The 112,985-nt window shown below is 61.2% G+C and carries 112 protein-coding genes (2 of these 112 running past the window's edge); 67 read left to right on the forward strand and 45 right to left on the reverse strand.

From position 1 onward, the window contains the following. Positions 1-347: the 5' end (the start) of a LysR family transcriptional regulator gene (locus tag JN756_RS09375; RefSeq protein ID WP_046384239.1), read on the reverse strand. 604 nt of this gene lie to the left of the window's left edge; only the first 347 of its 951 coding nucleotides appear in the window; the start codon lies at positions 345-347; its stop codon lies beyond the left edge, outside the window. A 108-nt stretch (positions 348-455) separates the two neighbouring features. Here JN756_RS09375 and JN756_RS09380 point away from each other — a divergent pair, with 108 nt between their 5' ends. Next, complete coding sequence (locus tag JN756_RS09380; RefSeq protein ID WP_108524459.1) at positions 456-1,205, forward strand: sulfite exporter TauE/SafE family protein; 750 nt, start codon at positions 456-458, stop codon at positions 1,203-1,205. Here the strand turns inward: JN756_RS09380 and JN756_RS09385 are convergent. After that, positions 1,195-2,076, reverse strand: a complete 882-nt coding sequence (locus JN756_RS09385) for a LysR family transcriptional regulator (protein ID WP_032805034.1) — start codon at positions 2,074-2,076, stop codon at positions 1,195-1,197. The genes JN756_RS09380 and JN756_RS09385 overlap by 11 nt on opposite strands. Before the next feature lie 70 nt (positions 2,077-2,146). On the opposite strand from JN756_RS09385, the gene JN756_RS09390 reads away from it, so the two are divergent. Further along, complete coding sequence (locus JN756_RS09390; RefSeq protein WP_164887030.1) at positions 2,147-2,353, forward strand: DUF1127 domain-containing protein; 207 nt, start codon at positions 2,147-2,149, stop codon at positions 2,351-2,353. A 45-nt stretch (positions 2,354-2,398) separates the two neighbouring features. Next, on the forward strand, positions 2,399-3,622 hold the full coding sequence (locus JN756_RS09395) for a winged helix-turn-helix domain-containing protein (RefSeq protein WP_201022048.1): 1,224 nt from the start codon (positions 2,399-2,401) through the stop codon (positions 3,620-3,622). Between the two features lie 102 nt (positions 3,623-3,724). Here the strand turns inward: JN756_RS09395 and JN756_RS09400 are convergent, their stop codons facing one another. After that, on the reverse strand, positions 3,725-5,071 hold the full coding sequence (locus JN756_RS09400; RefSeq protein WP_017849509.1) for a class II 3-deoxy-7-phosphoheptulonate synthase: 1,347 nt from the start codon (positions 5,069-5,071) through the stop codon (positions 3,725-3,727). A 125-nt stretch (positions 5,072-5,196) separates the two neighbouring features. Here JN756_RS09400 and JN756_RS09405 point away from each other — a divergent pair, with 125 nt between their 5' ends. Then, complete coding sequence (locus tag JN756_RS09405) at positions 5,197-5,952, forward strand: spermidine synthase (RefSeq protein ID WP_017849508.1); 756 nt, start codon at positions 5,197-5,199, stop codon at positions 5,950-5,952. 117 nt (positions 5,953-6,069) lie between these two features. On the opposite strand, the gene JN756_RS09410 is transcribed toward JN756_RS09405, so the two are convergent. Continuing rightward, positions 6,070-6,861: a crotonase/enoyl-CoA hydratase family protein gene (locus JN756_RS09410; protein ID WP_046384235.1), complete on the reverse strand. Its 792-nt coding sequence runs from the start codon at positions 6,859-6,861 to the stop codon at positions 6,070-6,072. Between the two features lie 423 nt (positions 6,862-7,284). On the opposite strand from JN756_RS09410, the gene JN756_RS09415 reads away from it, so the two are divergent. Both JN756_RS09415 and JN756_RS09420 read left to right on the forward strand, forming a co-directional pair. Next, entirely contained in the window at positions 7,285-8,958 is a 1,674-nt protein-coding gene (locus JN756_RS09415) for a DEAD/DEAH box helicase (RefSeq protein ID WP_017849506.1), read from the forward strand. Positions 8,959-9,325: 367 nt separating this feature from the next. Continuing rightward, positions 9,326-10,321: a hypothetical protein gene (locus tag JN756_RS09420; RefSeq protein WP_236255094.1), complete on the forward strand. Its 996-nt coding sequence runs from the start codon at positions 9,326-9,328 to the stop codon at positions 10,319-10,321. A 189-nt stretch (positions 10,322-10,510) separates the two neighbouring features. On the opposite strand, the gene JN756_RS09425 is transcribed toward JN756_RS09420, so the two are convergent. Next, a complete protein-coding gene (locus tag JN756_RS09425; RefSeq protein ID WP_201022049.1) occupies positions 10,511-11,278 on the reverse strand; it encodes a DODA-type extradiol aromatic ring-opening family dioxygenase in 768 nt (255 codons plus the stop codon). Between the two features lie 102 nt (positions 11,279-11,380). Here JN756_RS09425 and JN756_RS09430 point away from each other — a divergent pair, with 102 nt between their 5' ends. Next, complete coding sequence (locus JN756_RS09430; RefSeq protein WP_126587923.1) at positions 11,381-12,037, forward strand: thiopurine S-methyltransferase; 657 nt, start codon at positions 11,381-11,383, stop codon at positions 12,035-12,037. Positions 12,038-12,108: 71 nt separating this feature from the next. Here the strand turns inward: JN756_RS09430 and htpX are convergent, their stop codons facing one another. Together htpX and JN756_RS09440 are read right to left on the reverse strand one after the other, a co-directional pair. Continuing rightward, entirely contained in the window at positions 12,109-12,996 is an 888-nt protein-coding gene (gene htpX / locus JN756_RS09435) for a protease HtpX (protein WP_017849408.1), read from the reverse strand. A gap of 304 nt (positions 12,997-13,300) precedes the next feature. Then, entirely contained in the window at positions 13,301-14,512 is a 1,212-nt protein-coding gene (locus JN756_RS09440) for a pyridoxal phosphate-dependent aminotransferase (protein ID WP_017849409.1), read from the reverse strand. 202 nt (positions 14,513-14,714) lie between these two features. Between JN756_RS09440 and msrB the strand changes: the two genes are divergently transcribed. From msrB to JN756_RS09455, 3 genes are all read left to right on the forward strand, one after another. After that, positions 14,715-15,107 (forward strand): peptide-methionine (R)-S-oxide reductase MsrB, encoded by a 393-nt coding sequence (msrB, locus tag JN756_RS09445; protein WP_104903641.1) that lies wholly within the window; start codon positions 14,715-14,717, stop codon positions 15,105-15,107. A gap of 127 nt (positions 15,108-15,234) precedes the next feature. Beyond that, positions 15,235-15,720: a glutathione peroxidase gene (locus tag JN756_RS09450; RefSeq protein WP_017849411.1), complete on the forward strand. Its 486-nt coding sequence runs from the start codon at positions 15,235-15,237 to the stop codon at positions 15,718-15,720. After that, the gene (locus tag JN756_RS09455; RefSeq protein WP_046384229.1) at positions 15,717-16,181 is read left to right on the forward strand and encodes a MarR family winged helix-turn-helix transcriptional regulator; all 465 of its coding nucleotides are present in this window, start codon (positions 15,717-15,719) and stop codon (positions 16,179-16,181) included. Before JN756_RS09450 ends, JN756_RS09455 begins: the two co-directional genes overlap by 4 nt. Here JN756_RS09455 and JN756_RS09460 read toward each other — a convergent pair. Next, positions 16,162-18,471, reverse strand: a complete 2,310-nt coding sequence (locus tag JN756_RS09460; protein WP_201022050.1) for a hybrid sensor histidine kinase/response regulator — start codon at positions 18,469-18,471, stop codon at positions 16,162-16,164. The genes JN756_RS09455 and JN756_RS09460 overlap by 20 nt on opposite strands. Before the next feature lie 169 nt (positions 18,472-18,640). On the opposite strand from JN756_RS09460, the gene JN756_RS09465 reads away from it, so the two are divergent. Together JN756_RS09465 and msrC are read left to right on the forward strand one after the other, a co-directional pair. Continuing rightward, positions 18,641-19,531, forward strand: coding sequence for an ATP-binding protein (locus JN756_RS09465; protein ID WP_128192179.1), 891 nt, complete (start codon positions 18,641-18,643; stop codon positions 19,529-19,531). Then, positions 19,528-20,010: a free L-methionine (R)-S-oxide reductase MsrC gene (gene msrC, locus JN756_RS09470; protein ID WP_017849415.1), complete on the forward strand. Its 483-nt coding sequence runs from the start codon at positions 19,528-19,530 to the stop codon at positions 20,008-20,010. Before JN756_RS09465 ends, msrC begins: the two co-directional genes overlap by 4 nt. Positions 20,011-20,049: 39 nt before the next feature. Here msrC and JN756_RS09475 read toward each other — a convergent pair whose 3' ends face one another. The 8 genes from JN756_RS09475 to JN756_RS09510 all read right to left on the reverse strand — a co-directional run bounded on the left by JN756_RS09475 (position 20,050) and on the right by JN756_RS09510 (position 28,837). Beyond that, complete coding sequence (locus JN756_RS09475) at positions 20,050-23,685, reverse strand: transporter substrate-binding domain-containing protein (RefSeq protein WP_201022051.1); 3,636 nt, start codon at positions 23,683-23,685, stop codon at positions 20,050-20,052. Positions 23,686-23,693: 8 nt separating this feature from the next. Next, positions 23,694-24,317, reverse strand: a complete 624-nt coding sequence (locus JN756_RS09480) for a response regulator transcription factor (RefSeq protein ID WP_017849417.1) — start codon at positions 24,315-24,317, stop codon at positions 23,694-23,696. A 255-nt stretch (positions 24,318-24,572) separates the two neighbouring features. Then, on the reverse strand, positions 24,573-24,959 hold the full coding sequence (locus JN756_RS09485) for a response regulator (RefSeq protein WP_017849418.1): 387 nt from the start codon (positions 24,957-24,959) through the stop codon (positions 24,573-24,575). A gap of 172 nt (positions 24,960-25,131) precedes the next feature. Then, entirely contained in the window at positions 25,132-26,463 is a 1,332-nt protein-coding gene (locus tag JN756_RS09490) for a deoxyguanosinetriphosphate triphosphohydrolase (protein ID WP_017849419.1), read from the reverse strand. A gap of 71 nt (positions 26,464-26,534) precedes the next feature. After that, a complete protein-coding gene (locus JN756_RS09495) occupies positions 26,535-27,698 on the reverse strand; it encodes an EAL domain-containing protein (protein ID WP_126587920.1) in 1,164 nt (387 codons plus the stop codon). A gap of 92 nt (positions 27,699-27,790) precedes the next feature. Beyond that, entirely contained in the window at positions 27,791-28,132 is a 342-nt protein-coding gene (locus JN756_RS09500; RefSeq protein WP_017849421.1) for a hypothetical protein, read from the reverse strand. Beyond that, positions 28,129-28,518: a phage holin family protein gene (locus JN756_RS09505; RefSeq protein ID WP_017849422.1), complete on the reverse strand. Its 390-nt coding sequence runs from the start codon at positions 28,516-28,518 to the stop codon at positions 28,129-28,131. The genes JN756_RS09500 and JN756_RS09505 overlap by 4 nt, the downstream gene beginning before the upstream one ends. A gap of 4 nt (positions 28,519-28,522) precedes the next feature. After that, a complete protein-coding gene (locus JN756_RS09510; protein WP_017849423.1) occupies positions 28,523-28,837 on the reverse strand; it encodes an ElaB/YgaM/YqjD family protein in 315 nt (104 codons plus the stop codon). A gap of 346 nt (positions 28,838-29,183) precedes the next feature. Here JN756_RS09510 and JN756_RS09515 point away from each other — a divergent pair, with 346 nt between their 5' ends. Then, positions 29,184-30,392: an ammonium transporter gene (locus tag JN756_RS09515; RefSeq protein ID WP_026140339.1), complete on the forward strand. Its 1,209-nt coding sequence runs from the start codon at positions 29,184-29,186 to the stop codon at positions 30,390-30,392. Here the strand turns inward: JN756_RS09515 and JN756_RS09520 are convergent. Next, on the reverse strand, positions 30,379-32,109 hold the full coding sequence (locus JN756_RS09520) for a cation:proton antiporter (RefSeq protein ID WP_026140340.1): 1,731 nt from the start codon (positions 32,107-32,109) through the stop codon (positions 30,379-30,381). The two genes, JN756_RS09515 and JN756_RS09520, sit on opposite strands and share 14 nt — an antisense overlap. A gap of 152 nt (positions 32,110-32,261) precedes the next feature. Between JN756_RS09520 and JN756_RS09525 the strand changes: the two genes are divergently transcribed. The 3 genes from JN756_RS09525 to JN756_RS09535 all read left to right on the forward strand — a co-directional run bounded on the left by JN756_RS09525 (position 32,262) and on the right by JN756_RS09535 (position 33,870). Continuing rightward, entirely contained in the window at positions 32,262-32,498 is a 237-nt protein-coding gene (locus tag JN756_RS09525; protein ID WP_201022052.1) for a glutaredoxin family protein, read from the forward strand. A 74-nt stretch (positions 32,499-32,572) separates the two neighbouring features. After that, positions 32,573-32,908: a hypothetical protein gene (locus JN756_RS09530; RefSeq protein ID WP_017529348.1), complete on the forward strand. Its 336-nt coding sequence runs from the start codon at positions 32,573-32,575 to the stop codon at positions 32,906-32,908. A gap of 71 nt (positions 32,909-32,979) precedes the next feature. Further along, entirely contained in the window at positions 32,980-33,870 is an 891-nt protein-coding gene (locus JN756_RS09535; protein ID WP_128192182.1) for a pseudouridine synthase, read from the forward strand. A gap of 54 nt (positions 33,871-33,924) precedes the next feature. Here JN756_RS09535 and JN756_RS09540 read toward each other — a convergent pair whose 3' ends face one another. Both JN756_RS09540 and mobA read right to left on the reverse strand, forming a co-directional pair. After that, entirely contained in the window at positions 33,925-34,146 is a 222-nt protein-coding gene (locus JN756_RS09540) for a YgdI/YgdR family lipoprotein (RefSeq protein WP_017849428.1), read from the reverse strand. Between the two features lie 79 nt (positions 34,147-34,225). Next, a complete protein-coding gene (gene mobA, locus JN756_RS09545; RefSeq protein ID WP_046384223.1) occupies positions 34,226-34,828 on the reverse strand; it encodes a molybdenum cofactor guanylyltransferase MobA in 603 nt (200 codons plus the stop codon). Between the two features lie 76 nt (positions 34,829-34,904). Here mobA and moaB point away from each other — a divergent pair, with 76 nt between their 5' ends. Both moaB and JN756_RS09555 read left to right on the forward strand, forming a co-directional pair. Then, complete coding sequence (gene moaB / locus JN756_RS09550) at positions 34,905-35,444, forward strand: molybdenum cofactor biosynthesis protein B (RefSeq protein WP_017849430.1); 540 nt, start codon at positions 34,905-34,907, stop codon at positions 35,442-35,444. Next, on the forward strand, positions 35,428-36,654 hold the full coding sequence (locus tag JN756_RS09555) for a molybdopterin molybdotransferase MoeA (protein ID WP_177033697.1): 1,227 nt from the start codon (positions 35,428-35,430) through the stop codon (positions 36,652-36,654). Before moaB ends, JN756_RS09555 begins: the two co-directional genes overlap by 17 nt. Before the next feature lie 66 nt (positions 36,655-36,720). On the opposite strand, the gene JN756_RS09560 is transcribed toward JN756_RS09555, so the two are convergent. Further along, positions 36,721-37,050: an EscU/YscU/HrcU family type III secretion system export apparatus switch protein gene (locus tag JN756_RS09560; protein WP_177030670.1), complete on the reverse strand. Its 330-nt coding sequence runs from the start codon at positions 37,048-37,050 to the stop codon at positions 36,721-36,723. Then, entirely contained in the window at positions 37,047-38,630 is a 1,584-nt protein-coding gene (fliK, locus tag JN756_RS09565) for a flagellar hook-length control protein FliK (RefSeq protein ID WP_201022053.1), read from the reverse strand. Before fliK ends, JN756_RS09560 begins: the two co-directional genes overlap by 4 nt. Before the next feature lie 200 nt (positions 38,631-38,830). Between fliK and ccmA the strand changes: the two genes are divergently transcribed. The 15 genes from ccmA (at position 38,831) to phnN (ending at position 49,538) form a co-directional block, all read left to right on the forward strand. Next, entirely contained in the window at positions 38,831-39,466 is a 636-nt protein-coding gene (ccmA, locus tag JN756_RS09570; protein WP_017849434.1) for a cytochrome c biogenesis heme-transporting ATPase CcmA, read from the forward strand. After that, the gene (gene ccmB / locus JN756_RS09575; RefSeq protein WP_017849435.1) at positions 39,463-40,131 is read left to right on the forward strand and encodes a heme exporter protein CcmB; all 669 of its coding nucleotides are present in this window, start codon (positions 39,463-39,465) and stop codon (positions 40,129-40,131) included. Before ccmA ends, ccmB begins: the two co-directional genes overlap by 4 nt. A gap of 90 nt (positions 40,132-40,221) precedes the next feature. Continuing rightward, a complete protein-coding gene (locus JN756_RS09580) occupies positions 40,222-40,977 on the forward strand; it encodes a heme ABC transporter permease (protein ID WP_017849436.1) in 756 nt (251 codons plus the stop codon). After that, the gene (gene ccmD / locus JN756_RS09585) at positions 40,974-41,150 is read left to right on the forward strand and encodes a heme exporter protein CcmD (RefSeq protein ID WP_017849437.1); all 177 of its coding nucleotides are present in this window, start codon (positions 40,974-40,976) and stop codon (positions 41,148-41,150) included. Before JN756_RS09580 ends, ccmD begins: the two co-directional genes overlap by 4 nt. After that, entirely contained in the window at positions 41,147-41,602 is a 456-nt protein-coding gene (ccmE, locus tag JN756_RS09590; RefSeq protein WP_017849438.1) for a cytochrome c maturation protein CcmE, read from the forward strand. Before ccmD ends, ccmE begins: the two co-directional genes overlap by 4 nt. 3 nt (positions 41,603-41,605) lie before the next feature. Next, a complete protein-coding gene (locus JN756_RS09595) occupies positions 41,606-43,594 on the forward strand; it encodes a heme lyase CcmF/NrfE family subunit (protein ID WP_201022054.1) in 1,989 nt (662 codons plus the stop codon). Then, the gene (locus JN756_RS09600; protein ID WP_017849440.1) at positions 43,591-44,127 is read left to right on the forward strand and encodes a DsbE family thiol:disulfide interchange protein; all 537 of its coding nucleotides are present in this window, start codon (positions 43,591-43,593) and stop codon (positions 44,125-44,127) included. Before JN756_RS09595 ends, JN756_RS09600 begins: the two co-directional genes overlap by 4 nt. Continuing rightward, complete coding sequence (locus JN756_RS09605; protein WP_017849441.1) at positions 44,124-44,597, forward strand: cytochrome c-type biogenesis protein; 474 nt, start codon at positions 44,124-44,126, stop codon at positions 44,595-44,597. The genes JN756_RS09600 and JN756_RS09605 overlap by 4 nt, the downstream gene beginning before the upstream one ends. Further along, complete coding sequence (gene ccmI, locus JN756_RS09610) at positions 44,590-45,774, forward strand: c-type cytochrome biogenesis protein CcmI (RefSeq protein WP_201022055.1); 1,185 nt, start codon at positions 44,590-44,592, stop codon at positions 45,772-45,774. Before JN756_RS09605 ends, ccmI begins: the two co-directional genes overlap by 8 nt. A 15-nt stretch (positions 45,775-45,789) precedes the next feature. Continuing rightward, a complete protein-coding gene (locus tag JN756_RS09615) occupies positions 45,790-46,185 on the forward strand; it encodes a hypothetical protein (RefSeq protein WP_017849443.1) in 396 nt (131 codons plus the stop codon). A gap of 363 nt (positions 46,186-46,548) precedes the next feature. Further along, positions 46,549-46,818 carry a hypothetical protein gene (locus JN756_RS09620; RefSeq protein WP_046384218.1) on the forward strand — a complete coding sequence of 90 codons (270 nt, stop codon included), beginning with the start codon at positions 46,549-46,551 and terminating at the stop codon, positions 46,816-46,818. Positions 46,819-47,196: 378 nt separating this feature from the next. Beyond that, positions 47,197-48,009, forward strand: a complete 813-nt coding sequence (locus JN756_RS09625; RefSeq protein WP_046384217.1) for an iron-containing redox enzyme family protein — start codon at positions 47,197-47,199, stop codon at positions 48,007-48,009. Between the two features lie 32 nt (positions 48,010-48,041). Continuing rightward, a complete protein-coding gene (locus tag JN756_RS32205; protein ID WP_017849446.1) occupies positions 48,042-48,209 on the forward strand; it encodes a rubredoxin in 168 nt (55 codons plus the stop codon). Beyond that, positions 48,210-48,806: a LysE family translocator gene (locus JN756_RS09630; RefSeq protein WP_046384216.1), complete on the forward strand. Its 597-nt coding sequence runs from the start codon at positions 48,210-48,212 to the stop codon at positions 48,804-48,806. A gap of 168 nt (positions 48,807-48,974) precedes the next feature. Further along, the gene (gene phnN / locus JN756_RS09635; RefSeq protein WP_017849448.1) at positions 48,975-49,538 is read left to right on the forward strand and encodes a phosphonate metabolism protein/1,5-bisphosphokinase (PRPP-forming) PhnN; all 564 of its coding nucleotides are present in this window, start codon (positions 48,975-48,977) and stop codon (positions 49,536-49,538) included. Here phnN and JN756_RS09640 read toward each other — a convergent pair. Continuing rightward, positions 49,527-50,408, reverse strand: coding sequence for a LysR family transcriptional regulator (locus tag JN756_RS09640; protein ID WP_201022056.1), 882 nt, complete (start codon positions 50,406-50,408; stop codon positions 49,527-49,529). The genes phnN and JN756_RS09640 overlap by 12 nt on opposite strands. A 461-nt stretch (positions 50,409-50,869) precedes the next feature. Here JN756_RS09640 and JN756_RS09645 point away from each other — a divergent pair, with 461 nt between their 5' ends. Beyond that, the gene (locus JN756_RS09645; protein WP_236255095.1) at positions 50,870-52,390 is read left to right on the forward strand and encodes a M10 family metallopeptidase C-terminal domain-containing protein; all 1,521 of its coding nucleotides are present in this window, start codon (positions 50,870-50,872) and stop codon (positions 52,388-52,390) included. 30 nt (positions 52,391-52,420) lie between these two features. Here JN756_RS09645 and JN756_RS09650 read toward each other — a convergent pair whose 3' ends face one another. The 8 genes from JN756_RS09650 to gcl form a co-directional block, all read right to left on the reverse strand. Then, positions 52,421-53,617: an MFS transporter gene (locus JN756_RS09650; protein WP_026140344.1), complete on the reverse strand. Its 1,197-nt coding sequence runs from the start codon at positions 53,615-53,617 to the stop codon at positions 52,421-52,423. Positions 53,618-53,939: 322 nt separating this feature from the next. Next, positions 53,940-54,944, reverse strand: coding sequence for a sulfate ABC transporter substrate-binding protein (locus tag JN756_RS09655; RefSeq protein ID WP_046384213.1), 1,005 nt, complete (start codon positions 54,942-54,944; stop codon positions 53,940-53,942). Between the two features lie 95 nt (positions 54,945-55,039). Then, positions 55,040-55,864 carry an ion transporter gene (locus JN756_RS09660; RefSeq protein ID WP_079443172.1) on the reverse strand — a complete coding sequence of 275 codons (825 nt, stop codon included), beginning with the start codon at positions 55,862-55,864 and terminating at the stop codon, positions 55,040-55,042. Positions 55,865-55,895: 31 nt separating this feature from the next. Beyond that, positions 55,896-56,771, reverse strand: a complete 876-nt coding sequence (locus tag JN756_RS09665; protein WP_126587911.1) for an urea transporter — start codon at positions 56,769-56,771, stop codon at positions 55,896-55,898. Positions 56,772-56,840: 69 nt separating this feature from the next. Then, the gene (locus JN756_RS09670; protein WP_201022057.1) at positions 56,841-58,199 is read right to left on the reverse strand and encodes a glycerate kinase type-2 family protein; all 1,359 of its coding nucleotides are present in this window, start codon (positions 58,197-58,199) and stop codon (positions 56,841-56,843) included. Positions 58,200-58,329: 130 nt separating this feature from the next. Beyond that, the gene (locus tag JN756_RS09675) at positions 58,330-59,220 is read right to left on the reverse strand and encodes a 2-hydroxy-3-oxopropionate reductase (RefSeq protein WP_046486391.1); all 891 of its coding nucleotides are present in this window, start codon (positions 59,218-59,220) and stop codon (positions 58,330-58,332) included. A 107-nt stretch (positions 59,221-59,327) separates the two neighbouring features. Further along, positions 59,328-60,110, reverse strand: coding sequence for a hydroxypyruvate isomerase (gene hyi, locus JN756_RS09680; protein ID WP_126587907.1), 783 nt, complete (start codon positions 60,108-60,110; stop codon positions 59,328-59,330). Positions 60,111-60,120: 10 nt separating this feature from the next. Further along, positions 60,121-61,896 (reverse strand): glyoxylate carboligase, encoded by a 1,776-nt coding sequence (gene gcl / locus JN756_RS09685; protein WP_017849458.1) that lies wholly within the window; start codon positions 61,894-61,896, stop codon positions 60,121-60,123. Positions 61,897-62,162: 266 nt separating this feature from the next. Here gcl and JN756_RS09690 point away from each other — a divergent pair, with 266 nt between their 5' ends. Further along, the gene (locus tag JN756_RS09690) at positions 62,163-62,603 is read left to right on the forward strand and encodes a GlcG/HbpS family heme-binding protein (RefSeq protein WP_057003710.1); all 441 of its coding nucleotides are present in this window, start codon (positions 62,163-62,165) and stop codon (positions 62,601-62,603) included. A 135-nt stretch (positions 62,604-62,738) separates the two neighbouring features. Here the strand turns inward: JN756_RS09690 and JN756_RS09695 are convergent, their stop codons facing one another. Further along, complete coding sequence (locus tag JN756_RS09695) at positions 62,739-63,344, reverse strand: TetR/AcrR family transcriptional regulator (protein WP_046384206.1); 606 nt, start codon at positions 63,342-63,344, stop codon at positions 62,739-62,741. Positions 63,345-63,627: 283 nt separating this feature from the next. Between JN756_RS09695 and JN756_RS09700 the strand changes: the two genes are divergently transcribed. Genes JN756_RS09700 through JN756_RS09715 form a run of 4 tightly spaced genes read left to right on the forward strand, consistent with a single transcriptional unit; the run spans position 63,628 to position 66,627 of the window. Continuing rightward, positions 63,628-64,380 carry a transporter substrate-binding domain-containing protein gene (locus JN756_RS09700; RefSeq protein ID WP_108524425.1) on the forward strand — a complete coding sequence of 251 codons (753 nt, stop codon included), beginning with the start codon at positions 63,628-63,630 and terminating at the stop codon, positions 64,378-64,380. A gap of 17 nt (positions 64,381-64,397) precedes the next feature. Beyond that, positions 64,398-65,114 carry an ABC transporter permease gene (locus tag JN756_RS09705; protein ID WP_126587905.1) on the forward strand — a complete coding sequence of 239 codons (717 nt, stop codon included), beginning with the start codon at positions 64,398-64,400 and terminating at the stop codon, positions 65,112-65,114. After that, on the forward strand, positions 65,111-65,833 hold the full coding sequence (locus tag JN756_RS09710) for an ABC transporter permease (protein ID WP_046384203.1): 723 nt from the start codon (positions 65,111-65,113) through the stop codon (positions 65,831-65,833). Before JN756_RS09705 ends, JN756_RS09710 begins: the two co-directional genes overlap by 4 nt. A gap of 17 nt (positions 65,834-65,850) precedes the next feature. Further along, the gene (locus JN756_RS09715; RefSeq protein WP_046384202.1) at positions 65,851-66,627 is read left to right on the forward strand and encodes an amino acid ABC transporter ATP-binding protein; all 777 of its coding nucleotides are present in this window, start codon (positions 65,851-65,853) and stop codon (positions 66,625-66,627) included. 71 nt (positions 66,628-66,698) lie between these two features. Here the strand turns inward: JN756_RS09715 and JN756_RS09720 are convergent, their stop codons facing one another. Together JN756_RS09720 and mlaY are read right to left on the reverse strand one after the other, a co-directional pair. Beyond that, complete coding sequence (locus JN756_RS09720; RefSeq protein ID WP_046384201.1) at positions 66,699-67,487, reverse strand: MlaA family lipoprotein; 789 nt, start codon at positions 67,485-67,487, stop codon at positions 66,699-66,701. After that, positions 67,480-68,778, reverse strand: a complete 1,299-nt coding sequence (gene mlaY, locus JN756_RS09725; RefSeq protein WP_046384200.1) for a lipid asymmetry maintenance lipase MlaY — start codon at positions 68,776-68,778, stop codon at positions 67,480-67,482. The genes JN756_RS09720 and mlaY overlap by 8 nt, the downstream gene beginning before the upstream one ends. 236 nt (positions 68,779-69,014) lie before the next feature. On the opposite strand from mlaY, the gene JN756_RS09730 reads away from it, so the two are divergent. Then, positions 69,015-69,383: a hypothetical protein gene (locus tag JN756_RS09730; RefSeq protein WP_201022058.1), complete on the forward strand. Its 369-nt coding sequence runs from the start codon at positions 69,015-69,017 to the stop codon at positions 69,381-69,383. 94 nt (positions 69,384-69,477) lie between these two features. Here the strand turns inward: JN756_RS09730 and JN756_RS09735 are convergent, their stop codons facing one another. Further along, entirely contained in the window at positions 69,478-71,031 is a 1,554-nt protein-coding gene (locus tag JN756_RS09735) for a glycoside hydrolase family 17 protein (RefSeq protein WP_177030009.1), read from the reverse strand. A 331-nt stretch (positions 71,032-71,362) separates the two neighbouring features. Between JN756_RS09735 and JN756_RS09740 the strand changes: the two genes are divergently transcribed. The 3 genes from JN756_RS09740 (at position 71,363) to JN756_RS09750 (ending at position 74,443) form a co-directional block, all read left to right on the forward strand. Continuing rightward, positions 71,363-72,214, forward strand: a complete 852-nt coding sequence (locus JN756_RS09740; protein WP_057003706.1) for a glycine betaine ABC transporter substrate-binding protein — start codon at positions 71,363-71,365, stop codon at positions 72,212-72,214. Between the two features lie 262 nt (positions 72,215-72,476). Then, positions 72,477-72,788: a DUF485 domain-containing protein gene (locus tag JN756_RS09745; RefSeq protein WP_017846760.1), complete on the forward strand. Its 312-nt coding sequence runs from the start codon at positions 72,477-72,479 to the stop codon at positions 72,786-72,788. Beyond that, positions 72,785-74,443: a cation acetate symporter gene (locus tag JN756_RS09750; RefSeq protein WP_017846761.1), complete on the forward strand. Its 1,659-nt coding sequence runs from the start codon at positions 72,785-72,787 to the stop codon at positions 74,441-74,443. Before JN756_RS09745 ends, JN756_RS09750 begins: the two co-directional genes overlap by 4 nt. A gap of 387 nt (positions 74,444-74,830) precedes the next feature. Here the strand turns inward: JN756_RS09750 and gltA are convergent, their stop codons facing one another. After that, positions 74,831-76,120 carry a citrate synthase gene (gene gltA, locus JN756_RS09755; RefSeq protein WP_017846762.1) on the reverse strand — a complete coding sequence of 430 codons (1,290 nt, stop codon included), beginning with the start codon at positions 76,118-76,120 and terminating at the stop codon, positions 74,831-74,833. Positions 76,121-76,483: 363 nt separating this feature from the next. Between gltA and sdhC the strand changes: the two genes are divergently transcribed. From sdhC to JN756_RS09810, 11 genes are all read left to right on the forward strand, one after another. Further along, complete coding sequence (gene sdhC / locus JN756_RS09760; protein ID WP_017846763.1) at positions 76,484-76,858, forward strand: succinate dehydrogenase, cytochrome b556 subunit; 375 nt, start codon at positions 76,484-76,486, stop codon at positions 76,856-76,858. Beyond that, positions 76,852-77,220 carry a succinate dehydrogenase, hydrophobic membrane anchor protein gene (sdhD, locus tag JN756_RS09765; RefSeq protein WP_017846764.1) on the forward strand — a complete coding sequence of 123 codons (369 nt, stop codon included), beginning with the start codon at positions 76,852-76,854 and terminating at the stop codon, positions 77,218-77,220. The genes sdhC and sdhD overlap by 7 nt, the downstream gene beginning before the upstream one ends. Positions 77,221-77,223: 3 nt before the next feature. Continuing rightward, on the forward strand, positions 77,224-78,996 hold the full coding sequence (gene sdhA, locus JN756_RS09770) for a succinate dehydrogenase flavoprotein subunit (RefSeq protein ID WP_017846765.1): 1,773 nt from the start codon (positions 77,224-77,226) through the stop codon (positions 78,994-78,996). An 11-nt stretch (positions 78,997-79,007) separates the two neighbouring features. Next, the gene (locus JN756_RS09775) at positions 79,008-79,712 is read left to right on the forward strand and encodes a succinate dehydrogenase iron-sulfur subunit (RefSeq protein WP_017846766.1); all 705 of its coding nucleotides are present in this window, start codon (positions 79,008-79,010) and stop codon (positions 79,710-79,712) included. A gap of 261 nt (positions 79,713-79,973) precedes the next feature. Then, the gene (locus JN756_RS09780) at positions 79,974-82,805 is read left to right on the forward strand and encodes a 2-oxoglutarate dehydrogenase E1 component (protein ID WP_046384197.1); all 2,832 of its coding nucleotides are present in this window, start codon (positions 79,974-79,976) and stop codon (positions 82,803-82,805) included. A gap of 44 nt (positions 82,806-82,849) precedes the next feature. Further along, a complete protein-coding gene (odhB, locus tag JN756_RS09785; RefSeq protein WP_017846768.1) occupies positions 82,850-84,073 on the forward strand; it encodes a 2-oxoglutarate dehydrogenase complex dihydrolipoyllysine-residue succinyltransferase in 1,224 nt (407 codons plus the stop codon). A gap of 101 nt (positions 84,074-84,174) precedes the next feature. Beyond that, a complete protein-coding gene (gene lpdA, locus JN756_RS09790; RefSeq protein ID WP_046384196.1) occupies positions 84,175-85,611 on the forward strand; it encodes a dihydrolipoyl dehydrogenase in 1,437 nt (478 codons plus the stop codon). Between the two features lie 203 nt (positions 85,612-85,814). Beyond that, positions 85,815-86,981, forward strand: coding sequence for an ADP-forming succinate--CoA ligase subunit beta (sucC, locus tag JN756_RS09795; RefSeq protein ID WP_017846770.1), 1,167 nt, complete (start codon positions 85,815-85,817; stop codon positions 86,979-86,981). Beyond that, positions 86,981-87,862, forward strand: a complete 882-nt coding sequence (sucD, locus tag JN756_RS09800) for a succinate--CoA ligase subunit alpha (RefSeq protein WP_003172813.1) — start codon at positions 86,981-86,983, stop codon at positions 87,860-87,862. Before sucC ends, sucD begins: the two co-directional genes overlap by 1 nt. A 431-nt stretch (positions 87,863-88,293) precedes the next feature. Further along, positions 88,294-89,607, forward strand: coding sequence for a branched-chain amino acid transport system II carrier protein (gene brnQ / locus JN756_RS09805; RefSeq protein WP_201022059.1), 1,314 nt, complete (start codon positions 88,294-88,296; stop codon positions 89,605-89,607). Positions 89,608-89,786: 179 nt separating this feature from the next. Then, positions 89,787-90,527, forward strand: coding sequence for a DUF599 domain-containing protein (locus JN756_RS09810; protein WP_108524428.1), 741 nt, complete (start codon positions 89,787-89,789; stop codon positions 90,525-90,527). A 113-nt stretch (positions 90,528-90,640) separates the two neighbouring features. Here the strand turns inward: JN756_RS09810 and JN756_RS09815 are convergent, their stop codons facing one another. Then, positions 90,641-90,892 (reverse strand): hypothetical protein, encoded by a 252-nt coding sequence (locus JN756_RS09815; protein WP_017846773.1) that lies wholly within the window; start codon positions 90,890-90,892, stop codon positions 90,641-90,643. Between the two features lie 158 nt (positions 90,893-91,050). Here JN756_RS09815 and JN756_RS09820 point away from each other — a divergent pair, with 158 nt between their 5' ends. From JN756_RS09820 to JN756_RS09835, 4 genes are all read left to right on the forward strand, one after another. After that, positions 91,051-91,527 carry a PaaI family thioesterase gene (locus JN756_RS09820; protein WP_201022060.1) on the forward strand — a complete coding sequence of 159 codons (477 nt, stop codon included), beginning with the start codon at positions 91,051-91,053 and terminating at the stop codon, positions 91,525-91,527. After that, positions 91,524-91,976, forward strand: a complete 453-nt coding sequence (locus JN756_RS09825) for a PaaI family thioesterase (protein ID WP_017846775.1) — start codon at positions 91,524-91,526, stop codon at positions 91,974-91,976. Before JN756_RS09820 ends, JN756_RS09825 begins: the two co-directional genes overlap by 4 nt. Positions 91,977-92,065: 89 nt before the next feature. Then, a complete protein-coding gene (gene htpG / locus JN756_RS09830; RefSeq protein WP_017846776.1) occupies positions 92,066-93,970 on the forward strand; it encodes a molecular chaperone HtpG in 1,905 nt (634 codons plus the stop codon). Positions 93,971-94,037: 67 nt separating this feature from the next. After that, entirely contained in the window at positions 94,038-94,766 is a 729-nt protein-coding gene (locus JN756_RS09835) for a dienelactone hydrolase family protein (RefSeq protein WP_201022061.1), read from the forward strand. 98 nt (positions 94,767-94,864) lie between these two features. Here JN756_RS09835 and JN756_RS09840 read toward each other — a convergent pair whose 3' ends face one another. The 7 genes from JN756_RS09840 to JN756_RS09870 all read right to left on the reverse strand — a co-directional run bounded on the left by JN756_RS09840 (position 94,865) and on the right by JN756_RS09870 (position 103,382). Continuing rightward, a complete protein-coding gene (locus JN756_RS09840) occupies positions 94,865-95,731 on the reverse strand; it encodes a pirin family protein (RefSeq protein ID WP_201022062.1) in 867 nt (288 codons plus the stop codon). 64 nt (positions 95,732-95,795) lie between these two features. Then, positions 95,796-96,212, reverse strand: coding sequence for an OsmC family protein (locus JN756_RS09845; RefSeq protein WP_017846779.1), 417 nt, complete (start codon positions 96,210-96,212; stop codon positions 95,796-95,798). A gap of 223 nt (positions 96,213-96,435) precedes the next feature. Then, positions 96,436-97,656, reverse strand: a complete 1,221-nt coding sequence (gene fabB / locus JN756_RS09850; RefSeq protein ID WP_017846780.1) for a beta-ketoacyl-ACP synthase I — start codon at positions 97,654-97,656, stop codon at positions 96,436-96,438. A gap of 11 nt (positions 97,657-97,667) precedes the next feature. Continuing rightward, positions 97,668-98,183: a 3-hydroxyacyl-[acyl-carrier-protein] dehydratase FabA gene (gene fabA / locus JN756_RS09855; RefSeq protein WP_003190035.1), complete on the reverse strand. Its 516-nt coding sequence runs from the start codon at positions 98,181-98,183 to the stop codon at positions 97,668-97,670. A 249-nt stretch (positions 98,184-98,432) separates the two neighbouring features. Then, positions 98,433-100,334: an ATP-binding protein gene (locus tag JN756_RS09860; protein ID WP_201022063.1), complete on the reverse strand. Its 1,902-nt coding sequence runs from the start codon at positions 100,332-100,334 to the stop codon at positions 98,433-98,435. Beyond that, the gene (locus tag JN756_RS09865; protein ID WP_046384189.1) at positions 100,331-101,260 is read right to left on the reverse strand and encodes an ABC transporter substrate-binding protein; all 930 of its coding nucleotides are present in this window, start codon (positions 101,258-101,260) and stop codon (positions 100,331-100,333) included. Before JN756_RS09865 ends, JN756_RS09860 begins: the two co-directional genes overlap by 4 nt. Before the next feature lies 1 nt (position 101,261). Next, positions 101,262-103,382, reverse strand: a complete 2,121-nt coding sequence (locus tag JN756_RS09870; RefSeq protein WP_318533470.1) for a TonB-dependent receptor plug domain-containing protein — start codon at positions 103,380-103,382, stop codon at positions 101,262-101,264. A 195-nt stretch (positions 103,383-103,577) separates the two neighbouring features. On the opposite strand from JN756_RS09870, the gene JN756_RS09875 reads away from it, so the two are divergent. The 9 genes from JN756_RS09875 (at position 103,578) to JN756_RS09915 (ending at position 111,441) form a co-directional block, all read left to right on the forward strand. Beyond that, positions 103,578-104,603 (forward strand): NAD(P)H-dependent glycerol-3-phosphate dehydrogenase, encoded by a 1,026-nt coding sequence (locus JN756_RS09875; protein WP_017846784.1) that lies wholly within the window; start codon positions 103,578-103,580, stop codon positions 104,601-104,603. Positions 104,604-104,613: 10 nt separating this feature from the next. Further along, positions 104,614-104,961 carry a DUF4389 domain-containing protein gene (locus JN756_RS09880; protein ID WP_017846785.1) on the forward strand — a complete coding sequence of 116 codons (348 nt, stop codon included), beginning with the start codon at positions 104,614-104,616 and terminating at the stop codon, positions 104,959-104,961. Further along, the gene (gene sixA, locus JN756_RS09885; protein WP_046384187.1) at positions 104,958-105,407 is read left to right on the forward strand and encodes a phosphohistidine phosphatase SixA; all 450 of its coding nucleotides are present in this window, start codon (positions 104,958-104,960) and stop codon (positions 105,405-105,407) included. The genes JN756_RS09880 and sixA overlap by 4 nt, the downstream gene beginning before the upstream one ends. Positions 105,408-105,492: 85 nt before the next feature. After that, on the forward strand, positions 105,493-107,148 hold the full coding sequence (locus JN756_RS09890) for an AMP-binding protein (protein ID WP_177030007.1): 1,656 nt from the start codon (positions 105,493-105,495) through the stop codon (positions 107,146-107,148). 30 nt (positions 107,149-107,178) lie between these two features. Further along, complete coding sequence (locus JN756_RS09895; protein WP_017846788.1) at positions 107,179-107,622, forward strand: hotdog fold thioesterase; 444 nt, start codon at positions 107,179-107,181, stop codon at positions 107,620-107,622. Positions 107,623-107,719: 97 nt separating this feature from the next. After that, positions 107,720-108,523 (forward strand): alpha/beta fold hydrolase, encoded by an 804-nt coding sequence (locus JN756_RS09900; RefSeq protein ID WP_057003701.1) that lies wholly within the window; start codon positions 107,720-107,722, stop codon positions 108,521-108,523. Beyond that, the gene (locus JN756_RS09905; protein ID WP_079443185.1) at positions 108,520-109,374 is read left to right on the forward strand and encodes an alpha/beta hydrolase; all 855 of its coding nucleotides are present in this window, start codon (positions 108,520-108,522) and stop codon (positions 109,372-109,374) included. The genes JN756_RS09900 and JN756_RS09905 overlap by 4 nt, the downstream gene beginning before the upstream one ends. Before the next feature lie 114 nt (positions 109,375-109,488). Continuing rightward, entirely contained in the window at positions 109,489-110,307 is an 819-nt protein-coding gene (locus tag JN756_RS09910; RefSeq protein WP_046486363.1) for a DUF4892 domain-containing protein, read from the forward strand. A 72-nt stretch (positions 110,308-110,379) separates the two neighbouring features. Further along, on the forward strand, positions 110,380-111,441 hold the full coding sequence (locus JN756_RS09915; protein WP_046384183.1) for an AI-2E family transporter: 1,062 nt from the start codon (positions 110,380-110,382) through the stop codon (positions 111,439-111,441). Between the two features lie 43 nt (positions 111,442-111,484). Here the strand turns inward: JN756_RS09915 and JN756_RS09920 are convergent, their stop codons facing one another. Further along, on the reverse strand, positions 111,485-112,519 hold the full coding sequence (locus JN756_RS09920) for a sensor histidine kinase (RefSeq protein WP_046384182.1): 1,035 nt from the start codon (positions 112,517-112,519) through the stop codon (positions 111,485-111,487). Further along, positions 112,519-112,985, reverse strand: the 3' portion of a protein-coding gene (locus tag JN756_RS09925) for a response regulator (protein WP_046385333.1). 295 nt of this gene lie beyond the right edge of the window; the window shows 467 of its 762 coding nt (coding positions 296-762); its start codon lies off the right edge, out of view; it ends in the stop codon at positions 112,519-112,521. Before JN756_RS09925 ends, JN756_RS09920 begins: the two co-directional genes overlap by 1 nt.

Here is a 112,985-nt window from a genome sequence, read left to right on the forward strand (position 1 = left end):
TCGGCGATCACCGGCGCCAGATGCCGTCGACCGAACGCCGCCGGTGCGTCCACGCGAATCAAGCCTTCCGGCGCATGGCTCAAGGACACCGCTTCCGCCCGTGCCAATTGCAACTCGGTGACGATGCGCCGCGCGCGTTCGGCGAACGCCAGGCCGGCCGGTGTTGGCAGCACCGCGTGGGTGCTGCGCTGGAACAAGCGGCTGCCCACCGAGCTTTCCAGGCTGTCGATACGCCGGGCCACGGCGGAGGGCGTCAGCGGATGGCGACGCGCGGCGGCGGAAAAACTGCCGGTTTCCAGCACATCGAGAAACAGGCTGAGTTGGTCGGTGAGGATATGCGGGTTCATCGGTCGACGCTTATGCGGGATTGGCACAGCCATTGTGCGTTGCTGTGCGTATCCGCGCCAGAGCGGACTGCGTAGCATGCAAGGCTTGGGATTGTGGAGTAATGCGTGGTGTTGGATTTAGCGATGTACTTGGTTATGGGCGCGGCATTGGGCACGGTGGGCGGTCTGTTCGGCATTGGCGGCGGGTTGATTGCCATCCCGGTGCTCGGCGTGCTGTTCGGCCTCGATCAGCAGATCGCCCAAGGCACCGCGCTGGTGATGGTGGTGCCCAACGTGATGCTCGCGCTGTGGCGTTATCACCAGCGTAATCGCATTGAACTGCGCCACGCGCTGCCGCTGGGGGTGATGGGCTTCAGCTTTGCCTGGCTCGGCTCGATCTGGGCCGTGGGCCTGGACGCCGGCGCGATGCGTATCGGCTTTATCGCATTTCTGCTGGCGCTGTCGGCCTACAACCTGCTGCGCATGTTCACCCGCAATGCGCCGCCGACGGCACAGATGCGCCATGCCTGGCCGTGGCTCGGGGTGTTGGGCGCGGTCTCCGGCTCTATGGGCGGTTTGTTCGGTGTCGGTGGTGCGGTGGTCGCCACGCCAGTGCTGACCAGTGTGTTCGGCACCACCCAGGTGGTGGCCCAAGGCTTGTCCCTGGCCTTGGCGCTGCCCAGCACCGGGGTGACTCTTGTCACTTACGCCTGGCACCACGAAGTGGACTGGATGATCGGCATCCCCCTGGCGGTCGGTGGCCTGCTCAGCATCAGTTGGGGGGTAAAAGTCGCCCACGCGCTGCCGGAGCGCCTGTTGCGCGGTTTGTTCTGCGGTTTCCTGGTGGTGTGCGCCGTGATGCTGATGTTTAAGGTTTGAAGCCGTCGATGATGTACTCCGCCAGGCATTCGGTGATAGGTGACGTCATCAACGGGTTGCGTAACAAGCGCAGATTCATCGACGGCAAGGGCGGGAAACCCTCGTCACTGCCGAGCACGCGCAGGTCATCCGTCACCAGGCTTTCCATGCTGACCATCACTGCCAGGCCGGCGCTGACCACGGCCTGGATCGCCGCCCCGTTGGTGCTGTTGTAGGCCAGGCGATAATTGCGCCCGACGGTATCCAGTGAGGTACGCGCCCACTGGGTGTAAAGGCAATCGGCGCCGGACATCGCCAGTGGCAGGGCGTCGTGCTCGTCCACGCAGAAACACGGCGCCGCCGCCCACACCACGCGCTCGGTGCGCAACAACTCGCCGATATCATTGCCGGGTTCGCGGCTGATCACCGTCAACGCCAGATCCCGCCGTTGCATCAGCACGGTGGATGCCTCGCAGTGCATCTCGATCTGGATCAGCGGGTAGGCCTTGGAAAACTGTTTGAGAATCCCCGGCAGGAAGCGCATCACATAGTCGTCCGGGGTGCCGATGCGTACCAGCCCGACCATATGCGGTTCTCGCAGGGTGTTGAACACCTCGCTGTGCAGTTTCAGGATGCGCCGCGCATACCCCAGCAGCACCTGGCCCTCCGGCGTCAGCCGCACTTGGCGGCCGTCGCGCTCGAACAGTTTGCGCTGCAGCACGTCTTCTTCCAGGCGCTTCATCTGCATGCTGACCGCCGATTGGGTGCGGTTGACCTGCTCACCGGCACGGGTAAACCCGCCCTGGTCGGCGATGGCGACGAAGGTGCGCAGCACGTCGGTGTCGATGCTTGGGTAGGCGGCCAATTGATCAATTCCTGAGATGTATTTCATAAGAAACATTCGTTGGATTGATCATAGCCGCCGGCACACACTCGCGTCATCCCCAAGGGAGGGCGAGAAGATGAAAGGTCAAACAGGTTGTGCAGGATGGACGAAGCGGCCGCTTTCCGGGCTGTTCCAAGCGATTGCGCGGTGGCAGGTATTGCGGTACGAGCGTCGGTTAGTGGCCACGCTGAGCGATGCGGCGCTCAAGGATATCGGGCTGAGCCGCGCTGATGTGGAGCACGAAGCCCACCGGCATTTCTGGGAAGACCCACTGCGAAAATGACCGAGGATGCAGTAGGGTGGTCGGCACGTTCATACGGAGATGCCCATGCCCGCCGACCTGTCGTTTTCCCTCAAGCAAGCGCGCCGCATGGCACTGGCCGCCCAGGGCTTTTCCGGGCGCCAGGCGCCTGCATTGATCAAGGCCGCACACCTCAACCGCTTGATCGACCGCCTGGGCGTGCTGCAGATCGATTCGGTCAATGCCGTGGTGCGCTCCCATTACCTGCCGTTGTTTTCCCGCCTGGGGCAGTACGCCCCGTCACTGCTTGAGCAGGCGGCCTGGAGCCAGGGCCGACAGCGTTCGTTGTTCGAGTATTGGGGGCATGAGGCCTCGTTGTTGCCGATGGCGCTGTACCCCTTGATGCGCTGGCGCATGGAGCGGGCAAGACAAGGGCAGGGGATCTACGCGCAGATGGCGCGTTTTGGTCGCGAGCAGCAGGCCATCATCCAGCGCGTGTTGAACACTGTCGAACAACAGGGCGCCCTGGGTGCAGGCAGTCTGTCGACCCGCGCCGAGCGCGCCGGCCCGTGGTGGGACTGGAGCGATGAAAAGCACGCGCTGGAATGGCTGTTCGCCGCTGGCCTGGTCACGGTTGCCGGTCGGCGCGGGTTCGAGCGGCTCTACGATTTGCCCGAGCGCGTGATCCCCGGCGACCGGCTGCACCAGGCGCCGTTGAGCGAGGCCGAGGCTCAGCGCGGTTTGCTGCTGCACAGTGCGACTGCGCTGGGTGTGGGCAGCGAAAAAGATCTGCGCGATTATTTCCGCCTGGAGCCTGCCGACACTCGCAGCCGTTTGGCCGAGCTGGTCGAAGACGGCCAATTGCTGATGTGCCGCGTGCAGGGCTGGAAGCAGCCGGCCTACTGCCTGCCGGAGCCGAAAGTGCCGCGCAAGGTGCCGGCCAGCGCACTGTTGTCGCCGTTCGATTCGCTGATCTGGGAGCGCAGCCGCACCGAGCGGCTGTTCGATTTCCGTTATCGGCTGGAGATTTACACGCCGCAGGACAAGCGGGTGTACGGCTACTACGTGCTGCCGTTTCTGCACAACGAGCGGATCGCCGCGCGCGTCGACCTGCGTGCCGAACGCGCCCACGGCCGCCTGGCCGTGCATGCGGTGCATGAAGAAGAGCCGGGGCTGGACGAGGAGGGGATGTGCGCGCTGGCGCTGAACTTGCGGCAAATGGCCGATTGGCTGGGGCTCGAACAGGTGCAGCTCAATTGCCCACGGCCGAGTGCCGACCGATTAAGGGCGGCGATGCTCACATCACGGTAGGCCCGAGCTTGCTCGCGAGAAACGTTAACGATGACGCGGGAAACCGACACCCCGCGGCATTCTCAGGTTTTTCGCGAGCAAGCTCGCGCCTACCGAATGGGGTCACCGTTTTACTTGCTTCAACGTCTCGGCGATCAGGAATGCCAGCTCCAGCGACTGATCGGCATTCATCCGCGGGTCGCAGTGGGTGTGGTAGCGGTCCGACAAGCCATCTTCGGTGATCGGCCGTGCGCCGCCGATGCATTCGGTGACGTTCTGCCCGGTCATCTCGATATGAATCCCGCCGGCATAGGTGCCTTCGGCCTCGTGTACCTGGAAGAATTCCTTCACCTCGCCGAGGATCTGCGCAAAGTCGCGGGTCTTGTAGCCGCTGCTGGCCTTGATCGTGTTGCCGTGCATCGGGTCGGAGCTCCACAGCACCTGTTTGCCCTCACGCTGCACGGCGCGAAGCAGTGCCGGCAGGTGGTCGCCGACCTTGTTGGCGCCCATGCGCGCGATCAGGTTCAAGCGGCCGGGGTCGTTGTCCGGGTTGAGGATGTCGATCAGGCGGATCAGGTCATCCGGGTTCATGCTCGGGCCGACCTTGACCCCGATCGGGTTGTGTACCCCGCGCAGGAACTCGACGTGGGCGCCGTCCAACTGACGGGTGCGATCGCCGATCCACAGCATGTGGGCCGAGCAGTCGTAGTAGTCGTTGGTCAGGCTGTCGCGGCGCACGAAGGCTTGTTCGTAGTTGAGCAGCAGCGCTTCGTGGGCGGTGAAGAAGCTGGTTTCGCGCAGTTGCGGCGAGCTGTCCATGCCGCAGGCGCGCATGAAAGCCAGGGTTTCGTCGATACGGTTCGCCAACTGGCTGTACTTTTCGGCCAGTGCGGAGTTGGCGATGAAGTCCAGGTTCCACTTGTGTACCTGGTGCAGGTCGGCAAACCCGCCCTGGGCGAACGCGCGCAGCAGGTTAAGGGTGGCGGTGGACTGGTGGTAGGACTGCAGCAGGCGGTCGGGGTCCGGCACGCGGCTTTTTTCGTCGAAGCCGATGCCGTTGACGATATCGCCACGGTAGGCCGGCAAGGTGACGCCATCGATGGTTTCATCGTTGGACGAGCGCGGCTTGGCGAACTGGCCGGCCATGCGCCCGACTTTCACCACCGGGCAGCCGGCGGCGAAGGTCATCACGATAGCCATCTGCAGCAGCACCTTGAAGGTGTCGCGGATTTTTGCGGCGGAGAACTCGGCAAAACTCTCGGCGCAGTCGCCGCCTTGCAGCAGGAAGGCGCGACCCTGGGTCACCTCGGCAAACTGGCGGCGCAACTCGCGGGCCTCCCCGGCAAATACCAGCGGCGGGTAGCTGGCCAGGCTCTGCTCTACCTGTAACAGGTGTGCAGCGTCCGGGTACTGGGGTTGTTGCTGGATCGGCAGGGCGCGCCAGCTGTCGGGGCTCCAGGGTTGGCTCATCGTGGACTCGATAGGGTGATTGACGGTCGGGCGCCAATGTTATCAGCAATTAGTGCGTGACCTGTTGCCGTCGGTTGGCCGACAATCGCGCCTTTGCCCTGGGGTGAACCCGTTAGGAGTTGTAGATGAGCGAGGAGCGTGTCGAGCGCCTGCTGGCCGAGGTCCATGATGACTTCGGCATGATCCGCGTGCTCGAAGTGGCCGATTACCGTTTTCTCGAGTTTGGCGACGCCATCGAGCAAAGCTGCGTGTTCACCGCCGACCCGAGCTGGCTGGAGTACGACTACACCCGTGCGATGCTGATCGGTGCGTTGTGCCACGAGCAGCCGGAAAGCGCGTTGTTCCTCGGCCTGGGCGCCGGCACGCTGACCCAGGCGTGCCTCAAGTTCCTGCCGCTGGAGGATGTCGAAGCCATCGAGCTGCGCCCCGAAGTGCCGCGCCTGGCCATTGAGTTCCTGGGACTGGACGACGATCCGCGCCTGTACATCCGCATTGGCGACGCCCTGGAACTGCTCGAAACCGCCGAAACGGCCGACCTGATCTTCGTCGACCTGTACACCGATGTCGGCCCCGGCGTCGGGCACCTGGCCTGGACCTTCCTGGAAAACTGCCAGAAGAAACTCAACCCGGGCGGTTGGCTGGTGATCAACCAGTGGGCCACCGACGACGGCAAGCCGTTGGGTGCGGCCCTGCTGCGCGGGTTGTATCACCGGCATTATTGGGAGCTGCCGGTGAAGGAGGGCAATGTGATCCTGCTGGTGCCTTCGGAGCTGGATCAGGCGCTGGACGCTGCGGCGCTCTCGGCCCGCGCCGAAGCGCTGGCACCGCGATTGGGCTATTCGTTGCAGCCATTGATCAAGGCGATTCGGCCGGCAACCTAGTTGTCTGAACGGGCGTCATCGCGGGCAAGCCCACTCCCACATTTGACCGAGCACATCCTGAAGGAATGCGGTCGATGTGGGCGCGGGCTTGCTCGCGATGACTGCGGCACGGCCAACTCAAATTCCCCTGAATACCCCCGGGCGCTTCTCGAGCATGGCGCGCACGCCTTCCTTGGCGTCTTCGCTGTTGAACAATTGCGCGACCAGCGGCGGTAACGCGGCGGCCGCGACAGCTTCGCCCTCCAAGCGCGCCAGGCGGGCCGACATCAACGTGGCTTGCACGCCGAGGGGTGCCTGGCGCGCGATGCGGCTGGCCAGTTCGATGGCGCGCGGCAGCAGGTCTTCGCTGGCCATCACTTCCTGCACCAACCCCAGGCGCAGGGCTTCGTGGGCATCGAACTCATCGCCGGTGAGCAGCCAGCGCATGGCGTTGCCCCAGCCTGCTATTTGATGAAAGCGCAACGTCGCACCACCAAATGGAAAGATCCCACGTTGTACTTCCATCTGCGCGAAGCGAGTGTTGCTCGCGCAGAGATTGATATCCGCCGCCAGCATCAACTCGATGCCAAGGGTCAGGCAGTAGCCCTGAGCGGCGACGATCACCGGTTTGCCGACCCGAGGGCCGGCGAACACGCCCCAGGGATCGCAGCCCCCCGGTGGCGGTTGCCAGCCTCCGGCCATCACTGCGCTGACGTTGGCCAGGTCCAGCCCGGCGGTGAAGTGGTCGCCGTGGGCGAACACCACGGCCACCCGCGCATCGTCGTTTCGATCAAATTCGCCATAGGCCAGGCTCAGTGCGTTGAGCAGATCCAGGTCAAAGGCATTGCGCTTGGCGACCCGATCCAGGCCCAACAACAGGACATGATCCAGGAGTTCACGGCTGACGAGGCTGCTGCTGGCTTGATTCATCGGGTGTGCCCTCGGGTGCAGTAAGGGGTTTCGGACCAAAGGGGCCGAGTGTACGGGTGAACCGTTTAAGCGTTTCAGCCAACAGGGCCGGGCACTTGAAAAATAGACCCTGGAGCCCATCTGCGCAAAGGCGGTGACGCAGTGCGGTTTATCGGTGCTTTGCGATAAAAAAAGCTCCCTTTTTCAGCTATTTCCGGTATAGTGCGCGCCGGCCTTTAACCGGGCCGCGTTTAGGTAGCGCAATTCCCCGAAGTCAGCTTCGGCTGCACGTCCGCACAGCGGACTCTTCCTTGACGAATCTTTTTCATTCATTCGTTTTCGCAAATCCCCGCCGACAAAGCAGCCAGGGCGACTCTTGAGTCTCAACACGGCATGCGCAGCTTTGGAGCATGGGTCTTTGCGGATGCACTTAGAGGCAGACCCATGACCCAGGAAACCGGCGGCTTCGCCGCTTTTAATCTTAACCCGAACATTCTTGCTGCCGTCATTGCGACTGGCTACGAAGAACCTTCGGCGATTCAGCAGCAATCGATCCCGATCATCATGGCCGGCCACGACATGATTGGCCAGGCGCAAACCGGTACCGGTAAAACCGCCGCGTTCGCCCTGCCTATCCTGCACTGCATCGATCCTGCCAAGCGCGAACCGCAAGCCCTGATCCTGGCGCCAACTCGTGAGTTGGCGCTGCAAGTAGCAACCGCTTTTGAAACCTACGCCAAGCAAATGCCAGGCGTAACCGTTGTGGCCGTCTACGGCGGCGCGCCGATGGGCCCGCAACTCAAGGCTATCCGTAATGGCGCACAGATCGTTGTCGCCACTCCGGGTCGTCTGTGCGACCACCTGCGTCGTGACGAGAAAGTCCTGTCGACCGTGAACCACCTGGTTCTGGACGAAGCTGACGAAATGTTGAAGCTGGGCTTCATGGATGACCTGGAAGTCATCTTCAAGGCACTGCCACCGACCCGTCAGACCGTGCTGTTCTCGGCCACCCTGCCGCAGTCGATCCGTGCCATTGCCGAACGCCACCTGCGCGATCCGCAACACGTGAAGATCCAGACCAAGACTCAGACCGTTACCGCGATCGAACAGGCTCACCTGTTGGTTCACGCTGACCAGAAGACCTCGGCTGTATTGAGCCTGCTGGAAGTCGAAGACTTCGACGCGCTGATCATGTTCGTGCGTACCAAGCAAGCGACCCTGGACCTGGCCAGTGCCCTCGAAGCCAAAGGCTACAAAGCCGCTGCGCTGAACGGTGACATCGCCCAGAACCAACGTGAGCGCGTGATCGACTCCCTCAAGGATGGCCGTCTGGACATCGTTGTAGCGACCGACGTAGCTGCTCGTGGCCTCGACGTTCCACGTATCACCCACGTGTTCAACGTTGACATGCCTTACGATCCAGAGTCCTACGTTCACCGTATCGGCCGTACCGGCCGTGCGGGTCGCGAAGGTCGCGCACTGCTGCTGGTGACGCCGCGTGAGCGCCGCATGCTGCAAGTGATCGAGCGTGTGACCGGGCAGAAGGTTGCTGAAGTCCGCCTGCCGGATGCCCAGGCCGTTCTCGATGCGCGCATCAAGAAACTGACCAACAGCCTGTCGCCACTGGTGGCTGACGCTGAATCGACCCACGGCGACCTGCTGGACCGCCTGACCGCCGATATCGGTTGCACCCCGCGTGCCCTGGCTGCAGCCCTGCTGCGCAAAGCTACCAACGCTCAGGCCTTGACCCTGGCAGCCATCGAGAAAGAACGCCCACTGGTACCGAACAACGCGCCACGCGGTGATCGTCCAGAGCGTTCCGGCGACCGTCCTGAGCGTGGTGATCGTGAGCGTCGCGCTCCGGTGCCATTGGCTGAAGGTCGTGCTCGCTGCCGTACCGCGCTGGGCGCGCGTGACGGTATTGCTGCCAAGAACCTGCTGGGCGCTATCCTCAACGAGGGTGGCCTGGCACGTGAAGCCATCGGTCGCATCCAGGTCCGTGACAGCTTCTCCCTGGTGGAGCTGCCGGAAGACGGTCTGGAAAAACTGCTGACCAAGCTGAAAGACACACGCGTTGCCGGTAAGCAGCTCAAGCTGCGTCGCTACCGCGAAGATTGATCCGCCCCTGGGCTGATTGATCGCACCTAAAAAATCCCCGACTGGTTCGGGGATTTTTTTTGCCCGGCAATTGGCGCGGATCGTCGTGGGGTGGTCGGCCATAACGGTCAGCTACTGATCTTATTGGGTTTAGGAAAAGTCTGAGTTTCTGAGCGGCCTTTCTGGCAGCCGGCTTTGCGTAAAGTTTTTACTATCAAGTGACGGGGGGCGGATAAACCTGAGTTGCATCGCTCAAGGGTAAAAAACGCTCTCAATCTGCTCTCGTCAGTTGTTCAAGTTGGAAAGGTTCGCTTGTAACCGTGTCGAGGGATAGGCGCCGGGCTTGACGGCTATTGATTGATTTTTCCAGAAAGGAGCTGTGGCTGTTATGCGTATTAATAATTCACAGTTGTTTCCACAAACAATGCCTGAGCCTGCGACTTATCCTCCCAGCCAACCGCCTGTTAATCAGGCGCGAGAGCCAGCACGCGAGCACGGTTTGCCATGGACCGAGCGCGTACTCGCTTCGGATGCCGCGGCCGCTCGTTCAAGAAGAAATACGCGATCCATGCCTGTAGCGTCTGCGACCACGACGTCAACGCTTAATAAAGTCAGCGATCCGAAACTGGAAATCAAGAAGGTAGCCACATCGCCCAATGGGTTGTATGGCCTGAGTTACTCGCTGTCCGCGCCTGGCGCTGGGTTGAGTAACATTACGTTTCCAATGAGTATCGACGAAGGCCTTCAACGAAAAGGAAGCAAGGACGCAGGGATTTATTATGCGATGCAGTTTGGCGTCAATGATGCACAAGGTCGGCCTCTTGGCCGTGGCTATATTGGGATGCAGCCGCGCGGGGATGGCAAGGCGCTGATTGTGTTTTCTGGAAACGGTGAGCATTTCAAAGCGCCACAAGGCCGCCCCGAGTTTGATGGGGGAAAAGGCGCCAGTAACAGCACCTTGGTAGATTTTAAATTTGGGAATAAATATAACCTCACGGTAGAACGAGATCCTGAGGATGCCCATAAGTTGAGGGGATTTATTCAGGACGTTACCGATTCCGACATGCCGGGCCCCAAGCAGCATGTCAAAGATATTTATGTCGATCAGAAGTTTGCCTTGGCTGGCAGAGACAGAAGCTTCGTCGAACATTATGGCGCGAAAATAGACCGAAGTTCGCAGATCGCACCTACTCGCGGTAGTTTCTCCGCCCCCTTTACTACAGACGATAAGGGCAATGTCAGGGTGGGTGAAATCAAGAGTGACGGGCTCTATGGCCGGTACAAGAACTCGATGGTGGGACTGCAGCGGGTGATCAGCGAAGCGGGTAAAGGTAAGGAAATACAATTCTCTTTTCAGGGCGCAGGTTATGAGAAGAAAGCCTGAAGGCGCTGTTGATAGAGCCTGAGTAAGCGTCTCAACGCTACGCCTGTTGGAGTTGCGCCCCTTGAAAATGTTGGCGATGCAAAAACCCGGAAGGCCCACGCAGGTGAGGATTTCCGGGTTTTCTTCTTGGGCCGCGCTCGCTTTGTGGGCGGCCCTCAATCTGGGTTTGCCCGCGCATCGGGATGTGCGTCAGCCGAAGCGGTAGATGTCCATGCCCAGCGCGCCCATGGTGAAGCCTTGGTGCGCCACGCTGAAGTCGCCGCCGGCACCCCGCGCAAAGTAGAGCGGCAGTAAATGTTCATCACTGGGATGGCTGCGCACGGCGTTGGGCGCCTGGCGGCGATAATCGTGCAGCGCGGCTTCGTCGTTGGCGGCAAGCTTGTCCACCATCCAGTCACGAAACGCCCGCGCCCACGGCTCGATGCTTTCGGACCCGGCGTGCCAATCCAGTTCACCGAGGTTGTGGGTGATGCTGCCGGAGCCGATCAGCAACACGCCTTGTTCGCGCAGGCTGGCGAGGGCGTGTCCGACCCGGGTCTGCAGGGCAGGGCCCATACGGCTGGGCAAGGACACCTGCACCACCGGGATATCCGCGGCCGGGTACATCAGCGACAGCGGCACCCAGGCGCCGTGGTCGAAGGGACGGCGCTCATCGATGCGCGCACTCAAGCCATCGGCGTGCAGCAACTCGACAATCTCGCGCGCCAATTGCGGGTCGCCCGGCGCCGGGTATTGCACGGCAAACAACTCGGCCGGAAAGCCGCCGAAGTCATGCCAGGTTTCCGGTGCGGCGTTGCCGCTGACCAGCAATTCCTGGCTTTCCCAATGCGCCGACACCACCACAATCGCCTTCGGCCGTGGCAGTTCAGCCGCCAGGCGCTGCAGGGCCGGGCCGCTGGCGCCGGGTTGCAGGGCGAGCATGGGCGAACCATGGGAGATAAACAGAGTGGGGAGCATTAGAAGGGCCCTCAGGGTTAACATGGCCCATCTTCAACCAGATCAATGATCTAAATCTAATATAAGTTTTAGCGCCTTTTGATCGAATTTTCAGGGTGATGTATGGATTCTCAGTTTTGGCGGGAGCGCTGGGCACGTAATCAGATCGGTTTTCACTTGCCCGAGGTCAACCCCTATCTGCAACGGCACTGGCCGCAGTTGGCGGTCGCGCAGGGGGCAAAGGTGCTGGTGCCCTTGTGTGGCAAAAGCCTGGATCTGGTGTGGCTGGCCAGTCAAGGCTGTCGCGTGCTCGGGGTAGAACTGTCGGAGCAGGCGGTTGAGGCATTCTTCAGTGAGCAGGGGCTGATACCGCGTATCAGCCAACGCGGCGTGTTCAAGGTGTACCAGGCGGATGTGATCGAGGTGTGGTGCGGTGATTTCTTCGCGCTGGACGCGCAGGCGCTGCTCGATTGCACGGCGCTTTATGACCGCGCGGCGTTGATCGCCTTGCCGCCGCTGATGCGGGCGCGCTACACCGAGCACCTCAATACGCTTCTGGGGCCGGGTTGCAAGGGGTTGCTGATTACCCTCGACTACGACCAGACGCAAAAGGCCGGCCCACCGTTTGCGGTGACCGATGATGAGGTGAAGGTGCTGCTGGGGGCGCACTGGGCCCTCGAAGTGCTTGAGGAGCAGGACGTTTTGGGTGAGAGCTGGAAGTTCGTTCAGGACGGCGTAACCCGGCTGGAAGAGCGAGTCTACCGACTCACGAAGCGCTGAGTCCTGGGCGGGTAAGGCGCCCACAAAAAAGGGGCGATCAGATCGCCCCTTTCCGTGTCGCCGCCAAGCGGTCAGCCGCGACGACGCAGTGCGTCAATCCGCTCTTCCAGCGGCGGGTGGCTCATGAACATGCGCGCCAGACCCTGCTTGATGCCGCCGTTGATGCCAAACGCGGTCAGGCTGTCCGGCATATGCACCGGCAGGCCCTGTTCGGAGCGCAGGTGCTGCAAGGCTGCAATCATCGCCCCGGTGCCGGCCAGGCGGGCACCGGCTTCGTCCGCGCGAAATTCCCGTTTGCGCGAGAACCACATCACGATCGCGCTGGCCAGGAAGCCCAGCACCAGTTCAGCGAAGATGGTTGCCACGTAGTAGGCAATGCCGCGGCCTTCTTCGTTCTTGAAGATCACCTTGTCGACGAAGTTGCCGATGATTCGCGCGAAGAACATCACGAAGGTGTTCACCACGCCCTGGACCAGCGCCAGGGTGACCATGTCACCGTTCGCCACGTGGCCGATCTCGTGGGCCAGCACCGCCTTGACTTCATCGTAGGAGAAGCGCTCCAGCATGCCCTGGCTCACCGCAACGAGCGCGTCGTTCTTGTTCCAGCCGGTGGCAAAGGCGTTGGCTTCATAGGCCGGGAAGATCCCGACCTCCGGCATCTTGATACCGGCCTCGCGGGACAACTGTTCGACGGTCTGCAGCAACCATTGCTCATGCCGGGTGCGTGGCTGAGTGATGACCTGGGTGCTGGTGCTCATCTTCGCCATCCACTTGGAGATGAACAGCGAGAACAGCGAGCCGGCAAAACCAAAGACCGCACAGAAGATCAGCAGCTGATTGAGGTTCAGATCAACCCCGTTGGCCGCCATGAACCCGTTGAAGCCGAAAAGGCTCAGGGTGATGCTGGCAATCAGCACGACCGCCAGGTTGGTGGCCAAGAACAGCAGGATGCGCATCATGGTTGTAGAGTTCTCCTCATGCTAAATATGTCGCGTACTGCGGGGTATATAAGGTGCGACATGGGGTGATTCAACCGAGCGACTATTTCAAACTGTGTCCTACAGCCTGAATGTAGAGTCTTGAAGGGAATTTCCCACCTGTATTGCCCCGCTTGATCAGCCTCCTGTTGCCTCGCGGCCCTTTGATTATAAGGGGCACGCGCTGGGAGAGGGGCAAACGCAGTGCGGAGCGGGGCAATGGGCAGAGAAGTGTTGCCAGATACTCGCTGTACGACCAGATCCCGGTCGTACAGCGTCATAGTCGTTACTGGCGATAGGACTTGAGGAAGTTGCCGATGCGACCGATGGCCATGTCCAGGTCATCCACACGCGGCAAGGTCACCACGCGGAAGTGATCCGGCCACGGCCAGTTGAACGCGGTGCCTTGCACCACCAGGAGCTTTTCCGACAGCAGCAGGTCGAGCACGAACTTCTCGTCGTTGAGGATCGGGCAGACTTTCGGGTCGATGCGTGGGAAGGCGTACAGCGCACCCATCGGTTTCACGCAACTGACGCCGGGAATGTCGTTGAGCAATTCCCAGGTGCGGTTGCGTTGCTCCAACAGGCGGCCCTGAGGCAGCAGCAGATCGTTGATGCTCTGGTAACCGCCCAGCGCAGTCTGGATCGCGTGCTGGCTCGGTACGTTGGCACACAGGCGCATATTGGCCAGCATGTCGATGCCTTCAATGTAGCTCTGGGCGTTGTGCTTGGGCCCGGAGATGGCGACCCAGCCGGAGCGGAAACCCGCCACGCGGTAGGACTTGGACAAGCCGTTGAAGGTCAGGCACAGCAGGTCCGGCGCGAGGGAGGCGGTGCAGATGTGGACGGCGTCGTCGTAGAGGATCTTGTCGTAGATCTCGTCGGAGAACACCACCAGGTTGTGCTGGCGCGCCAGCTCGAGCATGCCCAGCAGCACTTCCCGCGAGTACACGGCGCCGGTCGGGTTGTTCGGGTTGATGATGACCAGCGCCTTGGTGTTCGGGGTGATCTTGGCCTTGATGTCGGCCAGGTCCGGGAACCAGTCGGCGCCTTCGTCGCACAGGTAGTGTACCGGGCGGCCACCGGCCAGGGTCACCGCGGCGGTCCACAGCGGGTAGTCCGGCGCCGGCACCAGCACTTCGTCGCTATTGTTGAGCAAGGCCTGCATCGACATCACGATCAGTTCGGACACGCCGTTGCCCAGGTAGATGTCCTCGATGCCGACACCTTCGACCTGCTTCTGCTGGTAATACTGCATCACCGCCTTGCGCGCACTGAACAGGCCTTTGGAGTCGCTGTAGCCCTGGGCGGTGGGCAGGTTGCGGATCACGTCCTGGAGGATTTCGTCCGGCGCTTCGAAACCAAAGGGCGCCGGGTTGCCAATGTTCAGCTTGAGGATGCGATGGCCTTCCTCTTCCAGGCGCTTGGCGTGCTTGAGCACCGGGCCGCGAATGTCGTAGCAGACGTTGGCGAGCTTGTTCGATTTGCTGACCTGCATGGCGATGTGATCCTGAAAATGAACGATCCAGACGGTACGGAGCCTACCGTGCTGAGAATCCTGCGTTGGTCGCACCCATAAATACGTTTGAATGCCGCTAACGCGGGTGCCAGACTGCCGGGTTGAAGAGGCGCAATCATACGTGCCGCCTGATCCCTGGAAAAGACACAGATCAGGGTTTTTCAGTTGCCGAGGTGTACTGATGGAAAAGCTGCAGAAAACCATTGAAGAATGGAAAGCGATGCTCGATCCGGAGCAATACAACGTGTGCCGCCTGAAGGGCACCGAACGGCCGTTTTCCGGCAAGTACAATGCCACCAAGACCGACGGCGTGTATCACTGCATCTGCTGCAATGAGCCACTGTTCGACTCTACCACCAAGTTCGATTCCGGCTGCGGCTGGCCCAGCTTCTACGCACCGATCGCCGACCGCGCGATGATCGAGATCCGCGATGTCAGCCACGGCATGATCCGCACCGAAGTCACCTGCGCCAAGTGCGACGCGCACCTGGGGCATGTGTTCCCGGATGGCCCGCCGCCGACCGGCCTGCGCTATTGCATCAACTCGGTGTGCCTGGACCTCGTGCCGCGCTGAGCCTGAGTCGCCCCTGCGTCTTGCGCGGGGGCGATGTATACCGGGCTATCAGTTTGATCAATTCAATTGCACACAATTGAATTGCTCGCTATGTTTTGCCTTCTTTCTCCTGATCCGAGGCATTGCCATGAGCGACAACCTGCTGAGCATCCCTTGCACCACCATCAAGGGTGAGCAAAAGACCTTGGCCGATTTTGCCGGCAAGGCCATTCTTGTGGTCAACACTGCCAGCAAATGCGGCTTCACCCCGCAGTACAAGGGCCTGGAGCAACTCTGGCAGCAGTACAAGGATCAGGGCCTGGTGGTGCTGGGGTTTCCGTGCAACCAGTTCGGCAAGCAGGAACCGGGCAACGAAGGCGCGATTGCCGAGTTCTGCGAGCTGAATTTCGGCGTCAGCTTCCCGTTGTTCAAGAAGATCGACGTCAATGGCGGCGCTGCCCACCCGCTGTTCGTGCAGTTGAAAAAACGCGCGCCGGGCCTGCTGGGTTCCAAGGGCATCAAGTGGAATTTCACCAAGTTCCTCATCGGTCGCGACGGCCAGGTGGTCAAGCGCTTTGCGCCAACCACCAAGCCCCAGGAGTTGACCCAAGAGATCGAAGCCCTGCTCAAATGACCGACCTGCCCACCGTGTCCCTGGCGTTGGACAACCAGCTGTGTTTCAAGCTCTACGCCGCATCTCGCGCGGTGACCCGCGCCTACAAACCGATGCTTGACCAGTTGGGCCTGACCTACCCGCAATACGTGGTGATGCTGGTGTTGTGGGAATGGCACCACGCGACGCCGCCCCAGCCCACGGTCAAGGCCCTGGGCGAGCGCTTGATGCTCGATTCGGGCACGCTGACGCCGCTGCTCAAGCGCCTGGAGCAGCTTGGGTTAGTGAGACGCCAGCGCAGCGCGCAGGATGAACGCGAAGTGCATTTGAGCCTGAGCCACGCCGGGGTGCAGTTGCGCGGCCAGGCCCATCAGTTGAAAACCCGCTTGCTGTGCGACAGCGGTGTCGACCTCAACCAGGCCGATGCCTTGCGCGAGGGGTTGGACCAATTGCTCGCGCAGATCAGAGACTTGTCGTCTTAGGCACCCACAGGTCCAGCAGCGCATTGAGTTCTTCGCGGCGAAACGGCTTGGCCAGGTAGTCATTCATCCCCGCCGCCCGGCAACGCTCGCGTTCTTCCGACAGCGCGTTGGCGGTCAGGGCGACAATGGGCAGGTCCGGCCAGCGCCCGCTGCGACGAATCTGCCGACTGGCCTCGTAGCCATCCATCACCGGCATGTTGCAGTCCATCAGCACCATGTCGAAGTGCTGTTCTTCGAGGAACCTGAGCGCTTCGCCACCATGGGCGGCGACGATCACTTCGCAGCCCAACTTGCTGAGCATGCCCTTGGCCACCAGTTGATTGACCGGGTTGTCCTCCACCAGCAGGATGCGTGCCCGGTGGACCAGGGGCGTGGCATCGAGTGCGATCGGGTCGAGGATCAAGTGCGCGTCGCTGCGCAGATTACGTTGCAGGATCTGGTACAGCGCGTTGCGGCTCAAAGGGCGCGCCTGTTGCTGCAACGGCGCCAGGGCCGCGACTTCCTCACTGGGCATGAAATTGCCATAGGCGGTCACCAGCAGGATCGGCGCCGTGATGGCCGGGCGCAGGCGAAACAGGCACTCCGGGCAGTCCGTGATCAGCAAGTCGGGTTTTTTTCCGCTCAAGTCCTCATCGATAGAATAGCAATGCACTGTCAGCCCCCAGTGAGGTAGCAGGGTGCTGAGCAGCTCCGCCAGGCCGCTGTCGGCACCGGTGATTGCAATGACTTCGCCCGTCAGTGACGCGAGCCGGGGCGCAGGTAAATGGGCGGGCAGCGGCAGGTCGGCGCAGAACTGGCTGCCGAAGCCGACTTCCGAACTGATGCTCAGTCGACCGTGCATCGCCTCGCACAGGTTATGGGTCAGCGCCAGGCCCAGGCCGGTGCCGCCAAACTGGCGGGTGATGCCCGCGCCAGCCTGGGTGAACGGCTGGAAGATCTTCACCTGCGCGTCCTGGGCAATGCCGATCCCGGTGTCGCACACTTCGATTTTTACTCGGCCATCCTGGGCGCTGAGGCGCACATCCACGCGGCCGAAGCGCGTGAACTTCAAGGCGTTGGACAGCAGGTTACTGACGATCTGCCGCACACGTGTCGGGTCGCCGAGCACCTGCGCCGGGAACTTCGGGTCGATCAGGCACGTCAGTTCGACACTCGGCGCGGCGTTCTGCGATAACAGGTTGGCGGTGTCTTCCACCAGCGCGCCGAGGTCGAACGGGATGCGCTCCAGCTCCAACTGGCCCGCGTCGAACTTGGACAGGTCGAGGATATCGTTGAGCAGTTCCACCAGCACCTTGCCGGAATCATGGGCGATCGACAGTTGCTGGCGCTGCTCGGCGTTGAGCGGGCTGTCCAGCGACAGCGCGATCATGCCCAGCAACCCATTGAGCGGCGTGCGGATTTCGTGACTCATATTGGCCAGGAACGCCGCCCGCGCCTGAGCCATGCCCAGCGCGTTCATTTTTGCTGCTTCCAACTCATCGTTGGACTGGCTCAAGCGCTGGTTGCTGGCCTTGAGCTCCAGCGTGCGCGCCGAGACGATGTTTTCCAGTTGCCCCAGGTACTCGGTGAGGCGGTCCTCGGCGTGACGCCGCTGCTGGATCTCGGTTTCCAGGGTGTCGAATTGCTGGTTGGCCATGTTGACCAGCACGCCGATTTCATCGTGCTCGTGCCCCGGCGGGCAATCCAGGCGTGTCTGCCTGCGCGTGCTCAGCTCGCGAATGATGCGTACCAGCGGTTGGGTCAGCATCACATAGAACAGGCCCAGCAGGATCCCGGTCAGCAGCAGGCTGCGCACAAACCCGTTGATCAGGGTGACCTCGGCGCGGTGCAGGAAGCGGCTGCCAAAGGCGTAGGTGTCTACGTCGAGGCGCAGCACGCCAAGGGATTCGTTGGGCATATGGCTGAGGAACAGCCGGTCTTCAAACTGGCGGTTGGCGCCGAACAGGAAATCGCTGACGGGCCGGTAGGGGCTTTCCTTGCGCGGCCGTCCGACGTCGGCCAGTACCACGCCGTTGTTGTCGGTCAACCGCGCCTGAATGATGGCGGGGGAGTGCAACAGGCCGAGGGTCAGCTCCTGGGCCAGCTCGGCGTCGATGTTGTAGGCGATGCGCGACGCCGGGTTATGGCTGATTTCAATCAGCGAACGAATTTCACGGTTGATGGATGCGTCTTCGCTGGCATAATCAATGCCGATCTGGATCAGGCTGAGCAAGGTTCCCAAGACGAAACCGACCAGCACAGTCAATCTGGCTTGTTTATAAGACAAGCGGTGGGCGAACTTGATATCCATCGAGTGTTGAACCACTTCACGTTTCCCTTCGCCCGGCAAGCATAGCTGAACATCCACAGGTTCAGGCTTGCCCGGTACGAATCGTCAGTTTTAGAGGTGCAGCCCGGAGCGCTCGGCCGCAGGGTTGCCAATACGCCATCTTTTACAAGAACTTGCCAGAGGAATAGTCGTGGATTCTCGATTGAATGCCTTTCTTGAGCGCGCCGATGCCGTACTCGCGCGCCTGGAACCCCTGTTGCCAGCCCCGCGCCAAACCATCGACTGGCACCAATGCCTTGCGGCCCGTTGGCAGCGTGAGGGTCGCAGCGGCTTCCTGCTGCCGCTGGAGGTCAGCCTGGACATGCGCCTGTCCGACCTGATCGGTGTGGACAAGCAGCGTGAAACATTGGCGCGCAACACCCAACAGTTCCTCGACGGCCTGCCCGCCAACCATGCGCTGCTGTGGGGCTCGCGCGGCACGGGGAAATCGTCGATGGTGCGCGCCTTGCTCGCCCAGCACGCCAGCGCCGGTTTGCGCTTGATCGAAATCGAACGCGATCACCTCGCCGACCTGCCGCGTGTGGTCGAACAACTGCTCAAGCTGCCGCAGCGTTTCATTCTGTTCTGCGATGACCTGTCGTTCGAGGCCGGTGAAGGCGATTACCGCGTGCTCAAGAGCGTGCTGGACGGTTCCCTGGAACAGGCGCCGGAAAACGTGCTGCTGTATGCCACGTCCAACCGTCGTCACCTGGTGCCGGAAAACCAGAGCGACAACGATAACTGGAAACGCGTGGATGGCGAGCTGCACCCGAGTGAGGCGGTGGAAGACAAGATCGCCTTGTCCGATCGTTTTGGCCTGTGGCTGTCGTTCTACCCATTCACTCAGGAACATTTCCTGAACGTGGTGGAACACTGGATCGGCGAGCTGGCGCGCAAGGCCGGCCTGCAGTGGCAGCGTGATGAAGACCTCGATATCCTCGCCGTGCGCTGGGCCACCGGGCGTGGCAACCGCAACGGCCGTTGCGCGTATCAATTCGCCCGTTACTGGGTGGGCCTCAAATTGCTGGAGCGTCAACCATGATCGATTTGCAGCAGGCCGGCAGCGGTCTGGATGGCTATGCCATGTTGTGTGCGCAGTTGGAGTCGCTGCTGGCCGATGAGCGCGATTTCATCGCCAACAGCGCGCAGTTCTCTGCGTTTTTGTTCAATCAGTTGGATGACTTGAACTGGGCCGGTTTCTACCTCAACCGTCACGAAGAGTTGGTGTTGGGGCCGTTCCAGGGGCAGATCGCGTGTGTACGCATTCCGTTCGGGCGTGGCGTGTGCGGTGCGGCGGCCGCGTCGCGCCAGACCCAGCGGGTGGAAGATGTGCATGCGTTTCCGGGGCATATCGCCTGTGACAGCGCATCGAACAGTGAACTGGTGGTGCCGCTGGTCAAGGATGGCCGACTGATTGGCGTCCTCGACCTCGACAGCCCGTCGCTGGCCCGGTTTACCGCGCAAGACCAGGTTGGTATCGAGCAGTTGGCGGCGATTTTCCTGCGCCTGACCGACTGCTGACCGACCGTTGCGGGGGCGGGCCGTGCGGCGCGCTCCTGCCTATCCTGGAGAGCCCAGGCCGTTGAGTTGCATGTGCAGCAGGCGCTCCAGTTCCAGCATGCACTTTTCCAGGGTCTTGATGCCGGTTTCGATCACCGCCCGATCATCGCCGCGGGCGCAGGCCTGCTCCAGCGCTTCGCATTGCGCCGCCAGTACACTGGCCTGGACGATACGCGCGGCGCCCTTGATCTTGTGGGCCTGCTCGATGATGTCCTGCAGTGAAGCCTGCTGGGCCCACAACGTGACCAATATCTGGCGATCGTGACAACTGCTGCTCAGCAGTTCCTCAAGCAGCCGCCGAGTCAGTTGCGGATCGCCGCCCGTTAGCGCATCCAGGTGGCTGAGGTCGAGTCGCGGGCCGGACGGCTGCGGCGCGATCTGCGCCAGTTGCCGTTCCAGCGCCGTGAGGCTGATCGGTTTGAACAGGCAGTCGTTCATCCCGGCTTCGGCGCAGCGCAGCTTCTCTTCGGGCTGGGCGTTGGCGGTAAACCCCAGGACCACGCAGGGTGTCAGTTGCTCCCGCTGCTCATACTCACGGATCGAGCGGCTTAACTCATAGCCATTCATGATGGGCATGTTGCAGTCGGCGATCACCAGGTCGAAGTGTGCCTGGCGCCAGGCCTGGAACCCGGCGGCGCCATGTTGGGCTGCGGTGAACTGGTGGCCCAGGTAACCCAGTTGCTGGCACATCAGCAGGCGATTCGCCGGATGATCATCCACCACCAGCACGTTGAGCACCGGCGCCGGTGCGGGCGCAGCCGGCAGGGGTTCATCCGCGGCCTGGATGGGCTGCAGGCAGTTCATCTTCAGGCTGACATGCACCTGGGTGCCGACCATGGGCACGCTGCTCAGGCTCAGTTGCCCGCCCATCATCGCGCACAGGCTGCGGCAGATCACCAGCCCCAGGCCCGCGCCGCTGCGGGCCAATTGCCCGGAATTGTCGGCCTGGGCAAAGGGTTCGAACAGGCGCAACTGGTCGTCGCGGCTGATGCCGATCCCCGTGTCTTCGACCACCAGCTTCATTTCGACCTGCTGTGCCAATTCGGTGGCTTGCACCTGCACCTTGATCTTTACCTGCCCGCGCTCGGTGAACTTGATCGCATTGCTCACCAGGTTGGACAGCACCTGCTTGAAGCGCAGCGGGTCGATCAGCACGTCGGTGTCATCGAGTTCGGGCTTGAACTCCAGCAGCAAACTCAGGGTTTTCTGGCGTGCCAGGCCGTCGAACACCCGCACCACCGACTCGATCACTTCCCGCAGGTTCACACGCTCCGGTGCCAGGCTCAGGCGGCCGGATTCGATCCGCGCGATGTCCAGAATATCGCCGATCAGCTCCAGCAGGTCCTTGGCCGAGTGGTAGGCCACTTCGATCGCCGGGCGGTCGAGATGCCCCTGGTCGGCGCGCTTGAGGGTCAGTTCGAGCATGCCGATCACCGCGTTCATCGGGGTGCGGATTTCGTGGCTCATGGTTGCCAGAAAGGTGCTCTTGGCACGGTTGGCTTCGTCGGCACGTTCCTTGGCGGCGCGCAGCTCATCGAACAGCTGGCGTCGTTCGCTGATGTCGATCCAGCCGCCGATGATGCCCTGGACTTCGCCGGTGGAGTCGCGGTAGGGCAGTATCCAGTGGTAGATCGTCAGTTTTTTGCCATTGATGAGCAGGGTGCGATCAAGGATCAGCGGGTTGCCCTCGGCGACCACGCGCAGATAGTCGGCGTGATACTGAGCCGCTTCGGTTGCCTGGGCCGTGCTCATCTGCATCACACTTTTGCCGATGACCTCTTCGCGCTTGACGTCGAACACCTGCAGGTAGCTGTCGTTGCAGGTCTGCAACAGGCCGTTGCGGTCGCGGACATAGATCGGGTGCGGCGTTTCGTTGACCAGTGCGCGCATGAATTCGAACTGGTCGTTGAGGGCCCGTTCGGCCATCTTGCGGTGCTTGATCTCCCGGCGCATGTAGGCGTTCCAAGTCAGGGAAATCAGCAGCAGCAGGCCGGTGACGAGGATGATCTGGGCAATCAGGTGGTGGTAGTTGCGCCAGTAGCTGTCGGAGGCGGCGGCGTAGCCTCGCCAACGGCTGTTGATCACCCCGAGCTCATCGGGGGCGATGCTCAGCAGCGCCTTGTCGAGGATCGCGCTCAACTCGGTGGCACCCCGTGACGTGGCCAGCGCAAAGACTGCGGGGAGGGTGCCGATGCTGCCGCTGATCTGCAGTTTGTCCTGAAACACTTGGGAGGACAGGAAATAGTTGGCGACCACCAACGAGTTCACCGCGCCTTCCACATGCCCCTGGGCCAGGAGTTCCGAGGCCTTGAAGGTATCACTGGTTTCCACCAGGCGAATGTGCGGGAAATCCTTGCGCAGAAGGCTTTCCAGAGGGTTGCCTTGGGTGATCGCCAGGCGCTTGCCTGCCATCTGTTCAAGATTCGATGGGGCGTTGGGTTCCTTGCGCGTGAGCAATACGTAGGAGTTTTCCAGATAGGGACGACTGAAGTTCAGTTGAGCTTCCCGTTCCGTGCTGGGAATGATGGCGCCGATGAGGTCGGCTTTGCCGGTATCGATTTGCTCGATCATCGCGTTGACATCGCGTGCGCGCAGGATCTCGAAGCGCAACCCGGTGCGCAGGCGGATCAGCTCCAGGAGGTCGGCAGTGATGCCGCGGAAGTTGCCGTCGGCATCGAAGAAGGTCAATGGCGCGAAGGTTTCGTTGGCGATTACCCGGACCACTGGGTGCGTCTTCAGCCAGCGTTCTTCGCGTTGCGTCAGCTGCAGTTTTTGCGCGGTGAGCAGGATGTCGCTGCCCGCACTCCAGCGTTTGGCAATGCTCTCCTGCTCATTGGTCGGCACCGCCGCCAGCACCGCGTTGAGGATGCTCAAGAGGGTGTGCTGGTCCTGGCGCACGGCAAAGCTGAAACCATAGGCTTCGTGCTTGCCGAAGTTGGCCATGCGGATATTTTTAAGATAGCCCTTGTTGATCATGTAATGGGTGGAAATGGTATCGCCGAGAAACACATCCGCCTGGTCGAATGCCACTGCATTCAGGGCGTTCTGATAAGAGGGGTAGGTGTGGATGATCGCCTCGGGATACAGCTTCTCGACTTCGCCCAGCGGCAGGTAGTGATAGACCAGGCTCAGGCGCAGCCCGGCCAGGCCCTCACTGAGGCTGCGGGTTTCGCCCTCGCGTGTCACCAGCACTGGCTGGTCCACGGCATACGGTGCTGAAAGGGTGAGCAGCGGGTTGGTGGCCTCAAAGCCATTGGACGAGCCCAGCAGGTCGATTTCACCGGCTTCAAGCGCCTGGATGGAGGCTTCCCGGTTGGGGTAGCGCAGCACCCTGACGGGGAGCGCCAGCGCCTTGGCCAACAGCCCGGCGTAATCGGCCGTGAGCCCCTCATAGTCGCGTCCGCTGGCCGTGAGGTCGAAGGGCGGGTAGTCGGGAGCTGCCGCGCCGAGCACCAGTTCGCGTTTGTTCTGCAGCCACTGGCGTTGCGTCTTGTCCAGTTGAGTGTCCAGTTGAACGGCGCCTGCGCGGCTCAATAAGGTGAAGTGTTCCGGTTCCGTTTGAGCAGCGAGCACAGAGGTGCTCAAGCACACGCCTGCGCTCAATATGATCAGATAGTCCTTTATACGCCTGGGCATCCGCTTTCTCACACTAGCGCGTTTCGTTTTGCCAACTCGATAAGTTCTACCAAGGACTTGGCTTTGAGTTTTTGCATAAGCCTCTTTTTGTAGGTGCTGACGGTTTTGTTACTGAGAAACATACCTTTGGCAATTTCCTTGTTGGTGCGACCTTGTGCAAAAAGTTGCAAGACCATTAATTCGCGATCATTCACTGCCTTGAACAGTTCCAGTTCCTGGGAATTACTGTCCGGGCCGCAGGCGTTCAATGCCTGGCTGGGGAAGTAGTTGTAGCCGGATAATACAGCGCGGATGGCACTCAGCAGTTCACTCAGGTCGCCCTCTTTGCACACATAGCCGTCGGCGCCCGAGCGCATGCAGCGGGTGGCGAACAGGGTTGGGCATTGGGCCGTCAGAATCAGGGTTTTCATCGAAGTATTCATTGCGTTAAATCGGCACAGCACTTCGAGGCCATCAAGTTTTGGAATACTGATATCCAGAATGATCAGGTCTGGAAGGCATTCGCGAACCATTTGTATTGCATCACAACCGTTATCCGTTTCGCCGACGACTTTATAGCCTTCGTGTTCCAACAACATACGAATCGCCAGCCTGATAACAGGATGGTCATCAATGATGAAAACTGTGTTCATAATCACATTCCATGCAAGTGCAAATAAAGCGGGCACATTAGCTCAGAAGGCGAGGCGGGAGCATGGAGGTGAGGGGGCGTAGATACAGAACAGGAATATTCCTACATTAAAAAAGGTATTTCCTTACGATCTATCAAGGCTTTGTGGACGTCTGTTTCAGAATTCGGTCGGCGATGCGGGTTCGGGCCTTGGCCCACCGGTTAAGCGGTTATTGTGGTGAGTTTTTCCTATGTGGAGATGTTTAAATTCCTACATTTACAGCGGGCTTATCAGCGTCATTAGTTCGTCCCGGTTTAACGGTTTTGATAAATAACCAAGTAACGGCAAGTTACGTTGTAAGGCTTGAGTCTTCAGATTCGCCAGTTCGGGCAGGGGGAGGCCGCTCAGCAGGATCGCCCCTGCGATAAACCCCCGCCGACCGGCGATTTCGACTAACTCAAGCCCGGGCAGATCTGGCAGGCATTGGTCGCACAGCATGAGGTCGAAGGGCCGTTCGGACTGGGTCATCAAGCGGATCGCCTGTTCGGCGTTTTCCGCCAGGGTCAGGTGCTCGAAGCCGAAGCTGTTGAGCAGGCACTGGGTTGCCAGGAGCTGAAAGGGGTGATCCTCCACCAACAGGATGCGAAGGCAATTCTTGAACATAGGAAGGGCACACGGTGAGTCAAGCGGCGATTGGGCGGGGCGTAGGAAGGCGCCCTATGCCCTTTAAGAGCGTGCGTGATTATTCATCGGGTGTTTGTACTGATTCGATCAGGCCGCTCTGTTCCCTTCGTAGGTAGATTCTGTTCAGGCAACAGGCAGCTGGATCAGTCATCTATTGCGGGCTGGAACGCCCGGTCATTTCCCGCGCCATCTCGGTGGCGTAGCTGTCGGTCATGCCGGCGATGAAATCGATCATCCGCAGGAACGAGGCGTGCAGCGACCAGGCCGGGTCGGGGGCACTGTTGCCCAGCAAGTCGAGGATGCGCCGGTTCTTGAACGACGGCGTGCGCCCGCCGTGCTGTTCAAGCGCCGCCCCGCAGAAGGCGTTGAGGAGGATTTCCAGGGTGGTGTAGGCGCCGATTTCATGCAGGGTCTTGCGCTTGTCCTGGAAGATTTTCTTGCGCGCCATGTCCTTGGCATCCAGCACGCAGCGCTTGGCGGGGCCGTGCATATGCTCGACCAGATCACCGTGCAAGGTGCCGGCGAGCAAGGCGTCCTGTTGTTCGACGAAAGCGCGTGCGGCGGCGTTGGTCAGGTGTTCGATGGCTTTGCCGCGCAGGATCGCCAGTTTGCGCCGCCGTGAATCCTGGGCGCCCAGTTGCCGGTAGGTTTGCGGCAGGTCGTCGCCGACCAGGTCGAGCAGCAGCGACTCGACTTCGGCATATTGCAGCAAGTCCATTTCCAAGCCGTCTTCCAGGTCGATCAGCGCGTAGCAGATGTCGTCCGCGGCCTCCATCAAGTACACCAGCGGATGGCGCGCCCAGCGTTGTTCTTCCAGTTGCGGCAGGCCGAGCTTGTGGGCGATCTGCTCAAGGATCGGCAATTCGCTCTGGTAGCAGCCGAACTTGTGTTTCTTGTAGCCCAGGGAGTCGGCATGGCGGGCGGTCCACGGGTATTTCAGGTAGGTGCCCAAGGTCGCGTAGGTCAGCCGCGTGCCGCCGTCGAACTGGTGGTATTCCAGCTGGGTCAGCACCCTGAAGCCCTGGGCGTTGCCTTCGAAATTGAGGAAGTCATTGCGCTCGGCCACGCTCATGTCGTCCAGCCAGCCGCGCCCGGCGGCCTGCTGGAACCAATGGCGGATGGCGTCTTCGCCGGAGTGTCCGAAGGGCGGGTTGCCGATGTCGTGGGCCAGGCAGGCCGATTGCACCACCATGCCCAGGTCACTCGGGTCGCACCACTCGGGCAGGGCGCTGCGCAGGGTTTCGCCCACGCGCATGCCGAGGGAGCGGCCGACGCAGCTGACTTCCAGGGAGTGGGTCAGACGGGTGTGGATATGGTCGTTGCTCGACACCGGGTGGACTTGAGTCTTGCGCCCCAGGCGGCGGAACGCGCCGGAGAAAATGATGCGGTCATGGTCTTTGTGAAACGGGCTACGGCCCAATTCTTCCGGGCTGTGCAGGGGCTTTCCAAGACGTTCGCGAGTCAGCAGGGTGGGCCAATCCAAGGCGGGTACTCTCCGTGCGGTGAATGACTCGCCCAGCTTCCCGGTTCCGGGTGGGCGGAGCAAGCGAAAATCTACAGGCCGACCGCGTCGATATCGATTAACAGCAAGCGCTGACCGTTATCGAAGAATTGTCCGGCGGTCAGGCAATACTGGTTGGTGGTGGCGTCGCGGTAGGTCGAAGACAGCGTCAAGCGGCGCTCGTCCCAGCCTTCGGCCAGCAGATGATAGAAATACGGGCGCCACGACCAATTGTGGCCGAGGTAGCGGCTGTCGGCTTGCCAGGCGTCCTGGCGCCATTCGAAATTGGGGGTCAGTTGGGTGCCATGCCGGTCGCACTGGTAGAACCGCAGCAGCCAGGGATAATCCGGCAATTGCGGCAAATGGCTCAGCGGCGCCTGGCCCTGGGCCCAGGTCTGGAGGATTTTCATCAGTTCGGCCAGTTGTTGGCGCAATTGCATGATGCGTCCGCGTTCGGCGAGTTTTTTCTGCACGTAGGCGCCACGCAGTTGGGCGAAGCGCGGCACGAAAGCATCGGCGGCGAACCAGTCCAGTTGCGCCTGGGCAAACAGATAGCCCTGCACATACCGCGAGCCGCATTCCAGCGCAAAACTCAACTGCGCCTCGGTCTCCACCCCTTCGGCAATGATCCAGCAGCCGGTTTTTTCCGCCATTTGCGCCAGTGCCCGCACCACTTCACTGCTGGGGCCCCCTTTGGCGGCCTCCTGAAACAGGCGCATGTCCAGCTTGAGAATGTCCGGCTGCAACGCCAGCACGCGGTCGAGCTGCGAATAGCCGGCGCCGAAGTCATCGATGGCGATGCGCGCGCCGGCCTCGCGATAGCGCGCCACCACGTCGGCCAGGCGCTGGATATCGCCGCCCAGCTCAGTGATCTCGAACACGATGCGCTGTGGATCGACGCCGTGAGCCTGCACCTGTTGCAAACTGGGCAGGGCCTGGCCGGCACGCAGGCGATTGATCCAGCGCGGTGAGATATTCAGGCTCAGAAACCAGTCCTGCGGTACCTCGTGCAGACGGCTCAAGGCGTTGTCGCGGATCTGCCGGTCCAGGCGCCGCAAGGCCACGCCTGAGGTGCGCGGGTCGGCGAACAACGGGCCGACCGACAGCAGGCGACCGTCAGCCTGGCGCAGGCGGCCGAGAGCCTCGACGCCGGCGATGCGCCCGGTGGCGGTGTCGATGAAGGGTTGGAAGCAGGCGAGCGGTTGCCCGTCGATCACGGGGCCTCCTTAAAAACGTTGGCAACAAAGTGCCCGGCCCTCGTTGACGAGGGCCGGGCCGATTCTGTTTGCAAGAATGCAGCCAGCAGGCCTCAACCTTTGCGTGAGGCGCCCTGCATGGCTAATTTGATCAGTGGGATCAAACCGGCGCCCAGCCGCACCAGGCGGGTCAGGCTGCTGAGACTGCCGCCCTTGGCGCCCTTGCCGGTAAAGAAGCCGATCAGCGTCACTGCGGCCACGCCCCACAGCGGCGCATGCTTGATGCCCAGGCTGTCCTGCCAGTGCTGGCCCATGTTGCGCACCTTATTCAGGGGCGCCATCAGTTGCTGGGACTCGTGGCGGATTTCCTGGCGGTGCATTTCCATGCGCAGGCGGATCAATGCCTTGCGCATTTCCCGGCGCGAGTTGGTGGGTGGGATTTCAGTCAGGCTCATGGCAGCAGGCGCTCCCGGTCATTGGCCAGCTCTTCGAGGGTGGCGTGGAACGGCGTGGACTCATCGAACACCGCCGCCTTCAAGCGCACACCGCAGAATGCTGCGGCCAGGGTATAGAACACGCAGAGGCAGATGATTCCGGTCAGGCGGTAGCCGGTGTCCCACACCAGAATCATCACCAATGTCGACAACCCCACCAGCAACAGCAGGGCAAACACCAGGGCCAGCCCGGCAAACAGCAGCAGGCTGACGGTGCGCGCTTTCTGCTCCTGCAGCTCGATGCCGAACAGTTCGACATGGCTGTGCAGCAAGCCCAGTACGGCTGCGCCCAGGCGTCGGGACGTTGAACTTGGGCCCGTGGACGAGCCGGATTCGCCGATAGACATAGGATTAGCGCCTTGTAGCCAACAGACCGATCAAGAAGCCCACGCCAGCGGCAATGCCCACTGATTGCCAAGGGTTGGCCTGCACATAATCTTCGGTCGCGGTGACGGCGGCCTTGCTGCGGTCGCGCAGGGAGTCTTCGGTCAGTTGCAGGGTTTCACGGGCCTTGAGCAGGCTGTCGTGGATCTTGGCGCGCAGCTCGTCGGCCTGGTCACCGGCCAGGATGGCGGTGTCGTCCAGCAACTTTTCAGTATCACTGACCAGCGTTTGAAAATCCGCCATCAGTATTTCTTGAGCCGTCTGTGCTGTTTTGCTGGCCATGGTTATCTCCGTGAGTGGCTGATCGGTACGTGTGGTTTCGAGTCACCGGTATCGGTGAAGGTTCATTGCAAATGACTGGTACAGCTTTTGCTTTGCCTTGGTGCGCAGGCCCCTGGGTCTGCGCTGAATCTGGGCGGTTGGGCCGCAAACCGGTGAAAACCTTACCCTATATAACTGAAACTCGCGGAAAAACCCTGTCGGGAATGGCCGGTTGTGCTGATCGCTGCGCTAAAGCGGTTCACGCCCTCAGAAGAAGGGCGGAGCCGGTGGTACCAATTTAGTGCGCGAAATGCCGGTTTGAACCGCTTTGGTGCTTTTTGCCTTTATCGCAGGCCTGCCAACCTCCATGGAAAATCTGCAAAGCGCAGTGGACACCCTCGTCCACAGCTCCAACACCCTGTTCATTCTGATCGGTGCGGTCATGGTTTTGGCCATGCACGCCGGTTTTGCCTTCCTCGAAGTCGGCACCGTGCGTCAGAAGAACCAAGTCAACGCCCTGTCGAAAATCCTCAGTGACTTCGCGATCTCCACCCTGGCCTATTTCTTTATAGGCTATTGGATCTCTTATGGCGTGAGCTTCATGCAACCGGCGGCGGTGATCAGTGCCGATCACGGCTATGGTCTGGTGAAGTTCTTCTTCCTGCTGACCTTTGCCGCGGCGATTCCGGCGATCATTTCCGGGGGCATTGCCGAGCGTGCACGATTTGTTCCGCAACTGTGCGCTACCGCGCTGATCGTGGCGTTTATCTACCCGTTTTTCGAAGGCATGGTGTGGAACGGCAATTTCGGCGTGCAGGCCTGGTTGCTCGCGACCTTCGGTGCCAGCTTCCATGACTTCGCCGGTTCCGTGGTGGTGCATGCCATGGGCGGCTGGCTGGCGTTGGCGGCGGTGCTGTTGCTCGGGCCGCGCAACGGGCGTTATCGCGAAGGGCGCCTGGTCGCGTTTGCGCCGTCGAGCATCCCGTTCCTGGCGCTGGGCTCGTGGATTCTGATTGTCGGCTGGTTCGGCTTTAACGTGATGAGCGCACAAACCCTGAACGGCGTCAGCGGCCTGGTGGCGGTCAACTCGCTGATGGCCATGGTCGGGGGTACGGTTGCGGCGCTGGTGATTGGCCGCAATGACCCCGGCTTCCTGCACAACGGCCCGCTGGCCGGGCTGGTGGCGATTTGTGCCGGTTCCGACCTGATGCATCCGGTGGGCGCATTGGTCACGGGGGTTGTCGCCGGTGGCTTGTTTGTGTGGTGCTTCATTGCCGCCCAGGATCGCTGGAAGATCGACGATGTGCTGGGTGTCTGGCCGTTGCATGGCCTGTGTGGCGTGTGGGGTGGCATTGCCTGCGGCATCTTCGGCCAGACCGCCCTTGGCGGGTTGGGCGGGGTCAGCCTGATCAGCCAATTGATCGGCACCGCGTTGGGTGTGCTGGTGGCGTTTGCCGGCGGCCTGCTGGTGTATGGCGTGATCAAGCGCGTACACGGGCTGCGCCTGAGCCAGGAAGAGGAGTACTACGGCGCGGACCTGTCGATCCACAAGATCGGTGCGATCAGTCAGGATTGATCGGCGCCTCTTCGTCAGGGGCCGCCCGCGGGTAGAAGCCGTGCAGCAGACGGTAGCGGTTATGCCGCACCTCATCGACCCGCGCTTGCACCTGCTGGTCCGGCAGGCCCAGCAGGATCAGGGCGTGGGAGGCGAGCATCAGGCTCGACTCCAGCAGCTCGGGCACCACTTCGCTGGCGCCCGCGGCTTTCAGTTCGGCTAATTGGCTGTCGTCGCGGGTGCGTACCAGGATCGGTACGTCGGCGTTGATCCGGCGGGCTTCCTTCAGCACCAGCAGGGCGACTTCGGTGTTATCCACGGCGATCACCACCAGCCGCGCCCGCTCCAGGCCGACCGCGCTGAGCAGGGCGCCACGGCGGCAGTCGCCGTAATGCACGCTGTTGTCTTCGGTGGCGGCTTCCTGCACCCGTTCCGGGTTGTCATCCAGGGCGATAAACGCCTGTTTTTCGTGGTGCAGAAAGCGCCCGATGGATTGCCCGACGCGGCCATAGCCGCAGATCACCGCATGGTCGCGTAACTCGGCGTTGAGCGCGGTGATGGCTTCGAGTTGCACCTGCTGGTTGGGTTTACGGTGCAGGCGCAGGGCAATGCCCGGTGCCGCGCGCAGCAAAAGCGGGGTCAGCAGCATCGAGCAGAAGGTGGCGGCCAGCAGCAAGCCGTTGAACTCATCCGGAATCAGCCGGCTCTGTTGCATCTGCGCCATCAGCGCAAAACAGAACTCGCCGCCCTGGGCCAGGGCCAGGCCGCTGCGCCAGGCGGTTTCGCGGTCGCTGCCGCGCAGTTTGACCAGCGCCGCGACCACGCAGCCCTTGGTCAGCATCAGCGTGAAGGTCAGGCCGAGGATCAGCAGGCTGTGGCTGATGAACAGTTGCAGGTCGATGAGCATGCCGATGCTGACGAAAAACAGCCCCAGCAGAATGTCGCGAAACGGCCGGATATCCGCCTCGATCTGATGCCGGTAATGGCTTTCCCCCAGCAGCATGCCAGCCAGGAACGCACCAAGCGCCGGGGAGAGGCCCAGCAAGTGCGTGAGCCAGGCGGTCAGCAACACGATCACCAGCGCCAGCAGCACAAACAGCTCGGCCGAATGGGAGGCGGCGACTTCATGGAACAGACGCGGCAATAACCAGCGGCTGGCGAGCAACAGGCCGACGAACAACAACAATGTCTTGGCCAGCGTCAACGGCAGTGCCCAGTACCAGGCCTGCTCGCTGCCACCGGCGAACACCGGCACCAGGGTCAGCAGCAACACCGCCACTACATCCTGGAACAGCAGCACGCCAATCGCGTTCTGGCCGTGGCTGCTGAAGATTTCCCCGAGGCTGCTCAGCTCTTTGCTGACAATGGCCGTGGACGACAACGCCAGCCCCGCACCGAGCATCAAGGCGATGTTCGGCGACACGCCAAAGGCCATCAACAGGCCTCCCAGCAGCAACCCGCAGCCCAGCACTTGCAAGCTGCCCAGGCCAAATACCACGTGGCGCAGGGCGAACATCTTGCTCAGGGAGAACTCCAGGCCAAGGGAAAACAGCAGGAATACCACGCCCAGCTCGGCGAGGTCGGGCAGGTTTTCGCTGTCATTCACCCAGTCGAGGGCGGTCGGCCCCACGGCCAGGCCCACGCACAGGTAGCCCAGCACGGGCGGCAATTGCAGCCGGCGAAACAGCGCAATCACCACCAGGGATGAGGCCAGAATGATCAGCAGGTTGGCGAACACAAGCATCTCCGTTGCAGGGCGAGCGGACAAAAAGCCGCGAGAATCGCTGAATCAGTTATAGGGCATGATGATCTGGGTCAGGGTTTATCGGCTCGCCAGCGCTATAGAGTCGGCCTAAAATGGGCGCCTATCCCTGATCAGGTCCTGTCGTCATGCCTCCTGAATGCCAGTTGTTCACTACTCTGGGTTGCCATCTGTGTGAGCTCGCCGAAGCAGAAATCATGCCGTTGGTCGAACATGGGTTGCTGGTTGAGCTGGTGGATATCGCCGATTCCGAAGCCTTGTTTGAAGCCTATGGCCTAACGATTCCGGTGCTGCGCCGGGCGGATACCGGGGCTGAACTGGGGTGGCCGTTCGACACGGAGCAGGTGGTGGCCTTCCTATTCTAGCGCTTGGGCGATGGCAGCTTTCTCAATATTGGGTTACTGTATGTTTGTACAGCGATTGAATAGAGGGAACGCCCGTGGTGAATGTTGAACAACTGAAAAGCAGCGTTAATCGCATGTCCGCCGACGTCGTGCGCGATGCGGTGAACGAGCTGCGCCTCGACGGCCTGGTCACGGAAGGCAAGACGCCGTTTAACAAAGTGCATTTCAATACCTGCTTTGCCGAGATCGAAGCGCTGTTCCAGCGCGCCGGTTATCACAAGCAGTTGGATGTGGTGGGTTACCAGGGCTTGCTGTACGCGCTATATGATCCGGGCCGTTGGGAAGCGGTGGACGTGCTGCGCTGGCTCAAGGAATTTACCGAGGCCGCCAGTGCTTCGCCGATTCTGCGGGCGCAATTGGCCAAGGCCTGAGATCCGCCCTAGGCTCAATCCCGCTCCATGCGGGATAATGCCGGCCTGTTTCCCAGGCTTCGAGCATCTGCATGTCCACTTCCGGTTTTTCCGCGTCCCAGCATCAAGCCAGCACCTTGTACTTGCCGCCTGGCCCTTGGGCGACGGTGCTCGACTGCCTGTGCGAGCATTTCCCGGCGATCGGCCGCACGCAGTGGCTGGACCGCATCGCCCGTGGCCGGGTGCTGGATCTGCAGGGTAGCCCGATCCGCCAGGACCTGGCCTACAAGGAAGGCCTGTGCATCTACTACTTCCGCGAAGTGCCGAACGAAAAAGTCATCCCGGTGCAGGAAACCATCCTGTACGCCGACGAACACCTGGTGGTGGCGGACAAACCACACTTTCTGCCCGTCACCCCGGCGGGTGAGTACGTCGAGCAAACCCTGTTGCGCCGCCTGATCCGCCGCCTGGACAACCCGTCCCTGGTGCCTCTGCACCGCATCGACCGGCATACGGCGGGGCTGGTGCTGTTCTCGGCCAACCCGCAAAGCCGCTCGGCCTATCAGCAGTTGTTTCCCACGCGTCAAATCGACAAGTTCTACGAGGCCATCGCCCCGGCCTTGCCGAACCTGACCTTCCCGCTGGTCCACAAAAGCCGTCTGGTGGATGGCGAGCCGTTCTTTCGCATGCAGGAAGGGCCGGGCGCCAGCAACACCGAAACGGCCGTGGAAGTGCGCGAAACCCACGGCGACTTATGGCGCTATGGGCTGTTCCCTGTGACCGGCAAGAAGCACCAGTTGCGTGTACACATGACGGCGCTCGGCGCGAGCATTTGCAATGACCCGTTCTACCCCGAGGTGATCAAGGATGCCGTGGACGACTACGCCAATCCCTTGAAGCTGCTCGCCCAGGGGGTGCGTTTTATCGATCCGGTCACGGGTGCAGAACGCAGTTTCCGCAGCCAGATCACGCTCGACTGGTAACCGCAGAAACGACAAGGCCCGCGCGAGGCGGGCCTTGTATGCAAGCGTTGCGGCTTACAGGTCTTTAACGGTACGCACTTGATCCTTGTTGATGCGGGTGCGCTTGCCGTCAAGCTGTTCGAATTCGTAGAAACCCGTATCTTCATTGTATTTCGGGGTATCGACAGCCTGGATTTCGCGACCGTCATTCAGGGTGATCACTGTTGGCGAGGCGCAACCGGCAAGGGTAGCGAGGCCCAGTGCAAGCATGAAAGCGGCGATGGTCCGTTGAGTCATGAGTGTGTCTCCAAGAAAATTCTTTTTGATTGCTGACTGTGTGACGCGTGGCGCGTCGACAAAGTTCCTTGTGCGGGGTTCATTCTGACACGTCGGGCCTAGTGTGTAACAGCGCAGGCGTGTTCAGGTTGGCCAGGCGCGGGTCATCTGCCGGGCATTCCAGCCCGATGCCCCCCAACTGCAGGAAGATCTTGCGCGGGCTGCGCTCACCGGCTTGCCAGGCCTGTTCTACCGCGCTTTGCAGGTGGGTGGGGATGATGCAGATCAACGGTTCCCAGAATTCACCGTGGCGCACCATCACCGGCAGCCGCGGATTGCGCTGCGCCGTCTTGCGCAGGTCGGCGAGCAGTCGAGCGTCAAGATGCGGCACATCGCACGGCAAAATCAGTAAGTGCTCATGGCGGGCGGCGTTCAAGCCTGCGCGGATACCGGCCAGCGGCCCGGGGAAATCCGTACTGTCGTCACTCACCAACTGGTCGGCATACGGCGTGTAGCGGTCCGGGTTGCGGTTGCACGAGATGATCAGGTCGTCGGTCAGTGGGCGCACCAAGTGGTGCAAGTGCGCGATCAATGGCTGACCCTGCCATTCCAGCAAGCCTTTGTCTTGTCCGCCCATGCGTTGGCCGCGGCCACCGGCCAACAGCAGAATCGAACAGGGCAGAGGCGAAGAATCGTCGGGCATGGGGGTTCCGCAGCGGCAGGTAAATAGGGGCCTGTGATATAACATCGGGCTGTTCCTTCGACAACCGGACCGTGCCATGAAAGCCAAGGCAGATGCGCCCTTTGTACCCCTGAATATCGCTGTACTGACGGTCAGCGACACCCGCACCCTGGACACCGACACTTCGGGCCAGGTTTTCGTCGACCGCCTGATCGCCGCCGGCCACCTCCTGGCCGAGCGCGTGCTGCTCAAGGACGACCTCTACAAGATTCGCGCCCAGGTGGCCCACTGGATCGCCGAAGACGTGGTGCAGGTCGTGCTGATCACCGGTGGCACCGGCTTCACCGGCCGCGACAGCACGCCCGAAGCGGTGAGCTGCCTGCTCGACAAACAGGTCGATGGCTTTGGCGAGCTGTTCCGCCAGATCTCCGTGGCCGACATCGGCACCTCCACCGTGCAATCCCGCGCCCTGGCCGGCCTGGCCAACGGCACCCTGGTGTGCTGCCTGCCGGGTTCGACCAACGCCGTGCGTACCGGTTGGGACGGCATCCTCGCCGAGCAACTGGACAACCGTCACCGCCCCTGCAACTTCGTACCGCACCTGAAGCAGGCCGAACCCTGTGAATCCCGTGGATAAGCCGGGCAAGACCGGCGCCTTGATGCCGGTGGAAGAAGCCCTGCAGCGCTTGCTCGAGATGGCCGAGGCCGCGCCGATTCGCGAGCAGCAGGTATTGCCCCTGGCCGCGGGTGATGGCCGCGTACTGGCGCAGGATTTGATCTCCACCCTCGATCTGCCGCCGTGGCCCAACAGCGCCATGGACGGTTATGCCATGCGCCTGGCGGACTGGACGGGCGAACCGTTGGCGGTGAGCCAGCGCATCTTCGCCGGTCAGGCCCCCGCGCCATTGGCTGCCGGCACCTGCGCGCGCATCTTCACCGGGGCGCCCGTGCCGCAAGGCGCGGACTGCGTGGAAATGCAGGAAAACGCCGTGGTCCACGCCGACGCGCGTGTGAGCTTTACCGAGCCGTTGCATATCGGTCAGAACATTCGCCCGCAAGGGCAGGAAACCACCGTCGGCGAAGTGGTGCTGACCGCGGGCACGCGCCTGGGGCCGATCGAACTCGGCCTGGCTGCGTCCCTCGGTCTCGACCAATTGGCCGTGGTGCGCCGCGTGCGAGTCGCGGTGCTGTCCACCGGCGATGAGTTGATCGAGCCCGGCCTGCCCCTCGGCCCAGGGCAGATCTACAACAGCAACCGTCGCGTGCTGTGCAGTTGGCTGGAGCGCCTGGGATGCGAAGTGATCGATGCGGGCATTCTTCCCGATGACCTGGACCAGACGCGCACGTGTCTGGCGGGCCTGGGCGCGGTTGACTTGATTCTGTCGACCGGCGGTGTGTCGGTGGGCGAGGCGGATTTTCTCGGCATTGCCCTGCGTGAAGAAGGCGAGCTGGCCTTGTGGAAGCTCGCGATCAAACCGGGCAAGCCGCTGACCTTCGGCCATTTCCGTGGCGTGCCGGTGATCGGCCTGCCGGGCAATCCGGCGTCGACGCTGGTGACGTTTGCCCTGTTGGCACGCCCCTATCTGCTGCGCCGCCAAGGTGTGGCGGAGGTCGAGCCGCTGCGGTTCGAGGTGCCGGCGGGGTTCGTCTGGCCCAAACCGGGCAACCGCCGCGAATATTTGCGCGGGCGCATCGAGCAGGGCAAGGCGGTCATCTATCGCAACCAGAGCTCCGGCGTGCTGCGCAGCGCGGCGTGGGCGCAAGGGTTGGTGGAGGTGCTGGAAGGGACGACGCTGGCGATGGGCGACCGGGTGAATTTCATTCCCCTGAGCGAAGTCCTGAACTGAAGCCGATCTGAATGTGGGAGGGGCAAGCCCCCTCCCACATTTGGATTGTTGTTTGTCTGGGGCTACTCAGTAGTCGTCGCCACGCTCGGTGACATCGCGCTCGACCGGCGCGGCGTGCGGGTCATATCCCTGTGGAAACTTGCCCTTCAGCGTCCAGGCAAACGCAATGATCTCGGCGATCGTGCGGTACAACTCTTCCGGGATACTGTCGCCCAGTTCCATGCGCGCCAGCAGCTTCACCAGCTCGGCGTTTTCATAGATGGGCACTTCGTTTTCCCGCGCCAGCTTGAGGATCGCTTCGGCCAGGGCATCGTCGCCCTTGGCGGTCAGGGTTGGCGCTTGTTGGCCGTCATACTTGAGGGCGATGGCCTGGCGCGGTGGGTTGGCGTTGTTCATGCGGTTTCGTCCACCCAGCGTTGCTCCAATCCGGTTTTCGGCCCGCGTGGCGGCGTGCCGAGGTGGCAGTCGAGGTCGCCGACATTGATGCCCGACGTCACCAGGCGCTCGCGCAAACTGCCCAAGTGACTTTCGATCAAACTGGCGGTGAACGGTCGCGTCGCCCACAACTGGCTCGACAGTTTGCCCTGCGACAACTGCGCCTGGACCTGCAAGGGCCCCAGCGGCTCCATGTCGAAGGCCAGTTCCACGCGCCAGAGCATCTGCTTGGGGTCTTTTTTGTCCTTGCGTTCAGGCTGGTCCTTGTCCTGCGCGGGCTCTTCGCGCTGGAACTTGACCTGCAGCGGCACGATGTCCTGCAGGGTCCGCATGGGGATTTCCAGCTGCCAGGTGGTTTGCAGGCGGCCGTCGGCGGTGGTGCCGGTCTGTTCCAGGCTCGACAGCTGATGGCTCTGTAACCGCGAGATGGCCCCGGCGGCCAGGCGCAGCAGGTTTTCCAGGTCGCCTTCGCCTTCCAGGCGTTGCATCAGCCGTTCCGGCAATGGAAAACCGGCGGGTGCCTGGCGGGCGCTGATCTGCCCGAGGGTGTTCAGCGGGCTGCGCACGAAGTTGGGCAGTATCTGGGCCAGGGTGTTGGCGGCGAGGATGGCAGTGAGGTTGGTGCTGACGGGCAGGGCGGGCAGCAGATCGGCGACCAGGCGCAACAGCGCGCCTTTCATATCCAGCGGTGGAATTTGCGGGTTTTGCCCGGCCAGCAACTTGGCTTCAAGAAACGCGCCGCTGTTCTGGATGACTTGCGCCAGCACCTTGGGATTGCTGACCTGTGCCAGGTCGGGCAATGCCGCGAGCAGCCGCGTGGCGGCCGAGCGCAGTTCGACGGACGTACTGTCGTCCTGGGGCAGGCGTTGCAACGCGGTGAACACCGCATCCAACGAGCCCTGGCGACTTTGCTGGGTGGCGAGTTGCTGGGTCACGGCCAGTTGATCCTTGAGCCCGCTCAAGGGCACAAAGTTCAGGGTCTGCGTGTCCTGTACCACGGCGCTGAGCAGGCTGCCGACGCGTAGCGGTTGCGGGCTTTCCAGGGTCAGGGTCGTGCCGGCCAGGGCGCTGTTGAGGACTGTCACCAACGAACGGTAGATCGTCGGTTGCGTGGTGCCTTGGGGCAGCGCTTGGCTGGTCAGGACTTTGGCTTGCAGCAAGGTGCCCGCCGGCATTTGTGTGGTGTCGATGTGGGTGAGGGCGGCGACGTTGGCGCTCAAGGCCTGCTGCAGGCTGAGGGTCAGGTTACCGGCGGACGTCTGGCTCACCGCCACATTGCTGCCCAGCGGCAAGGGTTGCGGGCTGCTGGCCTGCACCAGCGTCTGGCGGCCACCGTCGAGGGTCAATTTGAGCAGCAACTGAAAGGCTTCGCCGCCTTGTTTAAGTGCGATGACTTCGGCGTTCGCGGTTTTTCCCGGGTCGATCAAGCCGATCTGCGGCTCCAGCAGTTTCAGCAACTCACCGGTTGCTGGCGCCGGCGCAGGGGCCGGCCCGGCTGTCGGGGCAGGAGAAAGCGTAGGAAGGTTGATCTCACCGGTCATCGTGCGTGTCGTCTCAGGGGAAATAGCCCTCTTTAGCGTAGGGCATCGCATGTATAATGCGGCCCGTCTGCCATGAGAGCGGTAAAAACCTCACAACTATTTGATCCAGCTCTCTAAAATCGGTCGCCAAAGCCGTTATTGTGCTCCTTTCTATAACGGCCGCAGCACCGCCGACTTGAACCGTAAAGGCCCGCGATCTTTTGACCAGCCCTCTTCTTGAAGCCGTAGCGCTTGCCTGTGAACGCGACCTGCGCCTGCTGTTCGAGCACCTCGACCTGCGCCTGGCGGGCGGTGACATGGTGCAGATCAGCGGGCCCAACGGCAGCGGCAAGACTAGCCTCCTGCGTTTGCTGGCCGGGTTGATGCAGCCCACGGCGGGCGAAGTGCGGCTCAACGGCAAGCCCCTGAACGAACAACGCACCGAGCTGGCCCGCAACCTCACCTGGATCGGCCACGCCGCCGGGATCAAAGACGTGCTCAGCGCCGAGGAAAACCTCAGTTGGCTCAGCGCCCTGCATCATCCGGCCAGCCGCGAGGCGATCTGGCAGGCACTCGCCGCCGTCGGCCTCAAGGGCTTCGAAGATGTGCCCTGTCACACCTTGTCGGCCGGCCAGCAGCGCCGCGTGGCCCTGGCGCGCCTGTATCTGCCCGGCCCGCCGCTGTGGATTCTCGACGAACCCTTCACCGCCCTCGACAAACAAGGCGTCGCCCAGTTGGAAGAACACCTGGCGCGGCATTGTGAGCAGGGCGGCCTCGTCGTGCTGACGACGCACCACAGCCTGACGCGCCTGCCCGCCGGTTACCGCGAGCTGGACCTGGGGCGGTGGTCGGTATGAGTGTGTTCGCGCTGTTGGTGGCCCGCGAGGCGCGGCTGTTGTGCCGGCGCCCGGCCGAACTGGCCAATCCGCTGGTGTTCTTTGCGATTGTCATCGCGTTGTTCCCGCTGGCGGTCGGCCCCGAGACTAAACTGTTGCAAACCTTGTCTCCGGGACTGGTGTGGGTGGCGGCCCTTTTGTCCGTGCTGCTCTCGCTGGACGGGCTGTTTCGCAGTGATTTCGAGGACGGTTCCCTGGAACAGTGGGTCCTTTCGTCGCACCCCCTGCCACTTCTGGTATTGGCCAAGGTACTGGCACACTGGGCGTTTTCCGGCCTGGCGCTGGTGTTGCTCTCGCCGTTGCTGGCAATGATGCTAGGGTTGCCCAGTGAATGCCTGCCGGTATTGCTCATGTCCTTGTTGCTCGGCACGCCGGCGCTCAGCCTGTTGGGAGCGGTGGGCGCGGCGCTGACGGTGGGTTTGAAACGCGGCGGCCTGCTGCTGGCCTTGTTGATTCTGCCTTTGTATATCCCGGTGTTGATCCTCGGCAGCGGCGCTTTGCAAGCCGCGCTCATGGGCATGCCGGCGACCGGTTACCTCCTGTGGCTTGGCAGCCTGACCGCCCTGGCGGTAACCCTGACACCCTTTGCCATAGCCGCCGGCCTGAAGATCAGCGTCGGCGAATAATGAAGTCGGGTTACGCGTAACCCGTTCTTCAACATAAGAAAGACCCTACGCTTCTTGCAAACACAAGACGCAACCGTGATGGAAACAGCAATGAACTGGACCTGGTTTCACAAGCTCGGCTCGCCCAAATGGTTTTACGGCATCAGCGGCAAGCTGCTGCCGTGGTTGAGCATCGCCGCCGTAGTGCTGATCGGCCTCGGCCTGGTCTGGGGCCTGGCCTTCGCGCCGCCGGATTACCAGCAGGGCAACAGCTTTCGCATCATCTATATCCACGTGCCTACCGCAATGCTGGCTCAGTCCTGCTACGTGATGCTGGCGGTGTGCGGCATCGTCGGCCTGGTGTGGAAGATGAAACTCGCGGACGTCGCCCTGCAATGCGCCGCGCCCATCGGTGCGTGGATGACCGCCGTGTCGCTGGTCACCGGCGCGATCTGGGGCAAACCCACCTGGGGCTCGTGGTGGGTGTGGGATGCACGACTAACGTCCATGTTGATCCTGCTGTTTCTGTACTTCGGTCTGATTGCCCTGGGCAACGCGATCAGCAATCGTGACAGCGCCGCCAAGGCCTGTGCGGTGCTGGCGATTGTCGGTGTGATCAACATCCCGATCATCAAATACTCGGTGGAGTGGTGGAACACCCTGCACCAGGGCGCCACCTTCACCCTCACCGAAAAACCGGCGATGCCCGTGGAAATGTGGGCGCCGCTGTTGCTGATGGTGCTGGGGTTCTACTGCTTCTTCGGCGCTGTGCTGCTGATGCGGATGCGCCTTGAAGTGCTCAAGCGTGAAGCACGCGCCAGTTGGGTCAAGGCCGAAGTGCAGAGCAGCCTGGGAGCGCGTGGATGAGTTTTGCTTCTTTCAGTGATTTTCTCGCCATGGGCCACCATGGCCTGTATGTCTGGACGGCCTATGGCATCTGCCTGGCGGTACTGGCCCTCAACGTTGCCGTGCCGATCCTGGCCCGCAAGCGTTACCTGCAACAAGAGGCGCGTCGTCTGCGCCGGGAGACCGAAAAGTGAATCCGCTGCGTAGAAAGCGTCTGTTGATCATCCTTGCCATTCTGGCCGGCGTCGGTATTGCCGTGGGCCTGGCGATGAGCGCCCTGCGGGAGAACATCAACCTGTTCTACACCCCAACCCAGATCGCCAACGGCGAAGCACCGCTGGACACGCGCATCCGCGCCGGCGGCATGGTGGAGAAGGGCTCGTTGAAACGCTCCGGCGATTCTCTCGACGTCACCTTCGTGGTCACCGACTTCAACAAGGCCGTGACCATTACGTATCGCGGCATCCTCCCGGACCTGTTCCGCGAAGGCCAGGGCATCGTCGCCCTGGGCAAACTGAATGCCGATGGCGTGGTGGTGGCCGATGAAGTACTGGCCAAGCACGATGAGAAATACATGCCGCCGGAAGTCACCAAAGCGTTGAAAGACAGCGGCCAAACCGCTCCAACTCCAGCCAAGGAGGGCTAAGTGATGACGTCCGCACTGTTTATTCCGGAGCTGGGCCATTTGGCGATGATCCTCGCCCTGTGCTTCGCCATCGTCCAGGCCGTGGTGCCGTTGCTCGGCGCGTGGCGCGGCGACCGCCTGTGGATGAGCCTGGCGCAGCCGGCCGCCTGGGGCCAGTTTGCCTTCCTGGTGTTCGCGTTCGGTTGCCTGACCTACGCCTTTATGACCGACGATTTTTCCGTCGCCTATGTGGCCAGCAACTCCAACAGCGCCTTGCCCTGGTATTACAAGTTCAGCGCCGTGTGGGGCGCCCACGAAGGTTCGCTGCTGTTGTGGGCCCTGATCCTCGGCGGTTGGACCTTCGCCGTGTCGATCTTCTCCCGGCAACTGCCGCAAGTCATGCTGGCCAGGGTGCTGGCAGTGATGGGCATGATCAGCGTCGGCTTCCTGCTATTCCTGATCATGACTTCCAACCCGTTCAGCCGCATCTTGCCGCAGATTCCGGTGGACGGGCATGACCTCAACCCGCTGCTGCAGGACATCGGCCTGATCGTCCACCCGCCGATGCTCTACATGGGCTACGTCGGTTTCTCCGTGGCCTTCGCCTTCGCCATCGCCGCGTTGCTCGGCGGGCGCCTCGATGCGGCCTGGGCGCGCTGGTCGCGGCCATGGACCATCGTCGCCTGGGCCTTCCTTGGCATCGGGATCACCCTGGGTTCGTGGTGGGCCTATTACGAGCTCGGCTGGGGCGGCTGGTGGTTCTGGGACCCGGTGGAAAACGCGTCCTTCATGCCATGGCTGGTGGGTACGGCGCTGATTCACTCGCTGGCCGTCACGGAAAAACGCGGTGTGTTCAAGAGTTGGACGGTGTTGCTGGCCATCGCGGCGTTTTCCCTCAGCCTGCTCGGCACTTTCCTCGTGCGTTCGGGCGTGCTGACTTCGGTTCACGCGTTTGCGTCCGACCCTGCCCGCGGTGTGTTCATCCTGATGTTCCTGCTGTGTGTGGTCGGCGGTTCCCTGACCCTGTTTGCCCTGCGCGCGCCGGTGGTCAAGAGCCAGGTCGGCTTCAACCTGTGGTCGCGGGAAACCCTGTTGCTGGGCAACAACCTCGTGCTGGTGGTGGCCGCGTCGATGATCCTGCTCGGCACCCTGTACCCGCTGGTGCTGGATGCGCTGACCGGTGCCAAGCTGTCGGTCGGCCCGCCGTATTTCAACGCCTTGTTCATTCCGTTGATGGGCTTGTTGATGGTGGTAATGGCCGTCGGCGTGCTGGTGCGCTGGAAAGACACCCCGGTGAAATGGCTGGTGGGCATGCTAACCCCGGTGCTGCTGGGCAGCGCCGCCTTGGCCGTGATCGCCGGTATCGCTTATGGCGACTTCAACTGGGCGGTCCTCGCCACGTTCATGCTCGCCGCCTGGGTATTGCTGGCCGGCATGCGCGACATCGTCGACAAGACCCGTCACAAAGGCCTGATCAAAGGCCTGCCCACCCTGACCCGCAGCTATTGGGGCATGCAGATTGCGCACATCGGCATCGCCGTGTGTGCCCTCGGCGTGGTGCTCTCCAGCCAGAACAGCGCCGAGCGTGACCTGCGCCTGGCCCCCGGCGAGTCCATGGACCTGGCCGGTTACCACTTCATCTTCGAAGGCGCCAAGCACTTCGAAGGGCCGAACTTCACGTCCGACAAAGGCACCGTGCGCGTAATCCGCAACGGTAAGGAAGTCGCCGTGCTGCACCCGGAAAAACGCTTGTACACCGTGCAGAGTTCGATGATGACCGAAGCCGGGATCGACGGCGGTTTCACCCGTGACCTTTACGTCGCCCTGGGTGAGCCGCTGGGCGAAGGTGCCTGGGCGGTGCGCGTGCATGTCAAACCGTTCGTGCGCTGGATCTGGTTCGGCGGTTTGCTCACCGGTCTGGGTGGTGTGCTCGCGGCGCTGGACCGGCGCTATCGGGTCAAGGTCAAGAGCCGGGTGCGTGAAGCCCTGGGCCTGCAAGGAGCGGCGGTATGAAGCGTTGGTTGATGGTCGTGCCGCTGGCATTGTTTCTGCTGGTGGCGGTGTTCCTGTATCGCGGGTTGTACCTGGACCCGGCCGAGTTGCCCTCGGCCATGATCGGCAAGCCGTTCCCGGCGTTTTCCCTGCCGACGGTGCAGGGCGACAAGACCCTGACCCAGGCCGATTTGCTGGGCAAACCGGCGCTGGTCAACGTGTGGGGCACCTGGTGCATTTCCTGCCGCGTAGAACACCCGGTGCTGAACAAACTCGCCGAGAACGGCGTGGTGATCTACGGCATCAACTACAAGGACGACAATGCGGCGGCCTTGAAGTGGCTGGCGGAATTCCACAACCCGTACCAGCTGGATATCCGCGATGAAGACGGCAACCTGGGGTTGAATCTCGGCGTCTACGGCGCCCCGGAAACCTTCTTTATCGATGCCAAGGGCGTGATCCGCGACAAGTATGTCGGCGTCATCGATGAAGTGGTCTGGCGCGAACAACTGGCCGCCAAGTATCAGGCCCTGGTCGACGAGGCCAAGCCATGAAGCGCTGGTTAGCTGCTGCCGTATTGGCCCTGGGCCTGGCGGGCGTGGCCCACGCCGCCATCGACACCTACGAATTCGCCAACGACGCCGAGCGTGAGCGTTTTCGCGAACTGACCAAGGAACTGCGCTGCCCCAAGTGCCAGAACCAGGACATCGCCGACTCCAACGCGCCCATCGCCGCCGACCTGCGCAAAGAGATCTTCCGCATGTTGGGGGAGGGCAAGGACAACCAGCAGATCATCGACTTCATGGTCGACCGCTACGGCGATTTCGTGCGCTACAAACCGGCCCTCACCGGCAAGACCGCACTGCTCTGGTTCGGCCCCGCCGGGCTGCTGCTGGCTGGCATGGTGGTGATGGTGGTGATCGTCCGCCGTCGCCGCGCCGCGCCTACCGATGGTTCCGACGCGCTATCCCCCGACGAGCGCCAACGCCTCGACCAATTGCTGGACACCAAGACTGATGATTGATTTCTGGCTCGCAGCCGGTTTGCTGCTTCTGATTGCCCTGAGTTTCCTGTTGATCCCTGTGTTGCGCGGCCGTCGTGCCCAGCGCGAAGAGGATCGCACCGCGCTGAACGTGGCGCTGTATCAAGAACGCGTGGCCGAACTGCAAACCCAGCAGGACGAAGGCGTGCTCAACGCCACGCAACTCGACACCGGCCGCGCCGAAGCCGCGCGCGAATTGCTGGCCGACACCGAAGGCGTGGAAAAGCCCCGCGAATCGCGTCTGGGCAAACCGCTGCCGTTGCTCGCAGCGGTTTTAGTGCCTGTGCTGGGCATTGGCTTGTATCTGCACTTCGGTGCCAGCGACAAGGTCGAACTGACCCGCGAATTCTCCCAGCCACCGGTGTCCATGGAAGACATGACCCACCGCCTGGAACGCGCCGCCGCCGCCCAGCCGGATTCGGCAGAAGGCTTGTACTTCCTCGGTCGCGCCTACATGGCCCAGGACCGCTCTGCCGATGCCGCCAAGGTCTTCGAGCGCACCGTGGCCCTGGCCGGGCGCCAGCCGGAGCTGTTGGGCCAGTGGGCCCAGGCCCAGTACTTCGCCGACAACAAGCAGTGGTCGTCCAAGGTCCAGGCCCTGACCGACGAAGCCCTCAAGCTCGACCCGCGAGAAGTCACCAGCCTCGGTCTGCTTGGCATCGCGGCCTTTGAAGGCCAGCGCTACCAGGAGGCGATCGATTACTGGAGCCGCCTGCTGGCGCAACTGCCGCCCGAAGACAACTCCCGCGTCGCCCTGCAAGGCGGGATCGACCGCGCGGCAGAGCGGCTGAAAGCGAGCGGTGGCACCGTCGCCCAAAAAGCCGTGATGAAAGTGCGCGTGGACCTCTCCGCCGACATCAAGGCCAAGGCCCTGCCAAGCGACAGCGTGTTCATCTTCGCTCGCGCTGTCTCCGGCCCGCCGGCGCCGCTGGCGGCCAAGCGTGTGACCGTCGCCGACCTGCCGGTCACCGTCGAACTGGGCGATGCCGACGCAATGATGCCGCAGTTGAAACTGTCCAACTTCCCCGAAGTCCAACTGGTTGCGCGCATATCCCGGGCCGGTAAACCGACCAGTGGCGAGTGGATCGGCCGCAGCCAACCCTTGGCCAGCACTACCACTGCGCTGCAGCAGCTGACCATCGACAGTCCGGACAAGTAATTCGAGGAAACGCCTATGACCGCCCTTGCACGCATCACCCTGCTCAGCCTGGTATTGGGCTTGAGCGCTTGTGCGGTCCACCGCCCACCTCCGGCACCCACCGGCCCGACCATTCCCCCATCGGGCCCCTCGACCAAGCCAGCCACCAGGCCCTCCAGCCCGGTCACCGCACCCGCGAAAGCGCCACCGAGCAAGTCGCCGACCTTCGCCCCGCCACCCGGCGCGGCCAGCCACTGGGACGGCAAGATGCAGGTGTATGTGCTGGAAGACCAGCCCGACACCTTCTACCGCCAGCGCACCTACTACCGCTGGAGCAACGGCTGGAGCCGCTCCATCAGCCCGGACGGGCCGTGGGAAGAGACCGACGTGCATGGCGTACCGCCGGGGTTGAGCAAGCAGTACGCGCAGTGACAGAAGGCGACCTTTGGGTCGCCTTTTTCATGCCTGCAGTGTGGTCCTTCAAACGCTGGAGATCCAATGCCGGGGCCGGACTTGTCCGAGATAGAGGTCTGTCAGATAAAAATGATTTCCGAACTCAGCGCCATGAGTCCGTCATAGGCTGATGGCGTCATTCGGCGGATCTTCATCCTTACTCTCAACAAGTGCCGTTCGATAAAAGATTGTGCTGTCTTCGCACTTTCCACACGGACTGCCGCCATTCGCCCCTAGACGGACAGTTTGGGTGAAAAAATCGGCTCGACACCTACAAGCTGCTGGCGCGGCGTTGCTGCTTTCTTCGCCTTGTAGGACGGACCCTGTAGCGAGCAGGTAGGTATGAATGCCACCTCTGCGGACACGTACTTGGTGACCAGGGAATTGAGTTTCAGACAAGGCGAAAACTACTGCGATGGCATGGCGGAAAACCGCGCCTGTACTGCTGAAGGGCTGGGTCACATTGATTTCGTGATACTCGCACTTGAACTCCGCAGGATGGCGATCTGCGACACGCCCGCAATATCCGTATTGATTGAGACGGCGGCTGGTCAGCGAGCCGAGGAGGCCTGCGCGCCACAGTACGCCTACCGTAAAGGTAGGGCGAGATGAGCGAGGGGTAACTGCAAACCTGTAATTATGCTGCCCGGTAGCTCATAAGTTGAAGTTTGAGATTGCCCGTCAGGGGATGGTTGATGCGGTGTTGGGGATGTAACTCCATTAAATGAGAGGTTTCACTCAATAAAAAAGGAAGTTTCTATGTGTTGCCTACTTTTGTTGGAGTAGGAAGGAGGTCTTTTTTTAAACTTGGCGGTTGGCTCATAGTTGGTTCGTAGCGGATGGCAAGGCTCTAAGTCGCATGTTTCATAGGTTTGTTGGAAATAATTGATTTGTGGATTGACATGTGTGGCGTGATGCTAATAATTTTGTGTGCAATGCCTTTTTAAAGGCGGGTTGAAATTCATTTGTTATAAAAACAAGGATAATTATATGAGTGTTCAGAATCCGATCGGCGCGGGATCAAATGAAAGATCTACTCGTGGTGAAATATATAAAGTGTGCGAGGCTGGTTATAATGAAATCGCAAATGCGATAGTGCGGCACTCTGCCCTACGTGAGCTTGAGTCGTTTGGGAAAATTATTTCCGATAAGCCACTAAGTCATCCAGAAAGGGCTCTATTTTTTGCAACTATTTGGGCTTTCTTCAAGGATGTTCCGGCTGGAATCGTCGCATTGGCTGCGCGCGTTACGGATGAATGGATTAAAGAAGATATGTGGCACGGCACGGCTAAAGCCGCGCATATTCTTTACGCATCCGTGGATGAATACGGTCTACATCAACATAGCAAGCATATGTTGCCAACCCATCATCAAATGTTCAAACAACTGACCACTCACCTGGGACTTTCCGATGCTGAGCTGTTCAATCCTCACTACATTCTTCCTGAGGGCACCGCCATGGGTAATAATACCCATCGAATGTACCGTTCTGAGTTTTTAGGTGAGGCATTGGGTTTTCATTTGGCGTCAGAAATGACTTCCTCACGAGAGTTTCAGTTTTTCCTGAAAGGATTTCAAAAATATGCCGGCGAATATGGTCTGGTCGACGAAGATGACCCCGTTTTGGCATTCTTTGCGATTCATTGTGAGGTTGAACCTATGCATGTCGCGACCGGGCGCGAAATCATGATTTCGTACTTGGAGAAAAATCCAACTATTGCCCCGCATGCAATGCGCGGGGCGATGGCATTTATGGATGGGTTCGAGCAAATGTTTGCCGCTTTGAATCGGCGGCTGGCCTGAAAATCGAACTTCTGATAGTGAAGGACATTATTATGAGTCGGTCTTATGAGTGCCAGATTTGCCACTACGTTTATTCAGAGTCTTCAGGCGAGGCTCTAGTCGATATAGAACCCGGCACGACTTGGGATGAGATTGGGGAGGCGTTTCAATGCCCGCACTGCCAAGCGAAGAAAAAGCTGTTTATTGAGGTTCTGAGTTAGATGCAGGGTTTTCTGAGTTCGATGGTATTCGCCACAATGCTTTCCATAGGTTTTGGACCGATAGCCTTGATCATCCTGAGGCAGTCCATCGCCTGTGGCTTTCGCGGCGCACTACCTGGGGCTCTAGGTGCGGCAGTTGCAGATGCGGTTTTTGCGGCTGTCGCATTTTATGGTTTGCAGACAATCAAGGCATTTTGGCTAGCCAATAACCGTCTGTTGACCTGGGTGGCAATTGCTTACCTGTTTTATCTGGGGGGCATTACATTTGCAAAACATACAGCTGTGGCACAAGTAAAAACGACAGCAGGATTTATCCCGGTCTTTTTACTGACGCTAATGAACCCACTCACTATCGTAGCGATCTCCTCCTATGTGATTGCCAGCGGCACGCTGTTTGAGGGGCTCGGGCTCTACCTGAGTCTGGCGGGTTTTCTGGTGGGTTCATTTTTAGGTCAGATGTTATATGCGCTGGGTGGCAGCCTCATCAGGACTGCGCTGATCGATAATCCTGATCTTGATGTGATCAATCGTATCAGCGGTGGACTATTGATTGGCTTTGCGGTGTGGCAATGCGCGCGCGTTTTGTCTGGAGGCTGACCCTCTGCCTTCCGGGAAACCGTGCACAGTTCCTGCACCCGAACATGAAAGCGCCTACGCGCACGCCTGACCGAGTGCATAGCGCGTCACAATCCGATACTGTGGCCGCCGCCGTGAAACGTAGTCGGTCATGCAACAAATCTGCAGACAAGCGAAGAGGGTGTATTGATGGCGGGCAGGTTGATCTATCTCATCGGGCCATCGGGTTCGGGCAAGGACAGCCTGTTGGACGCTGCACGACCACGTTTGGCCGAGCGTGGCTGCCGCATTGTGCGTCGGGTGATTACCCGCTCGGCGGAAGCGGTGGGCGAGGCGGCACAGGGGGTGAGCGCCGAGCAGTTTGTCGCGATGCAAGCCGAGGGCGCGTTTGCGTTGAGTTGGCAGGCCAATGGGTTGTCCTATGGCATACCCACGGACATCGACGCATGGCTGGCGGCGGGGGAGGATGTGCTGGTCAACGGCTCCCGTGCCCACCTGGCGCAGGCCCGCGAGCGTTACCCGGCGTTGCTGGTGGTGTTGCTGAGTGTCGATCAGGCGGCGCTGCGCCAGCGCTTGCTGGCGCGGGGGCGTGAGTCGGTGGCGGATATCGATGCGCGCCTGGCGCGTAATGCACGGTTTACGGCGCAGTTGCTGGCCGGCATGGGGGCGGGGTTGCTCGTGCTGGATAACTCCGGCCCGCTGGAGCATACGGTCGAGTGTTTGCTGCGCTACCTGGACCCGTCAGCGCGTTGACAACCGTTCCACATACTCCACAAACGCCCGCGCCTTGGCACTCGCCATCCGCCCTGTCGGAAACACCGCCCATAAGTCCCGCGCCGGCAAATGCCAGTCGGTCAGCACCGGCTTCACCGCGCCACTGGCCAGTTCCGGCGCGAACATCCAGGCCGATGCCAGGGTCAGGCCCAAGTGGTTCAGCACAGCCGCGCGCACCCCTTCCGCCGCTGTGATGTGCAAGCGGCCATGGACGACGATCGGGTATTCGCGGGCGTCTCGGGTAAATGTCCAGCGCGCGCCCTCGCCCTGGGTGTAGATGACCGCCTGGTGTCGCAGCAGATCGACTGGCGTGGCGGGTTCGCCGAAGCGTTCGAAGTAGGCCGGGGTGCCCAGGATATGGCAGGGCGACGCCCCGATCTTGCGTGCGGTCAGCCCCGAATCGCTCAGGTTGCCCATGCGCAGGGCGACGTCGATGCCTTCTTCCACCAGATTGAGGCTGTGGTCGTCGAGTACTACATCGATGTTCAACCCAGGGTACTGCTCCAGGAACGGCCCCAGGTGCGGAAGGATATGCAGGCTGGCGAAGGTCACGGCGGCGCTGATGCGCAAGTTACCCGACAGCCCGGCGCCCGCGCTGCGGGCAGCGTCGTCGGCCTCGTTGGCCTCATCGATGGCGCGCTTGGCTTTTTCGAAATACGCCAGGCCCGCTTCGGTCGGCGTCAGGCCCCTGGTTGAGCGCATTACCAAGCGCACCGCCAGGCGCGCTTCCAACTGCGCGACGCTCTTCGACACCGCGGGCTGGCCGATGCCCAGGCGTTTGGCGGCGGCGGAGAACGAGCCGGTTTCGACAACGTGGACGAAGGTTTCCATGGCGGTCAGGCGGTCCATCGGGTGTCCCTTGCTTGTGATTGAGCGCATCGCGACGCAGTACGGCGCAAAGCCTACGGGGAATGGCTATGGCTTGTCACCCGCTCCCAGGCGGGGTTTATCGCCGTGAAGAAGCTTAAGTGGATATGTCTTTGTCTGGCGGGAATTGAAGTAAGCCAGTGACGGGTATTTGTTTAGAATTTGTTTTTTTATTGTAAAAGCAACCCGGTATTGGTGAGTCGGTTGTGTGGTTGGATGTTTAAATTGCAAATAAAATCCTGGTTGTCTGACTGCATGTTACGCAGCGTGTGGTTGTTTCAGCTGAAACTAAAATAGTGTTGGTCCGCTATTTTTCACTGTGCGAGATTATCGGCGATAACGATGAGCCTGGTTTAACGCGGCTCGCGGTTATTGATACTTAATCTCCGGATCGATTCGATTCGGTGTTCTTGTGTATTCATTAATAATACGAGTGCCGCACAATGAATGGACCTGATCTGTTTTCTGTAACTTCCCGCATGGGGTTTCCGATATCGGACCCCGGCCCGTTTGGTGCCGGGGCCTCGAAGAAACCGTCGTTTACGACGGACCAGGCGGCCAAACAAATCACGCGGGAAAATCATCGTTTCCGTGACCGTAACGGCGATCAGAAGATCGACTTGCACTACACGGTCGACGCGAGTTTCACCGCCCAGCAGAAACAGCGCGTGCACCAGGCAGTGCAAGCCTGGCAGGATGTGGCCAATATCAGTTTCCGCGAGCAGTCAAACGGTACGGACGGAGCGCTCAGTATCCACAACAACCCTCGCGGCGACCGGGGGGTTGCCGACTTGCCTCATGGTTCCACGAATCGGACAGCAGCCACGATCGGCACCCGGGGCGGGGCGGCTTCGCCTGCGCTGGGCAGTCACTTTTCGGTCACGGCTATTCATGAAATCGGTCACGCTATTGGCCTGCAACATCCGGGACGCTATAACGGCGACGGTGCCAACTACCAAAACGGCGCGGTCTACGCGCAGGACACCAAGGCACGCACCGTGATGAGTTACTGGTCGGAACGCCATCAATCCGGTCATGACTTCAGATCGCTCAATCCGTCTGCCCCGATGATGGACGATATCGCCGCGGCGCAACGCTTGTATGGCGCCAACCACCAGACCCGCAAGACCGACACCGTCTATGGTTTCAACTCCAATACCGAGCGCGAAGTGATGAGCCTTACCAGCGCCAGGGACAAACCGGTGTTCTGTGTGTGGGATGGTGGTGGTGTGGATACGCTGGATTTTTCCGGGTTTTCCCAGGATCAGAAGGTCGATCTGAATGCGGAGTCGTTCTCTGACGTGGGCGGCTTGAAGGGCAATGTGTCCGTCGCCAAGGGATGTGTTATTGAAAACGCGATCGGCGGTGCCGGTCGTGATGCCTTGATCGGCAATGATGCGGCCAACCGCCTCAAGGGCGGTGCCGGCGCCGACACGTTGAGGGGCGGCGGCGGCGCGGATACGTTTGTCTACGATAACGTCAGCGACTCCGCCGCACAGAGCCCCGACCTGATCGAGGACTTCACCAGCGGTACCGATAAGATCGACGTCTCGGGTGCGTTAAAAGCGGCAGGTGTGCGCGCCCTGGTGTTTACCGATCGGTTCAGCGGCCGCGCCGGTGAAGCGGTGCTCAAACACGATGCCAGTACGGGGGGGGCGAGCCTGGCCATTGATCTGAAGGGGACGGGCAACGCGGACATGGTGATCAACAGCAAGGGGCAGATCAAGCCTGGCGATGTACGGTGGGATGGGTCGCAGCCTGAAGTTCAGTCTGTGCCGACGCCAGCCCCAACTCCGACTCCAGCTCCAACCCCAACCCCAACCCCAACCCCAACCCCGCCGCCGGGTGAAACCCCAAACGGGCCGTCCGTACTGATCGAAATGCTTGCCAAGACGCTGTCAGCGTTCGTGTTACAGCTGCTGCAGATTATCGCCCCATCGTCCAGTGGCAGGCCGCGCTCGTAACCCCACCCACGATCCCGAGGCATCATGCCGTCAGGCAGTGACCGCCGAAGTGTGGCGCGAAGCACTGAGAAAGCGCAGCAGCGCCACCAGCGGGAACGCACTGCCCACCAGCATCACGCCCAGCCAGCCGCCGTGTTCGTACACGCTGCTGGCAATCGCCGAGCCGAAGGCACCGCCGATGAAGATGCTGGTCATGTACAGCGCGTTCAGGCGGCTGCGGCTGTTGGCGTCGAGGGCGTAGATGGCGCGTTGGCCGAGGACCATGTTCATCTGCACGCAGAAGTCGAGGACCACGCCGGTCACCGCCAGGCCGATCACGCTGTACAGCGGGTGGACGAAGGCCGGCAGGAAGCTCAACACCGCAAACACCATGGCCAGCAGTGACGCGCGGTGGGTGTGGCCGGCATCGGCCAGGCGCCCGGCGATGGGCGCGGCGATGGCGCCGATGGCACCGACCAGGGCGAAGATCGCGATCTGGGTCTGGCTCAGGCCATGGTTGCGCACCAACTCCAGCGGCGCGGCGGTCCAGAACAGGCTGAAGGTGGCAAACATGCAACCTTGATAAAAGGCGCGCTGGCGCAACAGCGGTTGTTCACGCAGCAGGGTGCCGAGGGAACGCAACAACTGGCCATAGCTGGCGCTGTGGTCGGGCTGGCGCTTGGGGATGGTCATCAGCAAGACCACGCTGATAACGGCCATCAACGCGGCGGCGGCCATGAACATCGCGCGCCAGCCGAAATGGTCGGCGACCACACTGGACACCGGCCGCGCCAGCAGGATGCCCAGCAACAGGCCGCCCATGATGCTGCCGACCACGCGGCCACGGGACTCGGCAGGTGCCAGGTGCGCCGCCAGTGGGATCAGGATCTGCACCGACACCGAGCTGAAACCGATCAACAACGACACCAGCAGGAACAGGTTCGGTTGCTCGGTAAACGCCGCACCCAGCAGGCTGGCGATGGCGATCACGGTGGTGCTGATCATCAGCTTGCGGTTTTCCAGCAAGTCGCCCAGGGGCACCAGGAAGAACAGGCCCAGGGCGTAGCCGATTTGCGTCAGCGATACGATCAGGCTGGCCATGGCGGGCGTCAGGCCGATGTCCGGCGCGATCAGCTCGATGATCGGTTGCGCGTAGTAGATGTTGGCGACGATGGCGCCGCAGCAAAACGCAAACAGCATCACCATCCCGCGGGTCATGGTGCTCGTAGCGTGGGGAGTAGCGTTCATGGTGTTCTCATAAAAGCGAAGGAAGATGGCGAGCGAGAGTAAAGACAAGACACTGCGACGAGTAGGCTGTTAGCGGTGATAACACTCATGCCGTGAAATGATGACTGAAGCCTTGGCGTTGGCTTCGAACGCCCATGATACATGCAGACGCACCGGCCGAAACAGGCGACCCGGCGGCCTGACGATCACGCTTGGCATCAAACGAATGTGGGGGCGGGCTTGCCTGCAATGCGGACACCCCGGTGTATCGGACACACCCGGGCGACGCTATCGCAGGCAAGCCAGCCCCCACATTGGCTCGCGTTTCTTCAGTGCAAGCGGCTTACTGCCCGTTGTAGATCTGGTCGAACACCCCGCCATCGTTGAAGTGGGTTTTCTGCACGGTGCGCCAGTCGCCAAAGGTCTTCTCGACCGACAGGAAGTCGACTTTCGGGAAACGATCGGTGTACTTGGCCAGCACTTTCGGGTCACGCGGGCGCAGGTAGTTGTTGGCCGCGATTTCCTGGCCTTCCGGCGACCACAGGTACTTCAGGTAGTCTTCGGCGACTGCGCGCGTGCCTTTCTTCTCGACCACTTTGTCCACCACCGTGACCGGTGGCTCGGCTTCGGCGGAGACACTTGGGTAGACCACTTCGAACTGATCGCGGCCGAATTCGCGGGCGATCATTTCCGCTTCGTTTTCAAAGGTCACCAGCACATCGCCGATCTGGTTGGTCATGAACGTCGTGGTCGCGGCACGGCCACCGGTGTCCAGCACGGGCGCCTGCTTGAACAGCTTGCCGACAAAGGCCTTGGCCTTGTCTTCGTCACCGCCGTTCTTCAGCACGTAGCCCCAGGCCGACAGGTAGGTGTAGCGACCGTTCCCCGAGGTCTTCGGGTTGGGCACGACCACTTGCACACCATCCTTGAGCAGGTCCGGCCAGTCTTTCAGGGCTTTCGGGTTGCCCTTGCGCACGATAAACACGGTGGCCGAAGTGAACGGCGCGCTGTTGTTCGGCAGGCGGGTAGCCCAGTTGTCCGGCACCAGTTTGCCGTTGTCGACCAGGGCGTTGATGTCGGTGGCCATGTTCATGGTGATTACATCAGCCGGCAGGCCGTCGATCACCGAGCGCGCTTGTTTGCTGGAGCCGCCGAAGGACATCTGCAAGGTCAGCTTGTCGTTCGGGTGCTCGGCTTCCCAGTGTTTCTGGAAGGCGGCGTTGTAGTCCTTGTAGAAATCGCGCATCACGTCGTAGGACACGTTGAGCAGGGTGGTCGGTGCGGCCTGGACGACACCGGCCAATGCAAGGCCGGCGGCCAGAAGAGAGGCGCTAACGAGTTTTTTCACTGCTCATTCCTTGTTGTACGAGAGTAGAGAGAGGCACTTTGCCAGCGACTATAGCCGGGGGGGCACATTCGCTTAAAGATCAAAAAGATCTTTGCTTATTTCAACTTATTAAACAGTGCATTGCCACACCGTGAACAAAACGCCGCGTTCGCGTCATGGGTGTTTTTCTTGCACACCGGGCAGTCCGTTTGCAACTGTTCACCGCGCATGGCGTTGGCCAGTTCGGCGGTGAAGATCCCGGTGGGCACGGCGATGATCGAATAACCGGTGATCATCACCAGGGACGAGATCACCTGGCCCAGCGGGGTCTTGGGCACGATATCGCCGAAGCCCACGGTGGTCAGGGTCACGATCGCCCAGTAGATGCCCTTGGGGATGCTGGTGAAGCCGTTCCCAGGCCCTTCGATCACATACATCAAGGTGCCGAACACCGTCACCAGGGTGCAGACGCTGAGCAGGAACACCACGATCTTCTGCTTGCTGCCGCGCAACGCCGACATCAGGTAGTTGGCCTGCTTGAGGTACGGCCCGAGCTTGAGCACCCGGAAGATGCGCAGCATGCGGATGATGCGGATGATCAACAGGTACTGGGCATCGCTGTAATACAGCGCGAGGATGCCGGGCACGATGGCGAGCAAATCCACCAGGCCATAGAAACTGAAGGCATAGCGCAACGGCTTGGGCGAGCAGTACAGGCGCAGGCCATACTCGATGGCGAAGATGACGGTGAAGCCCCACTCGATGTAGGCCAGCACGGCGGCGTAATTGTCGTGGACTTCCTGGATGCTGTCGAGGATCACCACCACCAGGCTGGCGAGAATGATCAGCAGCAGGGTGCTGTCGAAACGCCGCCCGGCCGGTGTGTCACTCTGGAAAACCATGACATAGAGACGCTGGCGCCAGTCGTTGTTGCTGTCCATCACGTTCGCCCCTATCGAATATCGGGCAAGCCTAGGGGGATTCGAACGGGCTGTCCACGCGGGCTTTGTGCCACATCCGGCGGCTGGCGCGCACCAACCAGCAGGCGAGGATAAAGGGCGCGGTCAACGCGGGCAGGTGCAGCGCGGCAAAACCGGGGGTGAGGATGATCGCCAGGGCGATGCCGGCCAGCGGCAACCCAGGTCGGCGGCGTGTGCCGCTCAGGGCCAGGGCGGCCAGCGCCGGGTTGTAGCTGTGCAGGCCGAGGAGGGCGCCGACGGGCTCGCCCAGCAGCAGGGCGAACAGCACGCCGAGGACGGCGCCGGTCAATGCCCATGCTGCGGCACGGCGGTTGGCCAGGCATAACCCGAGCGCAATCAATGCGCCGGCCAGGGGCTGGTCCAGCAGCAGGATTTGCGCGAGGCCGCTAAAAGGCGCGCTGACGATGCCGAGAGCGTCGGGTTCGCGCAAGGCTACGGCGCTTTCGGCGGCCGCGCCCAGCAGCAGCCAGCCGAGGCCGACAAACGGCGCGGTATAGGCGGGCAAGGCCTCGGGCTGGGTGGTGTGTCGCAGCCATTGTCGGGCCAGGATCGCACTCAGGCCGCCGCAGGCGAGGATCAGCGGCACCACCATGACCGACCAGGCAAAGTGCTGGCTGATCAACAGGCCCAGCAACACACCGTTGTAGCTGTACAGGCCGGCCTGGCGTTCCGCCTTGGGATAGTCGCGGCGCTGGGCCGTGAGCAAGCCGGCGAGACCACCCAGCAGTGCACCGCCGAGCAGGGCTGGAGCGCCGAGCAGGATCGCCAGCAGACATAGCAGACCACACAGCGGCTGGCGCTGCAGGACGATCTGGCTGAAGCCGTTGAGCAGCGCTTCGGCCCAGTCGGGGCAGGAGGGAGTGGGCATTGTTGTGTGATTCAGTGAGAGCGAGTTGTCCTCATCGCAGACTTGCCTGCGATGAGGCCCTGACCGGCGCTAGATCAACGTCTGATCGACCCCGGTTGAGCAACCCGCAGTTTCGGCCCTTGCAGGTCCATCGGGATGCTGAAGGGGGCATTCAACAGGGTGGGCAGCCTCGAGAATCAGAATGGCGCGAAAGTCGTTGACGTTGGTGCGGGTCGGTTCGGTGATGATCAGATCGTCGAGGGCGGCGAAATAGCCGTAGCCATTGTTGTTGTCCAGCTCGTCGCAGGCCGACAGCCCCAGCGCTTCGGCGCGGGCGTAGCTGGTGGGGGTCATGAGCGCGCCGGCGTTGTCTTCCGAACCGTCGATGCCGTCGGTATCGCCGGCCAGGGCGTAGACGCCGGGCAGGCCCTTGAGGCTGTCGGTGAGGCTCAGCAGGAATTCGGCGTTGCGCCCGCCACGGCCAGTGCCGCGCACGGTCACGGTGGTTTCCCCGCCGGACAGGATCACGCATGGCGCCGCCAACGGCTGGCCGTGCTGCACGATCTGCCGGGTGATCCCGGCGTGGACCTTGGCCACGTCCCGCGCTTCGCCTTCGAGGTCGCCGAGGATCAGCGGGCTGAACCCGGCCTGGCGGGCTTTTACCGCGACCGCTTCCAACGACTGTTGTGGGCGGGCGATCAATTGGAAGTGGCTGCGGGCGAGCAGCGGGTCGCCGGGTTTGACGGTTTCCGAGGCCGGGTTCTGCAACCAGCTGCGCACGGACGCCGGCGCGTCGATGCCATAGCGCTTGAGAATGGCCAGGGCCTGTTGCGAAGTGCTTGGGTCGCCGACCGTGGGGCCGGAAGCGATCACCGTGGCCAGGTCGCCCGGCACATCGGAAATCGCGTAGGTATAGACCGTCGCCGGCCATGCCGCCCTGGCCAGTCGGCCGCCCTTGATCGCCGAGAGGTGCTTGCGCACGCAATTCATCTCGCCGATGGTGGCGCCGGATTTGAGCAGGGCTTTGTTGATGGCCTGTTTGTCGGCCAGGCTGATGCCTTCGGCGGGCAGGGCGAGCAACGCCGAACCACCGCCGGAGAGCAGGAAGATCACCCGGTCGTCTTCGCTCAGTTGGCTGATCAGCGCCAGCACACGCTGCGCCACTTTGATGCCGGCAGCATCCGGGACCGGGTGGGCGGCTTCGACCACTTCGATTTTCTGGCACGGCGCGCCATGGCCGTAGCGGGTGACCACCAGGCCCGTGACTTCACCGTGCCAGGCGTTTTCCACGACCAGCGCCATGGCGGCCGCGGCTTTGCCGGCGCCGATCACAATCACCCGGCCGCTGCGGTCGGCGGGCAGGTAGGCTTCGAGGACTTGCCGGGGATGGGCGGCGTCAATGGCTGTGGCAAACAGCTCGCGAAGCAGGTGTTGCGGATCGACCGACATAAGCGGGCTCCCGGGGATTTTTTTGTTATTAGAGATGCAGCAATTGCGGCTATTGAAATGCGATCAACCTGTGGGAGGGGGCGTGCTCCCTCCCACATTTGACGGCATTTCAAAAGGGCAGCGGTGTGGGTTATTTGTCGCGAATCGAGAAGTTCGCCATATGCTCCAAGCCCTTGATCAACGCCGAGTGGTCCCAGTTGCCGCCCCCGATCGCGGTGCAGGTGCTGAACACCTGTTGGGTGCCAGCGGTGTTCGGCAGGTTGATCCCCAGCTCCTTGGCCCCGGCCAGCGCCAGGTTGAGGTCCTTCTGGTGCAGGTTGATGCGAAAGCCCGGATCGAAGGTGCCCTTGATCATGCGTTCGCCGTGTACTTCAAGGATCTTCGACGAGGCGAAGCCGCCCATCAGCGCTTCACGCACCTTGGCCGGGTCGGCGCCGTTTTTCGCGGCGAACAGCAGCGCTTCGGCCACCGCCTGGATGTTCAGCGCGACGATAATCTGATTCGCCACTTTGGCTGTCTGGCCGTCGCCGTTGCCGCCGACCAGAGTGATGTTCTTGCCCATGCTCTGGAACAGCGGCAAGGCACGCTCGAAGGTCTGCGGCTCACCGCCGACCATGATGCTCAAGGTGCCAGCCTTGGCCCCGACTTCACCGCCGGACACCGGCGCATCGAGGTACTGCGCGCCGGTCTGGTTGATCCTGGCGGCAAAGGCCTTGGTGGCGGTGGGGGAGATCGAGCTCATGTCGATCACCACTTTGTTCGGCGACAGGCCGGCGGCCACGCCATCGGCGCGGAACAGCACGTCATCGACCTGCGGGGTGTCGGGCACCATGACGATGATGAATTCGGCTTCCTGGGCGACGTGCTGCGGGGTGGCCAGCGCGATGGCGCCGGCGGCGATCAACTCGGCTGGCGCCTTGCCGTGATGCTCGGACAGGAACAGTTGGTGACCGGCTTTTTGCAGGTTGGCGGCCATGGGTTGGCCCATGATGCCGGTGCCGATGAATCCGATTTTAGCCATGAAAAAATCCTCTTTTTATTCGATAGAGCGCGGTCTGCCAAACACATGGGGTCCAAATGTGGGAGGGGGCAAGTCCCCTCCCACAGGTTGGTTGCGTGTTGTGCCTGTCAGAGGGCGTTATGGGTCTTGAGCCAACCCAAACCCGCTTCGGTGGTGGTCAACGGCTTGTATTCACAGCCGACCCAACCCTGATAACCGATACGGTCCAAATGCTCGAACAGGAACCGATAGTTGATCTCCCCGGTCCCGGGCTCGTTGCGACCCGGGTTATCCGCCAGTTGGATGTGGTTGATCTCACCCAGATGCGCAGCCAGGGTGCGGGCCAGATCGCCTTCCATGATTTGCATGTGGTAGATGTCGTATTGCAGGAACAGATTGGCGCTGCCCACCTGTTCGCGAATCGCCAGAGCCTGCGCGGTGTTGTTCAGGTAGAACCCAGGGATGTCGCGGGTGTTGATCGCTTCCATCACCAGCTTGATACCCGCCGCTTGCAGGGTGTCGGCGGCGTATTTGAGGTTGGCGACAAAGGCCTTTTCTATGATGGCATCGTCCACGCCCTGCGGCCGGATGCCCGCCAGGCAGTTGACCTGGGTGTTGCCCAGCACCTGGGCGTAAGCGATGGCCAGGTCGACCCCGGCGCGGAACTCCTCGACCCGATCCGGGTGGCACGCCAGGCCCCGTTCGCCCTTGGCCCAATCGCCGGCCGGCAGGTTGAACAGCACCTGGGTCAAGCCATTGGCATCCAACTGCGCCTTGATTTCGGCAGAGCTGAATTCGTAGGGGAACAGGTATTCGACGCCTGCAAAGCCCGCATCGGCGGCCGCTTTGAAGCGAGCGAGAAACGCCTGTTCGGTGAACAGCATGGACAGGTTGGCGGCAAAGCGCGGCATAGGGTTCTCCTTAATCGAGCAGGGAAATGGCAGTCGGCGCATCGTTGCCGACCAGGGCCAGATCTTCGAATTCGTTGACGGCGTTGATCTCGGTGCCCATGGAAATATTGGTCACGCGCTCCAGAATAATCTCAACGATCACCGGAACCTTGAATTCTTCGAGCATTTCCTGGGCGCGGCGCAGTGCCGGCTGGATCTGGCCGGGCTCGAACACGCGCAGCGCCTTGCACCCCAGGCCTTCGGCGACCGCGACGTGGTCGACACCATAGCCGTTGAGTTCCGGGGCGTTGAGGTTGTCGAAAGACAACTGCACGCAGTAGTCCATTTCGAACCCGCGCTGGGCCTGGCGGATCAGCCCCAGGTAGGAGTTGTTCACCACTACGTGGATATACGGCAGCTTGAACTGCGCGCCCACGGCCAGTTCTTCGATCATGAACTGGAAGTCATAGTCGCCGGACAGCGCCACCACCTTGCGGCTCGGGTCGGCCTTGACCACACCGAGCGCCGCCGGGATGGTCCAGCCCAACGGGCCGGCCTGGCCGCAGTTGATCCAGTGACGCGGCTTGTAGACATGCAGGAATTGCGCGCCGGCAATCTGCGACAGGCCGATGGTGCTGACGTAGCAGGTGTCCTTGCCGAACACCTGGTTCATCTCTTCGTACACCCGTTGCGGCTTGACCGGCACGTTGTCGAAGTGGGTCTTGCGCTGCAAGGTGGCCTTGCGCTGCTGGCAGTCATGCAGCCAGGCGCTGCGGTCCTTGAGTTTGCCTGCGGCTTTCCACTCGCGGGCGACTTCGATGAACATCGTCAGTGCGGCCCCGGCGTCGGAAACGATGCCGAGGTCCGGGGTGAATACGCGACCGATTTGCGTCGGTTCAATGTCGACGTGAATGAACGTGCGCCCCTCGGTGTACACCTCCACCGAACCGGTGTGGCGGTTGGCCCAGCGGTTGCCGATGCCGAGCACCACGTCGGCTTTCAGCAGCGTCGCGTTGCCATAACGGTGCGACGTTTGCAGGCCGACCATGCCTACCATCTGCGGGTGATCGTCGGGGATGGTGCCCCAGCCCATCAAGGTCGGGATCACCGGGATGCCGGTCAACTCGGCGAACTCCACCAGCAGGTCGCTGGCATCGGCATTGATCACGCCGCCACCGCTCACCAGCAGCGGGCGTTCGGCCTGGTCGAGCAGGGCCAGGGCTTTTTCCACCTGGATGCGCGTGGCCAGCGGTTTGGCCAGGGGCAGCGGCTGGTAGGCGTCGATGTCGAATTCGATCTCGGCCATCTGTACGTCGAACGGCAGGTCGATCAGCACCGGGCCAGGGCGGCCGGAGCGCATTTCATAAAAGGCCTTCTGGAACGCATACGGCACCTGGCCGGGTTCGAGGACCGTGGTCGCCCACTTGGTCACCGGCTTGACGATGCTGGTGATGTCCACGGCCTGGAAATCTTCCTTGTGCATCCGCGCCCGGGGGGCCTGGCCGGTGATGCACAGGATCGGAATCGAGTCGGCCGAGGCGCTGTACAGGCCGGTGACCATGTCGGTGCCCGCCGGGCCCGATGTGCCGATGCACACGCCGATATTGCCGGCCTTGGTGCGGGTGTAGCCCTCGGCCATGTGCGAGGCGCCTTCAACATGGCGAGCAAGGACGTGATCGATGCCACCGACCTTCTGCAAGGCCGAATACAGCGGGTTGATCGCGGCGCCTGGGATACCGAAGGCGGTGTCTACCCCTTCACGACGCATCACCAGAACGGCGGCTTCGATTGCTCTCATTTTGCTCATTGTTTTGGTGCCTCTTGCGTTTTGTAATTGTATACAAGTGGTGTTTGGTCGAAGTGTATTCACGGCGAGCGCCACAGGTCAATGCATTTTATTCAGTAGCCTTTGCGTTCGTCGGAAGGTCTTTGCAGGGCATTTTTTCGACATTCGGTAGGTTTGTGCGAAAATATTGTATACAAAAGATAACTCTATTGTGTTCTATTTGTCGCATCCGGTATCTGTTCCAACAGAGCCCACGGCTTTCCCATAACAAGATAAGGACGGCACCCATGAGCGCTTTAACCTTGAAAGTCGCAGTCAACCTGGCCGGCCAGGCCCTCGCCGCAGGCCGCGCCATTGCCTCGGCACCGCTGACCATTGCGGTGCTGGACGGCGGCGGTCACCTGATCACCCTGCAACGGGACGACGGCGCCAGCCTGCTGCGCCCGCAGATCGCCATCGGCAAGGCCTGGGGCGCGATTGCCCTGGGCAAAGGCTCACGCTTGCTCGCGCTGGATGCGCAGCAACGTCCGGCGTTTATCGCCGCATTGAACAGCTTGGGTCAGGGCAGCGTGGTGCCGGCGCCGGGCGGGGTGTTGATTCGGGATCAGGAAGGGCTGGTGCTGGGGGCGATCGGGATCAGCGGGGACACGTCGGATATTGATGAGCAGTGTGCGATCACGGCGATTGAAGCGCTGGGTTTGTGGGCGGATGCGGGGGTGTCAGCCTGATTATTGGATGACTGTCTGGGCCTTATCGGGAGCAAGCTCCCTCCCACATTTGACGGTATTCACAAATAGAAATGTGTGAACACAGTTAAAGGTGGGAGGGAGCTTGCTCCCGATTGCCACAGGCGCCTCGGTGTTTTAGTCCGGCGCACAGCCCTTGAGCACCAACCGAATAATCGTCTGCGCCGCCGCCTCGTAATCCGCCTCATCCAATTTGGCCTTGCCGGTCACCGCCGAAATCTGCCAATCGAAATCCGCATAGGTCTGGGTTGCGGCCCAGATGCTGAACATCAAGTGATTGGGATCGATCGGCGCAATCAACCCGCGGTCCACCCAGTGCTGGATGCACTGGATATTGTGCTTGGCCTGGGCGTTGAGTTGCTCGACCTGTTCGGCGCTCAGGTGCGGGGCGCCGTGCATGATTTCGCTGGCGAACACCTTGGAGGCGAAGGGCAGGTCGCGGGAGATGCGGATTTTCGAGCGGATGTAGTTGCTCAGTACCACCGCAGGCTCACCCTCCGGGTTGAACGGCGTGGAGGCTGCCAGGATCGGCTCGATGATGCTCTCGAGCACTTCGCGGTAGAGGTTGTCCTTGGACTTGAAGTAGTAGTAGACGTTGGGCTTGGGCAGCCCGGCCTTGGCGGCGATGTCGCTGGTTTTGGTCGCGGCGAAGCCCTTGTCGGCAAACTCCTCGCTCGCCGCCCGCAGGATCTTTTCTTTGTTGCGCTCGCGAATGCTGCTCATAAACCAGAGGGTTCCTTGCCATGACAGGCGGTTGCGCATGGTAGCACCGGCCATCCGCGAGCCTCAACAATGTGCCCGCGACACTCTTGGGGTCGATCGTGCATCCAGGTTTTGGCCTACAAAAAACTCGGAAATAGACTATCTGTAAAATATAGACGAATTGTTTAGGTTGGCGTAGTGTCCGCTGGGTCAGTGACTGAGCCTGCGTCAATCACCCGTGTTCCTTCGGGTTAACCAGGCCTCAGGCACTACCCAGAATAAAAATAATTCGGTAGGTGCCTTCATGAAACAGGTCAAACAGACGCTCTATGCCGTAACGATCACCCTCGGGCTGTTGTCGGTGGCCCATGCGCAGCCGCTGCGTTTCGCCACGGAGGGTGCTTATCCGCCTTTCAACTACGTGGACTCGAATAACCAACTACGTGGTTTTGACGTCGATATGGCGAACGCCCTGTGCGCCAGGCTCGGCGTCGAATGCACGATTGTTGCCCAGGACTGGGAGGGCATCATCCCGGGCCTGCTCGCGAAAAAGTACGACGCGATCATCGCCTCGATGGCCATCACCGAAGAGCGCCAGAAGACCGTCAGCTTCACCCAGCCCTACAACCGCACGCGCATGGTTCTGGCAGTGCCCAGGGGCAGCGACATTCAGGACGCCGCGCCGGCCACGTTGTCCGGCAAGACGGTCGGCGCTCAGTCGTCGTCCACCCAGGGTATCTACAACCAGGATGTCTATGGCGCCAATGGGGCGCGGGTCAAGTTGTACGTCGGCCAGGACGAGGCCAACAGCGACCTGCTCAACGGCCGCCTGGATGCGGTGGTCAACGACAGCGCGCCAATGCAGGAGTGGTTGAAGAACACCGACCCGCAGTGTTGCCGGGTGCTGGCTATCCCCGGTACGCAAAGCGACGCCGGTATTGCCGTGCGCAAGGCCGATGAGGCGTTGCGCGCCAGGCTGAACCAGGCCATCGCGGACGTGATCGCCGACGGCACGTATCGACAGCTCAAGTTGGCCCATGGCCTTGAGGATGATTAAGCGCGGGGGCGTCTTCCATGTTCGAGTCATTAGGGTTGTTGTCGTTGGGCGCCGGTGGGTGGGGCGGCGCGCTGCTGGCGGGCGCAGGGGTCACGATGGCGCTGGCATTGGCGTGTGTGCCGCTGGGGTTGCCATTGGGGTTGTTGGTGGCGCTGTGCAGCAGATCGGCAAACACCACGGTGAGGGCGATGGCTGCGCTGTTCTCCACCTGTTTTCGTGGCCTGCCGGAGTTGCTGACGTTATTGATCGTGTATTACGGCATCCAGATCGCGCTGCAGAGTTTCCAGGCGTATTGGGGCGGTTCGGCCGAGTTTGGCATCAACGCCTTCGTGGCGGCGGTGATCGCGTTCAGCCTGGTGCTGGCGGCCTTTTCCAGCGAGGTGTGGCTGGGGGCGTTGAAGACCGTGGCGCGCGGCCAGTACGAAGGCGCCCAGGCACTGGGCTTGAGCCGCAGGCACACGTTTTTCAAGGTGGTGCTGCCGCAGGTGATGAGGATCGCCTTGCCGGGGCTTTCCAACAACTGGTTGAGCCTGCTCAAGGACACGGCGTTGGTGTCGACCATTTCCCTGGTGGACCTGATGCGCCAGACCAGCCTGGCGGTGAACGCCACCAAGGAACCGATGCTGTTTTATCTGGCGGCGTGTGGCCTGTACCTGCTGCTGTCGTCGATGTCGGGGTTTTGCATCGCACAGCTTGAAAAGCACTACGGCCAGGGTCGGGAGCGTGCCTCATGATGGGGGGCGAGCGTTTTGCCGAGTGGCTCGGGCTTGAACTGCTTCAGCGCTACGGTGCGCAGTTGTTCGATGGCTTGTTGCTGACCCTGCAATTGGTGGCGATATCCAGCAGCGCCGGGATGGTGCTTGGCGTGCTGTTGGCGTTGGGCAGGACTTCACGCTGGCGTTTGTTGCAGTACGGGTGCAGGGCCTATCTCTACTTTTTCAGGGGCTCGCCGCTGTTGGCGCAGTTGTTCCTGATCTATTACGGCTTGGGTTCCTTCCACGGTTTCTGGCGCGACCTTGGCCTGTGGGGCTGGTTCGGCGACCCGTGGTTTTGCGCCGTGCTGGCGTTCACCTTGAATACGGCGGCCTATCAGGCCGAGATCTTTCGCGGCGGGTTGCTCTCCGTGCCTCGTGCCCACTATGAAGCCGCGACGGTGTTGGGGTTGAGCCGCACCACCACGTTTTTCAAGGTGACCTTGCCGCAGGTGCTCATCGTGACGGTGGGGCCACTGGGCAATGAACTGATTTTGATCATCAAGGCCAGCGCGATTGTGTCGCTGGTGACCTTGCTGGATTTGATGGGCGTGGCCAAGTTGGCGTTCTCACGCACTTTTGATTTCCAGGTGTATGTGTGGGTGGCGCTGGTCTACCTGCTGGTGGTCGAGTGTGTCCGGCGAGGGGTGAACCGGATCAATCGTCGACTCACCCGCCACATGCGGCCAACTGACGAATGATAGGGAAGGGTGGATACATGGGGTCATCAGGGGAGTTTGAGCGGTCGATCTGCGCGCCTGCGCCGGTGGTGATCGACGTCGAAGGGCTGAGTAAATGGTACGGCCCATACCAGGTGCTGCACGGTATCGACCTGCGCGTGGTGCAGGGCGAGCGGATTGTGCTGTGCGGCACCTCGGGCTCCGGCAAGTCCACATTGATCCGTTGCCTCAATCGTCTGGAACCGGCGCAGCAGGGCCGAATCCAGGTGCTGGGCGCCGACTTGAGCGCTTCGCCGACGCTCTGCCGCGCGGCCTTGCGTGAGGTTGGCATGGTGTTTCAGGGCTTCAACCTGTTTCCGCACCTGACCGTCTTGCAAAACTGCATGCTGGCGCCGATGTCCGTGCGCGGCATGCCCCGCGACAGCGCGCAGGACCAGGCGATGGCACTGCTGAAAAAAGTCGGGATCGATCAACACTGGAAAAAATACCCGGCGCAACTGTCGGGCGGCCAACAGCAGCGGGTCGCGATAGCCAGGGCATTGTGCATGACCCCGAAAATCATGCTGTTCGATGAGCCGACGTCGGCACTCGACCCGGAGGCTGTCGGCGAGGTGCTGGACGTGATGGTCATGCTCGCCGAAAGTGGCATGACCTTGCTCTGCGTCACCCACGAAATGGGCTTTGCCCGGCAAGTCGCCGGGCGTGTGCTGTTTCTCGATGGCGGGCGGATCATCGAAGACCAGCCGCCGGAGGCGTTTTTCACTGCGCCACGCACACCTCGCGCGCAAGCGTTTCTGGCGCAGGTGCTGGGGTAGGCGGCTGGTATCGAGCAGGCAAAAAAAAGCCATTCGAGCGCGTCGAATGGCTTTTTTACCGCGCGCTGCGCTTATTCGGCAATCTGCAACTTGCGCGATTCCGTATAGATGTAGCGCACCTTTTCGTACTCGAACGGCGAGTTCAACTGACCGTAGCGGAAGCTGGTCTGGTAACGCTTGTCGACCACGCGCAGGGCCCAGATCTCCGGATGGTTGGAGCTGACTTCGGAGACGTTCAGGAAGTTGATCTGCGATTCGGCGCTGTAGTCGACCACCAGGCCGCTGGTATCGCGCAGGTTCGATGGGCCCAGGATCGGCAGCACCAGATAGGCGCCGCCAGGCACGCCGTAGAAGCCCAGGGTCTGGCCGAAGTCTTCGCTCTGGCGCGGCAGGCCCATGGCGGTAGCCGGGTCCCACAGCCCGGCAACGCCGATGGTGGTGTTGAGCAGCAGGCGCCCGGTGGTTTCCAGGGAGCGGTGACCCTTGAGTTGCAACAGGCTGTTCAACAGGTTGGGCACATCGCCCAGGTTGTTGAAGAAATTGCTTACGCCGGTACGCAGGAAGCTCGGCGTGACGTAGCGGTAACCGTCGACCACCGGCAGGAACACCCATTGGTCGAAGCGGTAGTTGAAGTGGTAAACGCGACGGTTCCACGATTCCAGCGGGTCGTACACGTTGAGGGCGGTCAGTGACGAGCGTTCGAACTCGCGCTGGTCCAGGCCCGGGTTGAACTTGAGTTTGCTCAGCGGCTCCTTGAAGCCGTCGGCACCCACGACGGTGGGCGCGTGCGCCTTGCTGTTGTCGGCATTGGCCACGCTTGCGCACATCAGGGCGGCAAGCAGCAGAAGATATTTAGCCACGGAAAAACTCCAGCATGGCGTCGGCGTTGACGCGGTAATTGAGGTTGCCGCAATGGCCGCCCAGCGGGTAGACAGTCAAGCGATCGCCGAAGGTTTGACGCAGGAAGCCGAGGTCGCCCGGGCCGAGGATCACGTCGTCGGCGTTATGCATGACGGCGATTTTCGGGCTGGTGTGCAGGTAGTCCTTGAGGGCGTACAGGCTGACCTGATCGACCAATTGCAACAGGCTGCCGCCATCGGAACGGGCGCGCCACATCGGGATGACCTGTTCGGTGAGGTAGCAATCGAAGTCACATTGCAGCGCGCGCTTGAGGAACGGCGTGAGGCTGGTGCCTTCGGTGATCGGGTACTTCGGCGGGATGATCAGGCCGCGGCGGTTGATCAGGTCCGAGGTGAACGCGATGTCGGCCGCCGAAAAGCGGAACGTGGTGCCGATCAGCATGGCCATCTGTTCGTTGGTCAGGTGCTGCTTGGAGTTCTGGAAGTCGTAGAGCAGGGCGTCGTTAAGGTCGATGTAGCCCTTTTGCTGGAAGTAGCGGGTCAGCTTGTTCAACACCAGTTCATAAAAGGTCGTGGTGTTGTTGATGCCCTTGACCTCGGTCTGCACCAGCTTGTCGAGGTTGGTGATCGAGGTGTACAGGTTGACCGGCGGGTTGAGCAGCAGCACTTTCTTGAAGTTGAAGCTGCGGCGGGTTTCGTCGAGCTTGCTGACAAAGGCCGCATCCAGCGCACCGAGGCTGTAGCCGCTGAGGTAAAAGTCGGTGACCGGCAGTGAGGCGTTCTGCGCACGCACTGCTTGCATCACGCGGTACATGTCTTCGGCGTCTTCCTGGGTGATACCCGGCGTGGCGAAGCGCGAGGCGGCGCTCATGAAGTCGAAGCTGGTCGGCGATGACAGTTGCACGACGTGGTAGCCGGCCTGGTAGTACAGTTTTTTCAGGTATTCGTTAATGCTGCTGTCAAACCGCGCACCGGTGCCCGAGATCAGGAAGATCAGCGGTGCGGCGCGGTCTTGCTTGGCGATGCGGTAGGTGAGTTTCTTCACTGCCCAGAAGTTGTCGGGCAGGCTGAACTCGCGCTCGGGACGCATGTTCAGGGTGTAGTCGGACTGGTTGATTTCGTCGTCGCTCGGCAAGCTGGGCCGAAGGTCAGGCGGCGTGGTGGCGATGGTCGCTTCGAACGGGTTGGTCAAAGGGAAGCCATAGCTGGCCTGGTCGATGTCGACGGCCAGTGCTGACGCACTCAAAAAAAGGCTGCCCAGCAAGGCAGCGCAGCGCAAGGAACGGAGCATGACTTAATCCCTAAGAGGAAACGTGCTGAATGAAGTTCGCAGGCTATGACCACCGCGTTGCCACCGAAGTGCCAGCCATCGGCACGAAAAGTCGGATAAAAAACGTCGGAGTCGGGGTAATAGTAGGCAGAAGATACACTTTGCCGCGTATTGATGGACACTTATCTGCGTACACATCTTGCTAACGGCCACCGGGGGATTAAGCTGAGCGCCGTTTTTGCCTATCGGAGTGCTCCATGTCCCGCCGCTTGCCGCTGACCCTACTGCTCATTGCCTTGCCATTATGGCTGGCCGCCAGTTATGCCGCGCGTTATGGCTTCATGGAGGATGGCCGGTGGGTCGGCATTTGCGCGGATGAAGCCAGCCGCTGGGAATGCCAGGTGCGTTCGAACCTGGGCTTGATGATTCACTTCCAGGTGATGGGCTGGGCTGCGCTGATCGCGTCGGTGCTGGCGTTTTTCGTGCCGGGCCGTGCGGGGTGGGGGTTGGCGGTGCTGGGGCTGGTGTTCGGGTTGCCGGCGTTGGCGTTGTACAACACCACATTTGCGGTGTTTGCGGTGGTGATTGCCGGGTTGCGCTTGGTCCGCAAGTCACGGGCGGCCTGATAGGGCCAATCGGGGGCAAGTCGAATCGTCGCACCGCCCCTTCCACATGGGAACGCATTCCAAATGTGGGAGGGGCTTGCCCCCGATGGCACTCTTAAGCCTTGCGCATCCGCAAGCACCGCCACAAAGCCACAACCATCAACCCACTGACCAGCGCCCAACTCCACGCCTGCTGGTTCAACAGACCTTCGCGGAACAGCTGCGGCGCAATGCCGGCACCGATGATAAAGGCCAGTAGGGCAATTTCCCGACGTGGCCCGGTCACCGGGCGAATCAGATAGACCAGTGCAGGCAGCACCAGCGCCGCACTTGGGAAGCTGCGGTAGCGCGGGTCAAACACCAGCGCCAGCATCATCACCGCGCCAGCGAACCCGGCGATTGCCACCAGCCAGCCCGCGCGCGGCTCCAGCCAGTTGAACGCCCGCTCGCGCCAACCCTCGCGGCTGCTCAAGGCCAGGGCCGCATGTGCCAGTACCAGCAGGTTCAACGCGACCAGCAGCCCCGCCCACACCCATTCATCATTGAAGCGTGCGGTTACGCGGGTCAGTTCGGCCCAGGTGCCGATGGAACAGGCGGCGACGGCCCCGAGCAGCGGCAGCAGCCAGGCGGCGCGCACGCTGCGCACCCGCCCGCCGAGCGCCAGGGTGCCCAGCAGGATGAGTCCACCGACTCCCAGCCACAGTGGCCAGTACGGTACGTTGGTCACTGGGCCTGCGAGGATGCCTTTGTCCTGGCGATCGGCATCGAACAAGCCCCAGTAGCCGCCGACAGCGCCTTCACTGGCACGCTTCCACGGCTGGTCGAAGGCTTCGATCAGGTTGTAGTGCCAGCCATTGGCTTCGGCCATGGCCACGAAACCGCGCATGAACTTGGCCTCATTGACCCGGCTCGGCACCGCGGTTTCACGCTGGCGGCCTTCGCTGGGCCAGCCGGTCTCGCCGATCATTACGTCCTTGGGCGCGAATTTATTGCCGAAGGTCTGGCGCACGTCACCGACATGCTTGAGCGCCTGGTCGATTCCCGAGGGGGCGTCTTCCCAGTACGGCAGCAAGTGGATGGTCAGGAAATCCACCGCCGGGGCAATTTCCGGGTGTTGCAGCCAGAACTCCCAGACGTCGGCATACGTGACCGGCTGCTTGATCTGGCTTTTGACCTTATGGATCAGCTTCACCAACTGTGCGGCCGTGACTTCCTTGCGCAGCAGGGTTTCGTTACCGACGATCACCGAAGTCACCACGTCGGCGTTGGCGTTGGCCGAGGCGATCAAGGCGTCGACTTCTTTTTCGGTGTCGACCGGGTTGCCGTTGACCCAGGCGCCGATCATCAGTTTCAGCCCATGCTTGCGCGCCAGGTCCGGCAAGGCTTCCAGGCCGGTCATGGAGTAGGTGCGGATGCATTCGAAGCGGGTGGCCAGCAGGGCCAGGTCGGCGTCCATGCGCTCGGGGCGCAGCTTGAACGGCTGGTCGAACGGTGATTGGTCCTTGTCGAACGGTGTGTAGGAGGCGCATTGCAGTTTGTGGCTGGCGCTGGCCACGTCCGGCAGCACCACTGGCCGGCCGAGGCCATACCAGTACCCGACCAGCGCAAGCAGGCCGAGGATCAAGGCGAATAAATAGGGCAGGGCAGGGAAGCGGGCAGTTGCGGGCATGGTCGGCTTATCTGGGGAGCAAAGGCGCGCATCTTACCCGGATTTGTCGCGTCCCAGTGGGGCTGCATGATTTAGACATGCAAAGTTCGGGCGGGGTATGAGGTGAGCGTCCCATAACAGCGCTAGCTGGCGATGTGATGTCGTTTCTTGCTTACCTGAGGTCGCTGACAGAGCAGGACAAAGGCCCCGGCAGGTTGATGATCGAAGTATCAGCACTCCACTGATGTCGTTGCCGCCGGATCGATGCGCGTGAAGGGGGCGTGGCGCACCACATAACAACAGGTTGACGTCGCTCGACATCCGTCGGGCGCAGCACTTTCGGGGAAGTACGATGAAGATGCGACGACTCTTGGGCGCAGTTGCCACTCTGGTAGTTGCGATGAGCTCCACACTGGCCAGCGCCGACAGCAAAACCCTGAGCATCGGCTACGTGGACGGTTGGTCCGACAGCGTTGCCACCACTCATGTGGCGGCAGAAGTGATCAAGGCAAAGCTCGGTTATGACGTCAAGTTGCAAGCGGTCGCCACCGGGATCATGTGGCAGGGTGTTGCTACCGGCAAGCTCGACGCCATGCTCTCTGCCTGGCTACCCGTGACCCACGGTGAATACTGGGCCAAGAACAAGGACAAGGTGGTCGACTACGGCCCCAACTTCAAGGATGCGAAGATCGGCCTGATCGTGCCGGAGTACGTCAAGGCCAAGTCCATCGAAGACCTCAAGACCGACACCACCTTCAAGAACAAGATCGTCGGTATCGACGCCGGTTCAGGCGTGATGCTCAAGACCGACGAAGCGATCAAGGCCTATGGCCTGGACTACAAGCTGCAAGCCAGCTCCGGTGCCGCGATGATCGCCGAACTGACCCGTGCCGAAGACAAGCAGGAATCCATTGCAGTCACCGGGTGGGTGCCGCACTGGATGTTCGCCAAGTGGAAACTGCGGTTCCTGGACGATCCAAAAGGGATCTATGGCGCTGCTGAAACCGTCAACAGCATTGGTAGCAAGGGCCTGGAGAAGAAAGCCCCGGAAGTCGCGGCGTTCCTGAAGAAATTCCAATGGGCTTCCAAGGACGAAATCGGTGAAGTCATGCTCGCCATCCAGGAGGGCGCCAAGCCCGATGCAGCCGCCAAGGACTGGGTTGCCAAGCACCCTGAGCGGGTTGCCGAGTGGCTCGCCAAGTAACCCCCCTTTGATGTAACCCCTTGTGGGAGGGGGCTTGCCCCCGATAGCGATGGATCAGTCAGATCATCAGCGACTGACACACCGCAATCGGGGGCAAGCCCCCTCCCACATTATTATTTTCGCCGCCCGCAAATGTTTCTGCGCCCTCGCAAACCCTCGCTACACTCCCTCTAATACTAAGGTCGTCTGGAACCTGCCCCGTAGCCGCATACAGTGGCTATTGTTTCAATAATAACAAAGCTGTGCTGCGAGGATAAAAACAATGAACGACAGCATTTACCTCTCGATTCAAAACAGCCCGCGCTTCAAGGAGCTGGTTAGAAAAAGGGAAAGGTTCGCCTGGATTCTCTCGGCGATCATGCTAGGGCTTTACTCCGGATTCATCCTGTTGATTGCCTACGGGCCACAATTGCTGGGGGCTAAGATCAGCTCCACTTCGTCCATCACCTGGGGAATCCCTATCGGTGTCGGGCTGATTCTATCGGCCTTTGTCCTCACTGCGATCTACGTGCGACGCGCCAACGGCGAATTCGACGATCTGAACAATGCGATTCTCAAGGAGGCTGCGCAATGATCCGTCGTCTATTGGCTGTACTGGGTGCTTCGGTCTTCGCGCCTGCTATATGGGCGGGGGAGGCGTTGACCGGTGAAGTGCAAAAACAACCGCTGAATATTCCAGCGATCCTGATGTTCGTGGTCTTTGTCGGCGCGACGTTGTGCATTACCTACTGGGCGTCCAAGCGCAACAACTCGGCGGCCGACTACTATGCGGCCGGCGGCAAGATCACCGGTTTCCAGAACGGCCTGGCGATTGCCGGCGACTATATGTCGGCCGCGTCCTTCCTGGGTATTTCCGCACTGGTATACACCTCCGGCTACGACGGCCTGATCTACTCGATCGGCTTCCTGGTGGGCTGGCCGATCATTCTGTTCCTGATCGCCGAGCGCCTGCGTAACCTGGGCAAATACACCTTTGCCGACGTGGCGTCCTACCGCCTCGGGCAAACTCAGATCCGTAGCCTGTCGGCTTGCGGTTCGCTGGTGGTGGTGGCGTTCTACCTGATCGCGCAGATGGTAGGCGCGGGCAAGTTGATCCAGCTGCTGTTCGGCCTTGATTACCACGTAGCGGTGATCATGGTGGGTGTCCTGATGTGCCTGTACGTGCTGTTCGGCGGCATGCTGGCGACCACCTGGGTGCAGATCATCAAGGCAGTGTTGCTGCTGTCCGGCGCCACATTCATGGCAGTCATGGTGATGAAGCACGTCAACTTCGACTTCAGCACGCTGTTTTCCGAGGCGATCAAGGTTCACCCTAAAGGTGAAGCGATCATGAGCCCTGGCGGTTTGGTGAAAGATCCGGTCTCCGCGTTCTCCCTGGCTCTGGCACTGATGTTCGGTACCGCCGGCCTGCCGCACATCCTGATGCGCTTCTTCACCGTGAGCGACGCCAAGGAAGCGCGCAAGAGCGTGTTGTACGCCACTGGTTTCATCGGCTACTTCTACATCCTGACCTTCATCATCGGTTTCGGCGCGATCCTGCTGGTCAGCACCAACCCGGCGTTCAAGGATGCTGCAGGCGCCTTGCTCGGTGGTAACAACATGGCGGCGGTTCACCTGGCCAACGCGGTGGGTGGCAGTATCTTCCTGGGCTTCATCTCGGCTGTGGCGTTTGCCACCATCCTCGCGGTGGTTGCGGGCTTGACCCTGGCCGGTGCTTCGGCGGTGTCCCATGACCTGTATGCCAGCGTGATCAAGAAAGGCAAGGCCAACGACAAAGAGGAGATTCGCGTCTCGAAGATCACCACTATCGCCTTGGCGGTGCTGGCAATCGGTCTGGGTATCCTGTTTGAAAGCCAGAACATTGCGTTCATGGTCGGCCTGGCGTTCTCTATCGCTGCCAGCTGTAACTTCCCGGTGTTGCTGCTTTCCATGTACTGGAAAAACCTCACCACCCGTGGCGCAATGATTGGCGGCTGGCTCGGGTTGGTCAGTGCCGTGGGCCTGATGGTCCTGGGGCCGACCATCTGGGTGTCGATCCTGCATCACGAAAAAGCCATCTTCCCGTATGAGTACCCTGCGCTGTTCTCGATGTTCATCGCGTTCGTCAGCATCTGGTTCTTCTCCATCACCGACAAGTCGGCGGCGGCAGTCAAGGAACGGGCACTGTACTTCCCGCAGTTTGTGCGTTCGCAGACTGGCCTGGGGGCGAGTGGGGCGGTTTCTCACTAAGGTTGTAGCTTAATAGGAAATGCCCCGGTCGATAGGCTGGGGCATTTTTTTTGGCTGGAGTTTTGTGGTGGCTGGGCCATTGCTATCGGGGGCAAGCCCCCTCCCACAGTTGGTTGCATTCCAAGGTGGGTAGTCGGTCAGGTTTGGGGGGCTTAATCGGAAGTGTCCCGGTCGATAGGCTGGGGCTTTGTGTTGGTTGGGCTATTGTCATCGGGAGCAAGCTCCCTCCCACATTCGACCGGGTACCTACCTTGGAATGCAGTCGGATGTGGGAGGGGGCTTGCTCCCGATAGCTGAATTTCAGACAAAACAGTTTCTTGGTTCCTGCACAAATAAAAACGGCCTCCATGAAGGAGGCCGCTTTTTTATTGCGCGTCGGTCAGATGCTTACTTGCGATCTTCCAACTTGGTAATGTCACGCGACTCGTAGCCGGTGTACAGCTGGCGCGGGCGGCCAATCTTGTACGGGCTGGAGAGCATTTCTTTCCAGTGGGAGATCCAGCCCACGGTCCGCGCCAGGGCGAAGATCACGGTGAACATGCTGGTTGGAATGCCGATCGCCTTGAGGATGATCCCCGAGTAGAAGTCGACGTTCGGGTACAGCGAGCGCTCGATGAAGTACGGGTCGGTCAGAGCGATCTCTTCCAGGCGCATGGCCAGTTCGAGTTGCGGATCGTTCTTGATGCCCAGTTCCCTCAACACTTCGTCGCAGGTCTTCTTCATGACGGTGGCGCGCGGGTCGCGGTTCTTGTAGACCCGGTGACCGAAGCCCATCAACTTGAACGGATCGTTCTTGTCCTTGGCCTTGGCGATGTATTTGTCGATGTTCGAGACATCGCCGATTTCATCGAGCATGGTCAATACGGCTTCGTTCGCACCGCCGTGGGCAGGGCCCCACAGCGCGGCGATACCGGCGGCGATACAGGCGAACGGGTTGGCACCCGAAGAGCCGGCCAGACGCACGGTAGAGGTGGAGGCGTTCTGCTCGTGGTCGGCATGGAGGATGAAGATCCGGTCCATTGCCTTGGCGAGCACCGGGCTGATCGGTTTGATCTCGCACGGGGTGTTGAACATCATGTGCAGGAAGTTTTCCGCGTAAGTCAGGTCGTTGCGCGGGTACATCATGGGTTGCCCCATGGAGTACTTGTAAACCATTGCGGCCAGGGTCGGCATCTTGGCAACCAGGCGGATCGCGGAGATTTCGCGATGCTGCGGGTTATTGATGTCGAGGGAGTCGTGATAGAAGGCCGACAGGGCGCCGACCACGCCGCACATGACGGCCATCGGGTGGGCGTCGCGACGGAAGCCGTTGAAGAACGTCTTCAACTGCTCGTGAACCATGGTGTGGTTCTTTACAGTACTGACAAACTGGGCTTTCTGCTCGGCGGTTGGCAACTCGCCATTTAGTAGCAGATAGCAGGTTTCCAGGTAGTCCGATTTCTCAGCCAGTTGCTCGATCGGGTAGCCCCGATGCAGCAAAATGCCATTATCGCCATCAATATAGGTAATCTTCGACTCGCATGAGGCGGTCGACATGAAACCTGGGTCGAAAGTGAAACGGCCCGTGGCCGTCAGGCCCCGTACGTCGATAACATCAGGACCAACGGTGCCGGTTAAAATGGGCAGCTCGACGGGGGCTGCGCCCTCGATGATCAACTGCGCTTTTTTGTCAGCCATGTGGCCTCCTATTTATGCTTCAAATCATCAGACAGACCCCCCACGCAGGGCCCGCACCACTATAGTGAGATAAATTCAGATGTCAATTTGCCTAAAGTCTTGCCCCAGAAGGCTTTAACCGGACTTTTTCCTCGAAATTTACCGCCATTTACGCCTTTTATCCTGCCAACGCAATGCGCTATTAGGGTGAGGTCAGCGCGTTGTCATTAGTAACCTAACTGTCTATACTCGGCCACCGACCGCCAAGGGCTTTTGGGCTTGCTTTCATTGGGGGTCGCACTCCCTGGGTGGTGTTACCTGACCAGTCCGCTCCCCAACAACTTTGCCCTGATTGTTAGGGGCTCTTCAGTGTGAAAAAAAGCCGTGAATAGCCAACGACCTGTAAACCTAGACCTAAGGACCATCAAACTCCCCATCACCGGCGTTACGTCGTTCCTGCACCGTGTTTCCGGCATCATCCTCTTCCTGGGCCTGGGCTTCATGCTTTATGCATTGAGCAAATCCCTGGGTTCCGAGGAAGGTTATGCCGAGGTGAAGGCATGCTTGACCAGTCCGCTGGCCAAGTTCGTAGCATGGGGCCTCTTGTCCGCTCTGCTGTATCACTTGGTAGCCGGCGTGCGCCACTTGATCATGGATATGGGCATCGGTGAGACGCTGGAAGGCGGCCGCCTGGGCTCGAAAATCGTCATCGCCGTTTCCGTGGCGCTGATCGTTCTGGCAGGAGTTTGGATATGGTAACCAGCGTAACGAATCTGTCGCGTTCGGGCCTCTATGACTGGATGGCACAGCGTGTGTCTGCGGTCGTTCTCGCGGCTTATTTCATTTTCCTGATCGGATACCTCGTCGCCAATCCGGGCATCGGCTATGAGCAATGGCATGGCCTGTTTTCCCACAATGCGATGCGAATCTTCAGTCTGCTGGCCCTTGTAGCCCTGGGCGCTCACGCCTGGGTCGGCATGTGGACCATTTCGACCGACTACCTGACGCCGATGGCGCTGGGCAAGTCTGCGACAGCAGTACGGTTTCTCTTCCAGGCAGTATGCGGCGTCGCGATGTTCGCTTACTTCGTCTGGGGTGTGCAGATTCTTTGGGGTATCTGATCCATGGCTAACATTCCAACTATTTCCTTCGACGCCATCATCATTGGTGGCGGCGGCGCCGGCATGCGCGCGGCGCTGCAACTGGCTCAGGGTGGTCACAAGACTGCCGTGATCACCAAGGTGTTCCCGACGCGTTCCCACACCGTATCGGCCCAGGGTGGCATCACCTGCGCCATCGCCTCCGCCGACCCGAACGATGACTGGCGCTGGCACATGTACGATACCGTCAAGGGTTCCGACTATATCGGTGACCAGGACGCTATCGAATACATGTGTCAGGAAGGCCCGGCCGCCGTGTTCGAGCTGGACCACATGGGTCTGCCGTTCTCGCGTACCGAGCAAGGTCGTATCTACCAGCGTCCATTCGGCGGTCAGTCGAAGGATTACGGTAAAGGCGGCCAGGCTGCCCGTACTTGCGCCGCGTCCGACCGTACTGGTCACGCGCTGCTGCACACCCTGTATCAGGGCAACCTGAAAGCCGGCACCACGTTCCTGAACGAGTACTACGCGGTTGACCTGGTAAAAAACCAGGACGGCGCATTCGTCGGCGTGATCGCCATCTGCATCGAAACCGGTGAAACCACCTACATCCGCGCCAAGGCTACCGTTCTGGCGACTGGCGGTGCAGGTCGTATCTACGCCTCGACCACCAACGCACTGATCAACACCGGCGACGGCGTTGGCATGGCGCTGCGTGCCGGCGTGCCGGTGCAAGACATTGAAATGTGGCAGTTCCACCCGACCGGCATCGCCGGCGCCGGTGTACTCGTCACCGAAGGTTGCCGTGGTGAAGGTGGCTACCTGATCAACAAGCACGGTGAGCGTTTCATGGAGCGTTATGCTCCGAACGCGAAAGACCTTGCCGGTCGTGACGTTGTAGCCCGTTCCATGGTCAAGGAAATCATTGCCGGCAACGGCTGTGGCCCGAACGGCGACCACGTGCTGCTCAAGCTCGATCACCTCGGCGAGGAAGTGCTGCACAGCCGCCTGCCAGGTATCTGCGAACTGTCCAAGACCTTTGCGCACGTTGACCCGGTGGTTGCTCCGGTTCCGGTTGTTCCGACTTGCCACTACATGATGGGCGGCGTGCCGACCAACATCCATGGCCAGGCAATCACCCAGAACGCCGACGGCGTGGACGAGATCATCCATGGTCTGTTCGCGGTGGGCGAAGTGGCTTGCGTATCGGTACACGGCGCCAACCGTCTGGGCGGCAACTCGCTGCTCGACCTGGTGGTCTTCGGCCGCGCTGCCGGCCTGCACCTGGAAAAGGCGCTGACCGACGGCATCGAATACGATGACGCTACCGACGCCAACATCGAAGCTGCCCTGGCGCGTCTGTCCGCTCTGAACGAGCGTACCGAAGGCGAAGACGTGGCTACCCTGCGTCGCGAGCTGCAAAGCTGCATGCAGAACTACTTCGGTGTATTCCGTACCGGCGAATACATGCAGAAGGGTATTGCCCTGCTGGCTGACCTGCGCAAGCGCATCGCCAACGTCAAGATCAACGATAAGAGCCAGGCGTTCAACACCGCTCGTATCGAAGCCCTTGAGCTGCAAAACCTGTTGGAAGTGGCTGAAGCGACTGCGATTGCCGCCGAGGTTCGTAAAGAGTCCCGCGGTGCTCACGCTCGTGAAGACTACGAAGACCGTGACGATGAAAACTGGCTGTGCCACACCCTCTACTTCCCGGGTGAAAAGCGCGTCACCAAGCGTGCCGTTAACTTCTCGCCGAAGACGGTTCCGATGTTTGAACCGAAAATTCGGACTTACTAAGGGTGGCTGCCATGTTGAAAGTCAGTGTGTATCGCTACAACCCTGATCGGGACGCTGCGCCGTTCATGCAGGAATTCCAGGTCAATACCGGTGGTAAAGACTTGATGGTGCTGGATGTGCTGGCCCTGATCAAAGAGCAGGACGAAGGGTTCTCCTATCGTCGCTCTTGCCGTGAAGGTGTTTGCGGCTCCGACGGTATGAACATCAACGGCAAGAACGGCCTGGCGTGCATCACGCCGCTGTCCGCCGTGGTCAAAGGCAACAAGCTGATCATTCGTCCTCTGCCAGGTTTGCCGGTTATCCGTGACCTGGTCGTCGATATGAGCATCTTCTACAAGCAATACGAGAAGGTTAAGCCATTCCTGCAGAACGATACGCCGGCTCCGGCCATCGAGCGTCTGCAGTCCCCGGAAGAGCGCGAGAAGCTCGACGGTCTGTACGAGTGCATCCTGTGCGCTTGCTGCTCGACGTCGTGCCCGTCCTTCTGGTGGAACCCGGACAAATTCCTGGGCCCGGCTGCTCTGCTGCAAGCATATCGCTTCCTGGCAGACAGCCGTGACACCCAGACCTCCGAGCGTCTGGCTTCACTGGATGACCCGTTCAGCGTATTCCGCTGCCGCGGGATCATGAATTGCGTCAACGTATGTCCTAAAGGCCTGAACCCGACTAAGGCCATTGGTCACATCCGTAACATGCTGCTGCAAAGCGGCGTGTAATTGACGTTGTAGCAAAGCAGGACCGTTGTGCCCGTAAATGCTACGGCGCAGGCTTCAACCGGCGCCGTAGTCTTAACTTGAGCAGCGACTTACAAAGCCGCGGCTCTTATTTTGAAGAAATGAGACAAGCAGGGGCATTCGGGTTGGTACCCGAACTATCAGCGTGATCCTAAGTGGCTTGTTTTGGTCGCTGCACTTGGCCTTTTGCAAGCAAACTCGGTGTCGCCGCCGGTGGTGTCCCCAAATCGAGGGTGACCAAGCATGCAAGAAAGCGTGATGCAGCGCATGTGGAACAGCGGCTATCTTTCAGGTGGTAACGCTGCCTATGTGGAAGAGCTTTATGAGCTCTACCTGCACGACCCTAACGCTGTGCCAGAAGAATGGCGCACCAAATTTCAGACGTTGTCTTCAGACGGCAACGCTGCCACCGATGTATCGCACGCAACAATTCGCGATCAGTTCGTGCTGCTGGCAAAGAACCAGCGCCGCGCCCAACCGGTTTCAGCCGGAAGCGTGAGCAGTGAGCATGAGAAGAAGCAAGTTGAAGTACTGCGACTGATCCAGGCCTACCGTATGCGCGGCCACCAGGCGGCCCAGCTCGACCCGCTGGGGCTCTGGAAGCGTCCTGCACCTGCAGACCTGTCGATCAATCATTACGGCTTGACCAATGCCGATCTTGATACGACCTTCCGTGCCGGAGACCTGTTCATCGGCAAAGAGGAAGCGAGCCTACGCGAAATTCACGAAGCGTTGCAGCAGACATATTGCCGCACCATTGGCGCTGAGTTCACGCACATCACCGACTCCGAACAGCGTCACTGGTTCCAGCATCGCCTGGAAGGCGTGCGTGGCCGTCCGGTGTTGTCTGCCGATGTGCGCAGCCACCTGCTTGAGCGCGTGACCGCAGCCGAAGGCCTCGAAAAATACCTGGGCACCAAATACCCGGGCACCAAGCGTTTCGGCCTGGAAGGCGGCGAGAGCCTGATTCCGATGCTCGACGAGCTGATCCAGCGTTCCGGCTCCTACGGCACCAAGGAAATCGTGATCGGCATGGCCCACCGTGGCCGTCTCAACGTGCTGGTCAACACCTTCGGCAAGAACCCGCGCGACTTGTTCGACGAGTTCGAAGGCAAGAAAAAGGTCGAGCTGGGTTCCGGTGACGTTAAATACCACCAGGGCTTCTCGTCCAACGTGATGACCACCGGCGGTGAAGTTCACCTGGCCATGGCCTTCAACCCATCCCACCTGGAAATCGTTTCTCCAGTGGTCGAGGGTTCGGTGCGCGCTCGCCAGGATCGTCGTAACGACGCGACCGGTGAGAAGGTTCTGCCGATTTCCATCCACGGCGACGCGGCATTCGCCGGTCAAGGCGTGGTCCTGGAAACCTTCCAGATGTCGCAGACCCGCGGCTTCAAGACCGGCGGTACCGTTCACATCGTCATCAACAACCAGGTGGGCTTCACCATCAGCAACCCGTTGGACGCGCGTTCCACCGAGTACGCCACCGACGTTGCCAAGATGATCCAGGCGCCGATCCTCCATGTGAATGGTGATGATCCGGAAGCCGTGCTGTTCGTGACCCAACTGGCTGTCGACTACCGCATGCAGTTCAAGCGTGACGTGGTGATCGACCTGGTTTGCTACCGCCGTCGCGGTCACAACGAAGCGGACGAACCAAGCGGCACCCAGCCGTTGATGTACCAGCAGATCACCAAGCAGCGCACCACCCGTGAGCTGTACGCCGAAAGCCTGACCAAGGCCGGTGTGGTTGACGAAGCGCGTGTTCAGGCGAAAGTCGACGAATACCGCAACGCGTTGGACAACGGTCTGCATGTTGTAAAAAGCCTGGTCAAAGAGCCGAACAAAGAGCTGTTCGTCGACTGGCGTCCGTACCTGGGCCACGCCTGGACTGCGCGTCACGATACGTCGTTCGATCTGAAGACTCTGCAGGAACTGTCTGCCAAGCTGCTGGAAATTCCTGACGGCTTCGTCGTACAGCGCCAGGTCGCGAAGATCTACGAAGACCGTCAGAAGATGCAAGCCGGCGGCCTGCCGATCAACTGGGGTTACGCCGAAACCATGGCGTATGCGACCCTGGCGTTCGAAGGTCACCCGATCCGCATGACCGGCCAGGACATCGGCCGTGGTACGTTCTCGCACCGTCACGCGGTTCTGCACAACCAGAAAGACGCAGGCACCTACATCCCGCTGCAACACCTGTACGAAGGCCAGCCACGTTTCGACCTGTACGATTCGTTCCTGTCCGAAGAAGCCGTACTGGCGTTCGAATACGGTTACTCGACCACCACGCCTAACGCGCTGGTGATCTGGGAAGCCCAGTTCGGCGACTTCGCCAACGGTGCCCAGGTGGTTATCGACCAGTTCATCACCAGCGGCGAGCACAAGTGGGGCCGTCTGTGCGGTCTGACCATGCTGCTGCCACACGGTTATGAAGGTCAGGGTCCGGAGCACTCCTCGGCCCGTCTGGAGCGTTACCTGCAGCTGTGCGCCGAGCACAACATCCAGGTGTGCGTGCCGACTACCCCGGCCCAGATCTACCACTTGCTGCGTCGCCAGGTCATTCGCCCACTGCGCAAGCCGCTGGTAGTGCTGACGCCGAAATCGCTGTTGCGTCATAAATTGGCCATCTCGACCCTGGAAGATCTGGCGGAAGGCTCGTTCCAGACCGTTATTCCAGAAATCGATACACTGGACGCGGCCAAGGTCACTCGCCTGATCCTGTGCAGCGGCAAGGTCTACTACGATTTGCTGGAAAAACGCCGTGCCGAAGGCCGCGAAGACATCGCCATCGTGCGTATCGAGCAGCTTTACCCGTTCCCGGAAGATGACCTCATGGAGATCATCGCGCCTTACACCAACCTCACTCATGTAGTGTGGTGTCAGGAAGAACCGATGAACCAGGGCGCCTGGTACAGCAGCCAGCATCATCTGCGTCGCAGCATTGGTAACCACAACAAGGCCCTGGGCCTGGAATACGCCGGTCGCGATGCTTCTGCCGCGCCTGCCTGTGGTTATGCATCGATGCACGCCGAGCAGCAGGAAAAACTCCTGCAAGATGCTTTCACTGTTTAACGCCTTCGCGCTGACTGAAACCGAATTTTAAGGACCCACAGATAATGGCTATCGAAATCAAAGCCCCGACATTCCCGGAATCGGTTGCCGATGGCACCATTGCCACTTGGCACAAGAAACCAGGCGAGGCTGTAAAGCGTGACGAACTGATCGTCGACATCGAGACCGACAAAGTCGTTCTGGAAGTGTTGGCTGAAGCTGACGGCGTGTTGGGCGCGATCATTGCCAACGAAGGCGATACCGTCCTGTCCAACCAGGTACTGGGCTCGATCGAAGCGGGCAGCGCTGCTGCCGCTCCGGCTGCCGCTGCACCGGCTGTTGCGGCTTCTGCTCCAGCTGCCGCTCCGGCGGCGGGTGGCGAAGATCCAATCGCTGCACCGGCTGCTCGTCAGCTGGCCGAAGAGAACGGCATCAACCTGGCTTCCATCAAAGGCACCGGCAAAGACGGCCGTGTGACCAAGGAAGACGTGGTTGCTGCCGTTGAAGCCAAGAAAAACGCTCCAGCTGCCGCACCTGCCAAGGCTGCAGCACCTGCTGCCGCTGCTCCTGTGTTCGCCGCTGGCGACCGCACCGAGAAGCGCGTGCCGATGACCCGCGTGCGTGCCACCGTGGCCAAGCGTCTGGTTGAAGCACAGTCGAACATGGCGATGCTGACCACCTTCAACGAAGTCGACATGACCGAAGTCATGGCCCTGCGTTCGAAGTACAAGGACCTGTTCGAGAAGAGCCACAACGGCGTGCGCCTGGGCTTCATGTCGTTCTTCGTGAAAGCGGCCACCGAAGCGCTGAAACGCTTCCCGGCAGTCAACGCTTCCATCGACGGCAGCGACATCGTTTACCATGGTTATGCAGACGTCGGCGTTGCCGTGTCCAGCGACCGCGGCCTGGTGGTTCCGGTTCTGCGTAACGCCGAGCTGATGAGCCTGGCTGAAATCGAAGGCGGCATCGCCGGCTTCGGCAAGAAAGCCCGTGACGGCAAGCTGACCATCGACGAGATGACCGGCGGCACCTTCACCATCACCAACGGTGGTACCTTCGGTTCGATGATGTCGACTCCGATCGTCAACCCGCCGCAAGCTGCGATCCTGGGCATGCACAACATCATCCAGCGTCCGATGGCAATCAACGGCCAAGTCGTGATCCGTCCGATGATGTACCTGGCGCTGTCTTACGATCACCGCCTGATCGATGGTAAAGAAGCCGTGACTTTCCTGGTGACCATCAAGAACCTGCTGGAAGACCCAGCTCGTCTGCTGCTGGATATCTGATAGAAGCAGCTGCGGGCCTCAAGTGACAGGCTGCCGGATACGGCAGTCGGGCTTGGGGCCTGCGGCTTGACAGCTTGCTGCTAAATAGAGGAACTATTTTCATGTCGCAGAAATTTGACGTTGTAGTGATTGGTGCAGGTCCTGGCGGCTATGTTGCCGCTATCAAGGCCGCACAACTGGGCCTCTCGACTGCTTGCATCGAAAAATACACCGACAAGGAAGGCAAACTGGCACTGGGCGGTACTTGCCTGAACGTTGGTTGCATTCCTTCCAAGGCGCTGCTGGACAGCTCCTGGAAATTCCACGAAGCGCAAAGCGGTTTTGCCATCCACGGCATCAGCCACGCTGGCGTGACCATGGACGTACCCGCGATGGTTGGCCGTAAAGCCAACATCGTCAAAGGCCTGACCTCCGGCGTTGCCACCCTGTTCAAGGCCAACGGCGTAACTTCCCTGCAAGGCCACGGCAAGCTGCTGGCCGGCAAGAAAGTTGAAATCACCAAGCCGGACGGTTCGGTCGAAATCATCGAAGCCGAAAACGTGATCCTGGCTCCAGGTTCGCGTCCGATCGACATTCCACCAGCACCTGTTGACCAGAAAGTCATCGTTGATTCGACCGGCGCCCTGGAATTCCAAGCAGTTCCCAAGCGTCTGGGCGTGATCGGCGCTGGCGTGATCGGCCTGGAACTGGGTTCGGTCTGGTCCCGCCTGGGTTCCCAGGTCACTGTGCTCGAAGCCCTGGACACGTTCCTGCTGGCTGCTGACACCGCAGTGTCCAAGGAAGCCCTGAAAACCCTGACCAAACAGGGTCTGGACATCAAGCTGGGCGCTCGCGTGACCGGCTCGAAGGTCAACGGCGAAGAAGTGGTCGTGACCTACACCGACAAGGATGGCGAACAGACCATCACCTTCGACAAGCTGATCGTAGCCGTTGGTCGCCGTCCAGTGACCACCGACCTGCTGGCAGCCGACAGCGGCGTGAACATCGACGAGCGTGGTTTCATCCACGTTGACGATCACTGCGCTACCACCGTTCCAGGCGTCTACGCCATTGGTGACGTGGTTCGCGGCATGATGCTGGCGCACAAGGCTTCCGAAGAAGGCATCATGGTTGTCGAGCGCATCAAGGGCCACAAAACCCAGATGAACTACGACCTGGTCCCATCGGTTATCTACACCCACCCGGAAATTGCATGGGTCGGCAAGAACGAACAGCAGTTGAAAGCTGAAGGCGTTGAAGTTAACGTCGGCACCTTCCCGTTCGCTGCTTCTGGTCGTGCCATGGCAGCCAACGACACCGGTGGTTTTGTCAAAGTCATCGCTGATGCCAAGACTGACCGCGTATTGGGCGTCCATGTGATTGGCCCAGGCGCAGCAGAACTGGTCCAGCAGGGCGCAATCGGTATGGAATTCGGCACCAGTGCCGAGGACATCGGCATGATGGTTTTCTCCCATCCGACCCTGTCCGAAGCATTGCACGAAGCCGCGCTGGCAGTGAATGGTCATGCCATTCACATCGCGAACAAGAAGAAGCGCTAAAACGAGATAATAAGAAACCACGGCGGTTGCCCGTCGTGAGCCTTGCGCGCAAGACTCACCGCGGAATATCCGCTGGACGCAGTCTTGCGCAGCTTGACCGGGCTTGAGTCCGGCAAGTTGCGTAAGCAGCAGTCACAGGTGGCGCGGCACTCATAATGAGCGCAGCGCCGAATGCGCAGTACCTAACGAAGACGGTAAAAAGCATGAATCTTCACGAGTATCAGGGTAAGCAGCTGTTCGCTGAATACGGCCTGCCAGTATCCCAGGGCTACGCAGTAGACACCCCGGAAGCAGCAGCAGAAGCTTGCGATAAAATCGGCGGGACCGAATGGGTTGTAAAAGCCCAGGTTCACGCAGGTGGTCGCGGTAAAGCGGGCGGCGTTAAGCTGGTTCGCAGCAAAGAAGACGCCAAGGCCTTCGCACAGCAGTGGCTGGGCAAGCGTCTGGTGACTTACCAGACTGATGCCAATGGCCAGCCAGTCACCAAGATCCTGGTTGAATCGTGCACTGATATCGCTAAAGAGCTGTACCTGGGCGCTGTCGTTGACCGTTCGAGCCGTCGCATCGTGTTCATGGCTTCCACCGAAGGTGGCGTGGACATCGAGAAGATCGCTCACGATACCCCTGAAAAAATTCTGAAAGCCACTATCGATCCACTGGTTGGCGCTCAGCCATTCCAGGGTCGCGAGCTGGCTTTCCAGCTGGGCCTGGAAGGCAAGCAAGTTGCCCAGTTCGCCAAGATCTTCGTAGGTCTGGCCAAACTGTTCCAGGATCACGATCTGGCCCTGCTGGAAGTGAACCCGCTGGTGATCAAGGCTGACGGCGATCTGCATTGCCTCGACGCCAAGATCAACATCGACGCCAACGCCATGTACCGTCAGCCTAAGCTGAAGACTTTCCACGATCCGTCGCAAGACGATCCGCGCGAAGCGCACGCTGCCAAGTTCGAACTGAACTACGTAGCCCTGGAAGGTAACATCGGCTGCATGGTCAACGGTGCCGGCCTGGCCATGGGTACCATGGACATCGTCAACCTGCATGGCGGCAAACCAGCCAACTTCCTCGACGTGGGCGGTGGTGCTACCAAAGAACGCGTAACCGAAGCCTTCAAGATCATCCTGTCCGACTCCAACGTCGCTGCAGTACTGGTCAACATCTTCGGCGGCATCGTTCGTTGCGACATGATTGCCGAAGGCATCATCGGTGCAGTGAAAGAAGTCGGCGTGAAAATCCCGGTTGTTGTTCGCCTTGAAGGTAACAACGCTGAACTGGGCGCTAAAGTACTGGCAGAAAGCGGTTTGAACATCATCGCGGCTACCAGCCTGACCGACGCTGCTCAACAAGTTGTCAAAGCTGCGGAGGGCAAATAATGAGCGTCCTGATCAATAAAGACACCAAAGTTATCTGCCAGGGTATTACCGGTTCGCAAGGTAGCTTCCACACCCAGCAAGCCATCGAATACGGCACCAAGATGGTTGGTGGTGTAACGCCGGGCAAAGGCGGCACCGAGCACCTGGGCCTGCCAGTGTTCAACACCGTTAAAGACGCAGTAGCTGCCACTGGCGCGACCGCCAGCGTGATCTACGTTCCGGCTCCTTTCTGCAAAGACTCGATCCTGGAAGCGGCGTTCGGCGGCATCAAGCTGATCGTGTGCATCACCGAAGGCATTCCTACCCTGGATATGCTGGATGCCAAGGTCAAGTGCGACGAGCTGGGCGTGGTCCTGATCGGTCCTAACTGCCCAGGCGTGATCACTCCAGGCGAATGCAAGATCGGCATCATGCCTGGTCACATTCACTTGCCAGGTAAAGTCGGTATCGTTTCCCGTTCCGGCACCTTGACCTACGAAGCTGTGAAGCAGACCACTGACGCCGGTTTCGGTCAGTCGACTTGCGTCGGCATCGGCGGTGACCCGATCCCAGGCTCGAACTTCATCGACATCCTGAAGCTGTTCCAGGAAGACCCGAAGACCGAAGCGATCGTCATGATCGGTGAGATCGGCGGTTCGGCTGAAGAAGAAGCGGCTGCCTACATCAAGGCCCACGTGACCAAGCCGGTTGTTTCCTACATCGCTGGTGTGACTGCCCCTGCTGGCAAGCGCATGGGCCATGCTGGCGCAATCATCTCTGGCGGCAAAGGCACTGCAGACGAGAAATTCGCTGCACTGCAAGACGCAGGCGTAAAAACCGTGCGTTCGCTGGCAGACATCGGCAAGGCCCTGGCCGAGCTGACCGGTTGGGCAGTCAAGTAAGCCTCGCGCTTAACTGACGCTTCACCAGCAAAGGCCACCTTCGGGTGGCCTTTGTGCATTCTGGGCGGCCCATTTATTGAAATGTACTTGGTCCCATGTGGGAGGGAGCTTGCTCCCGATAGCGGTGGCTCAGTCACTGATGATGTGATTGAACCTCCGCTATCGGGAGCAAGCTCCCTCCCACATTTTTTGTCTGTATCGCCACATTAAGTATGAAAACACGACATTCCAATGTCGCTTATCGGACAGTTCGCCCTGCAACAGTGCGTTTATCGGCCAAATTCTGTAACCTTGCCGCCTCTTTAAGCGCTCGCATCCCAAAAGGAAGCCGCGCGCTAGACCGGTCGGTGCCCACAAGGGCCGGCAGCATTTCCCTCATCCATAGGGAAGCCCTCTCTAAATTCCGATTCAGTAGTGTGGTATTTCCTCAAATGAAAGTGTTGAAAAGTCAGGACATCCTGGCGTTGGGCTTCATGACTTTTGCCCTGTTTGTAGGGGCCGGCAACATCATCTTCCCGCCTATCGTTGGTTTGCAGTCCGGGCCCCATGTCTGGATGGCGGCGTTGGGTTTCCTGATCACCGCGGTCGGGCTCCCGGTGGTCACCGTGATCGCCCTGGCCAAGGTCGGTGGTGGTATGGATGCGTTGAGCAGCCCGATCGGCAAGATCGCCGGTGGCCTGCTGGCGGCGGCAGCGTATCTGGCGGTAGGGCCGCTGTTCGCCACCCCGCGTACCGCGACCGTGTCCTTTGAAGTGGGCCTGGCGCCGTTGACCGGTGAAAGCCCGCTGGCGCTGTTCCTCTACAGCTCGGTGTACTTTCTGGTGGTGTTTTTCGTCTCCCTGTACCCGGGCCGTCTGTTGGACACCGTGGGCCGTTTCCTGGCACCGCTGAAAATCATCGCGCTGTCCATCCTTGGTATCGCCGCGTTTGCCTTGCCGGCCGGTGACGTGGGCGTCGCCAACCCGGAATACGTGGCCGCGCCGTTCTCCCAAGGCTTTATCAATGGTTACCTGACCATGGATACCCTGGGCGCGCTGGTGTTCGGTATCGTGATCGTCAACGCGATCCGTTCCCGTGGTGTCGAATCGCCTAAATTGATCACCCGCTACGCGATCATTGCCGGGCTGATTGCCGGCGTCGGCCTGGCGTTGGTGTATGTCAGCCTGTTCCGCCTCGGGGCGGGCAGCCATGAGATCGCCGCCGGTGCCGCCAATGGCGCCGCTGTCCTGCATGCCTACGTGCAACACACCTTTGGTTCCCTGGGCAGTGGCTTCCTGGCCGTGCTGATCTCTCTGGCCTGCCTGGTCACCGCCGTCGGCCTGACCTGTGCCTGCGCCGAGTACTTCAGCCGGATCCTGCCGCTGTCCTACAAGACCCTGGTGGTGATCCTGGCGCTGTTCTCGCTGTTCGTGTCCAACCTGGGCCTGACCAAACTGATCGCGTTTTCGATCCCGGTGCTCACAGCGATCTACCCGCCATGCATCGTGCTGGTGGCTTTGAGCTTCTGCAAAGACTTCTGGCAGGAGCAGAACCGCATCGTTGGCCCGGTGATGTTGGTGTCGTTCATCTTCGGCTGCATCGATGCGCTCAAGGGCGCCGGCCTGGCGGGCTGGATGCCGTCGCAATTGGCCAACCTGCCGTTGAGCGAGCAGGGCCTGGCGTGGCTGGTGCCATCGGTGATGATGCTGGTGGCCGCGGTGGTGGTTGACCGCATGCTGGGCAAGCGCAGCGAAGCGGTCGCGTAACCCCCGGCTTCAGGCTGTATTGAAATGCCCCGTATCGATTGATACGGGGCATTTTTTATGGGCGGCGGGCAGTGTCTTTTTCCGTGGGCTAACGTCGAAGGAGTAACGCAAAGCTCAAGCTGGAACCCGGCGCCCACACTTAACCGGGTTCATGAAATCTGTCGTGTATAAGGACCCGCATGCCGTTTATCGAAGCCAACCTGATCCACTTGCTTGCCGCCCTCTGGTTCGTCCTCTGTTGGGGCGGCTACACCCGTTATGCCACCTGGAAAGCCCGCGACACTGCCTGTCTGGCCAGCGTGCTGCACCTGTATCGCGAAGACTGGATGCGTCGCATGCTGCTGCGTGACAACCGCATCGCCGACGCCAGTGTGATTGGCAATCTTGAGCGCAACGCGTCGTTCTTCGCCTCCAGCACCTTGATCATCCTTGCGGGCATTCTCACCGTGTTGGGCGCCTCGGAGCGGGCGGTTTCATTGCTGGCCGATATTCCCCTGGTGCAGCAGGCATCCCAGGGTATGTCGGAGATCAAGCTGCTGTGCCTGGCACTGGTGTTCGTCTACGCGTTCTTCACGTTCAGCTGGTGCATGCGCCAGTACAACTTTGCCGCGGTGCTGGTGGGGTCGGCGCCGATGATCGGTGAGCGGCACGTGTCGGAGCAGGAGCGCAAGGCGTTTGCCCTGCGGGCGGCGCGGGTGATTTCGATGGCGGCCAACCAGTTCAACTTTGGCTTGCGCGCTTATTACTTCGGGATGACCATGCTGGCATGGTTTGTCAGCCCCTGGCTGTTCATGTCGATGAGCGCCGGGGTGGTGTTGGTGCTGTATCGCCGAGAGTTTCATTCCGACGTACTGCAAGTGATGGTGTATACGCAGACCGATACGTCGCTGCCGGACGTGGCCAAAGACTCGGTGGCGTAAAGCGCTGCGGGCATAGCGCCGGTTTATCGCACTGCGCGCCAACAGCAGACAAAGTAAAGCCCGCTATCTAAGCGGGCTTTCTTTTTGCAGCCAAGCTATTTCAAGCCCCGGTATCAAGAACCGGTTGCTGGGGTAGCAGGTGCTGCTTCTTGTGCTGCGGCTTTGTTCGATTCGGCCTGAGCTTTGGCAGCATCGCCGTTTTCTTTCGCAGCTTCGTTCACTTTATCCTGTGCTGCAGCCATATCTTTCTGAGCTTGCTCAGAGTGCGCGGCGGCATCTTGGGCTTTGTTTTCGGATTTCTTGTCGCAGGCAGCGAGACCGAGGGCAGCGGCCAGCATCATGGAAATAGCTAAAGTCTTGCGCATTGGGTGTTTCTCCTTAGTGAAGATATCTACTGGCCTTTCGAGCACATGGGGCCAGCATTAGTTCCTTATATCCCACAGATATATAAAGCATTTTCCCAAGGAACTTTTTCCGACGGTCCATACTGCGCCGGACCCACATTCATCAGAGTCTGAACCGAATGACCGAAAATCCCTTGTTAGAGCGTGCCAAGCGCTTTATTTCAGCGTTGCGCCATTGCCAGGTGCTGGGTATTACCGTTCATCAAGCCAGCGAGGAGGGGATTACCCTGGTTCTGCCCTACAGCCCGATGATCGTGGGTGATCCCCAGACGGGCGTGATCCATGGTGGCGCATTGACCTCGCTGATGGACACCGCCTGCGGCATGGCCACCCTGTGCGTGTTGCCGGAGTTCGAGGTGTGCCCGACCCTCGACCTGCGCATCGACTACATGCATCCCGCCGAACCGCACAAGCCGGTGTATGGTTTCGCCCAGTGCTACCGGGTGACCACCGACGTGATTTTCACCCGTGGTTTCGCTTACCAGGATGACCCGCAACAACCCGTCGCCCACACGGTGGGGACGTTCATGCGTATGGGCAAGCGCCTCAAGGGCGCGCAGGGGCTGGGCAGTGCAGTCACGGGAGAACAGGTATGACACATCACTTCAAGACACGTCTGGAGCAGGCCCATGAGCACGGTAACTACAAGGCGCTGCTCGATCTGATCCCCTACGCCAAGCTGATCGGCATCGAATGCACGCGGATAGGCGATGAGCTGCTGTTCCGCCTGCCGGCCAACAAGGACAACATTGGTAACCCGATATTACCGGCGCTGCACGGCGGTGTGATTGCAGGCTTTATGGAACTCTGCGCCGCGTTGCACCTGCTGGTGTTCACCGGCGCACCGGGCCTGCCGAAAATTATCGACTTTTCCCTGGATTACCTGCGCGCCGGCCAGTTTCGCGACACTTACGCCAAGTGCCAGGTCTGGCGCCAGGGTCGACGGGTGGCGAACGTGTCGATCACCGCCTGGCAAAGCACCGCGGCCGAACCCATCGCCACCGCCCGCGCGCATTTCAAGATCGGAGAAGTGTCCCGCCCTTGAAATCCTGGTCTTAGCCCCCAACTTTGATGACAACCCGCCGCCAACCCTTCAGGGCGCGGCCACTGCCATCCAATTGGAGTTTGATGACCATGAGTGTGGAAACTCAAAAGGAAACCCTGGGCTTCCAGACCGAGGTGAAGCAACTGCTGCACCTCATGATCCATTCGCTGTATTCCAACAAGGAAATTTTCCTTCGCGAGTTGATCTCGAACGCCTCTGACGCTGTCGACAAATTACGTTTCGAAGCCCTGTCCAAGCCGGAGTTGCTGGAAGGCGGCGCCGAACTGAAAATCCGCGTGAGCTTCGACAAAGACGCCAAGACCGTCACCCTCGAAGATAACGGTATCGGCATGAGCCGTGAGGATGCGATCACCCACCTGGGGACCATCGCCAAATCCGGCACTGCCGATTTCATGAAGCACCTTTCGGGCGACCAGAAGAAAGATTCGCACCTGATCGGCCAGTTCGGCGTGGGCTTCTACTCGGCCTTCATCGTCGCCGACAAGGTTGAAGTGTTCAGCCGCCGCGCCGGCCTTGACGCCAGCGAAGGCGTGCATTGGTCTTCGAAAGGCGAGGGCGAGTTTGAAGTCGCTACCCTCGACAAGGCTGATCGCGGTACGCGCATCGTGCTGCACCTGAAACCCGGTGAAGACGAATTTGCCGATGGCTGGCGCCTGCGCAACATCATCAAGAAGTATTCCGACCACATCGCCCTGCCGATCGAATTGCCGAAAGAGCAGGCCGCCGCCGAAGGCGAAGAAGCACCGGCCGTTGAGTGGGAAACCGTCAACCGCGCCAGCGCCCTGTGGACCCGTCCGCGTACCGAGATCAAGGACGAGGAATACCAGGAGTTCTACAAGCACATCGGGCACGACTACGAAAACCCGCTGAGCTGGAGCCACAACAAGGTCGAAGGCAAGCTGGAATACAGCTCGCTGCTCTACGTACCGGCCCGCGCGCCGTTCGACCTGTACCAGCGCGAAGCGCCAAAGGGCCTGAAGCTCTACGTGCAGCGCGTGTTCGTGATGGACCAGGCGGAATCGTTCCTGCCGCTGTACCTGCGCTTTATCAAAGGCGTGGTCGACTCCAACGACCTGTCGCTGAACGTGTCGCGGGAAATCCTGCAGAAAGACCCGATCATCGACTCCATGAAGTCGGCGCTGACCAAGCGCGTCCTCGACATGCTGGAAAAACTGGCGAAGAACGAGCCTGAGCAATACAAAGGCTTCTGGAAGAACTTCGGCCAGGTCATGAAAGAAGGCCCGGCGGAAGATTTCGCCAACAAGGAAAAAATCGCCGGCCTGCTGCGTTTTGCCTCCACCCAGGGCGAAGACGGCGAGCAGGTGGTGTCCCTGGCCGAGTACCTGGCACGCGCCAAGGAAGGTCAGGACAAGATCTACTACCTGACCGGCGAGACCTACGCTCAGGTCAAGAACAGCCCGCACCTGGAAGTCTTCCGCAAGAAAGGCATCGAAGTGCTGCTGCTGACCGACCGTATCGATGAGTGGCTGATGAGCTACCTCAGCGAATTCGACGGTAAGACCTTTGTCGACGTGGCGCGTGGCGACCTGGACCTGGGCAACCTGGATTCCGAAGAAGACAAAAAAGCCGCTGAAGAAGTGGCCAAGTCCAAGGAAGGCCTGGTTGAGCGGATCAAGGCCTCCCTGGGCGACGCCGTCAGCGAAGTGCGGGTTTCCCACCGTCTGACCGACTCCCCGGCGATCCTGGCCATCGGCGAGCAGGACCTGGGCATGCAGATGCGTCAGATCCTCGAAGCCAGCGGTCAGAAGGTGCCGGACTCCAAGCCGATCTTCGAATTCAACCCGGCTCACCCGCTGATCGAGAAACTCGACGGCGAACAGAGCGAAGAGCGTTTTGGCGACCTGTCGCACATCCTCTTCGACCAGGCAGCCCTGGCTGCCGGCGACAGCCTGAAAGACCCGGCCGCCTATGTGCGCCGACTGAACAAGCTGTTGGTTGAACTGTCGGTTTAACCCCGTTGTAGAAAAACCCGCTTCGGCGGGTTTTTTCGTTCTTGTGCAACCTCAACTGGAGTAAATGATGAGCCAAGTCACTGTGCGTTCCGTGGTCTATCAGATTGATGGCCAGTCTTATGAAAGCCGCCTGGCCTTCGATGCCAGCCAAACCGGCCCGCTGCCGGGCCTGTTGATGGCGCCGAACTGGATGGGCGTGAGTGCGGGTGCCGAAGAGATTGCCAAGCGCGTCGCCAGCAAAGGTTACGTGGTGCTGATCGCCGACCTGTACGGGCAAACCGTGCGCCCGTCGAATAACGATGAAGCCGGTGCGGCGATGATGCCGTTGAAGAATGACCGCCCATTGCTGAACAAGCGCATGCAGGCCGCGTTAGCGCAACTGCAAGGCCAGAGCGAAGCTGCGGTGGATACGTCCAGGTTGGCCACCTTCGGTTTCTGCTTCGGCGGTTGCTGTGCGCTGGAGCTGGCGCGCACCGGCGCACCATTGAAGGCTGCGGTGTCGTTCCACGGCACCCTCGACACGCCAAACCCGGCGGATGCGAAGAACATCAAGGGTTCCGTGCTGGTGTTGCATGGTGCTTCCGACCCGCTGGTGCCGAAAGCGCAACTGCCGGTGTTCGAAGATGAGATGAACGCGGCCGGTGTGGATTGGCAACTGCTGAGCTATGGCGGTGCGGTGCATTCCTTCACCGACCCGCACGCCAACGTGCCGGGCATGATGATGTACGACGCGAAGACCGCTGCGCGGGCGTTCCAGTCGATGCATAACTTGTTGGATGAAGTGTTCAAGGGCTAAGTCTCTGGCCTCTGTCCTGGCCTCATCGCGAGCAAGCCAGCTCCCACATTCGAGCGCATTCCTACAGGGTAAACGCGGTTAAATGTGGGAGCAGGCGGCTATCTCACCGGCAACTCAATTCTTTCGGTTTCACCGGGCACCGTTGGCCAATCCCCAGCCGCCCAACGCTGTCGGGCCTGCTCGATCACGGCCGGGTCGCTCGCGACAAAATTCCAGTTGATCCGGCGTGGCCCATCCAGCGGCGCGCCACCGAACACCACCAGGTGACAATCGCCGTCGGCAGACAGGGTCATCGCCTGTCCGCTCGGCAACACCACCAGGCTGTGTGCCTCAAGCGGCTCACCGTCCAACTGCACGTCACCCTCCAGCACATACACCGCGCGTTCTTCATGCTCGTCGGGGATCAGCAGGGTGGTGGCCGTCTGCATCTGCACATCGGCGTACAGCGTGGGTGACAGCACCGGCACCGGTGATTTGAGGCAGAAGCCATTGCCGGCGATCAGGCGGATCTGCACGCCCAGGTTGTCGCTGGTGGGCAAGCTGGCTGCCGGATGGTGGCTGTAATGCCCCGGGCCGCTCTCGTGGTCCTTGGGGGAGGCGAGCCACACTTGCAGCCCATGCAGGCTGAACCCCTTGCTCTTGATTGCTTCGGGCGTGCGCTCGACGTGGGCAATCGCGCTGCCGGCGGTCATCCAGCTCACATCGCCGGCCTGCACCATTTGGTCCGAACCGAGGCTGTCCTTGTGCTGCAAGGTGCCTTCGAACAGGTAGGTGAGGGTCGACAGGCCGATGTGCGGATGCTGGCGGATATTCATGCCGCTGCCCGGTGCATAGCGGGTCGCCAGCATATGGTCGAAAAACACGAACGGCCCGACGCTACGGCATTCTCGCGATGGCAGCGGGCGCAGGATGGGCTGGCCTTCGACATCTTCGAGGCGAGGGCGGATCACGGTGAGGGTGGTCATGGTGCGTCCCTGTCGGAGCGGGTTGGATAGCCCTGAGCATAACCCGCTCGACCGGAGGTTGCCGCTATTGGCTGAAGGCACCTTCCGACAATTTCGTCTCGATACTCACCTCGGCGGTGGTCATCAGCTTGTGTATCGGGCAGCGGTCGGCGATGCGGTGCAGTTCGTCGCGTTGCTGATCGGTGAGCACGCCCTTGAGTGTCAGCTTGACGTTGAGGTGGTACTTGCCCTTTTGCTCCTCGCTGTCGTCGCGGGTGACTTCCACGGTTACGCCGGTCAGCGGGATGCCCTTTCTCTGCGCATACAGCTTCAGGGTCAGGGCCTTGCACGACGCCAGGGCTGCGTCGAAATAGTCGTGGGGCGAGGGCGCGGTGTCGTCACCGCCCAGGCTTTTGGGCAGATCGGTGAACAACTCGTGGTTATCGATGTTGAGGCTGTGGCGGAAGTTGTCGGCATTCAGGGTGTTGACGGTAACAGGCATGGCGAACCTCTCAAGCGTGGCAGGAAGAAAGTCATGCAGTTATAGAACATGCTGGCACTCAAGTGTTCCAGGATTTTTTCCAGATGGCGGGGCGGCAGGATTCCCCGCATCAGTTCGAGGCAGCGGAGCAACACCCGCGTACAGGCGAGGCGACCCCGAATTCAAGCGCAAAAAAAACGCCCCGAACCAGTCGGGGCGTTTTCATCTGATCAAGCTGCGGGGCTTACTTGCCCTGCCAGCGTTTCAGCACCAGGGTGGCGTTAGTGCCACCGAAGCCGAAGCTGTTGCTCATCACGGTGTCGACTTTTACGTTTTCGACGGTCTTGGTCAGGATCGGCATATCGGCCACGACCGGGTCCATCTCTTCGATGTTGGCCGAGCCGGCCATGAAGTTGCCTTCCATCATCAGCAGGCAGTAGATCGTTTCGTGAACGCCGGCGGCGCCCAGGGAGTGACCCGACAGGCTCTTGGTGGAGCTGATGGCCGGTGCCTTGTCGCCGAATACCGCGCGCACGCCTTCCATTTCCTTGGCGTCGCCGACCGGAGTCGAGGTGCCGTGGGTGTTCAGGTAGTCGATCGGGGTATCCACGGTTGACATGGCCATCTGCATGCAGCGGATGGCGCCTTCACCGCTTGGCGCAACCATGTCGTAGCCGTCGGAAGTGGCGCCGTAGCCGACGATTTCCGCGTAGATCTTCGCGCCACGGGCCAGAGCGTGTTCCAGCTCCTCGACCACCACCATGCCGCCGCCGCCGGCGATGACGAAACCGTCACGCTTGGCGTCGTAGGCGCGGGAGGCCTTTTCCGGGGTGTCGTTGTACTGGGTGGACAGCGCGCCCATGGCGTCGAACAGGAACGATTGGCTCCAATGTTCTTCTTCGCCGCCGCCGGCGAACACGATGTCCTGCTTGCCCAGCTGGATCTGCTCAACCGCGTTACCGATGCAGTGAGCACTGGTGGCGCAAGCGGAGGAGATCGAGTAGTTCACGCCCTTGATCTGGAACGGCGTGGCCAGGCAGGCGGAAACGGTGCTGCCCATGGTCCGCGTGACACGGTACGGGCCAACGCGCTTCACGCCTTTCTCGCGCAGGATGTCCAGCGCTTCCATCTGGTTCAGGGTGGACGCGCCGCCGGAGCCGGCGATCAGGCCGGTACGCACGTTCGAGACCTGATCGTGGCTCAGGCCGGAATCGGCGATGGCGTCCTTCATGGCCAGGTAGGCGTAGGCGGCAGCGTGGCCGACGAAGCGGTAGATCTTGCGATCGATCAACTCTTCGAGGGGCAGGTCGATGGAGCCGGAAACCTGGCTACGCAGACCCATTTCGGCATATTCCGGGTTGAAGCGGATGCCAGGGCGACTTGCACGCAGGTTAGCGGTGACGGTCTCTTTGTCATTGCCCAGGCAAGAAACGATGCCCAGACCAGTGATAACGACGCGGCGCATGCGGATAACCCTTAAAAGTTGTCAGTGGAAGTGAATACGCCGACCCGAAGGCCTTCGGCAGTATAGATCTCGCGACCGTCGACAGTCACCGAACCGTCGGCGATCGCCAGGTTCAGCTTGCCCTTGAGGACGCGCTTGATTTGAATGTTGTAGGTGACTTTCTTGGCGCTCGGCAGAACCTGGCCAAAGAACTTCACTTCGCCCGAACCCAGGGCGCGACCGCGGCCCGGCAAGCCTTGCCAGCCGAGGTAGAAACCGACCAGTTGCCACATGGCGTCGAGGCCCAGGCAGCCCGGCATGACAGGGTCACCTTCGAAATGGCAGGCGAAGAACCACAGGTCCGGGGTGATATCCAGCTCGGCGACCAATTCACCTTTGCCGTACTTGCCACCCTCTTCACTGATATGGGTGATGCGATCCACCATCAGCATGTTCGGGGCGGGCAGTTGCGCGTTACCTGGGCCGAACAGCTCACCGCGACTGCAGCGCAGCAGGTCTTCCCGAGTAAAGGCGTTTTGTTTGGTCATGCGAGCTCCTCAATAATCCCATGCGGCAGGGTAGGGCAAATCTTCCCGAACCGACTGAAGCGTTCATGCCTCACATCGGCAGCCTACACATAGACTATTGCGTTGTAGTGAAAGTCACAGCGTCAAGGCACTGAATGTACACTTGTTCACTGAAATTTTAAACCGGGCCTGTTTATCGGTCCGTTCGGGTGCCTAAGACTGCCGCACTTTCGTCTTTCACGCCAGTCGCAGTTGGCTGATGGCGCGGCGCTATTGCACCCAACGCTGCAGGATTTGCTGCAAATCCGTGCGTTTGAACGGCTTGGCCAGGTAATCGTTCATTCCGGCGGCCAGGCAGAGTTCACGATCGCCCTGCAAGGCGTTGGCGGTGAGGGCGATGATCGGCAGGTCGGCGCAGCCTGGCAGTTGGCGAATCTGGCGGGTGGCTTCGTAGCCGTCGATCAGCGGTAGCCGGCAATCCATCAGGATCGCGGTGAAAATCAGGCTCTCGGCGCTGCGGATCGCTTCGGCGCCGTCGGTGGCCAGGCTGACTTCAAAGCCCAGGCTGCGCAGCATGGCTTCGACCACGGTGCGGTTGACCGGGTTGTCTTCCACCAGCAGCACATGGCGGCCGTCGCCCGCGCTGGTTTTGCCTTCGGCGTTGGCGGCGATGGCCGGCACGCTGTGCTGGTCGATGGCCAGCGGGATTTCCAGGGTGAACACCGAACCGCGACCTTCTTCGCTCTGCGCGCGCAGGGTGCCGCCCATGCGTTCGGCCAGGGTGCGGGCGATGGGCAGGCCCAGGCCGGTGCCGCCGTAACGTCTTGAAATGGAACTGTCGGCCTGCTGGAACGCATCGAACATCAGTTCCAGGCGCTCGGCGGAAATGCCAATGCCGCTGTCGCGCACGGTACAGGTGAACCACACCAGTTCATGGTCGAGGGGTTGCCAATGGGGCTCGACGCTGACGCTGCCGTGCTCGGTGAACTTGAGCGCGTTGCCGATCAGGTTCACCAGAATCTGGCGGATACGCGTCGGGTCGCCCTGCACGCGCAACGTGTCCAAGCCCGGCGGGATCGGCAGCTCGAGGCTCAGCCCGCGCTGCTGGGCGCTGTGCTGGAAGGCCTGGGCGCAGCTGTTGATCAGGTCCGCGAGGTTGAACGGAATGTGTTCCAGCTCCAGGGCCGCGCGTTCGATGCGCGAGAAGTCGAGGATGTCATTGATGACCTTGAGCAAATGTTCCGTGGACTCGGAGGCCAGTGCCGCATATTCGGTCTGCTCTTCGGTCATCTCGGTGGTTTCCAGCAACTGCAGCATGCCCAGCACGCCGTTCATCGGCGTGCGCAGCTCGTGGCTCATCATCGCCAGGAAGTCCGACTTGGCGTTGTTCGCCCGTTCGGCTTCCTCGCGGGTCTGGATCAGTTGCGCCATGGCCTGCTGCTGTTCGCGGCTGGCCTGGTTGAGGCCTTCGGCAAGGTTGTTGATGTGCCGCGAGAGGTCGCCCAGTTCGGAGTCATCGACAATCGGCAGCGGGGTCTTGTAGTCGCCTTGCTGGATCGCCTTGACTGCATTGCCCATCGCGCTGATCGGCTGCGACAGGCTGGAGGCCAGGCGCCGCGCGAGCAAAAAGGTGAACAGCAGGGCGAACAGCGCGAGCACGCCGGCCTTGAACAGAATCTCCTGTTGGCGCTGGCTGAAGGCATCGTTGGACATGCCGACGATCACCCGGCCCAGGTAGTCGGCACGCGGCGCCTTGGGTTCGTTGAGGTTGTCCTGGAAAAAGTCATTGCCCAATTGAATATGTTGCAGGCGGATCGGGGCCTGGAACACTTTGACCGACAGCGAGCGGTCGTGGTTTTCCGACGGTTGCTCGACGTACACCAGGATGTTCTCGGCGCTGTCCTGGATCTCCAGGAAGCGCACATGGGGCGTGGCCAGCGTCGCGCGCAGCAGGCTGTCGAGCACGTCGTTGTTGCCGGAGATCACCCCGTATTCGGTGGCCGGGGCCAATTGGTTGGCGATCAACTGGCCGGTGTGGTCGAGTTCCTGGCGCAGGTCCTGGATCCGCACGAAGGTGAAGAAGCTGATCAACAGCAACGTCAGCAACAGCGCCGGCCCCAGGGTGATGAGCTGGGTGCGGGTGTTGATGTCCCAACGACGACGTAAGGTCATGGGCGTTGTTCTCCTTCGGCCAGGCGGGCGGCGACGTTGGCTTCGTCGACCTGTTCGATGCCCAGTGAGCGTGCGACTTGCGGGTTGCCCACGACTTTGAAACGCTCCGGGTACACGGCGCGCGGCCAGCCGGCCGGCGGGTGATCGAGCAGGCGGTCGAGCACGGCCAGCCAGTCGGTCTGGTCGCTGTAAGTACTGGCCAGGCTGCCGGCCTTGACGAAGCCGGCATTGGGCCCCACCAGCGGCAGTTGCCGGGCATAACTGCTCAGCAGCAGGTTCTTCGCGGTTTTCGGGTTGTATAACTGCGGGTCGTCAAGGCCGAGCAGCACATCGCTGTTTCTGAACAAATGCTGCAGCGGGCGACTGTCGTTAATGTCGTCCCAGCGCTGGGGCACGATCTCCAGGCCCATCGGCGCGGCGTACTGGCGCAACTCGCGGAGCAGGAATTCACTGTCGGCGCCGTAAAGCACGCCGATGCGGCGGGCCTGGGGCAGGATTGTGGCGATCAGCCGCAGCTGGCGCTCCAGCGGCGGGTCACTCCACAGCAGGCTGATTTTGCCCGGCACGCCCTGGCCCATGCGCTGGTGGGCCTGCAGGCGGCTGATGCGCAACACCAGGGTCGACGGCCCCTGGGCGTCTTGCAGGCGCCAGTCGAGGCTGGGCAGGTCCAACAGGATCAGGCGCGTATTGGCCGGTAGGCGGCTGGGCACGGGCAGGTTGGCGAGGGGGGTGAAGGTTACACGGTCGTCGGGGCGCTGCTGGGTGAGCGCCTGGACGAAGGCCTGCACTCCGGCGCCGTCTTCGGCGGCGGTCAGCAGGATATCGGCGCTCCAGGCCGGTACGCTGAGCAGCAGGCACAGCAGCAGCAGGCCGCGTTGCCAGCGTCTGGGGAGAGAGAGGAGGGTCATCCGTGACTGAGCGCCCATGTCAGAACTCTAACTCCGCGCTGAAGTAGAGCACTTGGCGATGGTCGTAGTTGTTGTCGGCCCAGGTGGTGGGCTGGTTGTCCAGGCGTTGTTGCAACATGCCGGCCAGTTCCACGTTGGCGTTGCCCAGGGCCATGCGCTTGGCGACCCGCAGGTCGACCCGTTCGAAGCGATAGCGGTTAAGGGCGTCGTCGCCATAGTAGAACAGGGCGCTGGACCAGCCTTGCCCCCATTCGCGCAACCAGCCGGCCGAACCGCTGTTGCGTGCGGTTTGCGCCTTGTCCAGCGGGTTGCTGGTGCTGGCGTCGACGTAAGCGTAGGTCAGCCGCAGGCGGTCGGCGTTGCTCATGCGCCAGTCGAATTGGGATTCTGCGCCGGTAAAGCGCGAGCTGTTGGCGTTGCTGGCAATGTACTGATTGTTGCGCAGCGGCGAACTGATCATGTCGGTGATTTCGTCGTAGAACAGTTTCACGTCCATGTTCAGCCCGATGTCGGCAAAAAAGCCGTTATAGCCCAATTCACGGGATTTCATCAGTTCTTTGTCGAGATTGCCCGGGCCGCGCGTGACCACGAAGTACTGCCCGGAATTCTGCCCGTAGGCCGGCGAGTCGAGGTTGGTGACGCGATAGCTCCAGTTGACGTTGTTCTCGAACATGTCCGGCGAACGGATCGCCTCGGAGTACACCGCGCGCAGGCCGTGGCGCGGGTTGATCAGGTAGTTGACTGCCACCCGCGGCGTCAGCGAGTTGCCGCTCAGGTGGGTGTCTTCGTACATGGCGCCGCCCTGCAGCAACCAGTGTTCGCTGGCGCGCCATTCAAGCTGGCCGAACAGGCGCCAGGTGGTGTCATCCAGAGTGCCGTTGAAATAGGTGTCGGAGTCGGCGCGGTCATAGCGATAGTTCATACCGCTGACCAGGCGCAGGCTGTCGGACAGGCTCAGGGTGTCCTGGATCTCCAGGTCGTAGCGGCTTTCGCGGGTGCTTTGGTCGATGTCGCCGCATACGCTCTGGCTGGCACCGTTGCGCCATTGGTCCAATACTTGGTTGCCCAGTGCTTGTTCGTCGGCGCTGCCGGGAGGCGCAACACCTTGGCTGTAGGTGTCCATATGCCGGGCCAATCGCTCGGCATAATTGGGGTTGAGCTGCCACAGCCGGGTCAATTCCGGGCTGAACGACACCTTGGCGTCACAGGCTTTCCAGATCTGCCGGCGGTCCCATTGTTGGGCCGAGCCCTGGATATACAGGCTGTGTTCGGGATTGAAATCGAAATTCCAGCGCAGGGAACCGGCATAGTCCTTGGCGGTAACGTCGGAATTGTTGCCGCCCTCGGTAATCCCGGCGAATACCGGCGTGTAGGTATAAGGACGCTGGTTGGTCCCTTCCTTGGCATTCAGTTGCCAGTCGATGCTCTGTTGCGTGTTCAGCGTCTGGCTCACCGCCAGGCTGAAGCGGTTGAGACGCCGGCCGTCACGACGGTCGGCGCCCACCGCGTTGCTGTCAAAGCCATCGTCCTGCTGCCCGGACATCGACAGGCGCAGGTCGCCGGTTTCCCAGCCTACGCCCTGGCTGGCATAGAAGTCGTTGATCCCGCGTTCGCCGCGTACCACTTTTACCCTTGAACCGTGGCTGTCGGCCGGTGAGCGCGTGAGGATATTCACCACAGCCATCAACGCATTGGCGCCGTAGCTGACGGTGTTGGGCCCGCGGAACACTTCGATGCGCTCGATGTCTTCCATGGCCACCGGAATATCGCTCCAGTCCACCGTGGCCAGGCCTGCGCGGTACACCGAGCGGCCGTCGATCAAGACCTGCATGCGTCGCGCATCGCTGGCATTGGTGCCGTGGTAGTTCACCGCCGCCTGGTTGCCGCTGGTGTAGCCGACCATCATGCCCGGCACCAGCCGCAGCAACTCAGCGATGTCCCGCGCGCCGCTGGCCTTGATCAGTTCGCTGTCGATCACGGTCATGCTGCCGGGCACGGCGGCGGCCGATTGTTTGAGGCGAGTGGCAGTCAGCACCTGTGGCAGCGGTTGGTTGTCGAGGAACAGGTCGTCGGCGAACACCGCGCCGCTGCACAACAGCATCAACCACAACGATGAACGGGGAGGAGGGCCCAAATACACGGCACGGCCTTGATAATTACGGATAGCCGACCATGTTAACCGAGGCCGGGCCATTTGCCAGTCGTCGCCTTTGCAATTACCCCGCGTCGCTATGGCATTTTCCGACAGGCGTGTGAATTGATACGGGGGCTGGCCGCAAGCGGGGGGCTCCGTATAATGCGGCCATCGCCACTGGTATGGATTAACGGATTGCATATGACTGAACAGCGCCCTATTGCGGTCCTGGGAGGCGGAAGTTTTGGTACCGCCGTGGCTAACCTGCTGGCTGAGAACGGTCATGCGGTGCGCCAGTGGATGCGCGATCCCGAACAGGCCGAGGCCATTCGCGTCCATCGAGAAAACCCTCGTTACCTTAAAGGCATCAAGATTCATCCGGCGGTCGAGCCGGTCACCGACTTGCAGGCGACCCTGGAGGCCTGCGAGCTGTGTTTCGTCGCGCTGCCTTCGAGTGCGTTGCGTTCGGTACTCGCGCCTCACGCCGAACGCCTGGCGGGCAAGCTGCTGGTCAGTTTGACCAAGGGCATCGAGGCGCACACCTTCAAGCTGATGAGCGAAATCCTCGAAGAGATCGCCCCGCAGGCGCGCATCGGCGTGCTGTCCGGGCCGAACCTGGCGCGGGAAGTGGCCGAACATGCGCTGACCGCCACCGTGATCGCCAGTGAAGATGAAGCACTGTGTGAGCGGGTCCAGGCCGTGCTGCATGGGCGCACCTTCCGCGTGTACGCCAGTGGCGATCGTTTCGGCGTCGAGCTGGGCGGTGCGCTGAAAAATGTCTACGCGATCATTGCCGGGATGGCGGTGGCGCTGGGCATGGGCGAGAACACCAAGAGCATGCTGATTACCCGCGCGCTGGCGGAAATGACCCGCTTCGCGGTGAGCCAGGGCGCCAACCCGATGACGTTCCTGGGCCTGGCGGGCGTGGGCGACCTGATCGTCACCTGCTCGTCGCCGAAAAGCCGTAACTATCAGGTCGGTTTCGCCCTCGGCCAGGGCCTGAGCCTGGAGGACGCCGTGGCGCGCCTGGGCGAAGTGGCCGAAGGGGTCAATACCCTCAAGGTGCTCAAGGCCAAGGCCCAGGAGGCCGGCGTGTACATGCCGCTGGTCGCCGGGTTGCACGCGATCCTGTTTGAAGGGCGCACCCTGAATCAGGTCATCGAGTTGCTGATGCGCGCCGAGCCGAAAACCGATGTCGACTTTATTTCCACCAGTGGTTTCAACTGAGGAACGCGTCATGAACGATCCGAAAGCAGCTCCCAAGTACGAGTCCATCGCCCTGCGCATCTTGTGGATGCTGGTGTTTGCCCTGGTGTGGCAAGTGGCGCAATTCCTGCTCGGTGCGTTGGTGGTGGTGCAACTGATTTACCGGTTGGTCTACGGCGCGCCGAACTTGGGCTTGATGAATTTTGGCGACAGCCTGAGCCAGTTCCTCGCGCAGATCGGCCGCTTCGGCAGTTTCCACACCGAGCAAAAGCCCTGGCCATTCGCCGACTGGCCGACGCCGCGTGCGCCGGAAGGCGAAGCCGCCCACAGCGTGCCGCCAGCACCGCACCCGGTGCGCGATGAAGAGCCAAAACTGTGAAACTGTGGATTCTGCGGCACGGTGAGGCCCAAGCGCATGCCCGCACCGATGCCGAGCGCGAGCTGACCGAGCATGGCCGCGCCGAAGTCTTGCGCAGCGCGGCGCACCTGATCGGCCAGCCCATCAGCGCGATCGTTGCCAGCCCGTATGTACGGGCGCAGCAGACCGCGCAGCTGGTGCGTGAAGCGCTGGGCTTCGTGCCGGACATCCGCACCGTGCCCTGGCTGACACCGGACGGCAATCCGCAGCAGGTGCTGGAAAAGCTCGACACGGATGAGAATGTGCTGCTGGTCAGCCATCAGCCGCTGGTCGGCAGCCTGATCAGCTTTTTGCAGCATGGTCATCAGCGTCAACCGCTGCCGATGTACACCGCCAGCCTGGCGGAGTTGGAGGGGGAATGCCCGCTGGCGGGGCTGATGAGCCTGGTCAGTGTGAAACACCCGTAGGCGCTTTCACTGCTTTGTGTGTGCTATATAGTCAGCCGAGCAAGTGCTTGGTTGGCTATCATCGGACCACAAAGGAGCGCGTCCCATGCCCGTCGCTTTTCGTTTGCCGTTGCAGGTCTTCTTCGAACGTGAAGCGCGGCATCCGCGCAAACCCTTCCTGGTGCAGCCCGTCGGCGGCGACGAGGTACAGACCCTCACTTGGGCCGAGGTCGGCCACCAGGCCCGCTGCGCCGCGCATTGGCTGCGTGCGAGGGAACTGCCCCAGGGTTCGCACGTAGCCCTGATCTCGAAAAATTGCGCGCACTGGATCATCGCCGACCTGGCCATCTGGATGGCCGGGCATGTCTCGGTGCCGCTCTATCCCAACCTCACCGCCGATTCCGTCGCCCATGTGCTGAAGCACTCCGAGGCGGCGCTGGTGTTCATCGGCAAGCTCGATGACTGGCCCGCCATGGCGCCCGGGGTTCCGGCCGACGTGCCCACCATCGGCCTGCCGCTGTGTCCGGCGGGCGACTTGGATTTCAGCTGGGCCGAGCTGCAAGCCTGTTCACCGATCCAGGACCAGCCGCTACCTGCCGCGTCGGATCTGGCCACCATCATCTACACCTCCGGCACCACCGGCCTGCCCAAGGGCGTGATGCACAGCTTCGGCGCCCTGGGCTTTGCCGCCACCGGAGGCACCGAATTGTTCGGCCTGGGGGAGGGTGACCGGCTGCTGTCGTACCTGCCCTTGTGCCATGTGGCGGAGCGGATGTTTGTGGAATTGGCGGCGATCTATACCGGGCAAACCGTGTATTTCGCCGAAAGCCTTGAGACTTTTCTGAGGGACCTGCGTCGGGCACGGCCGACGGCGCTGTTCGGGGTGCCGCGTATCTGGACCAAATTCCAGATGGGCGTCTACGGCAAGATCCCGGCGACGCGCCTGGAGCGCCTGTTGCGGCTGCCCTTTATCGGCAAACGCGTGGGCCGCAAGGTGCTGGCCGGCCTAGGCCTGGACGCGCTACGCATTGCGCTGTCCGGCGCGGCGCCGGTGCCCGAAGCCTTGTTGCGCTGGTATCAGCGCCTGGGCCTGGATGTGCTGGAGGTGTACGGCATGACCGAGAGTTGCGGCTATTCCCATGTGTGTCGCCCCGGCCAGCAGACAATCGGCTGGATCGGCCTGCCGTGCCCGGGCGTTGAAGTGCGTATCGACCCGCTCGGCGAAGTGCAGGTGCGCAGTGGCGCGACCATGCTCGGTTACTTCAAGGACCCGGAAAAAACCGCCGAAACCCTCACCCCGGACGGCTTCCTGCGCACCGGCGACAAGGGCGAGCAGGACGCCGAGGGCCGTCTGCGCCTGACCGGGCGCCTCAAGGAAATCTTCAAGACCAGCAAGGGCAAGTACGTGGCCCCGGCGCCAATCGAAAACCGCCTGGCCGAACATGCACGGATCGAACAGGTGTGTGTGGTCGGCGACGGCCTGCCTGCGCCGATGGGCCTGTGCGTGCTGTCGGCGGCGGGCCCGGCGGATGCGCGCCAGGCCTTGCACGGCAGCCTTGAACGCTGGCTGGAGCAGGTCAACGCGGCGTTGGACAAGCATGAGCGCCTGCGTCAATTGGTGGTGGTGAAAGACAGTTGGGCGGTGGAAAACGGCTTCCTGACACCGACCTTGAAGATCAGGCGCAATGTCATCGAATCGACCTACGGCCCACAGTTTCAGGTGTGGAGCGAGCGCACCGAAGTCATTCTGTGGCAGGATTAGGGCCATCATATAACCAATAGGGACAACGGTATGAGCCTGTGGCGCACCCAACCCAATATCGAACAACTCAACGCTCTGCAGAAAAACACCATCGGTGAAGTGCTGGACATTCGCTTCGAAAGTTTCGACGAAGAATCCCTGACCGCCAGCATGGTGGTCGATCAGCGTACCCATCAGCCCTACGGCCTGCTGCACGGCGGCGCGTCGGTCGTGCTGGCCGAAAGCGTCGGCTCCATGGCGGCCTACCTGTGCATCGATGCGAGCAAGTTCTATTGCGTCGGCCTCGAGGTCAATGCCAACCACCTGCGCGGGGTGCGCAGCGGGCGGGTGACGGCGGTGGCGAGGGCGATTCATATCGGCCGCACCACCCAGGTGTGGGACATCCGCCTGACCAACGATGATGGCAAGTCCAGCTGCGTCTCGCGCCTGACCATGGCCGTAGTGCCCCTGGGCGAGAACCCGCCGGCGCGATAGGCGTGGCGTGAGTGTCATCATTCCTGGCGGTTACGGTCATTGCCGTAACGGTCGGGCGTGGTGACAATCAATGTCTGTTTTTATAGATGGAACCGGTATGTCGCAGCACGTGTTTTTTGCCCACGCCAATGGCTTCCCTTCGGCTACCTACGGCAAGTTGTTTGCCGGCCTGGCCCCGGAATATACCGTCGCGCACCTGCCGCAGCACGGCCACGATCCACGGTTTCCGGTGGACGACAACTGGCAGAACCTGGTGGACGAACTGATCCACCATCTGCAACAGCAGCCCGAGCCGGTGTGGGGCGTGGGCCATTCCCTGGGCGGCGTGTTGCATTTGCACGCGGCCATGCGCTGCCCGCAGTTGTATCGCGGCGTGGTGATGCTCGACTCGCCGGTGCTGACCCGTGCCGACCGCTGGGTGATCCGCGCCGCCAAGCGCTTTGGTTTTATCGACCGCCTCACCCCGGCCGGGCGCACCCTGGGCCGCCGTGAAGAATTCGCCGACCTGGACGCCGCGCGCAGTTACTTCGCCGGCAAGACCCTGTTTCGCGGCTTCGACCCGGAATGCTTCGACGCTTACCTGCAACATGGCCTGTATCAGGTCGGCGATCGCCTGCGCCTGCGTTTCGATCCGGCCACTGAAATCAGTATCTACCGGGGCGTGCCCCATACCAGCCCGGGCCAGGTGCGCCAGTTGAAAGTGCCGCTGGCGGTGGTGCGCGGGCGCCAGAGCCGGGTGGTGATGCGCCACCACGCCAGCGGCGTCGGGCGCCTGCCCATGGGAGAAATGCTCACCATGCCCGGCGGCCACATGTTCCCCCTCGAACGCCCCCAGGACACCGCGATCTTGCTCAAGCAACTGTTCGCCCGTTGGGAAGCCCGCGAGCGCAGTTGCGCATGAGTACGCCGGTCGAAGAAGTGCGCCTGAGCCTGCCGCATATCGAATTGGCCGCGCATCTGTTCGGTCCCGAAGACGGTCTGCCGGTGATCGCCTTGCATGGCTGGCTGGACAACGCCAACAGCTTCGCGCGGTTGGCGCCGAAACTGCAGGGCATGCGTATCGTCGCCCTCGACATGGCCGGCCACGGGCATTCGGCGCATCGTCCGACGGGGGCCGGTTATGCCCTGTGGGATTACGTCCACGATGTGCTGCAGGTCGCCGAACAACTGGGCTGGAAACGTTTTGCATTACTTGGCCATTCCCTCGGCGCCATCGTCTCCCTGGTATTGGCCGGTGCCTTGCCGGAGCGGGTGACGCACCTGGGTTTGATCGACGGTGTGATCCCGCCGACCGCCACTGGCGAGAACGCCGCCGAGCGGCTGGGCATGGCGTTGCAGGCGCAATTGAACCTGCAGGGCAAGCGCAAGCCGGTCTACAGCAACCTTGATCGCGCCGTCGAAGCGCGGATGAAAGGGCTGGTGGCCGTCAGCCGCGAAGCCGCTGAACTGCTGGCCCAGCGCGGTTTGATGCCGGTGCCGGGCGGTTACACCTGGCGAACGGACAGCCGCTTGACCCTGGCATCGCCGATGCGTCTGACCGACGAGCAAGCCATGGCTTTCGTGCGCCGCGTAGGTTGCCCTACTCAACTGGTGGTGGCCGCTGACGGCATGCTGGCGAGACATCCCGAATTGCTTTCCCAGCTACCGTTTACCGTGACGACCCTGCCCGGTGGCCATCATTTGCACTTGAATGACGAGGCGGGCGCGGTCCTTGTTGCAGACTGTTTCAATCGGTTCTTCTCTGCACCTTGACTTGGCGCGGTCAACTGCCGAGGCTGGGCGGATTGAAAGGGAGTCAACCATGAACGATCTCAACACCGATCTTGAAACTGCTGCGACCTCCGATGGCCAGGGCTCAACTATCCGATGAGCGTGCGTAAAGGCTGTATCCGTGCCCTCGGGCTGTGTGTGTTCAGCCCGTTGGTGTTCGCCGCCGATGTGCCGGGTAGCCAGGACTTGCCCGCCGTGGCCCGTCAGGTCGACGCGCAAATCGTCGATTATCGTCCCGCCGAAGAAAAAGAGCGCATCTACCCCATGGGCGCGATCCGCAAGATCAGCGGCCAGTTGCGTTACGAAGCCCAGGCCACCGCGCGCGGCCAGGCCACCGCCATCACCTATGAACTGCCCGCCGAGCACACCTCCAGCGCTGCGTTCACCGCCACGCGCGAAGCGCTGCAGCAGCAGGGCGCGCAGCTGTTGTTCTGGTGCCAGGCCCGTGACTGCGGTGAAAGCAGCCTGTGGGCCAATGAAGTGTTCGGTAATGCCAAGTTGGTCGGCGCCGATGGCCAGCAGGAATACCTGCTGTTGCGTCTGGCTGCCCCGCAGGACAATTCCCTGGTGGCGTTGTACGGCATCACCCGCGGCAATCGCCGGGCTTACCTGCATGTCGAACAGATCGATGCCGGCACCCCGCTTGGGGAGCTGCTGCCGACCTCCGCCACGCTGTTGCGCGAACTCAAAAGCACTGGCGAGCTGGATTTCCCGGCTTTGGGGACGGACCCCGATGCCACCTGGTTGACCCTGATTTCCCGCGGTTTGAACCTCGACACCACCCTGCGTGTCAGTTTGACCGGCCCCCATGCCGAAGCGTGGCGCCAGGCCCTGATTGACAAGGGCGTGCGGGCCGCACGCCTGGAAACCGGTACCGAGCCAGCCAAAGGCCTGCACCTGCATCTGATACGCTGACCGAAACAGGGCGAACGGACCCGCGCCGTTCGCCTAAACTGACTGCCTTCAGCCTTTTCCTAGAGAAACTCCATGCTCAATAACGATCGCCTGCTGGTGCAAATCCTGCTGCTGGTGCTGTTCGGTGCCAGCTTCTGGGTGATGGCGCCGTTCTGGTCGGCGCTGTTCTGGGGGGCGGTGCTGGCGTTTGCCAGTTGGCCGCTGATGGTGTTGCTGACCCGCTGGCTGGGCGGCCGCGAATCCCTGGCCGCTGGCATCCTGACCTTGGGCTGGATGCTGCTGGTGGCGGTGCCGCTGGTATGGCTGGGGTTCAACCTTGCGGACCATGTGCGCGACGCGGTGACGTTGATCAAGGATATTCAGGTCGACGGTTTGCCGGCGGCGCCGGCTTGGTTGGGGTCGATTCCCTTTGTCGGAGAACGGCTGGTGGCGATGTGGGACAGCATCGACCAGCAGGGCGCGGCGCTGATGGTCAGCCTCAAGCCGTACCTGGGGCAGGTGGGCAACTGGCTGCTGGCGCGCAGCGCGCAGATCGGCGGCGGCATCCTGGAGCTGACCCTCAGCCTGGTGTTCGTGTTCTTTTTCTACCGTGACGGGCCGCGCCTGGCGATGTTCGTCCACCGCCTGCTGGAGCGCTTGATCGGCGAACGCGCCGGTTACTACATCGAACTGGTGGCCGGCACCGTGCAACGCGTGGTCAATGGCGTGATCGGTACGGCCGCCGCTCAGGCCGTGCTCGCGCTGATCGGCTTCCTGATCGCCGGGGTGCCGGGCGCGCTGGTGCTGGGTATCGTCACGTTCCTGCTCAGCCTGATCCCCATGGGGCCGCCGCTGGTGTGGATTCCGGCCACGGCCTGGCTGGCGTGGAAGGGCGATTACACCTACGCAGTGTTCCTCGGCGTGTGGGGCACGTTCATCATCAGCGGCGTGGACAACGTGCTCAAGCCGTACCTGATCAGCCGTGGCGGCAACCTGCCGCTGGTGATCGTGTTGCTCGGGGTATTCGGCGGCCTGATCGCGTTTGGCTTCATCGGCCTGTTTATCGGCCCGACCTTGCTCGCCGTGGCGTACAGCCTGCTGATGGATTGGAGCGCGACCCAGGCCCAGAGCCGCCGCGAAGACGAACCGCTGTAGCTGATTGACCAAGATTTATGGGGGAGCTGGCGGGCGTTGGCCGTCAGGCGCGGGGCAACCACATCACGGCGGTCAACCCGCCGCCCGGGGTTTCCTCCAGGCTCAACCGTCCGCCCAGGCGTTCCACCGCGTCCTTGGCGATGGTCATGCCCAGGCCCACGCCGCCGGAGTTGCGGTTGCGCGAGCCTTCCAGCCGATAGAACGGTTCGAACACCGCCTCGCGCTTGTCGGCGGCAATCCCGGGGCCGTGGTCAATCACGCGGATGGTCAGGGCCTCGCGGCTGTCCTCCAGTTCCACGCGCGCGCTGCCGGCGTAGCGCAAGGCGTTGTCGATCAGGTTGTTGAGGCATGAACGCAACGCCATCGGCTGCACCTGCAAAGGCGCACAGGTGCCAGCACATTGCACATTGGAACCTTGGTCCTGGGCGTTCTCACTGATCGACTCCACCAGCGCCTGCACATCCAGCCAGTGCCGGCTTTCGCTGGTGCGTTGTTCGTGCAGGTAGCTCAAGGTGGCGTCGAGCATGCCGATCATGTCGTTCAGGTCCTGGCGCATCTGGCCTTGCAGCTTGGCGTCTTCGATCTGCTCCAGGCGCAGCTTGAGGCGCGACAGCGGGGTGCGCAGGTCATGGGAGACCGCGCCGAGCATGCGCGCGCGCTGGCCGACTTGTTCGCGAATACGTTTTTGCATCAGGTTGAAGGTTGACGCGGCCTGCTGGGCTTCGCGGGGGCCCGATTCGTCGAGAGGCGGGCTGTCGAGGTCCAGGCTCAAGCGCTCGGCGGCCTCACTCAGGCGCTGGATCGGCCGGCTCAACAATTTGGCGCCATACCAGGCGGCGATGATCAACGAGAAAAACTGAAACGTCAGCGGCACCACCGGGCCGCCAAACCATGGGCGAGGGCGTTTAGGCAGCGGCCTCATCGTGCCGTCCGGTTGCTCGACGAAGGTGTCCTTGCGCGGTGGCGGAGGCGGGTCATAGTGGTGGAACCAGAAAAATGCCAACGCATGGGCCAGTACAATCGCCAACAGCAACACACCGAACAACCGGCCGAACAGCGTGTTGAGGGCGTTGCGCATCAGCCGATATCCCGTGCGTCGAACAGATAGCCTTCACCGCGCACGGTCTTGATCAACTGCGGTGCTTTGGGGTCATCGCCCAGCTTCTGGCGCAGGCGCGAGACCAGCAGGTCAATGCTGCGATCGAAGGCCTCGATGGAACGACCGCGGGCCGCATCCAGCAACTGTTCGCGGCTCAACACCCGGCGCGGCCGCTCGATAAACACCCACAGCAGGCGGAACTCGGCGTTGGACAGCGGCACCACCAGGCCATCGTCGGCCACCAATTGGCGCAACACGCTGTTGAGCCGCCAGTTATCGAAGCGGATATTGGCGCGCTGCTCGGTGCGGTCGTCGCGCACCCGGCGCAGGATGGTCTGGATGCGCGCCACCAATTCACGCGGCTCGAACGGCTTGGACATATAGTCGTCGGCGCCCAGTTCCAGGCCGATGATGCGGTCGGTGGGTTCGCAGCGGGCGGTGAGCA

Source organism: Pseudomonas sp. Y39-6, assembly GCF_023651955.1.
Lineage (GTDB): Bacteria > Pseudomonadota > Gammaproteobacteria > Pseudomonadales > Pseudomonadaceae > Aquipseudomonas > Aquipseudomonas veronii.

Bases quoted from the DNA above. Each gene is read 5' to 3' on its own strand.
- JN756_RS09385 (WP_032805034.1), bottom strand. From the start codon at position 2,076: ATGAAATACATCTCAGGAATTGATCAATTGGCCGCCTACCCAAGCATC.
- JN756_RS09390 (WP_164887030.1), top strand. From the start codon at position 2,147: ATGAAAGGTCAAACAGGTTGTGCAGGATGGACGAAGCGGCCGCTTTCC.
- JN756_RS09395 (WP_201022048.1), top strand. From the start codon at position 2,399: ATGCCCGCCGACCTGTCGTTTTCCCTCAAGCAAGCGCGCCGCATGGCA.
- JN756_RS09400 (WP_017849509.1), bottom strand. From the start codon at position 5,071: ATGAGCCAACCCTGGAGCCCCGACAGCTGGCGCGCCCTGCCGATCCAG.
- JN756_RS09405 (WP_017849508.1), top strand. From the start codon at position 5,197: ATGAGCGAGGAGCGTGTCGAGCGCCTGCTGGCCGAGGTCCATGATGAC.
- JN756_RS09410 (WP_046384235.1), bottom strand. From the start codon at position 6,861: ATGAATCAAGCCAGCAGCAGCCTCGTCAGCCGTGAACTCCTGGATCAT.
- JN756_RS09415 (WP_017849506.1), top strand. From the start codon at position 7,285: ATGACCCAGGAAACCGGCGGCTTCGCCGCTTTTAATCTTAACCCGAAC.
- JN756_RS09420 (WP_236255094.1), top strand. From the start codon at position 9,326: ATGCGTATTAATAATTCACAGTTGTTTCCACAAACAATGCCTGAGCCT.
- JN756_RS09425 (WP_201022049.1), bottom strand. From the start codon at position 11,278: ATGCTCCCCACTCTGTTTATCTCCCATGGTTCGCCCATGCTCGCCCTG.
- JN756_RS09430 (WP_126587923.1), top strand. From the start codon at position 11,381: ATGGATTCTCAGTTTTGGCGGGAGCGCTGGGCACGTAATCAGATCGGT.
- htpX (WP_017849408.1), bottom strand. From the start codon at position 12,996: ATGATGCGCATCCTGCTGTTCTTGGCCACCAACCTGGCGGTCGTGCTG.
- JN756_RS09440 (WP_017849409.1), bottom strand. From the start codon at position 14,512: ATGCAGGTCAGCAAATCGAACAAGCTCGCCAACGTCTGCTACGACATT.
- msrB (WP_104903641.1), top strand. From the start codon at position 14,715: ATGGAAAAGCTGCAGAAAACCATTGAAGAATGGAAAGCGATGCTCGAT.
- JN756_RS09450 (WP_017849411.1), top strand. From the start codon at position 15,235: ATGAGCGACAACCTGCTGAGCATCCCTTGCACCACCATCAAGGGTGAG.
- JN756_RS09455 (WP_046384229.1), top strand. From the start codon at position 15,717: ATGACCGACCTGCCCACCGTGTCCCTGGCGTTGGACAACCAGCTGTGT.
- JN756_RS09460 (WP_201022050.1), bottom strand. From the start codon at position 18,471: ATGGATATCAAGTTCGCCCACCGCTTGTCTTATAAACAAGCCAGATTG.
- msrC (WP_017849415.1), top strand. From the start codon at position 19,528: ATGATCGATTTGCAGCAGGCCGGCAGCGGTCTGGATGGCTATGCCATG.
- JN756_RS09475 (WP_201022051.1), bottom strand. From the start codon at position 23,685: ATGCCCAGGCGTATAAAGGACTATCTGATCATATTGAGCGCAGGCGTG.
- JN756_RS09480 (WP_017849417.1), bottom strand. From the start codon at position 24,317: ATGAACACAGTTTTCATCATTGATGACCATCCTGTTATCAGGCTGGCG.
- JN756_RS09485 (WP_017849418.1), bottom strand. From the start codon at position 24,959: ATGTTCAAGAATTGCCTTCGCATCCTGTTGGTGGAGGATCACCCCTTT.
- JN756_RS09500 (WP_017849421.1), bottom strand. From the start codon at position 28,132: ATGAGCCTGACTGAAATCCCACCCACCAACTCGCGCCGGGAAATGCGC.
- JN756_RS09505 (WP_017849422.1), bottom strand. From the start codon at position 28,518: ATGTCTATCGGCGAATCCGGCTCGTCCACGGGCCCAAGTTCAACGTCC.
- JN756_RS09510 (WP_017849423.1), bottom strand. From the start codon at position 28,837: ATGGCCAGCAAAACAGCACAGACGGCTCAAGAAATACTGATGGCGGAT.
- JN756_RS09515 (WP_026140339.1), top strand. From the start codon at position 29,184: ATGGAAAATCTGCAAAGCGCAGTGGACACCCTCGTCCACAGCTCCAAC.
- JN756_RS09525 (WP_201022052.1), top strand. From the start codon at position 32,262: ATGCCTCCTGAATGCCAGTTGTTCACTACTCTGGGTTGCCATCTGTGT.
- JN756_RS09535 (WP_128192182.1), top strand. From the start codon at position 32,980: ATGTCCACTTCCGGTTTTTCCGCGTCCCAGCATCAAGCCAGCACCTTG.
- JN756_RS09540 (WP_017849428.1), bottom strand. From the start codon at position 34,146: ATGACTCAACGGACCATCGCCGCTTTCATGCTTGCACTGGGCCTCGCT.
- mobA (WP_046384223.1), bottom strand. From the start codon at position 34,828: ATGCCCGACGATTCTTCGCCTCTGCCCTGTTCGATTCTGCTGTTGGCC.
- moaB (WP_017849430.1), top strand. From the start codon at position 34,905: ATGAAAGCCAAGGCAGATGCGCCCTTTGTACCCCTGAATATCGCTGTA.
- JN756_RS09560 (WP_177030670.1), bottom strand. From the start codon at position 37,050: ATGAACAACGCCAACCCACCGCGCCAGGCCATCGCCCTCAAGTATGAC.
- fliK (WP_201022053.1), bottom strand. From the start codon at position 38,630: ATGACCGGTGAGATCAACCTTCCTACGCTTTCTCCTGCCCCGACAGCC.
- ccmB (WP_017849435.1), top strand. From the start codon at position 39,463: ATGAGTGTGTTCGCGCTGTTGGTGGCCCGCGAGGCGCGGCTGTTGTGC.
- JN756_RS09580 (WP_017849436.1), top strand. From the start codon at position 40,222: ATGAACTGGACCTGGTTTCACAAGCTCGGCTCGCCCAAATGGTTTTAC.
- ccmD (WP_017849437.1), top strand. From the start codon at position 40,974: ATGAGTTTTGCTTCTTTCAGTGATTTTCTCGCCATGGGCCACCATGGC.
- JN756_RS09595 (WP_201022054.1), top strand. From the start codon at position 41,606: ATGACGTCCGCACTGTTTATTCCGGAGCTGGGCCATTTGGCGATGATC.
- JN756_RS09600 (WP_017849440.1), top strand. From the start codon at position 43,591: ATGAAGCGTTGGTTGATGGTCGTGCCGCTGGCATTGTTTCTGCTGGTG.
- JN756_RS09605 (WP_017849441.1), top strand. From the start codon at position 44,124: ATGAAGCGCTGGTTAGCTGCTGCCGTATTGGCCCTGGGCCTGGCGGGC.
- ccmI (WP_201022055.1), top strand. From the start codon at position 44,590: ATGATTGATTTCTGGCTCGCAGCCGGTTTGCTGCTTCTGATTGCCCTG.
- JN756_RS09615 (WP_017849443.1), top strand. From the start codon at position 45,790: ATGACCGCCCTTGCACGCATCACCCTGCTCAGCCTGGTATTGGGCTTG.
- JN756_RS09620 (WP_046384218.1), top strand. From the start codon at position 46,549: ATGAATGCCACCTCTGCGGACACGTACTTGGTGACCAGGGAATTGAGT.
- JN756_RS09625 (WP_046384217.1), top strand. From the start codon at position 47,197: ATGAGTGTTCAGAATCCGATCGGCGCGGGATCAAATGAAAGATCTACT.
- JN756_RS32205 (WP_017849446.1), top strand. From the start codon at position 48,042: ATGAGTCGGTCTTATGAGTGCCAGATTTGCCACTACGTTTATTCAGAG.
- JN756_RS09630 (WP_046384216.1), top strand. From the start codon at position 48,210: ATGCAGGGTTTTCTGAGTTCGATGGTATTCGCCACAATGCTTTCCATA.
- phnN (WP_017849448.1), top strand. From the start codon at position 48,975: ATGGCGGGCAGGTTGATCTATCTCATCGGGCCATCGGGTTCGGGCAAG.
- JN756_RS09640 (WP_201022056.1), bottom strand. From the start codon at position 50,408: ATGGACCGCCTGACCGCCATGGAAACCTTCGTCCACGTTGTCGAAACC.
- JN756_RS09645 (WP_236255095.1), top strand. From the start codon at position 50,870: ATGAATGGACCTGATCTGTTTTCTGTAACTTCCCGCATGGGGTTTCCG.
- JN756_RS09650 (WP_026140344.1), bottom strand. From the start codon at position 53,617: ATGAACGCTACTCCCCACGCTACGAGCACCATGACCCGCGGGATGGTG.
- JN756_RS09660 (WP_079443172.1), bottom strand. From the start codon at position 55,864: ATGGACAGCAACAACGACTGGCGCCAGCGTCTCTATGTCATGGTTTTC.
- JN756_RS09665 (WP_126587911.1), bottom strand. From the start codon at position 56,771: ATGCCCACTCCCTCCTGCCCCGACTGGGCCGAAGCGCTGCTCAACGGC.
- JN756_RS09670 (WP_201022057.1), bottom strand. From the start codon at position 58,199: ATGTCGGTCGATCCGCAACACCTGCTTCGCGAGCTGTTTGCCACAGCC.
- JN756_RS09675 (WP_046486391.1), bottom strand. From the start codon at position 59,220: ATGGCTAAAATCGGATTCATCGGCACCGGCATCATGGGCCAACCCATG.
- hyi (WP_126587907.1), bottom strand. From the start codon at position 60,110: ATGCCGCGCTTTGCCGCCAACCTGTCCATGCTGTTCACCGAACAGGCG.
- gcl (WP_017849458.1), bottom strand. From the start codon at position 61,896: ATGAGCAAAATGAGAGCAATCGAAGCCGCCGTTCTGGTGATGCGTCGT.
- JN756_RS09690 (WP_057003710.1), top strand. From the start codon at position 62,163: ATGAGCGCTTTAACCTTGAAAGTCGCAGTCAACCTGGCCGGCCAGGCC.
- JN756_RS09695 (WP_046384206.1), bottom strand. From the start codon at position 63,344: ATGAGCAGCATTCGCGAGCGCAACAAAGAAAAGATCCTGCGGGCGGCG.
- JN756_RS09700 (WP_108524425.1), top strand. From the start codon at position 63,628: ATGAAACAGGTCAAACAGACGCTCTATGCCGTAACGATCACCCTCGGG.
- JN756_RS09705 (WP_126587905.1), top strand. From the start codon at position 64,398: ATGTTCGAGTCATTAGGGTTGTTGTCGTTGGGCGCCGGTGGGTGGGGC.
- JN756_RS09710 (WP_046384203.1), top strand. From the start codon at position 65,111: ATGATGGGGGGCGAGCGTTTTGCCGAGTGGCTCGGGCTTGAACTGCTT.
- JN756_RS09715 (WP_046384202.1), top strand. From the start codon at position 65,851: ATGGGGTCATCAGGGGAGTTTGAGCGGTCGATCTGCGCGCCTGCGCCG.
- mlaY (WP_046384200.1), bottom strand. From the start codon at position 68,778: ATGCTCCGTTCCTTGCGCTGCGCTGCCTTGCTGGGCAGCCTTTTTTTG.
- JN756_RS09730 (WP_201022058.1), top strand. From the start codon at position 69,015: ATGTCCCGCCGCTTGCCGCTGACCCTACTGCTCATTGCCTTGCCATTA.
- JN756_RS09735 (WP_177030009.1), bottom strand. From the start codon at position 71,031: ATGCCCGCAACTGCCCGCTTCCCTGCCCTGCCCTATTTATTCGCCTTG.
- JN756_RS09740 (WP_057003706.1), top strand. From the start codon at position 71,363: ATGAAGATGCGACGACTCTTGGGCGCAGTTGCCACTCTGGTAGTTGCG.
- JN756_RS09745 (WP_017846760.1), top strand. From the start codon at position 72,477: ATGAACGACAGCATTTACCTCTCGATTCAAAACAGCCCGCGCTTCAAG.
- JN756_RS09750 (WP_017846761.1), top strand. From the start codon at position 72,785: ATGATCCGTCGTCTATTGGCTGTACTGGGTGCTTCGGTCTTCGCGCCT.
- gltA (WP_017846762.1), bottom strand. From the start codon at position 76,120: ATGGCTGACAAAAAAGCGCAGTTGATCATCGAGGGCGCAGCCCCCGTC.
- sdhD (WP_017846764.1), top strand. From the start codon at position 76,852: ATGGTAACCAGCGTAACGAATCTGTCGCGTTCGGGCCTCTATGACTGG.
- sdhA (WP_017846765.1), top strand. From the start codon at position 77,224: ATGGCTAACATTCCAACTATTTCCTTCGACGCCATCATCATTGGTGGC.
- JN756_RS09775 (WP_017846766.1), top strand. From the start codon at position 79,008: ATGTTGAAAGTCAGTGTGTATCGCTACAACCCTGATCGGGACGCTGCG.
- JN756_RS09780 (WP_046384197.1), top strand. From the start codon at position 79,974: ATGCAAGAAAGCGTGATGCAGCGCATGTGGAACAGCGGCTATCTTTCA.
- odhB (WP_017846768.1), top strand. From the start codon at position 82,850: ATGGCTATCGAAATCAAAGCCCCGACATTCCCGGAATCGGTTGCCGAT.
- lpdA (WP_046384196.1), top strand. From the start codon at position 84,175: ATGTCGCAGAAATTTGACGTTGTAGTGATTGGTGCAGGTCCTGGCGGC.
- sucC (WP_017846770.1), top strand. From the start codon at position 85,815: ATGAATCTTCACGAGTATCAGGGTAAGCAGCTGTTCGCTGAATACGGC.
- sucD (WP_003172813.1), top strand. From the start codon at position 86,981: ATGAGCGTCCTGATCAATAAAGACACCAAAGTTATCTGCCAGGGTATT.
- brnQ (WP_201022059.1), top strand. From the start codon at position 88,294: ATGAAAGTGTTGAAAAGTCAGGACATCCTGGCGTTGGGCTTCATGACT.
- JN756_RS09810 (WP_108524428.1), top strand. From the start codon at position 89,787: ATGCCGTTTATCGAAGCCAACCTGATCCACTTGCTTGCCGCCCTCTGG.
- JN756_RS09815 (WP_017846773.1), bottom strand. From the start codon at position 90,892: ATGCGCAAGACTTTAGCTATTTCCATGATGCTGGCCGCTGCCCTCGGT.
- JN756_RS09820 (WP_201022060.1), top strand. From the start codon at position 91,051: ATGACCGAAAATCCCTTGTTAGAGCGTGCCAAGCGCTTTATTTCAGCG.
- JN756_RS09825 (WP_017846775.1), top strand. From the start codon at position 91,524: ATGACACATCACTTCAAGACACGTCTGGAGCAGGCCCATGAGCACGGT.
- htpG (WP_017846776.1), top strand. From the start codon at position 92,066: ATGAGTGTGGAAACTCAAAAGGAAACCCTGGGCTTCCAGACCGAGGTG.
- JN756_RS09835 (WP_201022061.1), top strand. From the start codon at position 94,038: ATGAGCCAAGTCACTGTGCGTTCCGTGGTCTATCAGATTGATGGCCAG.
- JN756_RS09840 (WP_201022062.1), bottom strand. From the start codon at position 95,731: ATGACCACCCTCACCGTGATCCGCCCTCGCCTCGAAGATGTCGAAGGC.
- JN756_RS09845 (WP_017846779.1), bottom strand. From the start codon at position 96,212: ATGCCTGTTACCGTCAACACCCTGAATGCCGACAACTTCCGCCACAGC.
- fabB (WP_017846780.1), bottom strand. From the start codon at position 97,656: ATGCGCCGCGTCGTTATCACTGGTCTGGGCATCGTTTCTTGCCTGGGC.
- fabA (WP_003190035.1), bottom strand. From the start codon at position 98,183: ATGACCAAACAAAACGCCTTTACTCGGGAAGACCTGCTGCGCTGCAGT.
- JN756_RS09860 (WP_201022063.1), bottom strand. From the start codon at position 100,334: ATGACCTTACGTCGTCGTTGGGACATCAACACCCGCACCCAGCTCATC.
- JN756_RS09865 (WP_046384189.1), bottom strand. From the start codon at position 101,260: ATGGGCGCTCAGTCACGGATGACCCTCCTCTCTCTCCCCAGACGCTGG.
- JN756_RS09875 (WP_017846784.1), top strand. From the start codon at position 103,578: ATGACTGAACAGCGCCCTATTGCGGTCCTGGGAGGCGGAAGTTTTGGT.
- JN756_RS09880 (WP_017846785.1), top strand. From the start codon at position 104,614: ATGAACGATCCGAAAGCAGCTCCCAAGTACGAGTCCATCGCCCTGCGC.
- JN756_RS09890 (WP_177030007.1), top strand. From the start codon at position 105,493: ATGCCCGTCGCTTTTCGTTTGCCGTTGCAGGTCTTCTTCGAACGTGAA.
- JN756_RS09895 (WP_017846788.1), top strand. From the start codon at position 107,179: ATGAGCCTGTGGCGCACCCAACCCAATATCGAACAACTCAACGCTCTG.
- JN756_RS09900 (WP_057003701.1), top strand. From the start codon at position 107,720: ATGTCGCAGCACGTGTTTTTTGCCCACGCCAATGGCTTCCCTTCGGCT.
- JN756_RS09905 (WP_079443185.1), top strand. From the start codon at position 108,520: ATGAGTACGCCGGTCGAAGAAGTGCGCCTGAGCCTGCCGCATATCGAA.
- JN756_RS09910 (WP_046486363.1), top strand. From the start codon at position 109,489: ATGAGCGTGCGTAAAGGCTGTATCCGTGCCCTCGGGCTGTGTGTGTTC.
- JN756_RS09915 (WP_046384183.1), top strand. From the start codon at position 110,380: ATGCTCAATAACGATCGCCTGCTGGTGCAAATCCTGCTGCTGGTGCTG.
- JN756_RS09920 (WP_046384182.1), bottom strand. From the start codon at position 112,519: ATGCGCAACGCCCTCAACACGCTGTTCGGCCGGTTGTTCGGTGTGTTG.